The organism is Falsiphaeobacter marinintestinus (assembly GCF_007923355.1).
GTDB classification, from domain to species: domain Bacteria; phylum Pseudomonadota; class Alphaproteobacteria; order Rhodobacterales; family Rhodobacteraceae; genus Phaeobacter_A; species Phaeobacter_A marinintestinus.
Genome location: NZ_VOGO01000011.1, coordinates 1 through 115,343, shown reverse-complemented (window position 1 = coordinate 115,343; position 115,343 = coordinate 1). Strand labels below are relative to the sequence as shown.

Genomic DNA, 115,343 nt, shown 5'->3' with positions numbered 1-115,343 from the left:
CCATCGCACCCAGCCCATATCCCTTGCGCAGGACAACGCCAAAAACCGGCACCGTGAGTTTTGCGGCTGACAGGAACATCTGACACACGTCGCGAACCAGTCCGGTTTCTTCGGCCTCGGGGCCAACGATGAATCCCGGCGTATCGCAGAGCGACAGGATCGGAAGGCCGTATTTGTTGCACAGGTCCATGAACCGCGCGGCTTTCAGCGCGGCAGGTCCGTCGATGGCGCCGCCCAGATGCATCGCGTTGTTCGCCATCAGGCCGAATGCACGCCCTTCCACCCGGATAAATGCCGTTCGGATGCCGATGCCATAATCGGCCCGAAGCTCCAGAACTGAGCCTTCATCCGCAAGCCCATCGATCACCTGCCGGACGTCATGGACGCGTTTTCGGTTTTCCGGGATTGCGTGTCGCAGGTTGGCTTGATCTGGGATGGACCAACCATTCAGATCGCCCTGCGTGTAAGACAGCACCTTTTTGGCAATGTCACAGGCGGCTTCCTCATCTTTTGCGCGGATATCGACGACGCCGTTTTGGGTCTGAACATCAATCGGCCCGATGTCTTCGGGTTTGAACCGGCCCAGCCCGCCGCCCTCGATCATGGCCGGTCCGGCCATGCCGATGTTGGCGTCTTCGGTGGCGATGATCACGTCGCAGCACCCCAACAGCGCGGCGTTCCCGGCGAAACACCGGCCTGACGCCACGCCGATCAGCGGCACCTTGTCGGCTAGGGTTGCGAAGGTCGCGAAGGTCGGGACATCCAGCCCGCTGATCGCGCCCGTGTCGCTATCCCCCGGACGCCCTCCGCCGCCTTCTGCGAACAGGATCACGGGAAGCGATGCATCGCGGGCCACGGCGAACAGACGATCTTGTTTGGCATGGTTCTGCACGCCCTGGGTGCCTGCCAGAACCAGATAATCATAAATCGCCAGGGCGCAGCGGGTCTGCGCAGGGGCAAACAAGTCTGCGTTGACGTCGCCTATGCCGGTGATGATGCCATCGCCGGTGGTGTTGGCGATCAGATCGCTCAGGTCGCGGCGGCGGCGTTGAGCAGCCAGCGCCAGCGCGCCGTATTCATCAAAATTGTCGGGGTCACATAACCGCGCCAAGTTTTCGCGCGCAGTGCTTTTGCCCAAGGCTTTGCGTTTGGCGACACGGGTAAGGCGGGCCGCGTCCTGCCCCATGGACAGCCGTTGACGCAACTCGCCCAGTTCGGGCCGGATGGCGTCAGGGTCGGTCACCTTTTCGTCGGTCTGTTCGCTATGATCGGTGTCCTCGGGCAGGATCGTCGCAATCAGCCCGGATTGATCCAACGTGTCGCCCACTTTGGCGGCCAGCCTGAGCACCTGCCCTGTGTGCTGAGCGGTCACCAGATGCTCCATCTTCATGGCTTCCAGTATGGCGATGGTCTGGCCCGGCGCGATGTAATCATTGGCGGCAATCGTGATCTCGGACAGGGTTCCTTGAATCGGGGCGCGGATTGCGGCTTCGTCGTCGGCCAAAGGTGGTTCGGACGGTTGGTTCTGATCCTGTGCCGTTTCGGTGGGCGCAGGCCGGTAGTTGGTCTGGGATTGGGCCAGTGTCTGCATATGATCTTCGACCCAGCGTGTCGAAACGGCGTTTGTCTGCACCTGTGAATCATTCACCAAAGCACGCAGGAACGGCATATTCGTTGTGACGCCGTCTATGCGGAACCGGGCCAGACCGCGATCGGCCTTGCGCAGCGCGGCTGAATAATCAGCGGCTTTCGACCGGACGATCAGCTTGGCCAGCAACGGGTCGAACCCGGTGTGCACGCGGTAACCGCCATAGGCGAACCCATCGACGCGAAACCCGGGGCCGGTGGGAGGTTCATAGTGTGACACGGTTCCGGACGACGGGCGGACAATGCCTGTGTCGTCGATGTCTTCCAGCGTGATCCGACATTGCAGCGCGTAGCCCGTTGGTGCCGGTTTCGGTTGGTCGAGGTTTAGGTCTGACAAGGTGGCGCCGCCCGCAATTTTGAGCTGGGTCTGGACAAGATCGACGCCAAAGAGGTCTTCGGTCACGGTGTGTTCGACCTGAAGCCGCGGGTTCACTTCGATGAAAAAGAACTCATCGCTGTTTTGATCGACCAGGAATTCAAACGTGCCAAGCCCGCGATACCGGACGGCCTGTGCCATACGCAGGGCAGCGGCGCACAGATTATCGCGGGTGGTCTGGGAAAGAGATGGGCTGGGGGCGATTTCGATGATCTTCTGGTGGCGTCGTTGCAGGGAGCATTCCCGCTCGCCCAAATGCGCCACGGCCCCGGTTCCGTCACCAATCACCTGCACTTCGATGTGACGGGCGGTTTCGATCAAACGTTCGGCATAGAGCGCGTCGTCGCCAAAGGCTTGCAAGGCTTCCGCCCGGCAGGCGTTCAGCGCGGCATCAAGGTCAGCAGCGTCGCGGACAACCCGCATCCCACGACCACCGCCGCCAGCTGCAGCTTTGATCATCATAGCCGCCCCGTCGGGAAGGCTGGCAAGAAACGCATGTGCGTCTGCGGCTTTGGTAATCTGACCGATCCCCGGCACCACAGGCACTTCCTTGTCCTGGGCCAGTGTCCGTGCGGACAGCTTGTTGCCGCAGTGATTGATCGTTTCGGGTGTCGGTCCGACAAAGATCAGCCCGGCCGCTTCGACCCGTTGGGCAAACCCGGCAGTCTCGCTGAGAAAGCCATATCCGGGGTGGATCGCATCGCAGCCTTGTGCCAGCGCGGCGTCGATAATGGCCTGTTCATCCAGATATCCGCGCGGCCCGGTTTTCGGCAGGGCCACGGCCGCATCACAAAGCGAGACATGCAGATTGTCCGCGTCATCAGGGGTGTGAACCGCGACCGTGCGCATACCAAGATCTGCGGCCGCCTGGGCAATACGAATGGCAATTTCGCCCCGGTTGGCGATCAACAATGATTGGACTGTCATGAAAGGCGCCTCTTTTCGTTGGCGCGATGTTGGCATGGGCCGGGGCGGGTCGCAAACTGCGATCAGGCAGAGTGCCGTACCGTCAGTTTAGCTGATCTGCGTTTAGCGCAGGGATCCAAGGGCCATGTCGGCCAGTTGATCGATCAGGGTTTGTTGGAATTCTTCGTTGTCCGGACGACCGGGCACATACCACTGCGCAGGAGCGTTCAGCATCGTAACGACGCTGTGCAAGGTGATCGAGACATTGCGATCCTGAAACAGGCCTGCATCCATCCCGGCGCGCAGAACGTCGCGATACAGGTTCTCATACGCGCTGGTGGCCTGCCGGATCTCTTGCTGCAGGACCTGTTCCTGAGGCGTCAGCGACTTGGTGGTCACACCGGACAAGGTGTTGATGAACACTTTGCAGTACGCAAAGTGGCTCAGGACGGCCGCGATATGGGCGCGGGCCATGTTGCGGAAATTCTCGTCCGCAGGCAGCGTGTTGTCTTTGACCGGGCCAACGGCCTGATGGGTAAACTGCACCGCGCATAAACGCACCGCTGACACCAGAGCATCTTTGGATCGGAAGTGATGATAGATACGGCCCTTGGTCGATCCCAGTCTATGCGCCACATCATCAATGGATGCGACATTGACTCCAAGCTCCATGAAACACCGCGCTGCGGCATCCAGTATTTCGGTCTTTGATGCGGATGTGTCTGTGTTCATAATATCCATGGCTGCGTTCCGATCCGGTTCGGGCACATATCAGGGGGCCGATATGCACTCCAAGGGAAGTGACGTGGCAGGAAGCTGGAGATCTTTTCAGTCTGGCGCATCATCAATCATATGCGGAAATTTTGCACAAATTCCGCACTGCGAAAATATTTTCTGTTGCACTTTCGTCTTCAATCTGGCCCCTTGTGCGGGAACGTAACGTCACGAAACAGGATTTGGCAATACAGCGACATACTGCGTGGTATGTCGAACGTGCTTCGGGTGGGAATCAACCGGAGCGACGCATGGCAGACCCCGGGAGGGAGCGCGGCAATCGCCGCCGAAGGGGTCGATCTGCCGAAATGCGAGGGAGGAAAATTTGGAATTTTTGCAACTGCTGGTCAGCGGTCTTGCGAACGGCTGTGTATACGGTCTGATCGCGCTTGGATTCGTGCTGATCTATAAAGCGACCGAAGCTGTGAACTTCGCCCAGGGCGATTTCATGATGCTGGGCGCGTTCATCGCCCTGGGCCTGACCAACGCCGAATACATGGATCTTCCGTTCGCGCTGGCGGCGGTCTTGTCCATCGGCATCATGGCCGTTCTGGGGTATGCGCTGGATTATCTGGTGCTGCGCCACCTGTTCGGCCAAAGCCAGACCGCCATCGTTATCCTGACCATCGCTTTGGGCTTTGTTATCCGCTTTGTCGCCGGGGCAATCTGGGGCCACGAGCCTCAGTCGCTGGAAAGTCCACTTGCCTTGGGCGATGTCCATCTGGGTGGGCTGGTTCTGGGCATGGCCGATGTTGCGATTATCGTCGTGACCGTGTTGCTGACGTTTTTCCTGTTTCAGTTCTTTCAGCGCACCAAGCTGGGTCTGGCGATGCAGGCCGCGTCGCAGAACCAGATGGCCGCGTATTACATGGGTATTCCCGTGAAGCGCATACAGGGTCTGATCTGGGGTCTTGCGGGTGCCACGGCAGCGATTGCCGGTATCCTGTATGCCTCGAAAGGCGCGATCGATCCGAACGCGGGTCTGATGGGCATCAAGGCGTTTGCCGCAGCCGTCATCGGCGGGTTCGGGTCGCTACCCGGAGCCCTGATTGGTGGGCTGATCGTCGGGGTGATCGAACCCTTTGCCGCGCGCTATCTTGCGGCTGGGTATTCGCAGATCGCACCTTACGCCTTGCTGCTGTTCGTTCTGGTCTTCCGCCCGCACGGCCTGTTCAGCCAGGTCCGCACGAAGAAGGTCTGACGATATGCGCATTCATTTTAAAACATCCTATGACCACGACATCCGGCTGTTTCCGGACCTGTGGAGCTTTTGCGTCTATGCCGCGCTGATTGTCATTGCCGTGTTGCTGCCGTTTCTGATGGGTGAGTTCTATCTGGGCGAAGTCACAAACGTTCTGATCTGGGCCATCGCGGGTCTGGGATTGATGTTGCTGACCGGGCAGACCGGGCAAGCCAGTCTGGGACATGCAGCGTTTCTGGCCGTCGGCTGTTATTCCTGCATCATTCTGATGGAACAAGGCTGGCCGTTCCTGTTGGCCTTTCCAGCCTGCGGGATCATCACCGGTGTGTTCGGCATGTTGTTTGCAATCCCGGCGGTGCGTCTGCACGGGATCTATCTGGCAATTGCGACCATCGCTTTGTCGATCCTTGCCGATGACATCATCGTTCTTCTGGAACCCTGGACCGGTGGAGTTGCGGGGAAATACCCGTCGTCAATCGACATCTTTGGTTATGAAATCAACCGCTGGGTCAACATCAGAGATTTCTATTGGTTGGTGTTGGCTGTGACAATCCTGTGCACTTTGGCATATCGCAACCTGCTGCGGGCTCCGTTGGGCCGGGCCTTTGCCGCGGTCCGGGACAGTGAAGTTTCGGCCACTGCAATGGGGGTGCATATTGCTTTTACCAAGGCGCTCGCCTTTGGTCTGTCCTGCGCTATCACCGGTTTGGCCGGTGCGCTGATGGGGTTTTACGCAGGGGCGGTCACGAATGAGACCTTCTCGATCGTGATCTCGATCAACCTGCTTATGATGATCGTGATTGGTGGTCTTGGGTCGATTCACGGGGCCTTTTTTGGCGCTATCGTCGTTGCCTTCTTGCCCCAAGCTTTGTCGATCCTGAAAAACGCGGTCGGCGGCGGTGGTGTTGCCATCCCCGGGCTTGAATCGGGTGTGTTCGGGTTGATCCTGATCCTGTTCATCATGTTCGAACCAATGGGCATTTATGGCCGCTGGCTGAAAATCAGGACGTGGTTCGAACTGTTTCCGTTCGCCCGCAAGGACATGTTCCGCCGCCAGAAATCCTATCTGAAAACGGAGCGGCTGAGATGAGCCTGCTTGAGATCAACAATGCCACGCTGAAATTCGGCGGTGTGGTGGCTGTCAACGACCTGAGTTTCTCGGTCGATGAGGGTGAAGTGTATGCCATTGTCGGGCCAAACGGGGCTGGCAAGTCGACTGTGTTCAACCTGATTTCGCGGTTCTACGACCCGTTTGCGGGCTCGTTCAAGTTTGATGGCAAGGACCTGTTGTCCAACAGCGCCGACAAGGTTGCCGACATGGGCATTGCGCGGACGTTTCAGAACATCGAACTGTTCGATCACGCGACGGTTTTGCAGAACCTGCTTGTGGGTCGTCACCGGCATCGTAAGACGAATGTGTTGGAAGAGATGCTGTTCACCCCGCGCGTTCGGCGCGAAGAGAAGAAGCACCGCGCCGCTGTGGAAGAGGTGATCGATTTCCTCGACCTTCAGCCATATCGCAACAAGATGATCGCGGGCTTGCCGTATGGCGTGCGTAAGGTTGTGGAACTGGGCCGCGCACTGGCCTCGGGGCCCCGGCTTTTGTTGCTGGATGAACCGGCTTCGGGTCTGTCGGTGGAAGAAACGCAGGACATGCGCTGGTGGATTGATGACATCCGCAAGCAGATGGGGATCACCGTGCTGATGGTGGAACATGACATGGGGCTGGTGTCGGGCGTGTCCGACCGGGTTCTGGCGCTGGCGGACGGCGCGAAACTGGCCGAAGGCACACCTGCCGAGGTTCAGTCGGATCCGAAGGTGATCGAAGCCTATCTTGGAACGGGGGCTGCGTAATGGGAGAGACCGTTCTTGAGGTCAAGAACCTCGAAAGCTTCTATGGCCCGATCATGGCGATCCGGGGTGTTAGTCTGAAGGTCGAACAGGGCCAGGTGGTCACTGTGCTGGGCGCCAACGGGGCTGGCAAATCGACCCTGATGAAGACCATTTCCGGGATCATGGACCCGGAAAAGGGTCATATCGTTTTTGAAGGCGAAGAAATCCAGGGGATGGAACCGCATCAGATCGTCAACCGTGGCATCGTGCATGTCCCGGAAGGGCGCGAGGTGTTTCCGCTGTTGACGGTCGATGAAAACCTGTCGCTGGGGGCCTATACCCGCAGCGACAAGGCCGAGATCGAGCGCGACCGCGAGATGGTGTTCAGCTATTTCCCGATTTTGGCGGAACGTCGCAATCAAGAGGCCGGAACGCTTTCGGGGGGGCAGCAGCAGATGCTGGCCATCGGACGCGGGCTGATGCTGCGACCCAAGATCATGCTGCTGGACGAACCCAGCCTGGGCCTGTCGCCATTGCTGGTGCAAGAGATCTTTGCGATCCTGAACCGGCTCAACAAGGATGAAGGTGTCACCATGATGCTGGTCGAACAGAACGCCAGAGTGGCGCTGGAGCTGGCCGATATCGGGTACGTCATGGAGATTGGCCGGATCGTGATGGATGGCTCGGCGGATCGGTTGATGGAAAGCGACGATATCAAAGCGTTCTACCTGGGTCATCAGGAAGAAGGCCAGCGCGGCGAACGGCGCTGGAAGCGCAAGAAAACCTGGCGGTAACGGGGAGGGATGACAATGAACATGCACGCCCAACCAACAATCGAAATTGATGGGGTGACCTATAACGCAACACCCGGCCAGCGCCCGCTGACCGTGGATGGTTGCACCACGATTCCCAAACTTTTCGCGCATCGCTGCACAACTCTGGGCACCCAGACGGCGCATCGCGAAAAGGACATGGGGATCTGGAAAAGCTATTCCTGGCGCGACTACTGGGACCATGCCAAATGGATCGGACTGGGGCTTGTGGCGCTGGGTCTGAAGCGCGGCGAAGTCGTGTCGATCCTGAGCGAAGACAACAAGGAATGGCTGTACGCCGATATGGGCATTCAGGGCGTCGGTGGCATTGCCTCGGGCGTTTATACCACGGATGCGGCCAGCCAGTTGGCCTATCTGATCAATGACAGCGACAGCCGGTTCCTGTTTGTCGAAAACGATGAACAGCTGGATAAGTATCTTGAGATCGAAGATCAGGTGCCGGGCCTGTCGAAGGTCATCATCATGGATCGCGAAGGGCTGCACGATTTGCGGCACGACAAATGCGTGTTCCTTGATGAGCTGTACGACACAGGCCGGGCTTATGACGCCGAACATCACGGAGCGTTCGAAGCCGAGATTGAAAAATCCAATCCCGGAGATACGGCCCTGCTGATCTACACCTCGGGCACCACGGGCATGCCCAAGGGCGCGATGATCAGCAATGAAAACATCCTTGGTACGATCGAATCCGGGGCCCGGGGGCTGGCGGTTTACAGCGGCGATGAACAGCTGTGCTTCCTGCCGCTGTGCCACATTCTTGAGCGCAACGTCTCGGTCTATTTCCCGCTCGCAGCGCGCAGCACGGTGAATTTTGCCGAAAGCCCGGAAACGGTGTTCGACAACATGCAGGAAGTGTCGCCTTCGACCTTCTTTGCCGTCCCCCGCGTTTGGGAAAAGATGTTCTCGCGTGTTCTGGTTCTGGCGCAGGAGGCCACGCCAATTGGGCGATTGGCCTTCCGTCAGGCGGTCAGGGCCGGTGAGGCCCGCGCCGATTACGCCATGCAGGGCAAACCGGTACCGGGCGGCGTCGCCATGCGGTATGCAGTCTGGGATTTCCTTGTGCTGCGCAACCTGCGTCGGATGCTGGGTATGGACAAGATGCGCCGGGGCGGTACCGGTGCCGCGCCAATCTCACCCGAGTTGCTGAAGTGGTATTGGTCAATTGGGGTGCCATTGATCGAGGGCTATGGCATGACCGAGAACACCGGTCTGGCGACCATCAATACCATCGAGGAAAACCGCCCCGGCACGGTCGGCAAGGCGTTGAACGGCGTCAAGATCCGGATTGCCGAAGATGGTGAGATCCAGTCGTTGGGCGCGAACAATTTCCAGGGCTACTGGCGCAATAACGAAAAGACGGCCGAGACCTTTACGGATGACGGCTGGCTTAGAACCGGCGATGTCGGGCGGATGGATGACGATGGATATCTGACCATCACGGGCCGGATCAAGGACATCATCATCACGGCGGGCGGCAAGAACATCACCCCGGCAGAAATCGAAAGCCGGTTGAAGTTCAGCCACTATATCTCGGACGCGGTGATTATCGGTGACAAGCGCAAGTTCCTGACCTGCCTGATCATGATTGATCAGGAAAACGTGGAAAAATTTGCGCAGGATCACAAAGTCCCGTTTAGTGACTTTGCATCGCTCTGTGCTGCCTCTGAGGTGGTCGGGCTGATCCGCAAGGAAGTCGAAGAGGTCAACAAAGAATTCGCCCGCGTCGAACAGATCAAGGATTTCCGCTTGATCAATGTTCTGTTGACCGCCGAAGATGACGAACTGACGGCCACAATGAAACTCAAGCGCAGCTTCGTCGAGAAGAAGCACAAAGCACTGATCGACGAGATGTACTGAGAACCGAGCTTACGATAACGATCATATTTCTTAGGGAGGAAACCATGAAGAAACTTACAGCCGCTCTGGCGGTAACCGCACTGACCGCCGGTCTGGGCACCTCGGCCATCGCCGCCGAGCAGGGCGTCACAGACAGCGAAGTTCTGATCGGGTCGGTCAACGATCTGAGCGGCATCTTTGCTGCTGTTGGCGTGCCCGCCGTAAACGGTGCCAACCTGCGGATTGAAGAGCAGAACGCCGCTGGCGGTGTACATGGTCGCCAGATCCGGTTTGTTGTCGAAGACAATGGCTATCAGATCCCGCGCGCGATGCAGGGCTATAACAAGCTGCTGAACAAAGACAAAGTGTTCGCCATGCTGCTGTCGCTGGGCACGCCGATGAACATCGCGGGCTTCAAGTTGCTGGACCCCAAAGGCATCCCGAATATCGGCCCGCTGTCTGCAGCGCGCGAAATGCTGAGCGAGCCTATCGACAACAAGTTCACCGGGTTCTCAAGCTATTGGGATCAGATGCAGGTCGGCGTGACCTATCTGGTCGGCGAAAAGGACGCAAAAACCGTCTGTTCGATGTACATCCCGTCGGATTTCGGCAAAGAGATCGCCGAAAGCACCAAGGATGTTACCGCAACACTGGGCCTGACCTTTGGCGCGGAAACAACGCATAAACCGGACGAGCAGGATTTTGTCGGCTCGGTCACCAAGATGAAAGCCGCAGGCTGTGACATCGTGACGATGGCTTTGGGCATTCGTCAGGGGATCACCGTGGTTGGCACGGCCAAGAAACTTGGCTGGACCGACGTGGCCTTCCTGAACTCTTCGGCTGGTTTCCACGAAGTGATTGCAGCTGTTCCGGGCGGTGTTACCGACGGGCTGTATGCTGCGTCTGGCTGGGTCGATCTGATCGCACGCGCGGGAGAAGAAGCTCCGGCGAAGTTCATGGCGGATTATGAAGCCAAGTTCGGTCAGCCAGCGGGTGGCTTTTCCATGCTGGGGTATTCAGCTGCAGACACCATGATCCGTGCCATGGAAGTGGCGGGTCCGGACCTGACACATGAAAGCTTTATCAAGGCAATGGAGTCTCTGGACTACTTTGACGACTTGTCCGATGCACAGATCACCTATGGTCCTGGCGATCACAAAGGCGCTGATGATGTCGTGATTTCGGTCGTCGAAGGTGGCAACTGGAAAGAGCTGTCTCGCCAAAAGCCTTAAGAGACATGCCATAAAGGCTTACCTCGAAATCTGAACTTGAAAGGCCCGGGCAAATGTCCGGGCCTTTTTTGATCTGTGTCGATCAAACACCCGGACCACCTCGGCAGATTGTAATGGGCTATAACAATATTGAATACCAATGGCAGCAAACCGGTCTTGCGCTGAACGGCTTTGCTGGGCACCCCTTAGCGCAGAAGACAGTGTGTTGTTGCGCGGCGTCGCGTCGCGGCAGCACAATCTTAGAGGCAATATATTGCAACTGACGATCAGTTCGGCATTATATTGCCATGTGAAGACTTAAGGGAGGAATCAGATGACCAAACGCAGAAGTATTCTGGGCTTTGTCGGGGGCGCCGCAATTGCCGCTCTGGCAACCGGCTTTACCGCAACCACGGCCATGGCGCAGGAAGTGACATTGAAGTTGCACCAGTTCCTGCCAGCGCAGGCCAACGTGCCAAAGCTGATTCTGGACGTCTGGGCAGACAATGTCGAAAAAGATTCCGATGGCCGTATCAAGGTCGAGCGGTATCCGTCGATGCAGCTGGGTGGTAAGCCGCCAGAGCTGATGGACCAGGCCATTGATGGCGTCGCCGATATCGTCTGGACCGTTGTGGGCTATACCCCCGGACGTTTCCCGTCGACCGAAGTGTTCGAACTGCCGTTCATGATGACCAATGCGCGGGCTGTTAGCCACGCCTATTGGGATATGTTCGACAAGCACTGGAAAGACACCGAATTCAAGGATGTCCACATCCTTGGAACATGGGTGCACGGCCCCGGCATGATCCACACCAAGGATCCGGTCGAAACGCCGGCTGACCTGCAGGGCATGAAAATCCGCGGCGGTTCGCGGTCTGTGAACGCTTTGCTGACCGAACTGGGCGCGACCCCTGTCGGCATGCCGGTTCCGGCCGTATCCGAAGGTCTGTCCAAAGGCGTGATCGATGGCACCACCATCCCGTGGGAAGTCACCACCGCGCTGAAAGTGCCGGAACTGGTCGAGAACCACACCGAGTTCACGGGCAAGGCGCTGTACACGCTGACTTTTGTTCTGGCGATGAACAAGGCCAAGTATGAAAGCCTGCCCGATGACCTGAAGAAGGTGATCGACGACAATTCGGGACTGGAATTCTCGGTATTCGCTGGTGGCACGCAGGCTGACTCGGATGGTCCGTCGCGCGAAGTGGCCTATGATCTGGGCAACAACATCATCACGCTGGACGCGGATCAGACAGCTGTCTGGGCCGAAGCCGCCCAGCCGATCTATGATGCATGGATCGCGGACATGGACAGCAAGGGTAAAAACCCGCAAGCGCTGATCGACGAAGCCCGCATGCTGATCGACAAGTACACACCAATGTACCAGAAGTAATCGAGCGATTGCTTAACGAAGCCGCGGCGGGAGATCGCCGCGGCTTTTCTATTAAGGGGGAGGCATGCTGATGCATAGCAAGATGATGAGCCTTTCAAGGTTCATGGCCATTGCAGGCGGACTTGTTCTGAGCCTGTTGATCATTCTGACCTGCGTGTCGATCCTGGGACGGTCGTTAAACGGCATCATGCATGGCGATATCATGCAGGCGGTGGCACCGGGGTTTGCGAACTGGCTGATTGCGATCGGGGTTGGCCCGGTCAACGGCGACTTCGAACTGGTCGAAGCGGGTGTTGCCTTTGCCATCTTCGCCTTTCTACCGCTGTGCCAGATCACATCGGGCCATGCCTCGGTGGATATCTTTGCCAACTTTTTCCCGCGCCGGTTCAACGCGTTCCTTCGTATGGTCATCGAGATCCTGTTTGCGCTGGTTCTGATCCTGATCGCCTGGAGGCTGTTCGAGGGCACGTTGTCGAAGAAGTCTTATGGCGAAACGTCGTTCCTTTTGCAGTTCCCGTTGTGGTGGGCCTATGCGGCCAGCCTGTTCGGCGCCATCGTCGCCGCCATCGTCGGCATCTATATGGCCTGCGTCCGAACCGTTGAATTCTTTACCGACCGCATTCTGGTCTGGGACGGCGTGGAGGCCGAACAATGAGCACGCTTGAAATTGGCATCGCGTCTTTCCCGGCCCTGATGATCCTGATCTTTCTGCGGGTTCCGATTGGCCTTGCCATGTTCCTCGTTGGTCTAATCGGGTTGACCATCGTGACCGACGGAACCACCGTTGCCTTTGCGCGACTGAAAAGCGAAACCTATTCGACCTTCTCCAGCTATTCGCTGACCATCGTGCCGATGTTTCTGCTGATGGGGCATTTCGCAACGCTGGGCGGCATGTCGAACGCGCTGTTCAAGGCCGCCGAAGGCTGGCTGGGCCACCGCAAGGGCGGTGTCGCCATGGCGTCGATCGGGGCCTGTGCCGGATTTGGCGCGATTTGCGGATCTTCCTTGGCGACCGCGGCCACGATGGGCCGGGTCGCTTTGCCCGAACTGAAACGGTACGGGTATGCCGGGGGATTTTCGACTGCGACGCTGGCGGCTGGCGGAACGCTGGGCATCCTGATCCCACCGTCGGTGGTGTTGGTGATCTATGCGATCCTGACCGAGCAGAATATTGCCAAACTGTTCCTTGCCGCCTTCATTCCCGGTATTTTGGCAGCGCTTGGCTATGTGATCGCGATTTCGATCTATGTGCGGCTTTACCCTGAATCCGCCGGTACCCGCCCGCGTGTTCCATACGCCGAGCGGTTCGCGGCCCTGTTCCATGTTTGGCCAGTGCTTCTGGTCTTCGGCGCTGTGGTTGGCGGCATTTACCTTGGTTGGTTCACGCCGACCGAAGGTGCGGCTGTTGGTGCGGCAGGCACAGGCCTGATTGCGTGGCTGAACGGCGGTCTTGGCCGCGACAGCCTGATCGAAAGTTTCATGGTCACGGCCCGTTCAACCGCAATGATCTTTTTCATCGTGCTGGGGGCCGGGTTCTATAACGGCTTCCTTGCGTTGACGCAGGTCCCGCAGGAATTGTCGAACTTTGTGGTGAGTCAGGGGTTCAGCCCCTGGATGGTCCTGTCGTTGATCCTTATCTTCTATCTTCTGTTCGGCTGCCTGATGGATTCATTGTCGATGATCCTGCTGACGATTCCGATCTTCTATCCGGTCATCTCGTCGATGGATTTCGGCTTCCTGTCGCTGGTCGACATGCAGGCTGATGCCGCGATGGAGGTTCTGAAGAACGGCGTGCCGCAGGGCATGGCGGCCGATATGCTGGAGTCGATCAAGACGTCTATCGCCAGTGGCGTCGAACTGACCCGTGATCAGATGAAGGCGCTGGATATTCGCGTGACCAAAGGCATGGTCGACCGGATGGAGGTCGAACAGGTCGCGATCTGGTTCGGCATTCTGGTTCTGATCGTTGTCGAAACCGGTCTGATCACACCGCCGGTTGGGATGAACCTGTTCATCATCAACGCGATGGACCGCACCACGCCGATTGTCGAAACCTATAAAGCCGTGATGTTCTTCGTCGCATCTGACATCGTGCGGGTGATCATTCTGGTGGCCTTCCCCGCGATCACGCTGTTTCTGGTGACATGACGCCGGGGCCAGCCTGCGTCCTACGGGAGAGGTTTTTATGATACGCGGCGGATCGTCAGGTCCGCCGTATCCCGATCCGGCCTGGGCGTATGTTCCGGGCCGGACATCGCGTCACCCCGACGGCACCTTTGAAGTGCTGTGTGACACTGCCCGCCCGGACATGACGGCCCGTGAGCTTTCGCAGACAGACGCCTGGCTTGCGGGATTGCAGTATCTGGACCGGGGGTTTTTCTGGGAAGCGCACGAGGTAATCGAACCCGTCTGGATGGCGATTCCTGATGGTGCCCCCGAGCGTTTGGTGGTGCAGGCCGTGATCCAGATCGCAAACGCCAGCCTGAAGCAAAAGATGGAACGTCCCGGGGCTGTTTTGCGTCTTTGCGCGATAGCAGAGGCCTTGCTGGCCGATGGTCAGGCTGGTTGTTTGACGATGGGGGTTCGGATGCAGGATTTGCAGGATCTGATCGTCACGCAGCGGGAAACGGCGAATCGAAAGACTTCTGAAGCCTGAGAGCAGTGCACTAAAGTGCACTTTTTTCAGGAGATCCGAGCAAACTTCAGGGCGTCAACTCACAATATACTGTTATTGAATGAAAATTTAACTTGGCATTATTGTGCACAAAATGTGTTTACGCACACAGTAAGGTGCCCTAAAGTTCCTGCAACCAAATCTGACCGAGGACGTGTGCATGTCTCCTATCAATTTCGAAGTCTTCCCGGAGTCATACCGCCACTGGCGTGTCGAATACGAAGGCGACATCGCCCGGGTTATCATGGATGTGGACGAAGACGGCGGGTTGATGGAGGGCTATCAGCTTAAGCTGAATTCCTATGATCTGGGCGTTGATATCGAACTGGCCGACGTGGTCCAGCGGATGCGATTTGAACACCCCGAGGTCAAGGTTGTCATCATGCAGTCTGGCAAAGACCGGGTATTTTGTGCTGGCGCCAACATCCGGATGTTGGGGGGCGCAACCCATGCCCACAAGGTCAATTTCTGCAAGTTCACCAACGAAACCCGCAACACCTTTGAAGCCGCAGAAGAGGATTCGGGGCAGAAGTGGATTGCCGCGGTCAAAGGGTCGTGCGCGGGCGGCGGCTATGAACTGGCTTTGGCGTGCAACCACATCATCCTCACCAATGACAGCACGTCGTCAGTGGCATTGCCCGAGGTCCCATTGCTGGCGGTTTTGCCGGGCACGGGCGGTCTGACCCGGGTCACGGACAAGCGCAAGGTCCGCCGCGATCTGGCGGATGTGTTTTGCGCCATGGAAGAAGGCGTGCGCGGTCAGCGTGCTGTCGACTGGCAGTTGGTGGACGAAATTGTCCCAAATTCGAAGTTCGACGACGTCGTAACGGCGCGTGCGGCGGAATTTGCCGCTGCCTCGCTCAAAGCAAACGGGCTGACAGGCATCAAATTGACCCCGCTGCCGCGCAAGATCGCCGAAGATGGGTCGATCAGCTATGATCTGGTCGAGGTCGCAATCGAGCGCGACAAAGGCCTTGCCACAATCACGCTGAACGGACCGGATACCGCTCCACCGGCCTCGACTGACGCGCTTCAGGCCGAAGGGGCAGACAATTACCTTCTGAAACTCGCCCGCGAACTGGATGATGCGATCCTGCACCTGCGCACGAATGAGCGCGAGGTCGGCGTTCTGGTGTTCCGCAGTCAGGGCGATCCGGCTGCTGTGGTGGCGCATGAGGCGATGTTGCTGGATAATGCCGATTTCTGGTTGGCGAATGAGATCCTGCAATACTGGAAACGGGTTCTGAAACGGGTCGACATGACCGCGCGCAGTCTGGTGGCCGTTGTCGAACATGGCTCCTGCTTTGCGGGTCCACTGGCCGAGCTGCTTTGGTCCTGCGACCGGTCGTACATGATGCAGGACGAATTTGAAGGCGATAACCGCCCACTGGCCACCGTAACCCTGACGGCGGGCAATTTCGGACGCTACCTGATGGGCAACGGCCTGACCCGGCTGCAGACCCGGTTCCTGGGGGACCCTGAGGCCGTCGACAGGCTTGAGGCGCAAAAGGGCGAGGCATTGGATGCAGACGCTGCAGATGACGTCGGCCTTGTCACTTTCATTTATGATGACATCGACTGGGAGGACGAGCTGCGGATCTTCCTTGAAGAACGCGCTTCGTTCTCGCCGGATGCGATGACCGGAATGGAAGCCAATCTGCGCTTTGCCGGACCCGAAACAATGGAAACCCGGATTTTTGGCCGTCTGACGGCGTGGCAAAACTGGATTTTCCAACGCCCCAACGCAGTTGGTGAAGAAGGCGCGCTGCAGCGCTATGGCACCGGCATTCGCGGCAAGTACAACATGGAACGTGTCTGAACCGATCGGCAGGGTCACCCCCTGCCCTTGCGGACCAAACGGAGGAAGTAATGCTAGATCTTATCAATGTCAGTTATGACACCCAGATCCCCAACAATGTCGGGCTCAGCTCGGACAAGCGGGTTCTGAAGGCGCTGGAAAAATGGCACCCCGGATACATCAACTGGTGGAACGATCTGATCCCGCAGAATTTTCAGGAATCGATGGTCTATCTGCGCACTGCGGTCAGTGTTGATCCCAAGGGTTGGGCCAAGTTCGACTATGTGAAGATGCCGGAATACCGCTGGGGCGTGTTGCTGGCCCCGCAAGTCGAAGATCGCCGCATCCCGATGGGCGAGCATCTGGGCGAACCCGCGTGGCAGGAAGTTCCCGGTGAATACCGCAACCTGCTGAAACGCCTGATCGTGATTCAGGGTGATACCGAGCCGGGGTCGGTCGAACAACAGCGGTTCCTGGGCCTGACTGCACCGTCGCTTTACGACATGCGCAACCTGTTTCAGGTGAACGTGGAAGAAGGCCGCCACCTGTGGGCAATGGTCTATCTGCTGCAAAAGTACTTTGGCCGCGACGGTCGTGAAGAAGCGAATGATCTGCTGATCCGGTCCTCTGGGTCCGAAGAAGCGCCGCGTATGCTGGGTGCGTTTAATGAGGAGACGCCGGACTGGCTGTCCTTCTTCATGTTCACCTATTTCACCGACCGTGATGGCAAAATGCAGCTTGAGTCGCTGGCGCAATCGGGATTCGATCCGCTGTCGCGCACCTGCCGGTTCATGCTGACCGAAGAAGCGCACCACATGTTTGTCGGCGAAACCGGCGTTGGCCGGACCATTCAGGCAACCTGCGAGGCGATGAAGACCGCGGGCATCTCTGACCCTTATGACATCAACAAAGTGCGCGATCTGGGCGTCATCGACCTGCCGACGATCCAAAAAAAGCTGAACCTGCACTATACGCTGTCTCTGGATCTGTTTGGTCAGGAGATTTCGACCAACGCTGCCAATGCCTTTAACCAGGGCATCAAGGGGCGGTACATGGAAATGCGTCTGAAGGACGATCACAGGCTGATCAATGACACGTACAATGTGCTGGATCTGGACGGCGACAAGATCATCGAAAAAGAGGTGCCAGCCCTTACCGCGCTGAACATGCGTCTGCGCGACGACTATGTGAAAGACGCCGCTGGCGGTGTTGGCCGTTGGAACAAGATCATCGACAAACACGGGATCGAGTACGAGATGAAGCTGCCGCATCAGGCGTTCAACCGTAAAATCGGCGTGTTCTCGGGCAAAAACTTTGACCCGGATGGCAACCTTGTGTCGGGCGCGGCCTATGATCAGGGTTTGACCGAATGGTTGCCGACCCATGCCGATGGCGATTTCATCCAGTCGCTGATGAAGCCGATCCACGAACCGGGTGTTTATGCCAGCTGGATTGCGCCGCCCAAGGTAGGCATCGACAACAAGCCGGGCGATTTTGAATACGTCAAACTGCACATGGCGTAACCGTTTTTCTGACGCGGTTCGGTCCGTGGGCCGCGTCAGGATCACAAGATTTTGCGAAGCTTTCGCAAGTTATGCTAGGGTGCGAGTCGGTAAGGCATCGCACCGGGTGCCCAAAAGAACCTTTTAAATTCACCATTTAGCCGGTGAAGCGAGGCGATGAAGATGGATATCAGCAGAAGCAAGGCCGTAACGCCGCGACTAAGTGCATTGTCCGTCGACCTTGATCAGCTTCAGGGGCCATGTGTCGGATGTGCCGATTGCGTTGGTCTGTGCGAGGCGCTGCTTGAAGCGTTGTTTGTGCCTGACGTCGTCTTGTCGCGAAAACGTGGCAAGTTTCAGCGTTACGAGAACTCTAACATCTGAAGTCTAGGGCGTTTGGAGTTTCATGCGGCGGGGGCAGAACGGCTCTGCCCCCCCCCGCAAGCTTTCGATATCAATGAGCGAGACTTGGGGCGTAGGTCGCCGCCCATGATCTCTGACTGTCCGGCAATCCGGCAACACCTATCAGTCTGACACTCACAGAACTGCGTGCACCGGCGCAGTAAGTTTCGCCTGTTGAACGTCTTTTGCATTCAGGTCAGTGCACATGCGGGGCAGGTTAGAACAGGAAGTCACCCGGTGTCAGGTCGGCCAGCAGGGTGTTTTCGATCCGCAAGACCCCGGCCCCGTCGAAATTGATCACCACGTTGGCGCCGATCTGGACCGCGTCGGCGAACACATCTGCAAAGTTGGTGTACACGCTTTCGCTGAGATCGATCTTGTCGATGGTGTCTTCGAAGTCCCGGATGATGTCCAGGCCGCCGCCGCCATTTGCCGCCGACTTAAAGACGAACACGTCGCGCATTCCGTCCCCGGCTGCGCCATCGTCTCCTCCAAAGTAGATGTCGTTGCCTCGCCCCCCAAACAGGATGTCGCGGCCGTTACCTCCGACAAGCATGTCATTGCCAGCACCGCCATTGATTTCGTCTGCGCCTGCGTTTCCAAAGGCCTGATCTGCACCCGCTCCGCCCTGGATGATATCCTGTCCAAGGCCAGCCTGAATGGTGTCGTCGCCATCGCCGCCCAGCAAGGTATCGTTGCCGCCAGCCCCTGTCAGCGCGTCGTCGCCCTCTGCACCATTCAAACGGTCATCACCGGCAAGCCCATTCAGAACGTCGTTACCACTCAGGCCGATGATCACATTGTCGCTCGTGTCGCCATGGATGCGGTCGTTGAAATTGGACCCAGTGACGTTTTCAATGCTTACAAATGTATCCGTACCCTGCCCGCCGCCGATGTCTGAAGGCGGGCGATTCAGGAAGACAACGACGCGGCCTGCCGCGCTTTCATACGTCACCGTGTCACGCCCTTCGCCACCATCTATCAGATCATCGCCCGCGTCGCCGGAAAGGAGGTCGTTTCCAGCTTCGCCAAACAGATCATCGTCCCCCAGCCCCCCGATCAGGACGTCATTGTTTCCACGACCAAAGATCGTGTCATCACCGACGGTTCCGATCAGGGTGTTGGCCATGCCATCTCCGATCAGAGTGATGCCATCTGTGTCTGGTGCGTCTTGTACGGCCACTTCGATCAGGGCCTGCACAGGGGTCTCACCATCGCTGACCGAGACCTGAACCTGATAGTTGTTATCGCCATCGGCATCAGTCGGTGCCTCGAAGTCCGGAGCGGTCAGAAATGAAAGCGCCCCACTTGATGGGTCCAGCGAGAACAATGCCGCATCGGCACCGCCCACGATGGTATAGGTCAACGCATCCCCGTCGACATCGCTTGCGGCGATCATGCCAACATCCGTTTCGTTTTCGAGTACCGAATAGGACGCGCTGTCATCAATCACAGGGGCGTCGTCCACGCCTGACACGTTGATCTCGACAACATTGTATACTTCGGTTCCGTCCGCCTCGACCCGGAGGTAGAGAAAGCTGTCCTGCCCGGCAAAATCAGCGTCGGGCGTATAGGTAAAGTCCCCGTTGGGTGACAGATCCAGCGTGCCGTACGACGGCTCTGCCCCAAAGGGCAGGCTATAGGTCGCGGGGGCTTCAAGACTGTTGGGCAGGCTTGCGTTCAGAACACCGTCTTCCTGCGTGGAATAGCCAAAGGTCGTGGGCAATTCCGGGGTTTGATCGGGGCCATCTTCGGCTGCGGCCATCAACAAAGCGGTGTCCAGGTATCCGTCCCGGGTGTCTTTCAGCGTGATTTCCAGACGGTTTACCCCGTCAACAATAAAGCCTTCGACCGAAAACGGCAGCGAATACCCATCCGCGCGCGTAGCGGCAGGCGAATCCACGGCATCTTCGGCAAGGTTCAGCACCAGATCGTCGTGATAGGGGCCAACGGGTGACAAAGACAATCGTTCCAATGTGGCCGCAGCCCCATCGCTGAGATATCCGATTTCGACCCCGTTCAGTTTGATCGACAGGCTGTCCTGCAACTCGGTCGCGGAGAATTCGCGCAGCTCTTCCGACGCCAGAACGGCATCGAACAATTTGACGTATGCAGAATTCGCCAAATTGCCGATTGGCCCCGGGCCACCGCTGCCAAGATCGACCGAAAATTCGACCGAATACGTGATGGTATCATCCTCGGCCCCGGTCGCGCCGAAATCGGTGGACAGATCCCCTGCCGGGATCAGCCCCATGGGCGACGCTGTAAACGTGCCATCAAAGCTTTCTGAACCGCCAGCTTCCGCCACGATCAACCAGACAGGGTCATTCGTGCCAATCTCGCCGGTCAGGTTAAGGCCCAGCTGACCGCCATCCCCAAGGGACAGATAGCCGCTGTTGGATCCAGCATTATAGTCGAATTGTCCCAACGTGGCCCGCCCGTTGTCGACATATCCGGCGACGGCCCCATCGGTATCGCCCCATGCCTCGACCGCGCCGGGCAGATCGTTGGGGTTGAAACTGCGCATTGACCCTTGGGTGAAGAATGTCCCAAGCGCCGAGAAATCGAACAGATCCAGCGTGGGGAAGATGGACGGGTCGTTCAGGGCGCCAAGGTCGCCGCCCGTCAACGCCACGATATCCGTGAAGTCCGCCGTGGTCAGTGCGAGTCCGGCAATATCTGCGCCCGATCGCGGCCCTGCAGCACCACCGATGCCATCATCGTCGTCGCGCAACACAAGCGAGGCAATGGGGAACGGGACATCCGCCAAATTGGCCCGGTAGAACGTCATCGGGGATCCATCGACACCGATAACGCCGATCTGTTCAAAGTGCAGATCAACCGTCAGACCTCCGAACAGGTGAGAAATCACGCCGCCGTCATCTTCGTTCAGGCCGGCCAAATCAACGACATCGCCTGTCGACATGACCATGCCGCTTGTCAAACCGAGACCGTTCTCAAAATTGCCAAAGGCCCGGGCATCGCCGCTGCGTTCGACAGTAATACTGGCGTCGCTGATAAAGTACCCCTGTTGTGACAGGGACTGCATGATTATCAGCGCCATGTTGGTGTCAGGTTCGCCTTGCGTGACTTCGAATGCAGGCGAATTCGGGTCGATAGCATCGGGGGTATCTGTCAGGTCATCCGGGATGCTGCTGGCGGCCGTATCGGCCATCTCTGACCCATCCGCGCCATCGGCCACAAACGTGGTGACATCTCCAATATCCGACACGTAAGTGAAGTCATCGCTGTCCAGATCAAGGCCGGTTACGCCGTCAAGTCTGGCAATGATCTGCAGGTTGGCCCCATCAATGTGCTGGATGAACGTATCGCCGCCAAAGGCAATCAGATTGTAATCTTCTGCCGATCCGACAAGCTGAACCCGATCCTGGCCTGATACGAAATCCTCGACAACGGCCAGATCTGCGGTTGTGGCGCCTTCGACCGTCTCGCCATAATGCTGGCCGGTCCTGTCGCCCAGAATGAACAGGTCAGATCCGGACTCCCCCCGCAGGCGGTCAATGCCATCATCGCGGCCCGCCAGCCCGCCTTGCAGCCGATCATCATCAGCGCCACCGCCCAGATTGTCAGACCCGGCCCCGCCGAACAGTGAGTCATTCCCGTTGAAGGTCTGCATCAGGTCGTCGCCATCCAACCCGCGCAGAATGTCGCCTTGCGCGTCATAGAATGGGTCAAGGATACCAAACAGGACATCCGCATAATTGGTGCCCGTGATATGGGCATATTCGATGTTCACGGCCCCGATCAGATCCACGATCGGGTCTTCTGGTGACGGCCCTGCCGTCCGGCTTGCGCTGACGTTGCCTTCACCCGCAGGAAGCATCAAAACGCCCGTGCCCGTGTCCAGAACCGAATAATCCAGGATCAGCAGATCCGCGTCGGTCAGCAGGCTGGGATCGGTCGGCGTTTCGCCCCCGTCAATCGCATCAAAGCCTAACCCCGGTGCGATGATATCATCGCCTCCGCCAGTTCGGAATTCGTTGGCAATGCGTCCCGGTTGCCAAAGCTCATCCGCAAATGCGGTGCCGCCCACGCGCCCGATGAACTCAAAACCGGTGATGACACCGCCATGGGTGAACGTGGCGATCTGATCATCCTGCTGGTCGGTGCCGCCTTGCATGATCAGGCTGACGCCGTTGGGCGCGTCGCCCAGATCGACAGACAGCCCATCATACCCGTCACCACCGTTCAGATAGAAGAACGCGCCGCCGCCACCATCGCCCAGAACCTCTCCGATCTGGGAAAAGACAAGGTCATCGCCATCATCGGCAAAAATGACATCTCCGCCCAAACCACCCGCGACGATATCATCGCCCGCCCCGGCCCAGATGCGATCATCGCCATCGCCCAGAACCAGAATGTCGCCTTGGATCGTGCCATGGATTTCAAACCGTTCAATCCCGGTAAAGGACACTTGCGGGTTGAACCCGCCATCGCCCAGACTGAACAATCCGGACTGCGGATTGCCCTCTTCAATCCCGCCAATCAAACCAACGTTCGTGAACAGAGAGCTATAGTTCAGGCGCAGAACATCCTGCCCGTTCCCGCCATGCACGTCATCCTGGCCCGCACCTTCGCTCACGCCCAGTGGGTCAAAAACATTGTCGCCGTCATCCCCGGTCAGCGTGTCTGCAAACTGTGATCCGATGATGTTTTCGAATTCAGTAAATGTGTCTCCGTCGGCATCGCCACCCTGTCCGATTTCGTCGGGTTCCAAAGACACGATCACGCCAGCATCGGACGCCGAATAATCCAGCCAATCCTGCCCCAATCCGCCATACATGTCGTCAGCGTCATCGCCGCCCGCGACCACGTCATTCCCGGCAAAGGCGCGGATGATATCGACGCCGTCGCCGCCTTCGATCCGGTTGTTCCCGTAGTCTCCACCCAGATCATCAGCGTGATCCGATCCACGCAGATCTTCGAATGAGCTGATTTCCAGCGACCGGGTCAGGCTTTCGGGGTTGTATTGTCCACCTTGGATATTGTCGTCGTTTTCGACCCCGTCATCGTACAGAGTCGGCGCCAGCCGGGCGACCACGCCAATCGCGGCCAGTTCATAGCTTAGCAGATCGCGATCCCGTTCGACGGTAATGGCGCCCCCGCCATCCAGCGTATCGCCATCGCCAAGAGCCAAAATCGTGTCATCACCCCCACCGCCGCGAATGTCGTCTTGCCCGGCGCGTCCTTCCAGCACATCATCCCCGGCAAAACCGTCGATGAAGTTCGCTCCTTCGTCCCCGATCAGGGTGTCGCCATGCATCGATCCATGCAGGCTTTCGATCCGGTCAAGAATATCCCCGGTGGCGTCCGAGCCAAAGGCAAAGCCCGTGGTCAGATTAACCTGCACGCCGCCAAAGCTGTTGACATAGCTGGCGATATCGTCGCCACCGCGACCATTCATGATGTCGCCGCCTGCCCCGCCGATCAACAGATCGTTGTCTTCGCTGCCGACCAACTGGTCATTGCCGCCCTCACCGTCCAGCGTGCTGGAGGTCAGATCGTCGCCTGACAGGATGTCGTCATACTGCGTGCCGATCAGGTATTCGATATTGGTCAGCACATCGCCTTGGGCCAGCCCGCCAAAGCCAAAGACCGCATCCCCGTCACGCAGCAGCTGAACACCTACGTCAGATCGCGAATAGTCCACCTGATCAATGCCATCGCCGCTGCCCTGGCCGGTGTCGCCATCAATCCTGTCAGCCCCTTCGCTGGCCCGGATCACGTCGTCCCCGCCCCCCGCGCGCACGATATCGTCGCCATCGCCCGTGCTGATGATGTCATTGCCTGCGCCGCCTTCGACCACGTCATCGCCGTCGCCGGTGATCAACAGGTCTTCGCCCGCGCCGCCAAAGAACCGCACATTCACATCGATGCCCGCCGCGATGCTCAACGTGTCGTCTCCGGTACCTCCGTCGGCCCGCAACAGCGTCACACCCGACCCGTCAAAGATTTCCGAAATCCCGAACGCGTCGACCTGAAGAGCTGTCTGGTCATAGGGGTCGCCGTTAACGTCCAGGAAGGGCGGGCCAGAGTCTCCCTCGGCCGGGATTTGCGTCATCCGGCGCACATGAAAGACTTCGTGGATCGATGTGTCCCCATCGCCCGGAACGTCGCGCAAACTGGCCCGGCTGCCTGAGTTCAGCACAAGTTGGCTGGCCCCCACCAGCGATGCCAGACCACTGTCGTCGACAATCGGTTCGACATGATTGTCCAGTTCGCTGCACGAGATCGAAAAATCGACGATCTGGATTTCGGCAACCGACACGGTTCGCTTCCATTCAAGCGGGCGAATACCCACGGCGAATGTAAAGTTCAGACCAGCGCTTAACGCCCCGGTTAAGGGGTCGAAAAGGCAGGGGAACAGATTGTCGCTGACATGTGACATCCCATCACCGCTGACACCGTCATTATCGCTGAGAAACGCGTCGATCTCGCCCAGTATACCGCCGCCGACCGTGACCCGAACGCCGGGCACGCTGACACCGAAACCCGCCGCCAGAGAAGCGTTGAATTCGGCCAAAGCCTGAAGATTGTCATCCTCGTCACGGGTTGTTGTCAGGTACAGTGAATCCCCCAGTTCACCTCCCTGCAACAACCCGTTGGTTGAAATGCCCATGCCGATCCGAAAGGTTGCATCGAACCCACCTTCGATCACAGCAGCAAAAGGGCCGACCGGGATTGTGATCTCAAAACTGGCCTGTTCGCGGTCCAACCCGAACTCGGGCAGAATGAATTCGATCAACGGAGTCGGGACCTGTGCGAATTCCGAAAACAGGATCTGCCCCACAAGCTCGGGCGCGCGGTCGGACAATAGCGGGAAGACCAACCCGCCATCTTCCAGATCCCCAAAGCTGTCCGTCAGTTCGCCGAACAAGTCGTCGAACACGGTCGAGTCGAAATCGGAGAATTCGAAAATCTGACCTAGATCACTGCCGTTTTCACCACCCAACAAGGCCTGAATGGCATCGGCACTGAATGTGATTTCGCCCAGCAGCACGCCATCCTGATCTGCGATGTCGCCCAATGTGCCCAAAACCTCGGCGATTGTGACAACCGTCTCGACAAAGGCATAGTCCTGATCGCCGCTGCTGAAAGCGGTCAGCAAATCCACCAGTGTTACGTCGTCGTCGCCGTTCTGATCCAGAAACCCGGCCAGATCGTTGATTACCGGCAATGGCGCGCTGAGCAGGTTGATCACCGGACCCAACGGGAAGGCGCTGGCGATATCGTCCAGCGGTCCCAGAACACTATCCAACAGATCATCTATCGCATCGATGCCAAGCGTGATCTCTTGCAGGCTGATCCCACCAAGGGTTCCCAGCACCCCGTCGCTGTCGACGCTGCCATAGTCGATCACCAACGTGCCTTCGATGCTGGGCAGGAACGGGCTTTCGAAGCCGACATCCAGACCAATCGCCAGGCGGGCTGCGGCGTCGATATCGACCTCGGGGGTTTGATCGTCCAAGGTTCCGCCGTCGAGGTCCAGACCAACAGAAACGGTGGCCCCGTTCGTCCCTTCGCCCAAACTGGTGTCCGCTTGAATAAAGCCCAACGAGACCGTGTCGGGCAGGCTGCTTCCGTCCAATGTGGCCTCAAGCCCCAGTCGCACATCATCGATTGTGGCGTTGTCTTCGATGGTCAGTGACCCGGTCGCGCCGTCTGACGGGTCGAACAAAAGCACCAGATCCAGATTGGCGGTCGCCGTCAGGTCCAGTACACCATCCAGCGCCAGTCCCAGACCGGCAGTTTGCAGATTGGCCAGACTGGCCGTTCCATCCAGATCCTGTGACACCTCGGACGTCAGAACCAACCGAACGGATCCATCGACGACCGTAGCACTGATGCCGTCGATCCCGGCACCTGAAATCGCGTCGACAAGCGCCGCCGCAAGCGCCTCTTCATCCGCAACGTTCAGCCCATCAACCGCGTCCAGCAGGCTGTCGCGCACTGTGCGCAAGGGGCTGGCAAGATCGTCGAGATGCGGATCAAGAGCCCCGATCAGGGCCGCCTCGCGGTTTGCCAGTTCGGTCAGAGCCAGTGTTTCCAGATCTTGAAAGAAGGAAGTGATCGCATCGGAGAAATCATTAACGGTTGTCATAACGGGCCCCTTAAGAAGTCCTGAAATTGGCAGAGAATGGTCGTCAAAAGCCCGGAAAACTTTGGGCTAAAGTGCTGATTTAAATTCGTTTTGGTACCAGCCCTCACATGGGTGGACGTGGTTTGGGCAAAGTGGTTCTTGACCATCCTACGTTACGCAGGGTCAACAATCCTGAGGGAATTCAAAGCAATTCCTGACGACCGGATCAAACGCGGGCTTTGGACGCTCTGAATTGTCGGAACCGGCCCGGATTTTGCAGGCCCTTCGGGCCCGGAAGCCGCCGCAGATTTCTTCGGGCAAAACGCGCGTGCACACAGACCAGAAGCGGTCGCAAGCAAAGGGTATGTCTGAATGTCGATGAAGGCCCACGTGCTTTAGCTGGGCAATCTCTAGGCATGCGGCCGGAAAGCACGTCGGCAGCTCAAGAGTTATGATGCAACGTGTGTTCGCTTCTTCGCCGATCATCGAATTTTTAGAAAAAGTTTGACATATGCCTCTTAACAAGACAACCTTTTATGAAATACCGGTTCAAAATATGAACCCCCTAGGGAGAACAAAATGCCAGTACTCAAAAAATCACTTACAGCGATGGCTCTTGCGATGGTCGCTTTCACTGGGTCAGCTCATGCCGAATACCCCGAAAAACCTGTCGAGTTTATCGTGCCGTGGCCTCCGGGTGATCTGGAAGATGTTCTGACGCGGATGATTGCCGAAGATTTTCAGGCAGCCTATGGCGTGCCCGCGGCCGTTGTGAACAAGCCCGGCGGCGGCGGTGGCCCCTTTCCCGGTGCTATCGGCGTCGCGACGGCCCCGGCTGACGGATACACGGTTGGATCGTTCATCATCGCCATTCCGGTTGTTGGGCCACAGATCGGCATTCCGGAACTGAACCCCGACCCCTTTGAGCCTTTGGGCAACTTTCTGACGTATCCGTTTGTCATCGCCGCAGGCGGCAATGCGCCCTATGATGATATGGCAGGTTTGGCCGCACATGCGACAAGCAACGATGTGGTGCTTGGCCACTTTGGTGCACCTCTGGTCCCCACGCAGGTGACTTTTGGACTGGCCAAAGAGATGGGCTTTTCCTTTGCATCAGACGCCGCATTCGACGCCTTGGACTGCAACACGCTGGCATCAGGTGATGTCGATGTTATCAACACGACATTGCAGCTGATCCTGCCTTGTCTGGATGATGTGAAAGTCCTGGCCTCTGTTGGGTCTGAGCGCATTCCGCTTACGCCAGACACACCAACAGTCGCTGAACTGATCCCGTCGTTGGACATCGCACTGTGGAATGGTCTGTTTGTTCATAAGGACACCCCACAGGACGTCCGCGAAAAGATCATCGCGGTTGCGCAAAAAACGGTGATGTCAGAGCGCGCACAGAAGCTGGCCGCCGAAACCGGTGCTTCGGTCTATTGGCAATCTGCTGATGAAGTCACGGCTCAGATCGAAAAAGATATTGAGACACTGGGCAACATCGGCAATCTGCTGGCCAACTGATCCAAAAACCATCTGGTCGGGCGGTTTGGCTGCCCGACCTCGTCATTGGCAGGCGTCAAACAGGATTCTATTGAATGTCGCGCGTAAAAACACTTCAGGCTCTTTTTAAGCGGTACCGTCGCCCCGGAGACATCGTTTTCGCCTGGGTGCTTTTGGCTGTTTCACTGTTCTTGCTGTCGCAACTGTTTGATCAGACGGTTTACAAAAAGGGCGCGAAACTGTTTGCGCAGCCGCGATTTTGGCCTGCGGTCTCGCTGACATTAATGAGCGCGTTTGCAGCGTTTCATGTGATCGGCTCGCTTCTGTCCGAGCGGATAGATGGCCGCTGGCGCGAGGTCTTGCTTTGGTGCTCTTCACTTGAGTACGCGGCCTGGTTCATCGGCTATGCGATGTTGGTGCCCTACACCGGCTACCTGCCAACAACCGTTGTCTTCGCAGTGGCACTGGTTTTTCGCGCTGGCTATCGGTCGCGCACGGCGCTGCTGTCTGCGGTCGGATGCGCGCTGGTAATCGTCTTGCTATTCAAGACGTTTTTGCAGGTCAAACTGCCCTCTGGCGCCATCTATGAATACCTGCCTGACGGGCTGCGCATGATAATGCTAACCTATTTCTGATCGGACACTCCATGGAAAACCTACTTGCCGGGGCCGAGATGCTGGCCCGCTGGGATGTCATTGTAGCGCTTTTTATTGGGTCCATTGGCGGCGTGATAATTGGCGCAATCCCTGGCGTTGGGCCGGCAGTGGCGATCGCCATTTTGTTGCCCGCGACGTTTTCGCTGGACCCGATTGTTGGATTGACCATGCTTTTGGGGATCTATGGCTCTTCCATGTACGGGGGGGCGATCCCTGCGGTGTTGATCAATACACCGGGCACAGCGGTAAATGCCCTGACATCTTATGACGGGTATCCGATGACCCAGAGGGGCGAGGCCCATCGCGCGGTGTCCTTGGCTTACAGCGCGTCGTTCTGGGGCGGTATTTTCGGAATTCTCTGTCTGATATTGCTGTCGCCTGTCTTGGCGCTGATTGCCCCGATGTTCGGTAGCCGAGAGATTTTTCTGGCCGCCCTTCTGGGGATCATTTTGGTTATCCTGGCACATCGGGGGCAAATTTTTGCAGCAGGTCTGCTCGCGATGTTCGGGATATTTCTTCAGACCATTGGATTGGATGCGGTCACCTATACCCAACGGTACACATTTGGTTATTCGTTCCTGAGTTCTGGCGTAAACCTGATTGTTGTCGTGCTTGGCCTTTTTGCACTCAGCCAGGCATTTTATCTTTTGACGGCACCTGACGACAGCCCCGACGCCAAGCCTGTCAAAGGACGCATGACAGTGGGCTTCAAAGAGCTGTTGAAGCACAAACGGGTGGCCACTGTCGCGTCAGGGTTTGGTGTTATTCTCGGCATGATCCCGGGTACGGGCGAATTCACCGCGCAATTCATGAGCTATACCTACGCCCAGAAGACGTCCAAAAACCCCGAGGCATTTGGCAAAGGATCTCCCGAAGGGCTTATCGCGTCCGAGGCCGCTAACAATGCCGTGCCCGCCGCTGCGATGATCCCGCTTTTGGCACTGGGCATCCCGGGCGAAGCACTGACAGCAATGATGCTGTCGGTCTTTTACGTTCACAACGTGATTCCGGGGCCCCAGCTGTTTCAAAACAACCTTGATCTGGTCTACGGTCTCTATCTGGCACTTATCCTGCTGAACATCATCGTGATGGTGTTCCTTTTGTTTTCGACAAATCTGCTGACCAAGATCATTCGGGTGCCAACACGGTTCCTTGGGGTGATTGTCCTGATTTTGTCCTTCGTTGGCGTGTACTCACTGCGCAATTCTCTGACCGATTGCATGATCGCTGCCGGATTTGGGGTTCTGGGTCTGATCCTGAAGCGGCTGAATTTGCCGATTGTTCCCATCATCCTTGGGATGGTGCTTGGTGGGATTATGGAGATCAAACTGCGCTCTGCGATGCCCCGCCTTAAGACACCGTTTGACATGATCGACCGCCCAATTTCTTTCATTCTGTTTTTGATGATCCTCTTGGTACTGGCCCTGCATATACGCACGCTGATCAAGGAATATCGGGCGCATCAAACGGATGAAGATCACAATCTCCACGACAGCCAAATGAGGTAATCCCGATGGATCAGAGCTCAATCGACGCGCTACGGGCGCAGGTGGTTCCACAGCGTCTGCATGTGATCGACGGCCAGCAGGTACCTGCCTCTGATGGCGGATTGATGGATATCCTGTCGCCGATCGACGGGCAGGTTTTAACCCGGATGGCCAAAGGTACGGCTGCCGATATGAACGCCGCCATCGCCTCTGCACGCGCAGCGTTTGAGGACGGGCGTTGGGCAGGACAACCGCCTGCCGCACGCAAAAAAGTGCTGCACAAATGGGCGGATCTGATCGAAGCAAATGCGCTGGAACTGGCTGTCCTGGGCGTGCGAGACAATGGCACCGAGATCGGCATGGCGATCAAGGCCGAGCCGGGATCGGCCGCCGGCACGATCCGCTATTATGCCGAAGCGCTGGACAAACTTTACGGCGAGATCGCCGCAACGCCGTCGGACGTTTTGGGCTTGATCCAGAAAGAACCGGTCGGCGTTGTCGGAGCAATCATCCCGTGGAACTTCCCGTTGATGATTGGTGCCTGGAAGCTGGGGCCAGCACTGGCGATGGGTAATTCGGTTGTGTTGAAGCCCTCAGAAACGGCATCCCTTTCGCTCATGCGGATGGCAGAACTGGCGCTTGACGCCGGTTTACCGCCCGGTGTTTTGAATGCCGTGACAGGTGAAGGGGCCGTCGTTGGCGAAGCGATGGGCCTGTCGATGGACGTCGATGTGTTGGTGTTTACCGGATCAGGCGGCACGGGTCGGCGGCTTTTGGAATACTCAGCGCGCTCTAACCTGAAACGAGTTTATCTGGAACTGGGTGGAAAATCCCCCAACATCGTTTTTGCAGACGCGCCCAACCTTGACGAGGCCGCCAAGGTCGCAGCCGCAGGTATTTTCCGCAACGCCGGGCAAGTTTGCGTGGCCGGATCGCGTCTTTTGGTCGAAGCGCCGATCCACGACGATTTCGTGGCCAAGGTGGTCAAAGCCGCCGAGGCGATGCGCGTGGGCGATCCACTTAGTCTTGAGACTGCCATCGGAGCTGTAAATTCTGAAACTCAGCTTAAGCAGAACCTTGGCTTTGTGGAAACGGCCCGCGCCGAAGGCGGCCAGGTGGTGACGGGTGGCGACCGTATCCTGCAAGAAACCGGGGGTTACTTCATGGCACCGACGGTTGTGACAGAGGTCAAGCCTGACGCGACTCTGGCCCAGAAGGAAGTATTTGGACCGGTTCTGGGTGTGACTGCATTTGAAAGTGACGACGATGCAGTTCGCATCGCGAATTCCACAGTTTACGGATTGGCCGGCGCCGTTTGGACGTCAAACCTGTCGCGCGCGCACCGCATGGTCAAGAATGTGCGAACCGGCGTGATGCACGTGAACACCTATGGCGGGGCAGATGGCACAGTACCACTTGGCGGCGTTGGCCAGTCCGGCAACGGGCACGACAAATCACTGCACGCAATAGAGAAATACATCAATCTCAAAACAGCATGGATCAAGCTGTAGCATCAAACATCGAAAGAGGGCGTTCCATGTCTGACAAGAGCATTCTGGTGATCGGAACGTATGACACCAAAGACGATGAGTTGGGGTATCTCGCCGGTGTTGTCCGCAATCAAGGCGGGCAGGTCGTCACGATGGATGTGTCCGTTTTGGGTGACCCGTCCAAGCCGACCGACTATTCCAAGCACACTGTTGCTGAAGAGGGCGGAAGCTCGATCGCAGCTGCCATTGCGTCGGGCGACGAAAACCACGCCATGCAAATCATGGCCAACGGCGCCGCACTTTTGACTTCGCGGCTTTATGCAGAGGGCAAATTCGACGGGATGATCGTTCTCGGGGGGACGATGGGCACAGATCTGGCGTTGGATGTTTGTTCAGCCCTGCCGCTTGGCGTGCCGAAATACATCGTTTCTACTGTCGCGTTCTCTCCTCTGATACCACCTGAACGGTTGGCGGCCGATACCCAGATGATCCTTTGGGCAGGTGGGTTGTATGGGTTGAACTCTGTTTGCAAGGCGTCGTTGAGCCAGGCGGCCGGGGCGGTTCTTGGGGCGGCGAGGGCCGTTGAAAAACCTGAGCTGAACAAACCGTTGATCGGCATGACATCGCTTGGAAAGTCGGCCCTTAGATACATGGTGCCGCTGAAACCCGCACTGGAAGAACGCGGTTACGAGGTTGCCGTATTTCATGCCACGGGCATGGGCGGGCGCGCCTTTGAAAACCTTGCTGAACAAGGCGCTTTTGCCTGCGTCTTCGATTTCTGCACGCAAGAATTGGGGAACTTCGTCCACGGCTCAAACATCTCGGCGGGTGCGGACCGGCTGACCAACGCGGGCCTGCATGGAACACCGCAGGTCGTGGCACCGGGCTGTTATGACCTTGTTGATATTGTTGGGTGGCAACCGCTGCCGGACAAATGGGCGGAGCATCCGAAACACAGTCACAACCGTCTTCTGACCTCGATCGTGTTAAACGATGACGAGCGCAAGTTGGTGGCCCAGGCGCACTCCGCGCAATTGGCGAAGGCCAAAGGGCCAGTTGCGCTGCTACTGCCTGAACACGGGTTAGGCGAATGGGACCGGGAAGGTGCCGATTTGCACGACAAAATGGGTCTTGAGAAGTTCCTGCTAGAGATCCAGGCTACAAAGCCCGCAAATGTTGAGGTTCATCTGATTGACGCCCATATCAACGACGCCCTTTTTGCGGAATATGCTCTGAAAATTTTTGATGCCTGGCGCTCTGACGGGCTGATTGCCAACTAGCGGGCCGTGTCGGTCAGGTACAGCAAGGTGTGCAGCGCGGCATAGCCAAACCAAGCGAGTTTGGTGAGTTTGCTCGATACTGCCGCGAAATCGTCAAAGGACGCTCTTGGGCATTAGCGTCTTGGGCAACCACAGTGCGATTTCAGGGAACGTGATCAGCAGGATCAGGATAACCAGCATCGGTATCAGAATGATTGCAACATCGCGAACCACCTGAACCACGTTCAGCCCGCCGATAGAGGCGGAGATGAGAAGGCATAGGCCGTAAGGCGGTGTAACCAGTCCGAAGGCCAGGCTGACGATCCCGATGATCGCAAAGTTGACAGCGTGAATGTCGGCAGCCGTGGCGACCGGAAACAGGACGGTGCCCAGAATGATGATTGTCGGGATGGCGTCGATGAACAGGCCAAACAGCAGGAACAGGGCGGCAATGACAATCGCGGTGCCGAACGATCCCATCTCAAAGCTGGTCAGCAATCCGACAATCAGGCGGGGCACGTCGAAAAAGGCCAGCATCCAGCCAAAAGCCGACGCCGTACCGATGGCAAACAGCGAAATCGATGCAAAACGTCCGGTGTCATAAAGGATTGTCACAAGCTCGCGCGCCGTGATCGTGCGATAGACAAATGCGCCCAAGATAAACGAATAGAACGCCGCAATGATCGCGCTTTCTGTCGGCGTCACGATCCCGCCGACGATTCCGCCAATCACAAACACCGGGGTAAGCATCGCCAGTCCCGCGCCCTTGAAGGCGCTCCAGAACTCGGCCAGCGTCGGCTTGCCGGCAGTCGGATAACCATACACCTTGGCATAGCCATAGACGGTCGCCATCAAAGCACCAGCGATCATGATACCGGGAATTGCGCCTGCCAGAAACAGGGCGCCGACGGAAATCGACATGACCCCACCCCAGACGACCATCAGGATGCTGGGCGGAATGATCACCCCCATCACCGACGAACAGGCCGTAATCGCAACCGCAAATCGCGTATCATAGCCTTGGCGCACCATGGCGGGGATCAGGATTTTCCCGCAGCCCGCCGCATCGGCCGTAGACGACCCCGAGATGCCTGCGAACAGCATCGATACGGCAACGTTGACCTGCCCCAGCCCACCGGGAAGCCAGCCTGTCAGGACCCGGGCCAGTTCAATCAGCCTGTCGGTGATCTTGCCCGAATTCATCAGGTTCGCAGCCAGCAGAAAGAACGGAACGGCCAGAAGAATGAAAGAGTTATAAGACTGGAACACCCGGTCCATGATTAGAAACGGGGTCAGGCGCAAATCCATCGCCACAACCGGGATCGTGGCCAACCCAAGGGCGAACGAGACCGGCACACGAATGGCCACAAGCACGACAAAACAGCCCACCAGAATGATGCAGGCCAAGCCAGTTGAAACAATCACGATGGCACCTCGTTTCGGGTCCGATAGGTTTGAACCAGCTCATAAAACCGATAGAGCGCAAAGGCCGCCCAGCCAAATCCAGCGATGGGTACGGTGATATAGGTGACCAGCAAGTTGACCTGCATCATCACGGATTGCTGGATCGATCCGAATTTTGCGTATCCGATTCCGTACCAGCCAAACAGGATCGCAAAGACCGTTATCAGCAGCAGAACCACGCCGTTCTGGATCAGCTTGCCCAAAGGTGACCATGCATCCGGGATTACTCGCACGTCAAAATGCGTGCCTTCCCAAACGGCAATCATCGACCCCAGCATCACGATCCAGATGAAAATGAACGTGGCCAGCTCTTCGGTCCACAGATACACGGGAATGATGCCGGTATAGCGGGCCACCACCTGCATCGTCACCGGCACGATCAAAACGGCCATCAATGTGCCGACCGCGATGCGCAGGAGTTGGCAAAAGCCTTCCAGAATGCGTTTTATCATGAGTGCTGACCAGAGTTCTATGAAAATGAAACGACCCCAGGCCCGAGGAGTGGCGAGGGGTCGTTCAGAGGCCTGGGATTACTTGGCGCGAATGGCCGAAAGCAGATCCTCGGCACCCAACTCGGCTGCGTAAGCGTCCTGAACCGGGGCGACCAGCTCAAGCAAAGTGGCACGGTCGGCAAACTCGTGCGCCGTGATATTGCCAGCATCAACCATTTGCTGAAGCTTTTCTCCGTCTTCACGGGACTCAAGTTCGCGACCATAGGCACCGGCGTCTTTGCCGGCCTTCAGGATCGCCGCCTGCATATCGGCATCAAGGCCCGAGAATGTCTTGTTGCTCATGATGATCGGGCGAACGGTGATTGAATGGCCTGTCAGCGTGACGTGTGGCGCAACTTCGTAGAACTTGTACTGCAGCAGCGAGGCCGCTTCGTTCTCAAGCCCGTCGACAACACCGGTCTGAATGGCGTTATAGACTTCTGAATATGCGATGGCCGAAGGGGCAGCCGTCAGAGCCTGAAACACGCGCGCCTGAATAGGGGCACCCATCACACGCATTTTGTGACCGGCAAGCTCATCCATGTTCGAGATGGCTTTGTTTGAAATCAGGTTACGTGTACCGCCACCGGCATAGCCGACAACGACCAGATCTGCCTTTTCCAGCAAAATCTCTTCCAGCGGGGCCAGCACGTCGCTGGACAGAACCGCATTCCAGTGATCCAGATCGCGGAACACAAACGGCATGTCCATCAACGGCACGGACGGTGCGAAACGAGCCAGGTTCGACGGCGCGATAATCGCGTAATCGATCGCCGAACCCTGAACCAGGAAATTCACATAGTCAGGCTCAATGCCCAGCTCACTGTTGCCGCGCAGATCGAACTCGACCTCTTTGCCGGAGTATTCGTTCACCAACTCACCAAACCGGATGAGGGTCTTGCTGTAGGCGTGGTCGTTGTCGAACAGGCTTGCGCCGCGCAACGTCATGTCGGCTGCGGATACCGCAGTCGCCGAGGCGACCAGCGAAGCGGCTAGAACCGCTCCTTTGAAAAGCTGAAGTCCGCTTGAAAATTTAGTCATATCTATCCTCCCAACTGCATATTTGGCGCCCGTTCGGCGCCAATAACTGTGCAGGTTCCTTGCTGTCTTGCATCGAAAACGAAACATGTTTCGAAACGGGAGTCAACAAAATGTATACTAGTATACTAGAATGCAGTTTGTTGGTTTGCCTTCCGATGGACCTGATCGCCTGACACGGCCTACCGTGCCGGGTTCGGTCCTTGAAACTTGAAGCAATTCGTTCAATCGCGCGCCGCGACGGCTAAGGAAAACTGAGGTCGGGGAAAGCCAAGCGGCCCTTCGGGCCCCGCCAGACAGAATAGATACCACGCATTTCGCCATCGATATTCTGACGCCAGATCAAATAGATAAGACCGCCCGCTTTGCTCAACAGCAGATCGGCAAATTCGCCAATATGACCTGCGCCTCTGGGCTGGCCGATGCGCGAAAGTTGCTGCGGGATTGTCCTGGGGCAATTGTCACAATCGGCCTCAAACACAGACCGTGTGCAGACATTCACGTCCCGACATCTGCACTCAGTTTGATGCCGAACAGGTCCACAGGTGATCCTGGGTTTTCAGGTCTGCGATTGTTGTCACTCCAAGCTGCGCCATGGTCAGACTGACCTCCTGGCTCAGAAGATTCCACACAATGTTCAGCCCGCTGACCCCGCTGGCGGCCATGGCGAACAACAGAATCCGGCCAAGAAAGACAAAATCTGCCCCCATGACATAGGCTTTGACGATATCCTCGCCAGATCGAATTCCGGAATCAAAGAACAGAGGGAAATCAGGGCCAACAGCCGCACGAATGTCGCGCAAAGCCAGAATGGCAGGCGGGGCACTGTCCAGCTGACGGCAGCCGTGGCTTGAAACCTGGATTGCATCGGCTCCGGCCTCTCGCAAACGCAGCGCGTCTTCGGGGTTCAGGACGCCTTTGACGACCAGTTTTCCAGGCCAGATCGTACGCAATTTATCGAAATAGCTCCAATCCGCAGCCGCCCGGCTTTCGGTACGATCAAAGACATAGTCCTTGCCGTCGAAATTCGCCATTTTGGGGCTACCCCCGACCAAAGCAGCCAGCGACCAGCGCGGATGCAGGGCAAAATCCACAAACTGCCGTGGCCCGATACGGAAGGGCATTTTGAACCCGTGCCGCAGCTCGCGCGGACGGCGGCCGACCTCGGGAACATCCAGGGTGAGCACCAGCGTGTCATATCCAGCCGTCTTGGCGCGCTCGACAAGCTTCAGGGTGCCGCTGCCATCACCGGTGAAATAAAGCTGAAACCATGCGGTGCCGCCAGACGCCTTCAGCAAGGTTTCCAGGTTGGTCGAGGCCACCGTCGACACGCCATGCGGAACCCGGTGTTCCTGCGCGATTTTTGCCAGCATCAGATCGGCCCCGGGTGCGGACAAGTTGCACATCCCCATGGGGCTGATGCCGAAGGGGCGCAGGGCCGGTTTATCAAACAGGGATACAGAAAGGTCCCGGGCGGCGACATTGCGCAGAACCCTTGGTGTCAGTCGGATGTCCTGCATCGCCTGAGCGCTGAGGGCAGCACCATGTTCCTGTCCAGCCGCGCCATCAATATAGTCAAACACCATCCACGGCAGACGCTTTTGCGCCAATCGGCGCGCATCCGCCGTGGAATGAATGCCCGCGTCAAAGAGCATGGTCACGCATTATGCCTGAACCGCTTTCATGAACCGGTCGCGGATCACAACCGGGTCCATCGTGATCACAGGAACCTTGATGTTGCCGCTTTCGCACTTGGACACGATGATCGTCATCTTGTCGCCATCAATGGCCGCTTGCAGCGCGTCTTTGGTGTCGGCTGCGGGCACTTCGACCACGTTTTCGCAGCCGCAGGCCCGTGCAACAGCCGCCAGTGACGTTCTTTTACCGGCATAGGTAGGCTGATCGCCTGTCGAGCCATAACTGCCGTTGTCGATAATCAGCAGAATGAAGTTGTCCGCCACGTTGTTGGCAATTGTCGGCAAGGTACCAAAATTGGTCAGAACCGACCCGTCCCCATCGATCGAGATGACTTTCTTGTCTTGCGCCAGCGCCAGACCGAACCCGATCGAAGACGACAATCCCATTGTGCCAAGCATATAGAAATTGGTCGGCTGATCGTCGATCATATGCAATTCCTGGCTGGGCAGGCCGATGTTGCAGACCACAAGTTGATCCCGCAGGATGGGTGCGATGTCTTTCAAAATGTCAGAACGGATCATTGGTCGCCGTAGCCTCCCCAGAAATTGGCATCGGTCAGAATGGCGACCGGCTTGTTGCACATGAAAGTGTACTTCAGGATCATGTCGAGTTCCTGGGCGTCCGACTGTTTGTGAAAATGATAGGTCGGGATGTTCATCTGAGCGAGCAATGCCTTGGTGTGCAATGCCATCTCGACCTGACAGGCAACCGGTTCGCGCAACTCACCCCGATATGAGATCAGCATGGGCAACGGCATCCTGTAGTACTGGATCAACGTCGCCAGCGTGTTGATGGTTACCCCGATTGCCGTGTTCTGCATGATGATGGCGGGCCGTTTGCCCCCCATCCATGCTCCGGCGCACAGACCCATGCCCTCATCTTCTTTGTTTGAAGGGACATGAAGAACTCCGGGCCGGGTGTCGATCTCGTCAATGACACCGGCCAGCTGTTTGCACGGAACGGTGGTGACGAAACTGATGTCGTTGGCAACCAGATCATCAACGATTTTGGTGTTGATAGACAAAAGAGGTCTCCTTTGGGATGAATGCTTAGCGCAGCACGATGACAGCGCAGGGCGCGTGGCGAACAATCCGGGCAGCCGTTGTGCCCAGGAAATAATCGGCCAGGCCGGGTTTGTGAGACCCGACAATGATGGCGTCCGCGCCGATTTCTGTGGCGTATTGCGTGATCATGCGGCTGGAATGCCCTTTCAGGATCACAGGCTTCACATTCGCGACGTCGTCGAACCGTGTAGTGAGTGTTTGCTTGGCATTTTCATACGCTTTCTGAACCAGATCATCGTCCAGATAGGCGCTGACTGACGCGTTCGGCGGCTCGTAAACATGTACGGCAATGATTTCGGCGCTGTCGCCCCCCAAACGGCGAGCGGTTTCCAACGCCTGCGCGCCTATGCCGTGTTCAAGCGACAGGGCGAGGATAATCTTATCATACATCGGTCAGCTCCTTTCCGGTGCGGTTTCGGGTTGCAGCAGGATCTTCGGGGCAGCGACAGCCCCGCTGCGGATGTCAGAGAACGCTGCTGCCCCTTCGGACAAAGGCCGGACCTCGGCCCAGTCAAGCGGGCCAAGACGCCCATCAAAGATCGCTTGGGCGGTCTGGCGGAAATCTTCGGCGGTATAGGTATACGTGCCGATGAACGTGATCTCTTGCAGGGTCAGCCGGCGGATATCGAGGCCACCGGTATCCTCACCCAATCCAATATGTCCAATCACCCCGCCGGGCCGGGTCGCAGCCGAAGCAACCGCGCGGGTGGCCGCATAACCGACCCCATCAATGACCAGATCGTACAGAGTGCCGTCGGGCGTTTCGGCAATCGCGGGCTGGCCACACTGGTCGATCAGATGCGCGCGCCGGACCGGATTGGGTTCGACTATCGTGACATTGCTGACGCCCTGCGCTTTCAGGCTAAGTGCGGCCCCCAGACCGATAGCGCCACCGCCGAGCACCAGTGCCGTGTCGCGCGCGCCGATCAGCGTCTCAAGCGACAACCGCACAGTGTGCCAGCCGCAGGCGATGGGTTCGGCCAGCGCCGCCTTGGTCAGCGGCACATTATCCGGCACGGCAATCAGATTGCTTTCCGGCATAGTCACCAGCTCCGCAAACCCGCCTTCGCGGGGGGGCATCGAGATGATCTGCCGTGTCGGACAAAGATTGTCACGACCTTCGCGGCACGCCGGACAGGTGCCGCAGGTGACCAGCGGATTGATTGTCACCCGCGCACCGTCACGTGGGCCGCCTTCGATCAGGCCAGCAGCCTCGTGACCCAGAATAAGCGGGGCCGGACGGCGGGCGTCATGGCCAAGGTAGGCGTGCATGTCTGATCCACAGATTCCCACCTGGGCAATCCGGATCAAGTGATCTCCGGCACCAACTGTCGGATCGGGCACATCACGATAATCCAGACCCTTGGGGCCAGTGTACACCAATGCTTTCATTTCGCTGTGAAGCCTCCATCGACCATCAGCACCTGACCCGTCACAAAGGCCGAGGCGTCAGAGCATAAGAACAGCAACGGGCCGTCCAGATCTTCGGGTTCTCCGTTGCGGCCAATGCAGGTCTGCGCGGCGTTGGCCGCAGCGCGTTCAGGGTCGTTGAACACGGCGGCTGTCAGTTTGGTGCGGAAAAAACCCGGTCCGACAGCGTTTGCGGTGATGCCATGCGAGGACCACGCTTCGGCCATTGCACGGGTCAACTGGGCAATTCCGGCCTTTGAGGCCCCATAGGCAATGCCACCGGGAAACGCGCGGGTGGTCTGCAGCGACGCAAAGTTGACGATCCGGCCCCAGCCCTTGGCTTTCATCCCCGGCACCAAATGCTGGCTCAGGAAAAAGGGCGCAGACAGGTTCAGACCCAAGGTAATGTCCCAGCCTTCGGGTGTGACATCATCCGCTGTTTGTCGCGTGTTGATACCCGCTGCATGAATCACGATGTCGGGCGACCCAAAGGGTTTCGACACCTCTTGTGCCAGATCGCCCAGCGCGTCGCGATCTGAGACATCGAAAGCCACGGCGCTTGTGTCGCCACCGGCCTCGGCTTGCCAGTCGGTCAACGCTTCAGCGCCACGGGCAATTCCGATCACTTGCGCGCCAGCCTGCGCCAGAACCGTTGCCGCGCGCCGACCAAGGCCAGAACTGGCCCCGGTGACACAGGCAACCTTTCCACGCACAGAAAAGAGATCGCTTGGGTCAGCCATTGGCAGTCAGGTCAAAGGTTTCATCCGGGAAATATTTGGCCAGACGCACATCGGCGGCACGCGCATGCCCTTCCATACCTTCCAGCCGCGAAATCCGCGCCGTAGCTTCGGCAACGGGTTTTGCGCCTTCACGGGTTGCGCGCTGCCATGTGACGATCTTCATGTATTTGTGCACAGACAGACCGCCGGTGTAATTGGCCGCGCCCGATGTTGGCAGTACATGGTTGGTGCCTGCCGCCTTGTCGCCATACGACACGGTTGTCTCTTCGCCCAGAAACAACGATCCATAGCAGGTCAGACGGTCGAGCCACCAATCCAGATCCTCGGCCTGAACCGTCAGATGCTCTGGCGCATAGTCGTCGGAGGTTGCGGCCATTTCTTCGCGATCATCGCAGACGATCACTTCGGCATAATCGCGCCATGCCGCAAAGGCATTTTCCCGGTTTAGGTCCGGTAGATCGTCGATCAATCCGGGCACGCGGGCCATGACGTCTTCAGCCAGAGCACGGTCATCCGTAACCAGCCAGACCGGTGAATTGTACCCATGTTCTGCCTGACTGACGAGATCGGTCGCCACGATATGCGGGTCAGCGGTTGTGTCGGCCAATATCAGACTGTCGGTCGGACCGGCGATCATGTCGATGCCGACGCGGCCAAACAGGATGCGTTTGGCTTCGGCAACAAACTGATTGCCGGGACCAACAAGGATGTTCGCCTTGGGCAGTCCAAACAGCCCGAATGTCATGGCGGCAACGCCCTGCACGCCGCCCATCGCCATGATTTGGTCGGCCCCGCTGATATGTGCGGCATAGACAATCGCCGGAGCGACCCCGACACCGGGGCGCGGAGGTGAGCAGGCCGTGATGTGTCTGCAACCCGCCACCTTGGCAGTGGTCACGGTCATGATCGCGCTGGCGACATGGCTATACCGGCCCCCCGGCGCGTAACAGCCAGCAGCATCGACCGGAATCGCCTTTTGACCGGCGATCAACCCTGGCACGACTTCGAATTCAACCTCGGCCACCGTCGTTTTCTGCATCTCGGCAAAGCGTTTGACGTTGTCATGGGCAAACTGGATGTCCGCTTTCAGCTTGTCCGGAACCAAGGCGCAGGCGGCTTCGATTTCTTCTGCGGTCAGCAGAACGTTGCCGTCGTACTTGTCGAACTTCGCGGCATACTCCAACGCCACGGCATCCCCTCCGGCTTCGATGTCCGACAGGATCTTGACCACGGTATCATGAACGTCCGTTGCATCCGACCTTGACGTCAGGGTTGCCTTTTTCAGGTAGTCACGAGCCATATTTGTTTGGTCCTATTTGTATATTTCTGGGAGCAGGGTTGTCGAAACCGCAGGCACAAAGGCGATCAGCAGGACAACCAGAAGCATGAAGAAGACGAAAGGCACGGCACGCGCCGCAATCTTGAGGATCGATTCACCTGTGATGCCCGAGACCACAAACAAGTTCAATCCAAGCGGCGGCGTGATGAAACCGACGCCCAGCGCGGTGATCATCATGATACAGAACTGAATCTCGTTCATGCCAATATTATCCGCCAATGGCTTTAGAATCGGCGCGAGGATCACGATGTTGGGCGTGGTTTCCATCACACATCCCGCCGCAATCAAAATGCCGATCATCATCAGGATCAGCAAGTAAGGATCGTCGGTTAGCGAGGTCACCGACGCGACAAACCCCTGCGGCACGCCCATAATGGCCAAAGCTTCGGCAAGCGGGGCTGAAAACGCGATGATCGGCAGGATTATCCCGTTCACTTTGGCTGAACTGACCAGCATCGCCGGGAAGTCCGCCAGCTTCAGAGTGCCCAGGATAAAGCCCATGATGATGGTAACCACCACCGCCGTTGCGCCAGCTTCGGTCGGGGTGAGCCGACCGGAAAAGATGCCATAAAAGATAATGCCCGGCACGATGAAGGCATACCAGCCCGAGGCCAGCGCCCGACGCAGGTTGGCGAACCATTCGCCAAAGGTCATCAGCCCGCCGCCTTCGTAGTTATAGATCCGGTTCACCACGATATTCGTGATCAGGATCGATGTCAGAATGGCCAGACCCGGGATCAGGGCAGCCAGAAACAGGGTCGAGGCGGATATACCCAGCACAAGGCCGATGATGATATAGGCGATGGATGGCGGGATCAGGATGCCCGTACAGGCACCCGCAGCGACCAGCGCGCAGGCATAGGGGCGGGGATAACCACTTTCGACCAACCGGTCGATTGTCATCCGGCCCACCGCAGCAGCCCCAGCCGCGTCCGATCCCGAGATGGCAGCAAACATCCCGCACACCAGAACCGTCGCCGAGCCAAAGCCGCCTTTCGCCCAGCAGGTCAGCGCCTCGGCCACGTCAAGGAACTTGCGGCTCAAGCCGGTCCGCACAAGCACGTCTCCGGTCAGGATGAAAAGCGGGACAGCGGTCAGGGCAAAAGCATCAATGCCTGCGAACAGGCTTTCGCCCACCAGACTCAGCGGCAGGTCGCCGGACATGACCAGCATGAGGATGGCGGCAGATCCGATCGCGGCCCAGACCGGGACAGCCAGGGCGATGAGGCCGACAAAAAGGATAACCGGCAGGTAGAAATCCCAGCCCAGTTCGACCGAATGTTGAAGGGTGTTCCAAAGCATTGCGGGTTCCTTCAGTCAAACAGCTTATCGCCTTCGTAGACGGGGGTGCCGTCTCGAAGGGATCTGAAATCTCGTACGAAGGATTGTCCGAGCCGAAAGATCATCAGCGTAAAACCCAACGGGACAGCTGCAAGGAACCAAACCTTGGAAATACGCAGACCATCTGTGACCGACCCGAACTTGGCCGACACCAGCACAGTTTCGAACGACCAGTAAAGCGCGATAATCGCGACCGTAAACATCACGAGATCGCCAAAGATATAGATCATCGCCTTCGGCCTTGGGCCAAGGTAGTGCAGCAAGACATCAATGCGTATGTGGGCGCGTTCCTTGACCGCAGCCGCGGCCCCGATCCAGGCAAGATAGATAAAGGAATAGCGCACGATTTCTTCGCCCCAGAGCGAGGAATAGGCGAACACCTCACGGCGCAGCACTTCGACGGCCATGGTGCCAACAAGCATCACGTAGAACACCAGAAGAAGCCAGCGTTCGGCATTCTGATCCAATTGTTTTAGGAAAGTCATCACACGCCCCGTCGTCAAAGGATGGAAAGACCGACGGCACGTTGCGCGCCGATCTGGAAACGAAGGAAACTGAGGCCCTCCATATGAGGGGCCCCAGCAGTGTGATTATGCGTCGTGGACGTAGTATTTGCCCTGCGTACCGGCCGCTTCTTCAAGCTTGGCAAAGGCTTCCATCGATCCGGCAAGCTCGGTCTTGAACGCATCCCACTCGGGGCGCTGATACCCGCCTGCGGCTTGCCATTCTGCCAGCTGATCGTCGCTAAGCGAATGGAATTGCACACCGGATTTCGCCAGCTCAGACATCGCGTGGGCGCGGGCAGACGGAACTTTGGACAGGTTCTGGTGAGCGGTCATTTCCGACCCCCACATGACACCTTCCTGCACATCAGCCGGCAGGCTGTTGAACCATTCCAGGTTGCAGGAATACACTTGGCTGTCCGGCACGGCCTGGGTGAAGGTCACATGGCTGAGAATGTCCTTGAAGCCAAAGACGTAAAGCGCCCCGACCGACGGATCAAGCGCGTCGGCCACGCCTTGCTTGATCGCTGAAGGTGTTTCGCCCCATGCAACCGGCGTCGGATTTGCACCGACCATACGGTAATACTGCTGAAGCATCTTCGACCCGGGCACGCGAAACTTTACGCCAGACAGATCCGACGGGCTGATCACCGCCCCAGCGCCGCCCTTGCGGACAGCAACCACACGTGGGTCGATATTGACATAGAACAGCGCTTTGAACCCTGCGGCTTCGACCTTGGGATGAACCTCGGTTTTCCAGTGATCCGAGTTCACAAGGTTGGTGAACCGCTGATTGGAGCCACACAGATAAGGCATGTTGATCAGGTCAACGGTGGCTGCAAAAGGGGCAAAGTTCGACAGCGAATGCTGGGCAGCCTGAATGGTACCGCCCTGCACTTTCTGAACCAGCGCACCGCCTGCGCCAAGCTGTCCACCGGGGGCCAATTTGACATAGACCTTGCCGTTGGTGGCGTTCTGAATGTTTTCTTTAAGGTCGAGCTGCATGATCGGATAGCTGCGCGATGCCCCCAGCACATAGGCGGTGGCCAGTGTCATCACGTGCGCTGCGGCCTTCTCGCGATCTTTCTCTTCCTTGGCAGTTTGCGCGGCGGCCTCGGTGGACCAGAGAGTACCCGCAGCCCCCGCGACCATGGCCGCTGTAAAGCTGCCCGTTCCGGCAAGTTTCAGAAAGTTCCGGCGGCTGGCCGACTCCGGCTTTTTGTGATTCTGGTCCATGTATTCCTCCGTTTGGACAAGTCAGCGCTGTTGTTCTTTTGACTTTTTTTCAGCGGTCTCTTTTTGCAAAATGGCCACCACGAAGGCGATCGAAGCAGCAAGCATTATCAGCATTTCGGACACGTCCCCCAGAAATCCCCCCATGCCCAATGACCCCAAAACCACGTTGGCGCCGAAGACGGCAAACAGCAGTAAGGCAAGGATCAGAAACATTGGTTCCTCCGGAAAGTTCTGCGAATGGTCCGATTCGCCCGATCAATGTAAGCGCTTGCATAGCAGGTATGCAAGCGCTTACATTGACGGCTCGATGTTCATGACGCATTTTGGAAAGCAAGTGCAGCAATTTGAAAAACAGGATAAAGATTCCTGAAATGCAAACAGACGACCCTCGCTCAGATCGAACCCCGACCCTCGCCGACGTTGCGCGCCTTGCCAGTGTCTCGACCGCGACCGTGTCGCGCTGCCTGAATTCGCCCGACCGGGTCATCGAAGACACCCGGAACAAGGTAATGAAAGCCGTACGTGAACTGGGCTACGCGCCAAACTTCAATGCGCGCGCATTGGCGGCAAAACGGACCAACACCATCGGGGCGATCATCCCAACGATGGAAAACGCGATCTTCGCACGGGGTCTGCAAGCGTTTCAGGAAGAGCTTGGGCGCAACGGTATCACCATGTTGGTCGCATCGTCATCCTATCAGAGCGATCTTGAAGAAGAACAAATCCGCACGCTGGTCTCGCGCGGCGCAGATGGACTGCTGCTGATCGGGTATCGCCGCGACCCCAGGATTTACGAGTTTCTTAAGCGTCAGGGTGTACCCGTCGTGATCGCCTGGGGGTACGACCCCAAGGCCCAGGTCCCAACAGTTGGGTTCGATAATTTCGCCGCCATGAAATCGCTCGCGGGAAAGGTCATTGGCATGGGGCATCGCCGTATCGCCACGATCACCGCATCGACCCATGACAATGACAGGGCCAGCGAACGTCTAGCGGGTATTCTGGCGGCTATGGTTGAGGCCGGGATCCCTGAAACCGACTTGTCCATCGTCGAGACGACCTATGGAATAGACGAAGGCGGGGCCGCACTGGAGCACCTGATGACCCTGCCGGATCGTCCCTCGGTGGTGATGTGCGGCAACGACGTTCTGGCGGTCGGAGTGATCGCCAAGGCGCAAGAACTGGGATTAAACGTTCCCGCAGATCTGTCCGTGACCGGCTTTGATGATATCGAAATCGCCAAGATCTCGTCTCCGCCCCTGACGACCGTGCACGTCCCGCATCGGCGAATGGGCAAAGAAGCGGCAAGGTTGTTGATCAATCTGGTCGGCTCGGATCGTCCAAACGGAAAAGTGCTGATCGAAACCTCGCTTCAGATGCGTGAGTCTTTGACTGAATACGCAGACTGACAAAACAACGGTCAGGGTTGGCACCGCACTGTGCGTCCGGCTGGCGTCACTGCTCAGGCGTTCTAAAAATCATTCCTCACACCGTATTGATACCCATGTCGAACTTCGCGCCATGCACTTGGCCGGTGATCACACACCTACGCAGGGCGTTAACGGTTCTTTAACCAATCAGACCAGCTTGCCTTATTGTTTTCACAATCCGGAACCAATTCAGCCCTCATCAACAGTCAGTTTCCATATTGTGAACAACACAGATCGCAGGAGAACCAAGACGATGGCAATTGCAGAATACGCAGGCACAATGATCGACGCCCCAACACTGGACATCATCCAGAAAGAACGCACCAAGGCGCTGTCAGCGCGGGAATGGAAGTTCCGGTTGGCTGGCTATGGCTATGGCATCAAGGATGTCGGTGACGCAAAGATGCTGACCAAGCTGCCGCAGAACACAGAGCTGGGTCTTCTTCCGGGCTATCTGGTTTGATGCGCCCAGCCCACGGGGCTGTTTCCTGAAAAACGGCCCCGTGCGTGTCTGTTTGAGCGCCCCACTGAATGGCGTTCTGACTCCGGCATTGACTTTGCTGCGTTTGATTTCGCCCAGCGAGGTCCAAAGCCACTTTCCCAAGACGCCAGAGACTCCGCGTCTAGCGGCCCGGAATCACGTCCCTTGGTGGGGCAGGTTCCCAGTTTTCGATTACCTCAGCCGCTTGCTGAGCGCTATCAACAAAGCGAAACAGATCCAGATCCTCGGGAGAGATCGTTCCGGCATCGGCCAGAGCCTCCCAATTGATCACCTTTTCCCAAAACTCACGACCAAACAGCAGGAACGGCACCCGTTCCATGCGACCGGTCTGGATCAGGGTCAAAGCTTCAAACATCTCATCCATCGTCCCGAATCCGCCCGGAAACACACAGATCGCCCGTGCGCGCATCAGGAAATGCATCTTGCGGATCGCGAAATAGTGGAAGTTGAAGCTTAATTCGGGCGTCACGTACCCGTTTGGCGCTTGCTCGTGTGGCAAAACGATCGACAACCCGATCGAGATCCCGCCAGCCTCATGTGCACCTTTGTTGCCAGCCTCCATCACGCCCGGGCCACCGCCGGTCGCAATGACAAATTCACGCGACCCGGTTTCCAGCGACCTTTTGGTCATCAGCTGTGCAAACTCGCGGGCTTCGTCATAAAAGGAGGACAGATCTGCCAAGGTCTTTGTGCGCGCAGTGTCTTTATTGGCTGGCGACGGAATACGCGCCCCGCCAAACAACACAATGGTGCTTTCGATGTTGTGTTCGTCCAGCAACAACTGGGGTTTCAACAGTTCAAGCTGCAACCGGACCGGACGCAACTCATCACGGTACATGAAATCATCATCCGCAAAGGCCAGCCGATAGGTTGGGGACTGTGTCTGTGGCGTGGTTGGAACATGCTGCGCCGTATCGCGGTCAGTATGTGCATCGCGGAACGCGCTGTTGCGGTCGTCTCTCATCAAGGGTTTTCCTGGCCTGTTGCCGGTTCTCTGGTCCGCTTGTCGGGTCGGACCAATCGGGTCCCCTAAAAAATGCGATGCGGGCCTTGGAACCGGATGTATGAACGTGCTTTCTTTAACCTAATCATTTCCAGCACGAAAGTTATTAGAAAATGCCGCGTCCGAACACACCGAACCGAGACGACCTGATCCTGAAAAGACACACGAAGCAAATTGCGCAACTGCAAGAAAAATCGTTCAACCTGCAAGAGACGCTTTTGCGGTTCACCGGGCAAAGCATCGTAGCGCCCAACAGTGATCTGGCCGAAATCGCCCCGGTTGAATTGCACACCGAACCCGGCGCCACGACTACCATTCTGGCGTTTTCGGGCCTCGCTACGGCCTTTGGCATGCCCCCGCGCGAATTCTTCCGATCCCTCTCGCAACACAAGTGCAACATATTGTTCATAAAGGACTTTCGCCAATGCTGGTATTTGCGAGGGTTGTTGACCCTCAGCACCGACATTGAATCGACCGCCACCTTTTTGCGCCGTACAGTTCCCGAAGGCACGACATCGATCCGAACCATAGGGGCCAGCGCGGGGGCCTACGCGGCGATCCAGTTTGGATTGCGGCTGAACGCTGATCGCATACTGGCTTTCGCGCCCCAGACCCAACTTCAACCCCGGGTTTTCGCCCAGTTCGCTTCGCCTGACAGCAAGAAGCAGGATGTCGACTTTAACGGTGGGGACGCGGATTTGCTGAACATCTTCGACCAGTTCCCTGATTTTGGCGGCCAGATCGACATCCACTATGGCGACAGAAACGCGGTCGACCAAAAGCACGCAAAGCATCTTGCTTCGGAAAGCTGCGTTCAACTGATAGCACATGATGCTGATCAGCATGGAATCGCCAAATGGCTTCACGACGCCGGGCAACTGGATGCGATCCTGTCCGATTTTGCACGTTGAACTGCGGCTTGGCGACCGGCTGCAGGACCGGTTAGGGTCCGACCAGCGCGCAAACAGGAGACGCATGTATGACCTGGACATCTGACATCGAAACCGCCCGGGCACGCATCTCTGCGCATGTTCAGGTCACGCCCACACTCATCACGCAAGACTTTGGCCTGACCTATCCTGTCGAGATCAAGCTTGAGCAGTTACAGCACACCGGCAGCTTCAAGGCCCGCGGGGCGTTCAACACTCTGCTCAGCGCCGACGTACCCAAAGCCGGAGTGGTCGCCGCATCGGGGGGCAACCATGGGGCCGCAGTGGCTTATGCGGCGCAGGCGCTGGGGCACAAGGCCAAGGTGTTTGTGCCGGAACTGGCCGGTGCCTCGAAAATCGCACTGATCGAACGCACGGGTGCTGATCTGACCGTTGTGCCCGGCGAATACGCCAATGCCCTGCAAGCGGCGCAAGCTTATGAGGCAAAAACCGGCGCAATGCAGATCCACGCCTATGACGCCAAACCCACGGTGATCGGGCAAGGCACCTGTATGGCCGAGTGGGACGCACAGGGCCTCGCCGCCGATACCGTTCTGATCGCCGTCGGAGGCGGAGGCCTGATCGCGGGGTCACTGGCGTGGTTGCAAGGCGCACGCAAAGTCGTCGCGGTCGAACCCGAAACGTCCTGCGCGCTGCACGCCGCATTGCAGGCCGGAACACCGGTTGATGTCGATGTCTCGGGCATTGCCGCAAACGCGCTTGGCGCGCGCCGGATCGGGTCGATCTGTTTCGATCTCGCCCAGACCCATCTCGGCCAATCTGTCCTTGTCAACGACCATGCCATCGCGTCCGCCCAGCGCGCACTCTGGCAAGACCGTCGTGTGCTGGTCGAACCTGCGGGCGCCACGGCCCTTGCCGCGTTGATGTCAGGGGCCTATCAACCCGCCCCACAAGAACGGGTTGCAGTGCTCGTCTGCGGTGCCAATCCCGCGCCCGATCCGTTCGATACCTGACCCGCTGCTTCTTTCTTGTTCAAAACACCCCGGGGTGAATTGCTCCGCAGGAGCAAGAGGGGCAGCGCCCCTTGCCCCCTGCCCTCCAAGCGCCCCTTGCGCATTGTTTCCAACGGCTCACGCCTGTATAGGGCCACAAACTTACGTTCACGGGAGATCCTCATGTCCAACGCCCAGCTGGAAGCCGCCATCGAAGCCGCCTGGGAGGCGCGCGATACAATCACCCCATCCACCGGCGGTGAAACCCGCGAAGCCATCGAAGACACGCTGAACGCGCTGGATAGCGGCACGTTGCGCGTGGCCGAGAAAATGGACAGCGGCGACTGGCACGTGAACCAGTGGGCCAAAAAGGCCGTTCTTCTGGGCTTCCGTCTGAAGGACATGGAACAACAGGATGGCGGCCCGCAGGGTGGTCACTGGTGGGACAAGGTCGACAGCAAGTTCAAAGGCTGGGGCGACAACGAATGGAAAGCTGCGGGTTTCCGCGCTGTCCCCAACTGTATCGTGCGCAAATCTGCCTTCATCGCGCCCGGCGTGGTGCTGATGCCGTCTTTCGTGAATCTTGGCGCCTATGTCGACGAAGGCACCATGGTTGATACATGGGCCACTGTCGGTTCCTGCGCGCAGATCGGCAAGAACGTGCACCTGTCCGGCGGCGTCGGTATCGGCGGTGTGCTCGAACCAATGCAGGCTGGCCCGACCATCATCGAAGACAACTGCTTTATCGGGGCGCGCTCGGAGGTGGTCGAAGGCGTGATCGTTCGCGAAGGTTCGGTTCTCGGCATGGGCGTGTTCCTTGGTCAGTCAACCAAGATCGTCGATCGCGAAACCGGCGAAGTCATGTATGGCGAAGTCCCCCCCTATTCGGTGGTCGTCGCGGGCTCGATGCCATCCAAGAACGGCGTGAACCTGTATTGCGCCGTGATCGTCAAACGCGTTGACGAAAAGACCCGCTCAAAAACCGGTATCAACGATTTGCTGCGCGACTGATCTGCCGACACATTGCAATTTTTGACGCAGCCGCGACGGACCTCCGCCGCGGCTGCGTTTCATTTGGGACCCTCACATTTGGAGAGACCCGGTGAAATCATGGACCCTTGTCATTGCCGCGCTTTGTGCCTCAGCTGCTTTTGCTGACAATCAGGTCAGCATCACACTGTCGGGGGATCAGCGATGCGTGACCTCGAACGCCACACCCACCCACAGCATCGGTCGATTCCCGAATTCCGGGAATCCAAACCGCTTCCGTGCTCAGGATCAAACGGTTTGCTTTGATGCAACGCCCGAACAAACCGGAACGGTAACCGGCAAAACCCACTCTTCGGGCGTGTCGCTGACCGGTATTCTGTTCCGTCCCGGCACGGCGGATTTCTATGACCCCACCTCGCCGCGCGGGTTCTCGCGGGATCCGTCCAGCGGGTGGAGATTGGAAGGGATGGGGGCCGCAGATCAGCTTGGCATGGATCAAAACCATGCCCACGTTGATCACCGTGGTCTGTATCACTACCACGCTGTACCCGATACACTGACCGATGCGCTGGATGGCACGATGATCGGCTATGCAGCGGATGGATTCCCGATCCACTTTGCAGGTACTCAGGCAGTGTCATCGTGGCAGTTGAAACCGGGGCAGCGCTCTACCGCTCCCCACGGTAACCACGACGGGACCTTTGTCGAAGATTGGCAACATGTGCCGGGCAGCGGCAATCTGGACAACTGCAATGGTGCGATGATCGACGGGCAATATGTCTATTTCGCCACCGATTCCTATCCGTTCTTCCCACGGTGTTTCAAAGGCACGGTCAGCCGGGGCTTTTTGGGGCGGCCCTGACACGCGACTCAAGGATCGCCCGGTCATCGCTTGACCGGGGTCCGGCCCGGCCTGTAAGGGCTGCGCATGGAAAAGAAGAAGACATCACGCCAGCAGGTTTACACCTTGTTGGTTCAGATCGGCCGCAAAGACGGCGACGGCCTGCCCGAGGGCGCAACCGGGGCCGCGCTGATGTGCTTTGCCTCGGGCGTGGACGAAGCCGAAGCCGTGCGCGAAACCGTCGCGATCCTGAAACAGGCCGATACCGCTCCGCTTGATGTGACCGGCTATGGCACATTGGCAGAGCGTGAGGCCGAAGGTCACGAAATCGGTGATGACGAACGTGGGCTAATGCAGCGCGCGCTTGAGGAAAATGCGGTTATCGTGGCCCAGATGACCCCGTTCTATGACGGGGACGAAAGCTGACCAGCGTCAGTCGCGCCTGCCGAACCATTTGCGATAAATCGCGTCATAGGTCCCGTCCTCGCGCAGGGCGAGCAGGGCCTGATTGACATCTTCCAGCAGCGGGCTGCCGGTTGGAAACACGATGCCATAGTTTTCTTGCAGGAACGCCGGACCAGCTATGGTGCCAATGGTCTTGCCCTCATGCGATGTGTAATAGGACAAGATCGGGGCATCGAACACGACCGCGTCGAGTGACCCGGATTCAAACGCATCAATCAGCCCTTCAAGGCCAGCATAGTCGAAGAATTCGATATCGCGCCGTTCCAAAAATCCGGCGGCGGTTGAATTACTGACTGTACCGACCCGCTTGCCATAAAGGTCATTGACCGACTGAACGGAGGCGTTGATGGCCTCAACTGTCATCACAGCGGTGATCTTGGCGACAAACAGCGACACAATGAACAGCGACGACACGACAAGGATGACTCCGAATACGCGACCGAACGGCGTGCGGGGCATACGTTCTTCAAAGCCGCCATTGACCACCACGTTCAAGGCCCACCAGAACGACGGAAACCATGCTTCCCTCAGCGGACGTTCGAAATAGGGCTGTGCGCGTCGTTCAAACACCCACATCAGCATGCCGCCCCCAAACAGAATGATAAAGGCGGCGCCCAATGCGAGCAGCAGATCAGAGGACATCAAAGCCCCAAACAGCGATGGCGACCCGGATTGTCCCGCGGGAATCATCAATTGCAGCCCGGACTCAAAGATCGGATGGCTAAAATCCATTGTCGCTTCGCGCGATGCGGTGATCGAGATGTTGGCGATTGCCATATCAGCCGTTCCCGAGCTGACCGAGTCGAGCATTTCGCCGAACTGGTCTTTTCGGTCGATGGTATAGTCCAGGTCCAGCTTTTGCGCCAAGGCTTGCAGCAGTTCAATTGAAAAGCCGGTATCGGTGCCATCCTCGACCAACGAGAACGGAGGACGTGTCACGGTAGTGACGGTCAATGTCTGTGCAAACAGCGGTTGAGTCAGCGTCAGACAGAACAGAAGAAACGAAGCGAGGTATCTGGTCATGCGTTCAGTGCTTAAAGGTAAGCTGTCTTTAGCGCATGTATATACGTTTTGGCAAGGCGCCCCTTAGGTCATGCAGCGCGCTGTTCGGCCAAAACGACAGCATCAAACGCGTTCAGAACCGGATAGATCGACCGCCCATGCTCGGGCAGGCTTTGCCGGGCGACGTTCGCCAGCAAGCTGGAGCGCAGCAGGTCTTTCTTGCGGCGCATTCGGCCCAGATACAACGTCTCGGCTGCGGTGCCTGCCGCGATCACCGCTTCGTGGCCGGGCAGGATCAGTTGGTCATAGGTGACAGTCGGCCCGCACGACACAGGCTGAACCGATGGTTCTCCGACAAGATGGCGTAATTCGACCAAAACGGCTTCCTGACCGAACAGGTATTCGACCTCGGACCCGGTCAGGACCAGCCTTTGTGTCGGGGCCACAATGATGTCGTGTTGAAGCCCGAAGAACGGTGCCCGCAAGCGGATCGGGCGAAAGCAGCCGCGCGCCGGAACCGTGCGTGAGACCCGGTGCAAAACCGGTACAACCTGACCATCCTGCGTGATCACGGTATCTCCACGCTGCAATGATCCGATCAGACGGTACCCGTGCGGCGTTGCAATCGGCGTATCGGGGGTCATGGACGGCATCGGGCCAACCGGTTCGACGTCGCGGGACACGGCGACAAACAGAACTTCCGGAGACAAAAAATCCTGCGAACCACGGTTCAGCAAGGCCTGAATGTCAGCCAGCCGGAAGGGGTTGGGCGCCTTTACGGGTAAAATTGTCAAATGACCCCGGTCCAAGCGTTCGACGGTCAATTGACCGAACCGCGCGGGCGCGTCCCAACTGTAGGTCAACCGCAGGATATCCGTGCGCCCCACCTCGGCCGAGTTGGTGGTGCAATGGTGACAGCCCGCCCCCTGATTCAACAAAAATGTCAGCCCGCCGCCGGGGATTGCCTGAAACGACAGATGAAATGGCCAGCCGCCGCCCCGTTCGACATTCAGCAAGGGCTGAGGTTTCGGGCTTTGCGGCAACCGGGTTTCGATAACCAGAGATCCGCGCACCATAAGCGCGTCGAGATCCAGCTTTTGATCAGTCCCGTCGGTATCAGCATCGGTCAGCCCGGCAGGATTGAAACAAAATCCGTCGTGATCTGATATGCCGATCCAGGCGGTCATCAGGCAGCCACCCCGGTGGTCAGCAATTGCGCTTCGTATCGTTTCAGCGTCAGACGCGCGGCGGGGCTGTAACCTTCACCGGTCAGCGGGTCCAATTCAGGGAATATCTTGCAGATTTCCTCAACTACAGGCTGTTCCAGAACGCTGGTTGTCTGAGGCCCGGGCAGAAAGCTTTCGGTTTCCAATCCATCCGAAAAGATCAGCTGGTGTCGGTCGAACATCAAATGCACATACGTGACTTCGCCACCGGGACAGCGCCGCACGGAATGGTCGTTGACCAGATCCTTGGCCGCGACCAGCACTTCACCTTCGCCAAACAGCAATTCTGCCAGGCTGTCGCGCACCAATATGCGGTGCTGCGGAGACACCATCACCTGCCCGTGCCGACCAAACGTGTTTTCCCGGATCACGATAGGCGCCATGTCGTCAGCGGCCTCGACCGATCGGCTGCCAATCCAGCGGATCGGTTGCGGGCCGTCATCGCGTGTGTCTACAAGATCGCCCGGCATCAGGTCTTCGACCAGCCGCTCACCATGCGGCGTCCGGATCAGAGTGCCTGCCACAAAGCACGGCACCGAACTGACATTGACAAACCCGGTGTCCTCGTTGGTGCCATCGGTTATCGTATAGGTAAAGTTGAAGTCTTCGGTATCCCCATCCCCGTTGATGGTGATCGTGCCATCCGCGTTCAGAACCACAGTCTGTCCGGTGTTCAAGAGAACCGAGGAACCGACAGTAACAGCCTGCCCGTTGATATGGGTGATCGTCAGAGTGCTGGCCGACACATCGTTGGCCATCACGTCCAGTACTTTGGATCCGGACGGGTAGACTGTTGTTGAATCCTCCAGCGCCACGACTTTGGTCTGAACACTGTCGCCTGCGATCAACAGGTTCGAGTCATAGCTGCTGTCAGACACGTCCGCGATGCCGATGCGGATTGTGTTCTGGTCACCGGCGTTGACATTCATCGTCAGCGTCATGGTGACCGTCAGGCCATCCATCTCGGTGTTATAGGCGTCACTGGTATTGTCGAGATAAAGGTTCTGGTTATCGGATGAGTTAATGTTGCCCGGATCGGCATCGCCGTTGCCGATGGCAAGGTCTACGAAAGTGCCGTTCACCCAGACCCCGACAAAATCCTGATAAACCGAGTTCGTGTATTCCGGGTATTCATCCGACGAAAACACGAACTGCATGGTCATGACGTCCGAATCCGGGATGAACGTCACATCCAGATACGAGGCATCATAGGTCCGCGTGCCAGCCGCCGAGTTGAACTGAGAGTTGTTGTTGACACCGCTGGTGTTTGTCGAGGTGCTGTTACTCTGGTTCGACGAACCCGTAGAATTCGTAAAATCGTCGGCGTCTCCGGTCGACAGGATAACGCCAGTATCTCCGGGCGTCGCCCCCGGGGCCAGACTGTCGCCATTTGAATAAATCGCCGAGGAATCGTTGTCGCCATAGTACGTGGCACTGACAACTGTAACGCCATCACCAAAGATCTCTTGCGCCATCTGAGTGGCGTTCGCACCCGTATTGTATGTCAGCTCTGCCGCTGCAACCATGCTCTGCCTCAATTCTCATGCCTGAGACAGATGCAACCGCGTGAACAAGCGTTCACACGGAATATCACGACCACGGGTTTTCCCGCATGTCGGATATGGGTGGCCTGTTTTTTTACGGCCTTATGTCCTGCTCGCCCTGCCTCGGGTCGATTTTTTTATATTGCTAACATGCGCCTGCGTACCCTGTTAAGTTGAATCAAAGTCTAAAGGCTTGGCATTGCCCAGTTTTCGCCGCATGTGTGGCAAAAGAACCTTAGTCGCTGTTATCCCGCCGAAGGAGCCCACTATGTCGTCAACCGATCCTGTTCGTCTGACAGCCGACCTGATCCGCTGTCCATCGGTCACCCCGGAAGAAGGCGGAGCACTGGTCCTGTTGGAACAGGAACTGTCCGCGGCGGGCTTTTCATGCACACGGGCCGACCGGGGGGGCGTGTCCAACCTTTTTGCCCGCTGGGGCGACAAGGGGCATGCCAAAACCTTTGGGTTCAACGGCCATACAGACGTGGTTCCGGTCGGTGACGAAGCGGCCTGGACTGTATTGCCCTTTGGGGCCGAACAAAAAGACGGGTTCCTCTATGGACGCGGCGCGACCGACATGAAATCGGGCGTTGCAGCCTTTGCCGCTGCCGCAATCGATCTGGTCCGGGACACGCCGCCAGATGGGGCCATCATTCTGACCATCACAGGGGATGAGGAAGGCGACGCGCTGGACGGAACGACCGCGTTGTTGGATTACATGGATCAAGCGGGCGAGGCGATGTCAGTCTGTCTGGTTGGTGAACCGACCTGTCCCGACCACATGGGCGAGATGATCAAGATTGGGCGTCGCGGATCGATGACGGCGTGGTTCACAGTGACCGGCGTGCAGGGCCATTCGGCCTATCCGCACCGGGCGCGCAACCCGCTTCCGGCCATGGCGCGCCTGATGGATCGGCTTGCATCGTACGAATTGGACAGCGGAACAGACCACTTCGACCCCTCGACGCTGGCCGTTGTCACCATCGACACCGGCAATCCGGCCACAAATGTGATCCCGGCGCAGTGTTCAGGAGCCGCAAACATCCGGTTCAATGACACTCATTCCGGTGCGTCCCTGACGGGCTGGATGCGGCAAGAAGCTGATAAGGTGGCAGAAGACTTCGGTGTGACCATCGACATGAAGGTCAAAATTTCTGGCGAAAGCTTTCTGACACCGCCGGGCGATCTGTCTGCTTTGGTATCGAAATCCGTTGCTGCTGAAACCGGCATCACGCCGGAACTTTCGACAACTGGCGGAACGTCAGACGCGCGGTTCGTCAAGAACCATTGCCCGGTGGTCGAATTCGGATTGGTGGGCCGGACGATGCATCAGGTCGATGAGCGGGTCGAAATCACTCAGATCCACCAACTGAAAGCAATCTATACCCGTATCCTGAAAGACTATTTCGCGGCATGAGCCGCCCAACGCTGATCATCATGGTCAAGCTCCCGCGCCCCGGTCGCGTCAAAACCCGGCTTGGGCGGGACGTCGGGATGATCCCGGCAGCATGGTGGTATCGCCATCAGGTAAAGCGGCTGTTGCGTCGCCTGCGCGATCCGCGCTGGCAGATCGTTTTGGCCGTGTCGCCTGACATCGATGGGCTCACCATCCGCGTCTGGCCCGCTGATTTACCGCGGGTCCCACAAGGTCAGGGTGATCTGGGCCAACGTATGACAGGGTTGCTGAACGCAGCCCCCGGCCCGGCCTGCCTGATCGGGTCGGACATACCCGGAGTCACGCGGACCCATATCGCGCGGGCCTTTTCGGCGCTGGGCGCGCACCAGGCTGTGTTTGGCCCTGCGAGTGATGGCGGATACTGGCTGATCGGATCGAAGGCCGGTATGCACCTGCCGCCGTTGGCAAGCGTGCGCTGGTCTTCCGAACATGCCTTATCCGACAGCCTTGCCGCCCTGAAAGCGTGCCGTGTCGCGCTCACCGACACTCTGTCGGATGTCGATACTGCGGCTGACCTCGCGCCCTGACGCATCTTGCCTATTTTTGCCCATGACGGCACCTGCCGACCGTGCTACGCGAAGAGTATGACGCGTATTCCTTCCAAGCAGGAAATCCTTGACTGGATCTCCGCCAATCCCACCCTCAGTTCCAAACGGGACATCTCCAAAGCCTTTGGCATCAAGGGCGCGGACCGGATCGACCTGAAACGGGTTCTGAAAGAGCTCGAATCCGAAGGTCATCTGGAAAAGCGGAAGAAGACCTATCGCGACCCAGACCGCCTGCCGCCTGTGTCGATCCTTCAGGTCAAAGCGCCGAACGCCGATGGCGACCTGTTCGCGCGTCCGTTGGAATGGCATGGCGACGGCATCGAACCCGTCGTTCTGATGATTTTGCGCGCCAGCGACCCGGCGTTGGGCGAAGGTGACCGCATTCTGGCGCGGCTGAGTGTGGTGCAGGAAGAAGACCACAACTATGAAGCGCGTCTGATCCGCAAGATCGGCACCAACCCCAAACGCATTCTTGGCGTGTTCCGCAAAGGGGCCGAAGGTGGGCGTATCGTGCCCATCGACAAGGCGGGCAGTTCCGAATGGATGGTGTCGGCAGATGCCAGCCACGGCGCAAAAGACGGAGAGTTGGTCGAGGCTGAACAAGCCGGGCCAAAGTCCCGCATGGGCCTTGCCCGCGCGCGCATTGTCGAACGGCTGGGCGACCCCAGTGCGCCCAAAGCCGTTTCCCTGATTGCCATTCACCAGCACGGCATCCCCGACAGCTTTCCTGACGCCGTGATTGCCGAAGCCGACGGATGCAAGCCTGTTGGCCTGTCTGGCCGCGACGACCTGCGGGACATGCCGCTGATCACCATCGACCCAAGCGATGCGCGCGATCATGATGACGCCTGTTATGCCCATGCCGATGATGATCCCAAGAACCCGGGCGGCCATATCGTCTGGGTCGCCATCGCCGATGTCGCGACCTATGTCCGCCCTGGCACCGCGTTGGACCGCGAGGCGCGCAATCGTGGCAACTCATCCTATTTTCCCGACCGGGTTGTGCCAATGCTGCCGGACCGTCTGTCTGGCGATCTGTGTTCGCTGCACGAAGGCGTGCCGCGCGCCTGTATCGCCGTTCGGATGCAGCTGGACGCGGAAGGCCAGAAGCTAAACCACCGGTTCGTTCGCGGCCTGATGCGTTCGGCTGCGTCGCTGCATTATGACGAGGTTCAGGCCGCCATCGATGGTGAGCCGAACGACCGGACTGGCCCGCTGCTGGAAACGGTTCTCAAGCCACTTTATGCGGCCTATGAGGCGTTGGTGCGCGCGCGCGATGACCGCCAGCCCTTGGATCTTGATCTGCCCGAGCGCAAGATAATTCTGGACGATGATGGCACCGTGGCCTCGGTCAACTTCCGCGACCGGTTGGATGCCCACCGCCTGATCGAAGAATTCATGGTCCTCGCCAATGTTTCGGCGGCCGAAACGCTGATCAAGAAACGTTCGCCTTTGCTGTTTCGGGTGCACGAAGAGCCGTCGCCTGAAAAACTGGACGCCCTGCGCGAAACCGCCCAAACCGCAGGCTATTCGCTGGCCAAGGGACAGGTCTTGCAGACCCGGCACCTGAACGCGCTACTAAATCAGGCGGCTGGATCAGATGATGCCGAGCTGATCAACATGTCGACGCTGCGGTCGATGACACAGGCCTATTATTCCCCCGAAAATTTCGGCCATTTCGGGTTGGCTCTGGCGAACTACGCGCATTTCACCTCGCCCATCCGGCGCTATGCCGACCTGATCGTGCACCGCGCGCTGATCACCGCGCATGGCTGGGGAAAGGACGGCCTACAACCGGACGAGATCGAGCGGCTGGAACAGACCGGCATCCATATTTCCGAGACCGAGCGCCGGTCGATGATGGCCGAACGCGACACCACTGATCGCTATCTGGCTGCCTATCTGTCCGAACGTAAGGGCACTGAGTTCACCGGCCGGATCAGTGGCATCGCCAAGTTCGGCGCCTTTGTGAAACTGGACGAAACCGGGGCCGACGGGCTGATCCCTGTGCGCACATTGGGGCGCGAGTATTTCAATTTCGACCGCGAGGCCGGAACCCTCATGGGCTCGGAAACCGGGCTGACTATCGGAATCGGACAGCGCGTCACCGTGCGTCTGGTCGAAGCGGCGCCAATGACCGGCGGGCTGGAACTGGAACTGCTTACGATCAACGACGAGGCCCTGCCAAAAGGGCCGCGCCCGTCTGGACGCGGCTCCCCCCGGCGCAAGCCGGCGAAATCGAAACGCAAGGCCGACAAGATCAAGCGCAAGGTCACCCGGCGGCGGTAAGTATCACGCCGCTACCGAGGCTATTTGCACGTCGGTCGGATAGATCGCAGAGCGAACTCTGCCAACATAGGGTGCCAACGTCGGGCGCGCTTGGGCCAGTTTTCGCAAACCCGTCGCAGCGGGCAGCCGCAAGATCATGTCGATCACCGGGGCCACAGCCGCATCTGCCGCCGTTGGGTGCGCGCCAAACAGGAATGACTGGTCAGTCAAAACCGCTGTAACGGTGTCCAGATCCTTTTCCATGCGCATCAGGCGATCCGATTCGTCAAATTGTGCGATTCCGTGGGACATCAGCCCTTGGCGGACCTGTTCTTGTGCCACTTCAGCCACCTGTGCGCGGGCGGGCGCGGGAACAGCCGCAAAGAACGCATCGGACATGATCGGCCAGACCTGAGGGTTCAACCACCGATCATGCACCAGCCCCATGCGCAGGCTTTCTTCAACCACGCGTATAATGGCGTGCGACTGTGAGCGCTGCCAAGCTGTCAAAGCGCCATCAAAGTCAGCCCCCTGCGTTTCAAGGTACGCCTGAATGTTATGACTATCGGGGATAAGGTCATCCCCGACCCGCAACACAGGCACACGACCAAGCGGCATAGCCGACAGGTCCTGAATGATTTCGACGTCCCAGTCGCGTCCGCTCATTTCAAGCAGGCACATGGCCTTGAGGCAGAACGGGCTGTGACTGGCAAAACCGTCAGAACCGGGGAAAGAAAGAAGGGTCAGCATCGGGATTCTCCTTAGATGTGTGATGCTGACGTGATAGACGGCCTTCATGACAGTTTTTGTCATGAACCAAGCGCAGGTTCGTCCCATGACCCGTACCGAACGATTGTTCAAACTGATGCAGGCCCTGCGCCTTGGTGCTCCGCCTCATACCGCCGATGCGTTGGCGCAGGATATGGGTGTATCCGCACGCACCATCCATCGCGACATTGATGCGCTGCGCGGGTTGGGCGCGATCATTGACGGGGCAGCGGGATATGGATTTACGCTGATCGAAGACGCGACTTTGCCACCGCTTGGCTTCACCGACGCCGAGATCGAAGCGCTGGTTCTGGGTCTGCGCGAGGCGGAGCAGATCGGCGACCCAGAACTGTCAGCCGCCGCCACTCAGGCCCTGCGCAAGCTACAGGGCCGCCTTCCTCCCAGCCAGTCGCATCGTTTGAAACATGCCACACTGACGGCTCATCGATTTTATCGTGCCGATCCGCCCGGGATACCCGTTGATCAGCTCAGGCGGGCGACGTGGGACGAGATGGCCGTAACCTTCGCCTATCGTGATGCCAATGGGGCCAACACAACCCGCACTGTCGATCCGCTGGGTATCGTGTTCTTCGACCAGACCACCGTTCTGGTGTCCTGGTGTCATCTGCGGCAAGATTTCCGCCCATTCCGACTGGACCGTATGACAGATCTGGAGGTCACAGGCCCCAGCTTTCGCCCCAACCGCATCCCGCGCTTGCGCGATGCATTGACGGCTTTGAAGGCCCGATCGGCAACCGACCGCGACCATCGGGAATGATCGCTTTGTCGCGGATCACCTTCGCGCTAAACTGTTTCTGAGCAGTAAACAGTTAATCAGGACAAATGTTCATGCGTACCCTTATCCTTGCCACGGCATGCGCCGGGCTTTGGGTCTCGGCCTTGGTGGCGGGACCGGTCGAAACCACGACCAAACCGCCGATCCGGCCAGAAATCCGGCCGGAATTGGTCGTGAAGACCGCAGCCGCCGGCTCTGGCGTTGCCCGACCGATGGCGCGCCCGGCAGACCTGAACAATAGGGTGGAACCGATCTTGGCCAGCGACAATGCCCGTTTTGACCTGTGGGTGCGGGCGTTCTATGATCGCGCACAGGCGCAGGGCATCGACCGAAACACACTGACGCAGGCCTTCAAGGGGGTCAGCTATGACCCGGACGTGGTCCGCCGCGACCGTAATCAATCGGAATTCACCAAGACGATCTGGGATTATCTGGACACCGCCGTATCCGACGCCCGGATCAACAATGGTCAGGCTGCGCTTTCCAAACACCGCAGCACATTGGACAAGATCGAGAAGAAGTATGGCGTCGACAAAGAGGTCGTTGTGGCGATCTGGGGGCTGGAAAGTGCGTATGGCGGGTTTCGTGGATCCAACAGCACGATCCAATCACTTGCCACTTTGGCCTTTGATCCCCGACGGCCCGCGTTCTTCGAAGATCAGTTGATCGCCGCGCTGAAAATCCTGCAAAATGGTGACGTCACAGCCGCAAAAATGAACGGCAGCTGGGCCGGGGCGATGGGCCATACCCAGTTCATGCCGACCTCGTATCAGGAACACGCGGTTGATTTCACCGGCGATGGTAAGCGGGACATCTGGTCAGATGATCCGACAGACGCATTGGCCTCGGCCGCCGCGTATCTCAAGCATTTTGGCTGGACCCATGGGCAGCCATGGGGCGTCGAAGTCACCTTGCCCAAAAGCTTTGACTATCGCCTTGCGTCGCGCGAAATCACCAAACCCCCTTCCGACTGGGCTGCGCTGGGCGTCACTGGCGTGACCGGAAAACCTGTGCCAAACCACGGCAAAGGCGCGATTTTGTTACCGGCGGGCGGGCGCGGTGCGGCCTTTATGGTGTTCGACAATTTTGAGGTGATCGAACATTACAACACGGCTGATGCCTATGTCATCGGGGTCGGGCATTTGGCTGACCGGATCGCGGGTGGCACACCCATTCAGGCCGACTGGCCGCGTGAAGATCGTGCGCTGACCTTCGCCGAACGCAAAGAATTGCAACAGCGTCTGACGGCGAAGGGATTCGATACGCAGAAGATCGACGGCAAGATCGGTCCCCTGACGGTGAATGCGGTTCGAGCGTATCAGGTGGCCGAGGGACTATTACCGGACGGGTACGCATCGCTGCGACTGTTGCAACGGCTTCGGTAATTCGCTTGGGAAAAAGCGGGCCCCCGTGTCAGTCTGGTTGAAACGCCAACTGAAAAGGGGACCGCATGCCATTTGATGACCGGTACGGAAACACGCTGAGCACGTCGTCAGACGCTGCCCGCGACCGCTATGTTGAAGGCGTCGACCATGTGTTGGCGGCCACTTATGGCGGGGTTCAGTCGTTTGAGGCAACGGTTGCTGCCGATCCGGGATTTGCGCTGGGCCATGCAGGTCTGGCACGCGCCCGGATGTATGAAGGCGACATGGCCGGGGCCAAGTCGGCCATCGCGCGCGCGTCCGAGTTGTCAGCAGACACCACATCGCGCGAACGCCAGCACGTTGAAACCCTGTCGCTGTTGCTGTCGGGTCAGGCGGGCGCGGCGCGGGATCTGGTTCTTTCCCATGTTCAGGACTTTCCGCGCGATGCGTTCTGCGCTCAGATCTGCACCAATGTCTTTGGTCTGATCGGATTTTCCGGCCATGTTGCACGCGAGGCCGAGTTGCTGGCCTATACCACACGCTTGCTGCCGCATTACGGCGAAGACTGGTGGATGCTCAGCATGCATGCCCTGTCGCTGTGCGAGGTCGGAGAGGTTGCCGCATCGTTGGAGTTGATGGACCGGGCGTTGGCCCTGAACCCGGAGAATGCCAACGGTTCTCACTTCAAAGCCCATGCCCAGTACGAGGCGGGGGAAACCGACGCCGGTCTGGGGTTTCTGGAAACCTGGATGGAAGGGTACGATTCCCGGGGCGTTTTGCATGGTCACCTTAGCTGGCACATGGCGCTCTGGGCACTGGAGTTGGGTCAAATCGACCGGATGTGGGCGCTGATTGACGCCGGGATCGCCCCGGGCGGCTCGCAGGGTCTGCCGATCAACATCGTGACCGATACAGCCGCGATCTATCACCGGGCCGAGCTTGCAGGCGTCAGCGTGTCGTCTGAACGCTGGCAGGCAATCAGCGATTTCGCGGCCAAATTCTTCCCGGCGTCCGGTCAAAGCTTTGCCGATATGCACAGCGCATTGTGCCACGCCATGGCAGGAGAATCCGAACGGCTGGAGAAACTGATGGAAGGCACCAAGGGGTATGCTGCCGATCTGGTGGGGCCGGTGGCGCATGCGTGGAAGGCAATCGCGGCTCAGCAATGGGCCGAGGCGTTGCGCCGACTTACCCCGGTTATGGCAGATCATGTCCGTTTTGGTGGCAGCCGCGCGCAACGCGATCTGCTGGAACTGACTTATGTGAACCTGCTGCTGCGGTTGGGCCTGCGCGACGAAGCCCGCCGGGCGATGCAAGGGCGGCGTCCGATCTTTGCGGACCATGCACCTGTCGTTGGTTACGACTGATATGAACAAAGCGCCAGAGGGTCTCTCTGGCGCTTTGTCTTTTCAACATTTGGAAGTGTCACCCGGGCGACAAACCCCGCAGTCGTTCAGAGCGGCGGCGCAGAAGCTCGACAACCGTCAACAATCCAATTGAGATCACGACAAGGATCGTCGCAACCGCGAGGATTGTGGGCGATATCTGCTCACGCAGGCCAGTGAACATCTGCCAGGGCAGCGTCTTTTGACCGGCAGAGCCGACGAACAGCACCACGACCACTTCGTCGAACGAGGTGATAAAGGCGAACAGACCGCCGGAAATCACGCCCGGCAGGATCAGCGGCATCTGAACCCGGAAGAAGGTCGTCACCGGGTTCGCACCCATGTTGGCAGCCGCGCGGGTCAGCGATGTGTCAAAGCCAACCAGCGTCGCCGTGACAGTGATGATCACAAAGGGAATACCCAAAACGGCGTGGGCCAGGATCACCTTGATGTAGCCGACAAAGTTTTTGTCCAGTCCAAGCGTGCCTTCCATCCAGTTGCCGATGCTGGAATAAAAGAAGAACATGCCGGTCGCGGAAATGATCAGCGGAACGATCATCGGCGAAATCAGGATGGCCATGATGGTGCGACGGGCCGGAACGTGGCTTTGGCTCAGGCCGATGGCGGCCAGTGTGCCAAGGCTGACCGAAATGATCGTCGCGATCGGTGCGATGATCAGCGAGTTCTTGAACGACCGCTGCCATTCATTGTTGGTAAAGAAGTCGCGGTAATGCTTCAGCGAATACCCTTCCGGATCAAAACGCAGCATTTCCGGCGTAAAGGTAAAGAAATCCTGAGCGTTGAAGCTAAGCGGCAGGACCACAAGAATCGGCGTAATTAGAAACACAAAGACCGCGCCGCAGATCACACGGAACGTATAGTGCCACAGCACCTGACCCGGGGTCAGATAGGGTGCCAGCCATGCGCGGTACCGGCCTGATCCAAGCCAGAAGATAAACCACCCAAAGAACCAGCCGAACAACAGCCCGACAACGGCGCCCGGAATGGCTCCTACCAGATACCCGGCAACACCGAAGGCGGCCATGATGATCCGGCGGGCCGGTCGTTCGTGATTAAAATAGCTCAGCACAATCCACGCGAGCGCGCCCAATATTGCCGCTCCGGCCAGAATGCCGATGATCGATGACCCTTGCGCGGTTCCGACCAGAAGGCCAGCAACAGCGCCAGCGCCTGCCACGATGGGGGCGACGAAACTGGGGTCTTTTTTCTGGGCAAGTTCGATGCTCATGACGTTACCCCAGCTTCACGTTGTCGATGCCGACGATCCTGTCGTAGCACCAGTAAAGGAGCAGAACGACAGCCAGCAGAATGGTCCCAAGCGCGGCGGCCAGTCCCCAGTTCAGCGACGACGAGATGTGATAAGCGATCCGGTTCGAGATGAAGACACCCTTGGTGCCGCCAACGATTTCCGGCGTGATATAGTACCCGATGGACAGGATGAAGACCAGGATCGACCCCGCGCCGATGCCCGGCACCGATTGCGGGAAGTATACCCGCCAGAACGCTGTCCAGTTGGTGGCACCCAGTGATTTTGCAGCGCGCAGATACGTTGGCGGAATGGTCTGCATCACCGAATACATCGGCAGAATCATGAACGGCAGCAGGATGTGGGTCATCGCCACAATGGTACCGAACTGATTGTTGATCATGATCAGACGGGCACTGTCACTGACCAGCCCCAGCCAGACCAGAACGTCATTGATGACACCCTGTTGCTGCAGCATCACCTTCCATGCGCTGGTGCGCACCAGCAGCGACGTCCAGAACGGCAGCAGAACCAAGATCATCAGCATGTTGGCCGACCGCATCGGCAGGTTGGCCAAGATCCACGCGACGGGATAGCCCAGCACGATACAAGAGCAGGTGATGATCATCGACATGATCAGCGTTCGGGTGAACAGTTTGATCAGGATCCGTTTGTCTTCCGGCTGGGCCGCAGGGCCATCCGGTGTCTTCTGCATATCGATGGCGTTCAGGAAATAGCCGCCAGTCACCCTGCTTGAATGGGCTTGAATGGTGCGCCAGGTTTCGATGTCGCCCCAGCCATCATGCACTTCGATCAGCTTTTCCTTGAACGGAGCGTCTTCGACCGGATCCCATTTCTTGATCTTGCGCCCGGATTTGCGGAACAACGACGAAATGCCGGTTTTTTCATAGTTCAGGCGCGTGCCCAGTCGCGTATGCTGCTTGGCATTCACGGCGACGATCATGTCACGGGCGAAGGCGTCATAGACCTCTTCCGAGGGCAGCTCACCCGAGTTTCCGTCCCACGAGGCCAGCGCCACGACAGTCAGCGGCAAGGTATCTGCGACGATATCGTTTTCGACCGACCGCCACAGCATCTGCCCGATCGGCACAACAAATGTGATCAGGACAAACAGCAGCAACGGAGCAATCAGCGCCAGTGCGCGCATCTTTTGCATGCGCAGCGCGCGGGCAAGGCTACGCTTTAGCGGGGTGCCGTCAGCAGCAAGAACAGGGCCAGTATCGGTGGTGTCGGTCATTCCATGCCTTCCACGATGACAGCGTCGCTTTCGGAATTGTCCAAGCGGATTTTCAGGTTTTCCTGATATTCCGGGTCATTGTAAGCCGCCTTGGCGGTTTCATAGTCAGGAAATTCGATGATCACATGACGGGCTTTCATTGGCCCTTCCGGGGCAATTGCCTCACCTCCGCGCACCAGATACACGCCGCCGTAACGCGAAAAGATCCGGTTATTGGCGGCTGCGTACACTGCATATGCTTCGGGGTTTGTCACAGTGACATGCGCAATGATGTAACCTTTGGGCATCGTCGATCCTGACTTTCATTTTTGGGTGCGGGACCGGGTTTTCCCGGTCCGCGCAATGTCATGTCCGGGCGGGGTCAAACCCCGGCCCGAAATCGATTACTTGGCGAGCCAAGCCTGGAACTTCGCGTCGATGTCGTCGCGATAGTCAGCCCAGAACTCGTAGTTGTAGAGGAACGTGTTCTTGGCGTTTTCCGGGTCTGTCGGCATGTGCGGCGCCATTTCGATGCCCATGTCGGCGTGCTTGCCAACCAGCGGAGCGGACGATGCACGCGCAGGACCGTACGAGATGTACTTGGCCTGATCTGCCAGACGCTGAGTGTCAGTGGCGAACATGATATAGTCCAGCGCACGAGCCTGACGCTCGGGGCTCAGGCCAGCCGGGATGATCCAGCCGTCAAGGTCAAACACCTGTGCGTCCCACAGCATGGCGACGGGCTGTTTCTGCTCTTCGATCACGCTGAACAGACGACCGTTATAGGTCGACCCCATGATGACTTCGCCATCGGCCAAAAGCTGCGGCGTATCGGCACCCGCCGACCACCAGACAACGCTGTCCTTAATGGTGTCGAGCTTGGCCAGAGCCTTGTCCTGACCTTCCGGAGTGGCCAGAACGTCATAAACGTCGGCTTTGGCAACGCCGTCACACAGCAGAGCCCATTCCATGTTGTTGATCGGGCGCTTTTCCAGCGCGCGCTTGCCCGGATACGCTTCCAGGTCGAATACGGCGCAGATGTCGGTCGGTGCAGTGTCGCCAACCAGATCGGTGCGATAGCCGAATGTGGTCGAATACACGATCTGCGGGATGAAGCATTCGGACACCAGCAGGTCACCGAAGTCATCAGCAGCCGATGTGCCATCAGGTGCGGCAGCCAGCATGGTCGCCGGGTCGATTTCCATCGCCAGACCTTCGTCACACAGACGGATCGCGTCAGCAGCAACAACGTCAACGACGTCCCAGGTGATGTTACCCGCTTCGTTCATCGCGCGCAGCTTTGCGACGGCCTCAGCCGAGCTGTCATCGTTGATGATGTTGGTGCCGGTCTTTTCCGAATAGGGCTCGTGATAGGCACGCAGCTGCGACTTGGAATAGGCGCCGCCCCAGCTGACGATTGTCAGTTCGTCGGCCATGTCTGCCGCAAAAACCGACGGTGCGCACAGGGCCGTGGTGACGGCCAATGCGGACAGTGATTTGAAGTTCATGTTGGTACTCTCCTTGTGGTATTTACGTTGTTGTTTCTCCGATCTGTCGCCGGAGTTGCATACGCTTTGGATCAGGCGTCCAGAGCGCGGCAATCGTCGGGCAACCAGCCAATTTCGATCTGTTGGCCGGGTACCAGTCGTTCTACGTCAGGTGCGTTCCGGGTTTTGATGATGAACTCATCATTGCCCGCTACCCGCAGCCGCGTCCGGAAAATGTCACCCATATAGATGAACTCCAGCACTTCGGCTTTCAGAGTATGCGCGCCTTCCTGAAGGCGGCTTTTGTTATATTCGACACGCTCCGGACGGATTGAAACGCGGGTACGTTCGCCCGGCTTGCTGACATTGACCGGCTTGCAGTCAATCAGCTCACCATCGTCCAGCTCAACAAGAGCACGACCGCCGCTAATCTCTTTGATCACACCTTCCAGCGTGTTGTTTTCGCCAATGAACTGCGCAACGAAGCTGTTTTCAGGCGCTTCATACAGCTGATCCGGCGGTGCCAGCTGCTGAATGCGGCCATCGTCAAACACGGCGACGCGGTCCGACATGGTCAGCGCCTCGGTCTGGTCATGGGTCACATAGACCACGGTGATGCCCAGATTGTCGGCGATGCGCTTGATTTCAAACTGCATGTGTTCGCGCAGCTGTTTGTCGAGCGCGCCCAGTGGTTCGTCCATCAAAACGAGTTCGGCTTCGAACACCAGCGCACGGGCCAAAGCGATCCGCTGCTGCTGACCGCCAGACAGTTGCGCCGGACGGCGTCCGCCAAAGTCGCCCATCTGCACCATGTCCAACGCGCGCTTGACCTTGGCCTCGCGTTCGGACTTGCCCATCTTGCGGACTTCCAGCGGAAAGGACAGGTTTTCAGCCACCGTCATATGCGGGAACAGGGCATAGTTCTGGAACACCATACCAATGCCGCGTTTGTGCGGGGGGATGTTGTTGATCGAAATGCCACCAAGCCGGATGTCGCCATGGGTTGCCGTTTCAAACCCGGCCAGCATCATCAGTGTGGTGGTCTTTCCGGACCCTGACGGCCCAAGCATCGTGAGAAACTCACCTCTGGGCATGGATAGGTTCAGATCTTTGACGACCAGTATTTCGCCATCATAGCTTTTTTGAACACGCTCGAATTCAACGAACGCATCGGTGCTTGATGTATCAGCCAAAATTGGCTCCCCGTATTCTAGCGCGGTCTGGTGCCGCATTTTTCTAGAGTCCGACTAAACCGTGCATGACGTCAGGTTGCAACCGCTTTGCGACTTTTCCGGGCATAATGCGTTACTCGCATAATTTGAGGGCATATCTGGTGGCGACTGGCTGGAAAGGCACCGAACCCTGTCTGGAAACGATTCGGAAAATTTGGCTGAAACCTTAGTCCACAGGCCAAAAAAGACTTTGTAAGACAACGGTGCCTGTGCGCAGATGAGAACCGAACCATGACGGTGAGGGCCCGATGACCGCGATTGATCTTCCGTTTTCGCTTGATGAATACCAAGGCCGTCTGGCCCGCACTCGTGCCGAAATGGCGGTGCGTGGGCTGGATGCATTGTTTGTCACAGACCCATCGAATCAGGCCTGGCTGACCGGTTATGATGGCTGGTCGTTCTACGTCCATCAGGGGGTCATCGTGCTTCCGGACGCCGATCCGATCTGGTGGGGCCGCAATCAGGATACCAACGGTGCGGTGCGCACGGTGTGGATGGGCAACGACCGGGTCCGGGGTTATGCGGATAATTTCGTACAATCGACCGAACGCCACCCGATGCAGGATCTTGGCCGCCATCTGGCCGATCTGGGGCTGCAAACCGCTCGCATCGGGGTCGAAGCAGACAACTACTATTTCTCTGCAAAGGCGATGCAGTCGTTGCAAGAGACTTTGCCAAATGCCGTCTTTCCGGACGCCACCGCTTTGGTCAATTGGCAGCGTGGGATAAAATCCGATGCCGAGATCGCGTTTATGCGCAAGGCGGCAGCGATCTCGGAAAAGGTCGTCGATGGACTTCTGGAACGGGTCGAACCCGGTGTGCCAAAAAACGAGGTCGTGGCCGAAATCTATCGAGATGCAATCCGCGGGGTCGACGGGGCGTGGGGGGATTATCCGGCCATCGTGCCGCTGCTGCCGTCAGGCAGCGACGCCGCCGCACCGCACTTGACCTGGGATGGCCGCCCCTTTGCAACTGGCGAGGCCACGTTCTTCGAAATCTCGGGCTGCTATCGCCGCTATCACGCGCCGTTGTGCCGGACCTTGTTTTTGGGCGATCCGCCAGATTTCCTTAAACGCGCCGAAGCTGCGCTGGCCGAAGGTCTGGAAGCAGGCCTTGATGTTGCCCGCGCAGGCAATCGCGCCTGTGACATCGCCAATGCTTTGGCGGCCCCGCTTGAACGCGCCGGGATCGAACGCGGCGCGCGCTGCGGCTATCCGATCGGGCTCAGCTATCCGCCCGATTGGGGGGAACGCACAGTGTCTTTGCGCGCCGAGGATGAAACCGTGCTGGAACCCGGCATGACCTTTCACTTCATGCCCGGCCTCTGGATGCAGGACTGGGGGCTTGAGATCACCGAAAGCATCCTGATCCGCGATGAAGGTCCGGCTGAAACCTTCTGCAACCGACCCCGGAAAATGTTCGTAAAGTCATGACCGCGCATCTGGACGGTACTGTCGCCCTGCTGAGGCGGTTGGTCGCCTACCCGACGGTGTCGTCTGACAGCAATCTCGACATGATTGCCGATCTTGCCGGTGTTCTGGAAACCGCCGGGGCGCAGGTTGATGTGTTTCAGGATCGCACAGCGGCCAAGGCAAACCTTTTCGCCACGATTGGCCCCGACGCACCCGGTGGCATCCTGCTATCGGGTCATACCGATGTCGTGCCGGTTACCGATCAGGACTGGGCCAGCGACCCTTTCGCGCTTCATGAAAACGATGGCCAGCTTTTCGGGCGCGGCACCTGTGACATGAAGGGGTTTATCGCCGCCGCGACCGTGATGGCCGATGACTGGGCAAAACTGCCGCTGCGTCGACCGATCCACTTTGCATTTACCTATGATGAAGAGGTCGGATGCCTTGGTGCCCGCGCCCTTGTGCCCGAACTGGAAAAGCGCGGGATCAAGCCTGCCATGGCACTGATCGGCGAACCCACTGGAATGCGCCTGATCGAAGGGCACAAGGGCTGCTGCGAATATACGGTCCGCTTCAACGGGCTGGAAGGCCACGGATCCGCCCCCGAACGCGGAGTGAACGCAGCCGAATATGCCGTCCGCTATGTCTCGCGGCTGATCGAGCTGCGCGGCGATCTGATGTTGCGCGCATCCCGCGAAAGCCGTTTCGATCCCCCCTGGTCCACGATCAACATAGGCCGCATCGCCGGCGGCGTGGCGCATAACGTCATTGCGGGAAAGGCCGAGGTCGACTGGGAAATGCGTCCAGTGCAGGACAGTGATCACGCGCACGTCAAAGACCGGATCGATGCCTATGTACGCGACGATTTGCTGCCAATGATGCAGGCCATCTGCCCAGATGCTGCGATCGACACCGAGATTATTGGCGAAGTCGCCGGGCTGGAGCCGATGGACACCAACGCCGCACGCGATCTGATTGCCGGGCTGATCGGCGCAAACGGGGCTGATGTTGTTCCGTTCGGAACCGAGGCCGGGTTGTTTCAACAGATGGGCATGTCGGTCGTGGTCTGCGGGCCGGGGTTTATCGAGCAGGCCCATAAGCCCGACGAATTCGTCAGCGTCGATCAACTGCAGTCTTGTCTGGATATGTTGGAACGGCTGGGCCGAACGGTCGTCGCCTAAGCCCTTGTCACGTCAAGGGTGCGTCTGACACACGAAAAACGGCGCGAAGATCCCGCTTCGCGCCGTTTCTTTCAGGTGATATCGTGCGTTAGAGACGCACCAGTTTCTCATATCCCGCGGCAATATCGCGGGTTAGAGAGCCGACTTCGAAGTTATAGTCGCCGATCTGGCCCACCGGGGTCACTTCTGCGGCGGTTCCGGTCAGCCAGCACTGTTCAAAGCCTTCCAGCTCTTCCGGCATGATGTGGCGCTCGTGCACCTTGATCTGGCGATCCTTCAGCATACCGATCACGGTCTGACGCGTGATCCCGTTCAGGAAGCAATCGGGATCGGGCGTGTGCACCTCACCATCCTTGACGAAAAAGATATTCGCCCCGGTCGCTTCGGCCACATAGCCGCGATAGTCGAACATCATGGCGTCCGAACACCCTTTGGCCTCGGCCGCGTGCTTGGACATGGTGCAGATCATGTAAAGACCGGCGGCCTTGGCGTGGCTCGGGATGGTTTCCGGGCTGGGGCGTTTCCATTTGGAAATGTCCAGTTTCGCGCCCTTCATCTTGGCGTCGCCATAATAGGCGCCCCACTCCCAGGCGGCGATTGCCATCCGGACCGGATTGCGCGCCGACGCGACACCCATATCTTCACCGGCTCCGCGCCAGGCAACGGCCCGGACATAGGCGTCCGTCAAGCCACTGGCGGCCATGACTTCCGCCTTGGCGGCTTCGATCTCGTCAACGGTCCAGGGGATATCGAAGTCGATCATATTGGCCGATTTCTTAAGACGCTCTGAATGCTGGCGCGATTTGAAGATCTTGCCGTTATAGGCACGCTCGCCTTCAAACACCGAACTGGCATAGTGCATGGCATGGGTCAGAATGTGGACGTTCGCATCCCGCCAGTCGATCAGCTTACCATCCATCCAGATCTGACCATCACGGTCGTCATAACCCGACATTGCGCTCTCTCCTGTGTCACGCTTTTCAAATGTTGCGCTCCATATGTCCGAAACGGTCATAAAGTTGCGCTAAAACTGCGATTCGATACCGCTTTGGTCTTGGAATGTCAACAAGGCTGACTTAAACTGAAAAAAACGCAAAGGGATGAGGGCGTCATGGCAGACGGACGAACCGGGTCCGGGTTCAGCGGCGACAGCCTGCTGTTTCTGACCGATGAACAATTGCGGCAAGGCATCGAAGCGATGTTCTTTGCCTATCGTGGGTTCACCGCCGATCCCGATCGGATCCTGGCCGAGCTGGCTTATGGCCGGGCGCATCACCGCGCGATCCACTTCATAAACCGCGCGCCTGGCACAACGGTCAACAACCTTCTCGCGATCCTTGGCGTCACCAAGCAATCGCTGAACCGCGTTCTACGCACGTTGATCGCCGATGGTCTGGTCGAAAGCCGGGTCGGGAAGGCCGATAAACGGGAGCGGCATTTGTTCCTGACAGAAGCGGGGCGCGAGCTTGAATCGAAATTGTCCGATGCCCAGCGCGCACGGATGCGCGCGGCCTATAAAGAAGCAGGCCCCGAGGCGGTCACAGGGTTTCGTCAGGTGCTGGAAGCGATGATGGACGTCGACATGCGCCGTGCTCACTCAAAACTCCGGGATGGAACATCATGAGCGCGCTGGATGCACATCTGCTGATCGTGGATGACGACGAACGGATCCGGGACTTGCTGAAGAAGTTTCTTGTCCGTAACGGATTTCTGGTGACATCCGCCCGCGACGCCGCCCATGCCCGGCGCGTGCTGTCTGGCCTTGATTTCGATCTGATCGTCATGGACGTGATGATGCCCGGCGAAGATGGAGTCAGCCTGACCCGCGCCCTGCGTGAAACCATGCAGACACCAATCCTGTTGCTGACCGCGCGTGGCGAAACCGAACACCGTATCGCCGGACTCGAGGCCGGTGCCGACGATTATCTGGCCAAGCCGTTTGAACCCAAAGAGCTTCTGCTCAGGATCAACGCAATCCTGCGACGGATGCCCGAAACGCCGGTCGAAGAGACCGTGCCCAAGATCCTGCAACTTGGCCCAATCCGTTATGACATCGAACGGGGTGAACTGTGGCAGGGCGAAGACCTTGTTCGCCTGACCGCCACGGAAAGCCAGTTGATGAAAATCTTCTCGGCCTGCCCCGGCGAACCCGTCAGTCGCAACAAGCTGGTCGAAGACCTTGGCCGCGACCGGGGTCAGGCGCAGGAACGCGCTGTGGACGTTCAAATCACCCGGTTGCGTCGCAAGATCGAACCCGACCCCAAACAACCCCGCTATCTGCAAACGGTGCGTGGGGCGGGATACATGTTGGCGCCAGATTAACGTCGCTTAGCGCACGGCTATGAACTACCTTGATGCGACATTGAAGGGGTGCCGTCGTGCAGACCCCGGATGTCTGACCAATCAATGTATGAACAAGTTTTTCGAAATCTGGTTCTGGATAGGCGGTCGCGTGCATTTTCGGCGATGACCTTTTTGGTGCACATGTCTAGATTTAGTAAAATTCAATACAACTCAACCCTTGATTGCAAAACAAGACTGTGCTCTCTCGACGAACAAAAGCGTGGAGAACAAACATGGTTACAGTCGTTGTCACAGAAAAAAAGCTGGCTGGGTCTGGTCAAGCAGACAATTTAACCGGCATCGTCAACATTCTGCACAATGAAGAAGGTGGGCAAATCCATGTCTATGCACTGGGCGGCGATGATGTAATTAATTTGGACTTTTCAAACAGCGGCAGCACAGAGGTTCAAAACCCGATCAGCAAATTCACTCATGGTCACCATGTGAGAGCTGAGGCATCCAAAGGAACCAATCTGGGCAATGATGAAATCCACTTTAACAACATCAATAATGTTGTTTCAGGTGGCGTTGTTGTCGGTCGGCTGGAAGATTTCGATTCCACGAGAGACGACATCAACATTGAAGGGGATTTTCTTGATTTTGAAGACCTGCCAAGCAATGTGAGGATTGTCAAATATGTAGGTGAGCACAACGATTCCAATCCACAAACTCAGCAATGGCTGTTAATCGAAACCTCAACTGGTGGGTATATCTTTTACGCCCTTGAAGGCGCCCGTGTTGACATGACTGGGAACGGTGGATCCAACAGCGATAATCAGGAGTACCATTTCCTGCAGAGCGCCCCGAACTTCGCTAGTCTGCAGGATGTGGCGTGGGTGGACCCGCAAAACACAGTTCCGGATGGGGTCGACAATGCGATCTTTGATTTTGTCGTGGATGATGACGACAACGCTGGCGAAGTCTTTCATCTGATTGAAGGCGATGGGGGCAGAGACGCAATCGCTGCCGGACTGAACGACGACACCGTGGATGCGCATGGTGGAGATGATATGATCTGGGGCGGAACCGGGCATGACACACTGTATGGCGGCAGTGGACATGATGAGATCTGGGGCGGTCGCGGAGCTGACGAACTCTATGGCGAAGCCGGTGCAGACATTCTGCATGGTGGGCAGGGGGATGATATTATTGAGGGCGCTGGCGGTTTTGACAATCTCTGGGGCGAGGACGGAAATGACCAACTTGACGGGGGCGGCGGAAACGATTTTCTGAGCGGCGGGGCCGGCCAGGACATCCTGTTGGGTGGAGGGGCCAATGACACGCTGAACGGCGGAAGTAACCACGATACACTGGAAGGCGGAACCGGTGATGACATCCTGAACGGCGGTTCGGGCGATGACAGGCTTGAGGGCGAGGCTGGCGACGACGAACTGAATGGCGGGGCTGGTGAGGATACTCTTCTCGGCGGTAAAGACGATGATGTGTTAAAAGGCAATCAAGAAGACGACAAACTTTATGGCGGCAGTGGCAATGATACCCTGTATGGTGGCGGTGGAAGCGACCAGTTGATCGGCGGTGGCGGCAATGACGATCTGTTCGGCGGAAACGCATCAGACACTTTTGTCTTCGCGGGCAGCAATGGCGTCGATACCGTCAAGGATTTTCAGGATGACACCGATATTTTGCTATTTTCCGAAGACCTTGTTGGAAGCAGTGACCCCAAAACCGCCGAGCACTATTTAACGTATGCGTCTGTCGTAGGGGGCGATATTGTGTTCGACTTCGGAAATGGAGACCTGATCGTCATCGAGGGATACACGGATAAATCGTTGCTCGCAGATGATATAGCGTTCTTCTAATCGGCGGTCTTTGGGATGCAGTGACACGAATAGTTGAGTATTGAGGCCAGATTGACCAAAATTGCTTGGCGATTCACCTTACGTTGTTTGCAGTTTTGTCAAATCCGAGATGATACGTTCGGAAATAAAGTCGATTAATAGCCTTGTTTTCGGATCCTGTCGGCGACGGTGCATATAAAGGCAGGCCATCTGAATTGGCACCGGTGGCTCAGACTCGGCCACCGGCACCAATGCGCCCGAGGTCAGGTGATCGGCAACGTCAAAAACCGGCTTCAGAATAATTCCCAGTCCGTCCAGCGCCCAATTGGTTAACACATCGCCATCATCGGATTCAAACGGCCCACGGACCGAGAATTTCTGGACCCCATCGGCAGTCTGCAACGGCCACTGAAATTCGGGCGCGCCGGGATATCGCAGGTTCAGGCAATCATGCTTGTCGCGCACCAGTGCTTCGCCGCTGTCGGGATGGCCACGCCGCGCGATATAGTCGGGCGCAGCACATAAGACACGCGGGCAATCCGCGATCTTGCGAATGCGCAGAGTGGAATCCTCGGGCACGCCAAGAAAGAACGACGCATCCAGCCCTTCGGCCGCCAAGTCCAACTTTCGGTCTGACAGGCGCAGGCGAATATCGATCAGCGGATACTGGTCTTTGAACTTCGGAATCGCCGGTGCGATCAACCTCCGTCCAATCCCCAGCGGGGCCGCGATGTACAAAGACCCGCGCGGGGTTTGCGTGACGTCCGATATTTCGGCCTCGGCCTCGTCCACCGCTTCAAGGATCTTGCACGCACCGCGATAAAAGATGTTGCCCTGTTCGGTCGCCTTCAGTGTCCGCGTCGTTCGCTGAAACAAACGCACCGTCAGGTGTTCTTCCAACTGCGAGATCCGGGCCGAGGCCACGGCTGCCGAAATCCTCTGATCACGCGCAGCAGCAGACATGCTGCCCAATTCATAGACACGAACAAAGGTCCGGATGTTGTCGAGATACGCCATGCACGCTCATTCTTCGTTTTTGTTTGAAGCTTCTTGGCTTTTTTCTCTAATACAAGACAATGCCTCTCTCCGCTAGGAGTCTGGAAACCCGCGGGAAAAGGAAGCTGACATGCTTGATGTGGTCATCATCTGGGACTGGCTGGCCTTTGCCGTGCGCTGGCTGCATGTGATCACGGCGATCGCGTGGATCGGATCATCCTTCTATTTCATTGCTCTTGATCTGGGCCTGCGCAAGGTGCCCCATCTGCCCGTCGGTGCGCATGGCGAAGAATGGCAGGTGCACGGCGGCGGCTTTTATCACATCCAGAAATATCTGGTGGCCCCCGAAAACATGCCCGAGCACCTGACGTGGTTCAAATGGGAAAGCTATTCGACCTGGTTGTCAGGTGCGGCGCTGCTGATGATCGTCTATTGGGCGGGTGGTGAGTTGTACTTGATCGACCAGCACAAGGCCGACCTGACCTTGTGGCAGGGTATCGCCATTTCCGCAGCCTCTCTGACCATCGGTTGGCTGGTCTATGACCGGCTGTGCAAATCCGGGCTGGCAGAACGTCCGACGCTGTTGATGGTGCTGCTGTTCGTGCTGCTGGTGATCATGGGCTGGGGGTACAACCAAATCTTTACCGGGCGCGCCATGATGCTGCATCTGGGTGCCTTTACGGCGACGATCATGACTGCGAATGTGTTCTTCATCATCATCCCGAACCAGAAGATCGTCGTGGCCGATCTGCAGGCCGGGCGCACGCCGGATGCGAAATACGGCAAGATCGCCAAGCTGCGCTCCCTTCATAACAACTATCTGACCCTGCCGGTCATCTTCCTGATGCTGTCCAACCACTATCCGCTAGCCTTCGCGACCCAGTACAATTGGATCATTGCGGCGCTGGTGTTCCTGATGGGCGTCACGATCCGGCATTATTTCAACACGATGCACGCGCGTGGCGGAAATCCGATCTGGACCTGGCCCGCCACCGTTTTGCTGTTTCTGGCGATCATCTGGCTGTCGATCATCGGTGGGCCCGAGCAGGCCGATTATGACGCCGAAGAGGCCCGCGCCCCCACAGCGTTCGAAGCGCAGTTTGCGCAGGCCGACGGGTTTGAGGACGTGACCGATATCGTTCTGGGCCGCTGTTCCATGTGCCATGCCCGCGAACCGGGATGGGATGGCATCGCCCACGCGCCCAAGAACATCCTGCTGGAAACCCCGAATGAAATCGCCCGCGCAGCGCAGCAGATCTATCTGCAATCCGGGGTCAGCAAGGCGATGCCGCCCGCCAACCTGTCGTGGATGGAGCCAGAAGAACGCGCCTTGATCCGCGATTGGTACAAACGGGCCACCGATACAGCCAGCTAAGTCTCGGGCCCGCGGCGCAAAACAGCTAGATCAGCCATTTGACAAGAAACGGTACTGTCAGGCTTGTCAGCAGGGCATTCAGGGCCATCGCAATACCGGCATAGGCCCCGGCGACCGGATTAACCTGAAATGCGCGTGCCGTTCCGATCCCATGCGCCGCCACACCGACGGCAAACCCCCGGGCCCGCCAGTCCTGGATGTTCAGCACATTCATCAGGGGCGTTACGATGATTGCTCCGATGATCCCGGTCAGAATGACCAGAACAGCCGTCAGAGTCGGCAGGCCGCCAATGGCCTCGGATACCCCAAGCGCCACGGGTGCTGTCGTCGATTTCGGGGCAAGCGACAGGATAACCTCGGTCGGCAGGTCAAACGCGCGGGCCATCAGAATGGCCGAGCCCGCCGCCACGACCGACCCTACCAGCAATGCCAAAAGGATCGGGGCAACCGAGTTGCGAATGGTCTCACGATTGTCCCACAGGGGCAAAGCCAACGCGACCGTTGCGGGACCCAGCAGGAAATGGATGAACTGTGCACCCTCGAAATAAGTGGCATAGGTCGTCTGCGTGAACCAAAGAACCGGCGCAATCAAAAGAACCGACATCAGCACTGTGTTTGCCCAGGGCGGGTTGCTCAACCGCCGTGCCAGCGCATCTGCTGCAAGATACGCCAGCAGGGTTGCCGTCAGCCATAAGAGAGGCGTGGTGGACAGATAGCTCCACAGATTTTCGACGCCGGTCATGTTATACGGTTCCTGGTCAGGCGCCCCACACCGATGAAGGTGAAAACAGCGGCCAGCATGGCCAATAGCGTCGAAACGACAAGGATGAACAACAGTACGAGCCAATCCTCGGACAGTACATCCAGATTTCCAATCACACCCACACCCGCCGGAACAAACATAAGCGACAGATTTGCAAGGATGACCCCGACAGTCGGTCGAAGCTTGTCGGCAAGGGCAGGCCAAACCCACAGCAAAAGAATGAGCAGCGAAAAGGCCAGAACCGGCCCGGGTACCGGCAAGCCCAGCGCACGCACTGCGACTTCTCCGATCAGTTGGCAGGACAGAAGAAGACCGAGTGTTGGAAGCATCGCCGGTATACCTTTCAGGTCATGACGTCCTGCATTCTGACGCCTAAATCCGTCCAAGGCCAAGACTGTTCAAGGTGCGGTACCGCATTTACGGGATCCTTGCGATGTGATCGCCACGCGCCGGCTGCCCCTGCGCCACCATGCCCCGCCTGCGTGTGGTTGAGTTTTCGGGTTGATCCTTCTAAACGGACGCCAACGGTTCCGCCGAGTGGCTGGGCCTGCTCCCACCCGCGTACCGCGGATTAGGTATCAACGCTTCCAGGAACTTTGAAAGGTCGAAGAACATGGCAGATACATCCAAGCCAGACATATTGTATACCATCGTAGACGAAGCGCCCGAATTGGCCAGCGCGTCGTTTCTTCCGATCATCCGCAGCTTCGCGGATGCGGCTGGCGTGACCGTCGGCACCAAGGACATTTCGCTGGCGGGCCGGATCATTTCGACCTTCCCCGATTTCCTGACGGAAGAGCAGCGCCAGTCCGACGATCTGGCCGAACTGGGCGAACTGGTGAAGACCCCCGACGCCAACGTGATCAAGCTGCCGAACATCTCGGCTTCGGTGCCGCAGCTGGTCGCTGCTGTCGAAGAACTGCAGGGTCAGGGTTACGCCCTGCCGGATTACCCCGAAGAGCCGTCGACCGACGAAGAAAAGGCGATCCGCGCCCGTTATGACGCCATAAAGGGTTCAGCTGTGAACCCGGTTCTGCGCGAAGGCAACTCGGACCGTCGTTCAGCCAGGGCCGTCAAGAACTATGCCCAGAAGAACCCGCATTCGATGGGCAAATGGGCCGCTGACAGCAAGACCAAGGTCAGCTCGATGCCAGGCAATGATTTCTACGCGAACGAGAAATCGGCCACAATCACCGCTGCACAGGCGGGTGACGCCAAGATCGAATTCGTCGGCAAAGACGGTTCGGTCACCGTTCTGAAAGACGGCTGGCCGCTGGAAGAAGGCACTGTTGCCGACGCGACATTCATGTCGGTCAAAGCTCTGTCCGCGTTCCTTGCCGATGCCATCGCGGATACCAAAGCAGACGGCACCATGTTCTCGTTGCACATGAAAGCCACGATGATGAAGGTCTCGGACCCGATCATCTTCGGCTATGCTGTCAAAGCCTGGTTGGCCCCGGTTTTTGACAAGTTCGGCGATGAATTGGCCGCGCTGGGTGTGAACCCGAATTCTGGCATGGGCGACCTGCTGGACCGCGTCAAAGATAATGCCGACATCATGGCTGCAATCGAAGCCGTCGCAGGTGACCGTCCGTCCATGTACATGGTCGACAGCGACAAGGGCATCACCAACCTGCACGTGCCGTCGGACGTTATCATCGACGCTTCGATGCCTGCCGTGATCCGCGCAGGTGGCAAGGGCTGGGACGAAAATGGCGACAAGGGCGACACCAACTGCGTGATCCCCGACCGCTGCTATGCCACGATCTATGACGAATCGATCAACTTCTTCAAAGCCAATGGCGCACTGGATGTGACCACGGCTGGGTCGGTCGCCAACGTCGGTCTGATGGCTCAGAAGGCGGAAGAATACGGATCGCACCCGACCACGTTCCAAGCCCCTGCAGACGGTACCATCCGCGTCGTTCTGGCCAATGGCGAAACGCTGCACAGCCACGACGTCGAAGCCGGTGACATCTGGCGGGCCTGTACCGCCAAAAAAGCCCCGATCCTGAACTGGATCGAGCTTGCTCTTGACCGTCAGCGCCTGACCGGGTCCGAAGCAATCTTCTGGCTGGACGCAAACCGCGCCCATGACGCCGAGTTGATCAAATACGTCACACCCGCGCTTGAGGCGGCTGGCGTTGCAGACAAGTTCCAGATCATGGCCCCGCGCGAAGCCACGGCGCAGTCGCTGAAAACCATCACAGCAGGCAATGACAGCATCGCCATCACGGGCAACGTGCTGCGTGACTATCTGACCGACCTGTTCCCAATCCTGGAACTGGGCACTTCGGCCAAGATGCTGTCTATCGTGAAGCTGATGAACGGTGGCGGTCTGTTTGAAACCGGTGCCGGTGGGTCCGCCCCCAAGCACGTTCAGCAGTTGGTCGAACAAAACCACCTGCGCTGGGATTCAATGGGCGAATTCTGCGCATTGGGCGAGTCGCTGAACTTCCTGGCCGATGCCAAGGGCAACGCCAAGGCCGGTGTTCTGGGCCGCGCCGCCGAGGAAGCAACCCAAGGCATCCTTGACCACAACCGGTCACCGTCGCGAAAAGTGGGAGAGCCTGACAATCGCGACAGCCACTATTGGTTTGCACGCTACTGGGCCGAAGCCTTGGCAGCGCAGTCTGACGATGCCGATCTGGCGGCCCACTTCGCGCCCATCGCGAAAGAACTGGCAGACAAAGAAGCTCAGATCGTGTCAGAACTGGCCGCTGTGCAAGGTCCGGCTACCGATATTGGCGGGTACTATCACCCCAATGCCGACCTCAAGGCCAAAGCGATGCGCCCCAGCGCAACCCTGAACGCCATCTTCGGCTGACATCGACCTACCTAAAACGAAAAAAGCGCCCGGATCACTCCGGGCGCTTTTCTTTTGTCACTAAGCTGGCAGCTTATTCTTCGCTTTGCGCCCGGCGCCCGGTGCCTTTTTGGCGCGGCTCGCCGATGAATTCGATCTTCACCCGGCCACGTTTTTCCAGCAGGCGGACCATACGACGCGCGACGCGCATCTTGTCGGCCTTGACGGCTTCCCATTCTTCCTTGCGCTGTCCGCGCAATTCCTGAACTTCGAACTCTTCGTCGGGACGGTTGTTCTCGGCCTGGAAAATCGCGCGCGCCAGTGTCTGGTACAACGCTGCCTTCTTTGGATCACGCTCAACCTTGTCACCCGTCGGGCGTTCGCCTTCTGCCCGGGCACGAGGGGCACGCTTGCGTTCTTGGGCGGGGGTTTCGTTTTCGTTGTCGGTCATATCATCCACGTTCATATATTTGAGGATTTTGGTTCAATGGCCGGGATTTTGCCGTTTTCTGAGCGAAACACAACCGATCCTTGGGCCGATGGCCAGAAACGGCTACCCAACTGCCCGACAAGATCAAAGTCTGCGCAACGTGAATCGCTGGAAGATTCTGATCTCCGACCGTGCGGGACCCTGTGTTTGCTATGTGTTACGCATACTTGGGCGCAATTTTCGGGTCCGCTTTCCGGCAAAGTACCAAAAACCCCGACCTCATCCGTCTGAATGCGACAAAACCACTCAAACCGGGACCTAGCGAATCGCCCACAGCTTTTTGAACCCGAAGTATGGGTCCTGGTGCTGTCGAAACGGCACCCGATCAGGCCACCACAGTGGTCGTGCCATCCCCGCGCAACGCCGCCTCAAGCAATTCAAGATCGTCCGAACACTTCGTCAGCTGTGTCACCATCCCGGGCGGTACCACAAACGCGTCACCGGCCTGAAGATCGCGCGCAGGCTGGCCTTCGGCCGTCAACGTGACCGACCCTTCCATCACAAACGTAAAGAAGATGTCGGCGTCATGCCGCGTTTTGGGAGGAGTTCCACCGTCAAATCGCGCCACCTGAATGCCAGCCACGCCTTTGGTGCCAACAGCAATGCCCGTGTCCCCGCTGACAAAACCCGGGATCCGGTGCGGCTGCCAGACCGCTTTGGATTTCACGTGATGCACGAACTTCTGCCCGTCCCATTCGCGATCCGGCTCTCCGGTCCCGTTCGGCAAGGTCATGTCGTGGTCGATGGTCGTGACATGTTCTGCCGGAACGCCGATCTCGATCACTTCGATGTCGGGTGAGGCATAGCAAACCCGGTGCCGGATCTGTGGCGGCTGGATCACGCAATCGCCCGCCTCAAGCCGGATCATATCGCCCTGGTCCTCGTACAGCACATCGACCCAGCCCTTGTAACAATAGATCAGCTGAAATCCGACGATGTGATAATGCACCATGTCCGGCACTGGCCCGCCATCGGGAATGCGGATGTGGCTGGCGATAATTGTTCCGCCGAGACGCGAGGGGATCAGGTCGCGGTAATGCATCCCAGCACGCCCGATCACCCAAGGCGCCTCGTCGCGCAGACGGCGCACAACAAATTCATGTTGCGTTGTCGGCATTTCGGCGGTCGGTGTCAGCGGAACAATATTGATGCGAGTGCCATTTGGGGCCGTCAGTTCTGTGGCACCCTCGGCAAAGCCTGCCACATCGTCGGTCAGGATACGCAGCACGCCCGGCGGCACCAACGCGCCCTTTTCGATGCGGATATTCAGACCATGTCCGGAAAAACTGGCCGTCGTCGGATCATCCGCCGGAAAGATCGACTCCATGCGCATCCCTAACGTCTTGGTATAGAACGGCAGATCGTCGCGCAGTTCCTTGGTGGGCAGCAGAACTTCGGCACGAATGTCCTTAGTCTCCATCGGGCAAATCCTTTTGTTCGCTATGTTGGTCAGAGGTGCAGATCACCAGAAACTCCACGCCTTCTGCATCGGCGCTGACATAGGCATGTGGCATGGTCGCATCGAAATAGATCGAGTCACCTGTATCAAGCAGCAAAGGTGCATAAGCAGACGTGTGCAGCACCAAACGGCCACGCTGCACCAGCAGGTATTCTTCACCATCATGGCCAGCCAGCCCGCCGACGTCTTGAACAGTTCTGCCCCGGACGTGGTTCAGGAATGGATGCATTTTTTTGGACCGCAGATCGGTACACAGCAAGGTCGAGCGCAGCCGGTCGGTCTCAAACACGCGCCCCTGCCCCTTTCGCTCGACGCTTCGAATGCCCGAAACATGTTCGGGACCGGCATCGTGAAAGAAGCCGCCAACATCAACGCCAAATAGAACTGACAGGCGAAACAGATGGGGCGCAGAAATGTCGCTGCGACCGGTTTCGATACGCGACATCGTTGCCTCGGACACGCCTGTTTTTGCCGCAACATCGGCAAGCGACATTCCTTTGGATCGCCGCATCTGGCGAAGCTTAGGCCCCATAGCTTGCCCGTCAGGCAAAATCGTTTCGGATGGCGCGGTCATTGGGTCAGGCTAAGTTGTATCTTGCAGATTTGCAAGAACTTGCAGAGATATCCATATTGGGCTTCGATGCACCACTTTCAGGCGCACCGCTGATGTTTCGGGCCAAATGCACAGGTCGCTTGGCAATCGGTCTATGCAAAGCGTATTCAGGAGGTGATGAAACCTGATGAACCCCTTGATCTCGACTCTCTGATCGCTTGCCCGGTCTGTGACCTGTTGCACACGGATGCCGTCATTCCGGTCGGCAGTCAGGCCCGGTGTCATCGCTGTCATACAGTTCTGATGACCCCCCGGTCTCAGGCAATGACGCATATCGTGATGCTGGCCACAACGTCCTTGATCCTGATGGTCGCCGCCGTTTTCTTTCCCTTTCTCGACGTGACGGCAGCCGGGCTGGAACGGCACAGTTCAGTGATGGACACGATCCTGGCGTTTTCGACTGGCCTTTTGATGCCGCTGTCCTTCGCGGTGGCCGCCCTGATCGTGGTTCTGCCAACTCTGCGGTTGGTAGCGATACTGTACACTGTCACCCCGATGGCGATTGCGTACAAACCCTGGCCCCATGCCAAGGCGGCGTTCAGGTTAGCCGAAAGCCTGCAGCCCTGGTCCATGGCCGAAATCTTTATCGTCGGCGTAGCCGTGGCACTGGTGAAAATCGGCGGTTTGGCGACCCTGAAACTTGGCCCGGCCTTCTGGGCCTTCGCGGCGCTGGTCATCGTGACCGCGCTTAAAGACACCTTCATGTGCAAGTTGACTGTATGGAAAACGCTGGAACATCGCAGCCCCCGCTGACCGCGCGTGCGGCTGGTCTGGTTGCCTGCACCCAGTGCGGGCGGGTGCATGACGCCGAAACGGCTGAATGCCGGCGGTGCGGTTCGGTTTTGAAAAGCCGGGATACGACCAGCCTGCAACGGGTGATGGCCTGGTGGGTCGCCGGGCTGATCATGTACATTCCGGCCAATCTGTACCCCATGCTGCGCACCACGACGCTGGGCAAGGATACCAGCAACACAATCGTCGGCGGCGTGATCGAACTGGTCAAACACGGAGACTATGGTGTTGGCGGGATCGTGTTTCTGGCCTCGGTCATTGTCCCGGTCGGCAAATTCTTTGCGATCGCTTATCTGGCCTTTAGCGTGCATCGGCCCGACACGATGCACAACAAGGCCCGCCAGCATCTGTACGAAGTGGTCGAATTCATCGGGCGCTGGTCAATGATGGATGTTTTTGTGGTGGCCATCCTGACAGCACTTGTTCAGTTCAATATCGTCCTGGCGATCCATCCGGGTATTGCCGCGATATGCTTTGCCTTGTCGGTTGCGTTCACGATGCTTTCGGCGCAAAGCTTTGATCCAAGACTGATTTGGGACGCAGACGAGGCCAGCCAGCCATGACGGATCCGGCCGAACCGGCAAAGCTGGACGTGCGTCCGCCCACCACATCCTGGTGGCGTAATCTGTCAGTTGTCTGGCTGGTGCCTATTCTTGCCCTGATCGTCTCGCTTGGGATCGCATGGCGTAGCTATTCGGATCGCGGGGTTCTGATCCACATTTCATTTGCCAACGCTGCTGGTGTGAAAGAGGGTGAAACCACCCTCCACTATCGCGATGTCACCATCGGCCATGTTGAAAAGCTGGCGTTTTCGGACGATCTGGAAAACGTGGTCGTATCCGTCCGTGTAAACACCGAAATCGCGCCCTACCTCGACAGTAGCGCGCAGTTTTGGGTCGTACATCCGGAAGTGACGACCTCGGGTATTTCCGGTCTCTCGACTGTTCTGTCCGGAGTCTACATCGAAGGATCGTGGGACAAAACGCCCGGCGTCGCGCAGACCCATTTCAAAGGTCTCGAAAGTCGCCCGCTTGTCGATCAAAACGACAAGAAAGGCACCTGGATCACCCTGCGCACAACGGATGGCAGCATCATGGCCGCAGGCGCGCCTGTCTTTTATCGCGGCGTAAAAGTCGGCCAGACGCAGGCGCCCACACTTGACCCAACTGGGGCAAGCGTTGAAATCCGCGCCTATATCGCGGCACCGCATGACAAACTGCTGACCACCGCTTCCCGGTTCTGGGACACGTCCGGGTTCAACGTGTCTTTTGGCCCCGAGGGGTTGAAGCTGGACGTCAAAAGCCTGGCTGCACTGATCAATGGCGGGGTCGCCTTCAACACGTTCTTCGCCGGTGGCAAACCCGTCGGTGCCGATCAACAGTTCGATCTGTACAAGGACGAAACGCAGGCGCGGGAAAACGCCATCTCCCGCGCGGCTGACAACATCGTCAAGGTATCAACAATCTTTGAGGGCGGGGCCGCCGGGCTTACCGCAGGCTCTGCCGTCAAGTTCAAGGGGCTCAAGATTGGTGAAGTGGCGGCCATTTCTGCATTCGTAAGCCGAAATAACAAGAAGGTGCAGGTCAATCAGACCGCCATATTGGAAATCGATCCCGACAAACTCGGGTTGAAGCCTGACGCCGGTCTGGATGATGTTCTGAACCTGCTCGACACGGCTGTGGCAAACGGTGTCCGCGCTCAGCTGGACCGGGGCAATTTTCTGGGTACATCGCTTATCGTGGATTTCGTGACAGCCGAAGATCCCAAGCCAGCCAAGATCGACCGGAACGCCGAACCTTATCCCTTGATCCCAAGCGAACCGTCAGACCTGCCGGACATGAACGCATCTGTCGAAGGCGTTTTGGAGCGCGTAAATGCATTGAACATCGAAGGTGTGATCGAACAGGCGATCAGCACGATGCAAAGCATCGAATCCGTCGCAACCGACAGCGACCTGCGCGAAGCGCCCAAAGCCTTTACCGAACTGCTGCGAAATGCCGATGGGTTGATTTCAAGTGATGAGGCAAAAGCCATACCTGGTGATTTGCAGGCCGTGTTGAAGGAAATGCGCGACACGATTCAGGCCATCAAGACTCAAGGAGTCGTTGAAAAACTGGCCACGACACTGGAACAAGCCGACAAGGCGCTTGTCGGGGTCACCGGGGCCTCGGACAAGGTTCCGGCGCTTGTCACTGATCTGCGGGCTTTGGTCGAAAAGGTCGACAAGCTTGAGATCGAAACCCTGATCGGATCGGCCAATACGTTCCTGACCAGCGCCGAAGATGTGATCGGGTCCGAAGACACGCGTGCCCTTCCCGCCGAACTTAAGGCCACACTGGCCGACCTGCGCACCGCGATTGATGACTTCAACACGCAAGGCGCCGTGGCCAAGCTGGTGACGACACTTGAAAGCGCGGACACGGCGCTCGCAAACATTTCTACCGCGTCCAAGGACGTGCCCGGACTTGTCGAAGATCTGCGCGCGGTCGCTGAAAAAGCCCGCAATCTGGATGTCGAAGACCTGATCACCTCGGCCACCGGCCTGGTCAGCAAGGCCGACACGATCCTGGCCGCGCCCGAAGCCAAGGAACTGCCCGCCTCGCTGAACAACACGTTGACCGAAGTGCGGGACATTCTGGCCGAACTGCGCGAAGGCGGAGCCGCAGCAAATGTAAACGCCGCGCTGGCCTCGGCGCGGGACGCTGCCGACAAACTGGTGACCACGCTGGACAGCGCCGACACGACACTGGCCAACGTGTCGACCGCATCCGAGAAAGTTCCGGCCCTGATCGATGACTTCAAGGCCGTGGCCGAAAAAGCCCGTGACCTGAACGTCGAAGAGCTAATCACATCCACAACCGCGCTGGTGGACAGCGCCGACAAGATCCTTGCAACCCAAGACGCCCAGGAACTGCCCGCCGCCCTGAACGACGCCTTGCTTGAACTGCGCTCGATCCTGTCCGAACTGCGCAAAGGCGGCGCCGCCGAAAACGTCAATACGGCGTTGGCCTCGGCCCGCGATGCAGCACAATCGCTGGACAAGGCGATGGCCGGCCTGCCGGAACTGACCAGCCGGTTGGATCAGTTGATCGCCCGCGCCGAAACACTGGTGGCGGCTTATGGTGCGCGATCCGAGTTCAACACGGAAACGCTCCAGATGCTGCGCGAGGTCCGCGCCGCTGCACGCACCGTTTCGTCACTGGCCCGCACGCTTGAACGTAGCCCAAATTCAATTCTGTTCGGAAGGTAACCAGATCATGCTGCCGCGATCCTGGCTTTTTGCCGCCCTCCTCGTTGCTGCGGGATGCGGCGACAATTCCCCCCGTTACCTGCTGGATATGCCGGAACCTTCCGAGCGTGTCAGCGTTCGGGTCTCGTCGATCGAGGTGCGCGAAGTCACCCTTCCAGCCTATGCAGCTGCATCCGAAATCGTGCTACTGCAAGATGATGGTGCGGTGCGACCGGTTCCCAAAGCCGTCTGGGCTGATGATCCGGTACGGTCAGTCACCCAGTCACTGGCCCGAAACCTGGACTCCGCGACAACTGCCACGGCCGCTGCCGAGCCCTGGCCTCTGGACGCACCGGCCCAGGTTCGCATCGACGTGCGAATAGACCGGATGGTCGCCCGCCCCGACGGGAAATTCCAGATGGCAGGACAGTATTCGGTCGCGGCGCCCTATGGGGCAGTGCGGGAAACGATCAATCGTTTTGATATCCAGCAGCCTATGGCCGACCAAACCCCGGGCGCGATTGCACAGGCCAACAGCGATGCCTTGCTGACGCTGGCCGAACAGATCGCGAAAACACTTTCGCGCTGAGTTGCTGCCAGCGAAACGAAAATCGGCGGGCAAAAAAACCCGCCGTGTCCTGTTACGCAAGTATCGCCTGAGCACTTATCGCGTAGTCGCCGTTCAGTTCGGGCAGTTCGGTGTCGATGTCTCGATTTCGCTTGATGTCGCGATAGATCGGTGAGGCATCACGACCCCGTCGATCCGCAACCTCAGCAACAGGCATTTTAGCTTCAAGCCACTCCGCAATCTTGCGACGTTGTTCCAAACGAAGGTGAGAGGAGCGGTTTCCCATTTAGCATCCTCGATTCAAGCTTCTGTTTTGATACAGGATTTGCACTTCGTTTGTGAATCCACCATGTGATCAAAAAGCAAAACTTGGACATGCTCCTCAATCAATGCAACAGTCCCGTCTGGCAGACGCGACCGAGCATTTTGCAGAGATTGACGCGACCCTTGCCCGGCTGAACGCAAAAGCAGGGTCGTTTCTGGCCAGGTGAAGGCGTAGGTGGCTATTCTTCGCCAATCAAATCATCTGGCGACGGCGCGTCATTTGTTTGATCCGTTGTCAGGTTGATCAGCCCGGCAATGCGGGTCTGATACCGGACGGCAACGGTGTATTCTGACCCCAACACGTTCTGAATCACATCGCTCAGCGGTTTTTGGCGCAACTCGGAAGGTAAAAGATCTGCGACCGACCCCAGTGTGTATTGCGATTCAACCGGCAGATCCACGATCAGCCAGATATCCGCAAGCTTGCGACGGGGTTTGACGTTAAGCCGAATGATCTCGATCGACACAGGATCGGCCCATTCCAGAATATGATCGGCCAGAACCGCTTCGTTCCGCTTTTCGCGGTATCTTTCAATCGTTGCAGAGCTAAGCTGCATCAGGATGACCACCATGACAGCAGAAGTCAGCAAAAAGCTCAGGGAAAAGCTGGCGACCCGGCGGGCCTTTTTGACGACACTGCGGAACCCACCGGAAAACATGTACACAAGGCTGGCAGCCAAGATGATTGCCCCAAGGTTGGTGGTAAACAGCAACGCAGCCTCATACGCATCTGCCCATTGACCAAAATACATCAGGATGCCTGCAGCAGACAACGGCGGCACCAGCGAAACGCCAATTGCCGCCCCGGGAAGCAGGCTTATTTCGGCGCGCTGGATCTGGACATAGGCACCCGCCACACCGGCGGCCAGCGCCACGATCAGTTCTTCTATTCCGGGGTCGGTCCGGGCCAACACCTGCCCGGGAATGATCACCCCGCGTGGAATGTCAGCCATGAAAACCAGGAGCCATGCCAGCAAAACGCTGGCGACCGAAGCCAGACACACGATCAGCAAAAGCCTGAATGCTCGCTTCGTGCGTCCAATCACCATGGCCGAGGCGATCCCAAGAATCGGTGCCATCAAAGGCGCGATCAGCATTGCCGCGATCACGACGGCGCCGGAATCGCGCAACAGCCCCATGGTCGACACGATCACGGCCAGCGACAGCAGCATCGTGAAGCGCTTCCAGTAAGCGGTTTTGTCCAGCCCTTCGAAGCGGAGGATATCCTTGGCGATGCTGTATTTTCTGACCGGCATTCACGTCTCCAACCCGCAGGACATCCTGTTATGAAATTCAGACTATTGCGACGTTTGCCAACCGGCAACTGCACAGATCTTCTGCGCGCGAGATTGGCCGGACTCAGGCAAGCCTGTTTGAAAGTGGGCTGGTATCCATCTGGTCGGCAAGGTGGTCGATAAGGCGCAAAGACAGGTGTGCCTTTTGGCTGGCAAAGGCCGGGTCGTCCCACAGGTTTCGGGTTTCGTACGGATCGGCCCGAAGATCGTACAATTCGCCCCAATCCTGACCCTTGTAGCAGGTCAGCCGGTGATCCTTGGTGATCAGCGTTCGAACCCGCGCAGCAGTCGAAAACCCAACCCGTGGCAGCGCGTCGTTGTGTTCTACATACAATTCATCCCGGTGGCTGTCCGCGCCACCGATGCAGGACAGAAAGCTTTGGCCCTGAATGCCGTTGTAGGGCACCAATCCGGCGCGTTCGAGAACCGTGGCCGAAATGTCGAGCGTACTGGCCAGCACTTCGCAAGTCTGGCTTTCCCGCGACGACGGGTCGGACCAGATCATGGGAACGCGTGTGATCGACCGGAACGGAAGCGGGCCTTTCAGCAACATCCCGAAATCGCCAAGATAATCACCATGATCCGAGGTGAAGATAATCACCGTGTTGTCGAACAGGCCGGTCTCTTTCAGCGTCGTGATGATCCGGCCAATCTGATCATCAATCATGGTAATCATGCCCGCCGTCAACGCCATCGCCTCTTTCAGATGCTGCGGGTCGGCACAGAATGATGATTGCTTGGTCTCGGCCCCCAACCCCTGTTCGTGACGCCCATTCAGATACGCCATGCCCTGCGTCGGGTTTTTATGCGCCGAATACGGCAGAGGCAGATCAAAGTCGTCGGGCGAATACATATCCCAGTATTTACCCGGCGGGTTGAACGGATGGTGCGGGTCGGGAAAGGACACAAACGCAAAGAACGGGTCCGTCTGATCGTCTTGAGTGTTCAGATAGTCGATTGCACGATCCGCAATCCAGGTTGTGGGATAAAGTTCCTCGGGGATCGGCGTGCGATAAGCCTGCGGGCAACCATAGGTGTGCGCAACCTCGTTTGCCGGGTCTCGCAAGGCCCGCCAATCCGGGCAAGCCGCACGAAACCACTGTTCATAATGCCCGCCGCATTGGTCACCATGGCCAGTTACCAATTCCACATGTTCGAACCCATAGTACGGTTTCGGAATGTCATATCGGTCGGTGCCGGCATATCTTTCGGGCTGTTCCTTGCCATAATCAGCCCCGTCCGGCTTCCATGCTTCTTCAATCAGGCGGCCTTTGGGTGCCGGCCCGTGAAACGGAGCCACGTCGCTGAACGGTTGATGGTGACTTTTGCCGATCAGGGCCGTGGAATACCCATCTGCCAGCAACACATCTGCGAAGGTATTGGCACGATCCGGTAGCACACAGCCATTATACCGCAGCCCGTTCACGCCCGGCATCCGTCCGGTCATCAGCGCGGCCCGATTTGGCATGCAAACCGGGGACGCCACATGAAAATCGGTGAACTTGGTACCCTGCGCCGCTATGGCGTCAATGTTCGGGGTCTTGACCACCGGGTGCCCCATGCACCCCAACCAATCGGCCCGGTGCTGATCTGTGATGATGAACAGGAAATTCGGTTTCCCGTTCATCCCAGGGCCACTCCTCTGGTCTGCATCCGGCTGAGCAGGATCAACCCGATCCCTGCCGCAGCTGCTGGCAGGAAGATCAGCGGGTTCGAGAACAGGATCAGCACACACAGCGCCAGCCGCAGCGGCCAGTTCCAGGACGCAAGTGCCTGCGCATCATACCGCGCCAGCGCGCTGGCCAGCAGGTAAAGCGCAAGCATCAACCGAAGCAGCAATACGCCAAGGCCGAGCATATCGATCGATCCGTCATACCCCGGCAGATAGGTGATTTGCCCCCCGATCGAATTCGGGTCGATCTGCGCCTGCTCGATCAGCAACAGTTCGGGATACATGGCGAACACGAACGGGATCACGAACATCACGATGCCAGATCGCACCGCAGACAAACCCGTGCGCATCGGATCCTGCTTGGTTATCGATGCCGCCGCAAACGCGGCCAAGGCCACAGGTGGCGTGATGGCACTGGCCACCGCAAAGTAGAAGATGAACATGTTCGCGGTGAAGATCGAAATCCCCAGTCCCGCCAAAACCGGCCCCATCAGCAAGGTCACATTGATATAGGCCGGTACCGCAGGCATCCCCATGCCCAACAGAATGGCCAGCCCCATCGTTGCAGCAAGAGCAAGGAACTGGAACAGGATGGATCCGCCCGAACCCAGGTCGAACCCGCGCAACCACTCCAATACATCCAGCGAGATGAAGCTGGGCAAACCGGTGAACTGAAGGCAGAAATCGATGATCGTGACAGCCAGGAACATCAGATACAGCGTCGAAATCATGACGCCCGCATTCGACAGCGCGTCAATCAGCTTGCGGGGTTTGGCCCGCATTTCGGGATCAAGGAACAACAATCCCATCAGCAGCATAACCGCCCACCAGCCCGCGCTGCCCGCATCGCCCGCACTGTTTTGAACCAGTTGCAGGAACCAGGACAGGCTGTTGATACTACAATTTCCGTCCGTAAACGTACGATCCGCACCGAAAATACCGCCCAGCAGGCCGCACCCGACATCCTGCTTCTTGGTCAGCAAGAGCACCAAGATCAGAAAGATCGGCGCAAAAATCATCGTCAGGTTCAGCCTGTCCTGACGGTCCAGCATCATGTCTTCGGTCAATTCGCCAATCGCCTCGATCCCCTGCTTGCGCGATTGGAACACGACCGACAGGAACAGACAGCCGAAATAGGCAATGGCCGGGATGACGGCCGCGATGATCACCAGACTGTACGGGACACCGGTCAGTGCGGCGAGAATAAAGGCGGCAACCCCCATCACGGGCGGCATGATCGACCCTCCGGACGACGCCGCAGCCTCCATCCCGCCTGCGAATACCTTGGAAAACCCGCGCTTTATCATCATCGGGATGGTCAGAACACCGGTCGACAAAACGTTAACAACAGGCCCGCCCGAGATTGTGCCAAACATGGCCGAGCTGACAATCGCGGCATGGGCCGGGCCACCCCGCAAGTTGCGGGTCCAACGGAAGGCCAGTTTTATCAGTGACTGACCCCCTGCCGAGACGCCAAACAGCGACCCCAGAATCAGGTACGGAAAGATCGTGTTCAGAATAATACTCATGAACCGCCCCAGGTACCCGCTGGAGGTGTTGGTCAAAATGTCATGCACGCGGGGGCGCCCGTCGATCAGCATTCTGGGTTCGCCACCCAGTTTGGTGACCAGGTACTTGTTCAGTTCCTCGGCCCCAAAGAAGTACCACATGCCGACGGTGAAAAACGTATAAGACACGACCAAAATCGCGACCAGAACCAGCGGCAGTCCCCAGACCTTGATGTTATAGGCCAGGAAAATGACGGTCGAAACGCCGACAATTGCGACCAGCCAACCGCCCGTATTGGCGACACAGTTCGGATCATCGACCGTCGTCGGTTCGGGCAGGCCAAACAGTTCGGCCGTCTCGCGCTCGGCCTCCATCGCCTCGGCGATCAGCCGGGCGCGTTCGCCGGTAAACTGGTCAATCAGGCAGATCGATTGCAATTCTACCGTATAGGTCAGCGCAATCGCCATGGCTGCAACGACCAGTGCGATGTCCAGAAACAACCCAAGTTTGCTGCGCAGCGGGCTCCGCCCCGCCCATGTGCGCCAGATCGAATGCTTGAGAGCCACGATCAGCATCATGGTGACGAAAGCCAGCGGATAGAAGTATTCGGGTGTAAACCGCCGGATCTTGAAACTGTCATTGCCGATCAGATCGCGGACAGCCGGTTCAAAACCGGGGATCGACGGCATGGCATTAACCAACCCGACAACGACCAGCACGAAGGCCAAACCATAGAGCAGGCGCGCAGCAAAGCCGCCTTTTAGGGGGATATCGGACATCGGTCGCTTTCGTGAAAGGGGTTTGGCCGGCGCCCCAAGGGCACCGGCCTGTTTTGGTCAGGCCCGATCAGGGTCTGGCGCAATCCGGAACGGTAACACCAGCTTCTTCCCACGCGGCAATGGCACCGGGGTGGTACTTTAGCGGGTTCGGACCACAGGTACTGGACAAGGCCGGATCAAGAACGCCCAGGCCTGCATAGGCCATGAAGGGCGCTTTCTTGGTGATCGCGTCAAAAGCAGCGATCTGACCGGCAGTCAGGGCCTTGGCGGTTTCGAAATCCATGTCCTTGTGGACCAGATCCCCGCCAACTGTCGCGATCGACCGAATGTTGCCGTCGGCATCACCGATGATTTTCAGCCCTTCTTGCGGGGTAATCGCGGACACTTCGAGCGTCATCGGGGCTGAGCCCGGTGCGCGCGAATACTTGGTAAAGCCTTCACCCTCAAACTTGTCCTGCGGGACCCCCCAAAGCGTTACGTTGCCCGCCGACAAGGCGCGGGTAACGCGTGTATCCGGGAAATAGGTTGGAAGAACCATGGCGTCAGCTGCGTTTTCAGTGATGGCCTGGGGCATTTGATCCCAGTTCATCTGAACACCTTCATAGCCCTTGCCATCGTCCAGCCCGGTCGCCAGTTTGATGATCTGACGCGCGTTGCTTAACGCTCCACCACGGGGCGGCCCGTTCAGAACACGCTTGCCTTCGATATCATCCCAGCCTTTCACGGGCGAACTGTCATAGGCATACAACGAGAAAATTCCGAAACGATACGTATACAGGATCCGCACATTATCGATCAGCTTGGCGCCTTCCTCTTTGCCAAGTTTGGCATAGGGACCGGCGCCTTTCGACATCAGGAACGGCAGAATGAACGGAGCGGCAGCAATATCGGTTTTGCCTTCGGCCAGGTTTTGCAGGCTGTTGGTCAGGGTTTGACCTGTTGCCACCTGCAAGTTGGCTGTGCCGCTGGCCGACGCCGTTTCGGCCATGGTCAGGACCATTGTTCCCGGGGCTCCCCCTGCTCCGGCGGTTTCAGCGGTCAGTGTTGCCTGCGCAAAAGACGCTGACGCGTACATCGAGGCCGCAGCAATGCCGAGACCCAACTTGACGATTGGTTTCATGACTCCTCCCTGAATCTGTAATGCAAGCTTGTCGGCAACCAGTTGTGATGTAAAATTGAATAAATCGCCTTAAACATAGAAAAATTCTATCTCTCATGGATCCAAAGCACCTCGCGCAATTCGCAACCATCGTTGAATTGGGCTCTGTCACAAAGGCCGCGCGCAGATTGAACGTCACTCAGCCGACTTTGTCGCGGATCGTGAAAGTGATCGAAGACAGGGTCGGTGGCCCCGTGTTGCGTCGCGGTCGGTATGGGGTCGAACCGACCGCAATCGGGTCTCGCCTTGCGCTTGAGGGGCAGGAAATCCGAAACCGCACAAACCGTGCGAAAAGGGCCGTCAAAGAGTGGAAAGAGGGCTTGAGAGGAGAGTTGCGGATTGGTGTAGGACCGATGCTGGCGTCCACGTTCTTTGGGGACTTTCTGATCGGGCTGCATCGAAAGGATCTTGGATATGCAACAAAGATTCACTCTGAACCGGCGAACCGGCTGATCGATAGCCTGATCAAAGACGACCTTGATCTGGCGCTGCTGCCCTCGCAGATCAACATGCATTCTGACAAACTGATGCAGGAAACCTTTTTTACCGACCGCCTTGCGGTGTACTGCAGCGTCAATGACCCGCTCACCAAACGGTCTTTGGTGACCCCGGAAGACCTTCGCGACAAAACATGGATCTCGACCGCAGCATCATCAGGGCTGATGGGCACCACCGAAGATGTGTTGGATCAGTTGGGCCTGTCTGACGTTCTGCCAGCCTTTGAAATGACCGGCGAGGTGACGTCGGCTGGCCGGTTTCTGGCAGCCACTCAAAGTCTTTGCATCTTTCCGGTCAAACTGTGCGGCTATCTGGGAGACATTTACGGCATCGTGCCGCTGAACATGTCCGTCAAACTTCCAACCCGCGACGTTGCAATCTGGACGCAGCCCGACAAACGCGGAACATTTGAGGTCGACGAATTCATCAACCTCTTGAAAGAGTTCGCCAAGGATGCCGGGCTTACCTGATCAGAGGTCCGGGCCGTCGCGTTTCTTTCGGTTAGCCCAGAATTCCGGGCAATCTCAGCCCATGTTCCTTTGCACAGTCAATCGCCGCTTCATACCCCGCGTCGGCATGACGCCAGACACCGGATGCGGGGTCGTTCCACAAGACCCGCTCCAACCGTTTTGCCGCCTCGGGCGTGCCATCCGCTACGATGACAACGCCGGAATGCTGCGAAAACCCCATTCCGACGCCACCACCATGATGCAGCGACACCCAGGTCGCGCCACTGGCCGTGTTGATCAACGCGTTTAGCAGCGGCCAGTCGCTAACGGCGTCCGACCCGTCTTTCATTGCTTCAGTTTCACGGTTGGGCGACGCGACCGACCCCGCATCCAGATGATCGCGGCCGATAACGATTGGGGCCTTCAGCTCGCCACTGGCAACCATTTCGTTGAACATCAGACCCGCCCTGTGACGATCACCCAGACCGATCCAGCAGATACGGGCGGGCAGACCCTGAAAGCTGATCCTCTCGCGCGCCATATCGAGCCAGTTGTGCAGATGCGTGTTCTCCGGAAACAGCTTTTTCATCGCCGCGTCCGTCTTATAGATATCTTCCGGATCGCCCGACAACGCACACCAGCGGAACGGGCCAATCCCTCGACAAAACAGCGGTCGGATATAGGCCGGTACAAAACCCGGGAAGGCAAAGGCGTTTTCCAGCCCTTCTTCCAGCGCTACCTGCCTGATGTTGTTGCCATAATCCAACACCGGCACGCCTGCGTTCCAGAAATCAACCATCGCCGCGACATGGATCTTCATCGACGCACGTGCGGCCTTTTCCACCGCTTTAGGATCGGTTTCCCGTTGATCGCGCCATTGCGCCATGGACCAGCCCTGCGGCAGATATCCGTTTGTCGGATCGTGCGCGCTGGTTTGATCGGTGACGATATCGGGGCGCACGCCACGGGCATAGATTTCAGGGAAGATGTCTGCCGCATTGCCCAGAAGCCCGACAGATTTCGCCTCGCCCGCTTTGGTCCAGCGGTCGATCATCGCCAAAGCGTCATCAAGGGTTTCGGCCTTTTCGTCCAGATATCCGGTGCGAAGACGGAAATCGATGGACTCAGGATTGCATTCGACCGCCAGACAGCACGCCCCGGCAAAGGCCGCCGCAAGCGGTTGGGCGCCGCCCATACCACCCAGCCCGCCCGTCAGGATCCACCGGCCCTTGAGGTCGCCGTCATAGTGCTGACGACCGGCTTCGGCGAAGGTTTCATAGGTACCCTGAACGATCCCCTGCGTACCGATATAGATCCATGATCCGGCCGTCATCTGGCCGTACATTGCCAGCCCTTTGCGGTCGAGTTCGTTGAAATGATCCCAGGTCGCCCAGTGCGGCACCAGATTGGAATTGGCGATCAGCACGCGCGGTGCGTCGGTATGGGTCTTGATGATGGCGATGGGTTTGCCGGATTGAACGATCAGCGTTTCGTCGTCTTCAAGGTCCTTCAACCCGGCCACGATCCGGTCGAAGTCATCCCATGTCCGCGCCGCGCGCCCGATCCCGCCATAGACCACCAGTTCGTGCGGGTTTTCGGCCACGTCCGGATGCAGGTTGTTCATCAGCATCCGCAGGGGCGCTTCGGTCAGCCAGCTTTTGGCGTTCAGCTTGGTTCCGGTGGGTGGAAAAACATCGCGGGTGTTCTTGCGGGGATCGCTCATGCGGGTCTCCAGTCGGACAGAGTTTCGAGGATAGTTTTGAGGTGTGTGCGCAAGGCGTAGGCCTTGTCTGGGTCCATAGTCCAAGGCGCTGTTTCGGCGCTGAGGTACGTCGATTGTGCCAACTCCATCTGGATCGCATGGACCCCTTGATCTGGCCGCCCATAGTGACGCGTTGTCCAGCCGCCGCGAAAACGGCCGTTCAAGACCGTGGTATATCCGCTGGCTTTGCTGCACGTTTCAAAAACAGCATCTTCGATGGACGGCGGGCATGTGGTGCCGCCATTGGTCCCGATGTTCAAATCGGGCAGTTTGCCGTCAAAAAGGTACGAAATCCGCGACCTGATCGAGTGGCAATCGTACAGAATGGCAAACCCGTGCCGTGTCTTCACCCGTTCCAGTTCAGCGGCAAGGGTGTCGTGATAAGGTGCGTGGTAGGTCAGCCGCCGACGCTCGACGTCTTCAGGATCGGGTTCAAAGCCGGGCCGGTAAATCGGCTGTCCTTCAAAGTCGGTCAGCGGACACAGCCCGGTCGTGTTCTGCCCGGGGTACAGGCTGGCACCGGATGGGTCCCTGTTCACGTCGATCACATAGCGATGAATAGGCGTACGCACCGTGGTCATGCCCGGTACAAGGTCAGCATACAGGTCGTGGATGTGCCAGTCGGTATCGGCCAACGCCTGCCCGGTGTCGTTCAACCCTGCCAAGCAGTCGGCGGGTACGTCGGTTCCGGTATGGGGAAGGCCCAGAACAACCGGGCTGTCGCCCCGGACAACCTGCAAAGCGGTCATAGCGACAACTCCAACCCGGCCGCCGACGCAAGCGCATCATCGCGCATCAGTTTAGCTGCGGTTTCGATGTCACCAGCCAGATAGCGATCTTCGGCCAGCGAGGGAACCTGGGCGCGCAGCGCTTTGACAGCCGCCTGAAGCCGGTCTGACGTTACCAGAGGCGCGCGCGCTTCGATGCCTTGTGCGGCACAGATCGCTTCGACGCCAAGGATCACGGCCAGATTGGCATTCATCCGTCCCAGCCTGCGGGCGGCGTGGGCGGCCATGCTGACGTGATCTTCCTGATTGGCCGAGGTCGGGGTGGAATCGGTGGAACAGGGATTGGCCAGATGCTTGTTTTCGCTCATCAAAGCAGCTGTAGTCACTTCGGCGATCATCAGGCCCGAATTCAGGCCCGGTTCGGGCGTCAGGAACGGCGGCAGGTCGAAGCTGAGCGTCGGGTCGACCATCAAGGCGACACGGCGTTGGGCAATGGCACCGATTTCTGCAAGGGCCAGCGCGATCTGGTCGGCGGCAAAAGCAACCGGTTCGGCGTGAAAATTGCCGCCAGACAGGATGTGCCCGCCTTGCGCGATAACCAAAGGGTTGTCCGTGACAGCATTTGCCTCGACCTCCAACGTGCCAGCCACAAAGCGTAACAGATCCATCGCCGCGCCAACGACCTGAGGCTGACAGCGAATGCAATACGGATCCTGGACGCGTGTATCGTCATCACGATGGCTTTCCCGGATTTCGCTGCCCTGCATCAGGGTCGACATCGCGCCCGCAACATCGATCTGCCCGCGATGGCCGCGTAAGGCGTGGATCTCGGGACGCAGCGGTGCGGTTGATCCCATGATCGCATCCGTCGAAAGCGCCGCAGTCACCACACACCCACGCGCCAGTTGCCAGGCGTCGTACAGGCCGGTCAGGGCGCAGGCGGTTGAAAACTGGGTGCCGTTGATTAGCGCCAGCCCTTCTTTTGGGCCAAGCACAACAGGCTCTAACCCGGCTTGCAACAGCGCCTCGGCTCCGGCAAGGGTCTTGCCATTGAACGTCGCGCTGCCCGACCCGATCATCACCGCTGCCATATGGGCCAGCGGCGCCAGATCGCCGGATGCACCAACAGATCCTTGCGACGGGATCACCGGGGTCACGCCCCGTTCCAGCATGTCTTCGATCTGGGTGCAGATCTCCCACCTTACACCAGAAGCGCCCCGACCCAGAGACAACAGTTTGAGGACCATCATCAACCGCACGGTCGGGTCATCCAAAGGATCGCCCACGCCGCAGCAATGGCTGAGGATCAGGTTGCGTTGCAACGTTTCCGTGTCGTGCGCCGGGATGCGGACCGAAGCAAGTTTGCCGAAGCCGGTGTTCACCCCATAGACCGGCACGTCGCCATTTGCTGCCGCCTTCACGACATCGGCGGCGGCCTGAACGGAGGGCATGACGGATCGGTCCAGCATCGCCGCTTCGCCCGTGCGCCAGATGCGTTCAAGGGTGGCAACATCGGTGCTGCCAGGGATCAGAGTGACGGTCATGCCTGACCTCCAAAGATGCGTTTGTGCAGCGGATTGACGCCAATCCGATAAGACAGTTCCGCCGGGTCCGAGACATCCCAGACCGCAAGATCAGCCCGTTTGCCCGGGGCAATCACACCACAATCGGTCAGACCCAAAGCGCGGGCGGCGTTTCGCGTTGTGCCTGCCAGCGCCTCGGCGGGGGTGAGACCAAACAAGGTGCAAGCCATGTTCATCGCCAGCAGCAGCGAGCCCATCGGCGACGATCCCGGGTTCCAGTCGGTGGCGACCGCCATCGGCACGTTATGCGTTCGAAAGGCGTTAACCGGAGGCGCCTGCGTTTCGCGCAGTGTGTAAAACGCCCCGGGCAGCAAAACGGCGACAGACCCGGCATCAGCCAAGGCGCGGGCATCCTGTTCAGTTGCGTATTCGACATGGTCCACCGATTGCGCGCAATACCGGGCGGCAAGCGCCGTGCCGCCAATGTTTGACAATTGCTCGGCATGAAGCTTGATCGGAAGGCCCAGCGCCTTTGCCGTGTCAAACACGCGGGCGATCTGATCGGTCGAGAACGCAATCCCTTCGCAGAACCCGTCTACAGCGTCCACCAGCCCCCCGGCATGCGCGGCCTTGAGTGCGGGGATGCAAACGGTGTCGATATAGTCGTCAGCATCCATTCCTGCCGGAACGGCATGGGCGCCAAGGAAGCTTGTCACCACCCGCACCTGTCGTTGTTGTCCAACCTGACGCGCGACACGCAGCATCCTGAGTTCGGTATCGATGTCGAGCCCGTAACCCGATTTGATTTCGATGGTCGAAACGCCTTCGGCAATCAGGGTATCCGCACGGCGCAGCGCATGGTGCAGCAGATCGGCGTCGCTGGCAGCGCGCGTTGCCGACACCGTCGAAACGATACCGCCGCCGGCCTTTGCGATTTCCTGATAACTTGCGCCTTCGAGCCGCATCTCGAATTCGCGGGCGCGGTGGCCGCCGTGAACGATATGTGTGTGGCAATCGATCAAAGCTGGCGTAATCAAACGTCCCGCACAGGGTATTTGATGCGCGTCAGCATAGTCGGGCGGACAGTCGGCCACTGCGCCAACCCAAAGAATACGGTCTTGGCTGATGACGATCCCGGCATCATGGATCACGCCATAGCCACCAGACTTGGAATCCATCGTAGCAACCGTTGCGTCGGTAAGAAGCGTCAGATCCGACATTGCGTTTCCTTGATTAAGCTGCAGTTTAAAACTATTATGTACATACTTATTTTGTCAATCGGGAAGACGGCCATGCAAATCCTTCACGCGCAACAGGCGCTTACCGCGGCCGGATGGCAGGATGACATCACGATTTCGATTGGTTCGGACGGACGAATCGCGGCCATCGGACCGATTGACCAACCCCCGGATACCCGTGTTGATCTGGTGCTTCCGGCCCCGGTGAACTTGCACAGCCACAGCTTTCAGCGTGCCATGGCCGGACTGACCGAACGGCGCGGAGACGATCCGACAGATTCGTTCTGGACATGGCGTAAACTGATGTACCGGTTTCTGGACCAGTTGACGCCTGACCACGTTGAAGCAATCGCAGCCATGGTTTTTGTAGAGATGTTGGAAGCCGGATACGGTGCTGTCGGCGAATTTCATTACCTTCACCATGGCCCCGGTGGCGTGGCTTACGACAATCCGGCCGAACTGGCGGCCCGTGTTGCCACTGCGGCTGGGCAGGCCGGAATTGGTCTGACATTACTTCCGGTTCTGTATCATCAGGGCGGGTGCGACGGGCGTGCACTGGGCGGCGGACAACAGAGGTTTGGCAATGGTCCAGAGGCCTATGCGCGTTTGCATGACGCCTCGGCCCGGATCATATCGGACGGTCCGTCGGATTGGACCATTGGCGTGGCACCACATTCGCTGCGCGCGGTATCACCGGCGGCGCTGTCCGATGTGGTTGAAATGGGTGCAAACGGCCCGATTCACATGCATCTGGCCGAACAGATCGCCGAGGTCGAAGACGTGCAGGCCCATCTGGGTGCGCGCCCGGCAGGCTGGCTTTTGAGCAACCATGACGTTGACGACCGCTGGTGCCTGATCCATGCAACCCAAATGACACCGCAAGAAACAGCGGATCTGGCGAAGAGTGGCGCGGTGGTTGGCCTGTGCCCAATCACAGAATCAAATCTGGGCGACGGGATCTTTAATGGCACTGCGTATCTGTCTAAAGGCGGGTCATTTGGCGTCGGGTCAGATTCAAATGTGCATATCGGGCTGTTCGAAGAACTGGCCACGCTGGAGTATTCTCAACGCCTGCGGGATCGCAGCCGTGCGGCGATGGCACTGCCCGGCAAGTCGGTTGGCCGCACCCTGTTCGATCGCTTAGCCCATGGTGGGTCGCAAGCTGCCGGGCGCGACTCGGGCACGCTTGCCGTCGGGCAACTGGCGGATATCGTTGGGCTGTCGACCAACAACCCGTGGGTCTGCGGACGGAGGGGCGACACCGCGCTCGACAGCCTGATCTTTGCAGGCCACGGGCGAGACTGCATCACTGACGTTTGGAGCGCCGGACGTCATGTTGTGCAGGATGGCCGACACCTGAAACGCGACGCCGTGGAACGCGCATTCATGGCAACGATGGCCGACCTTTCAGGGGATCTGTGACATGGCAAATCGTTTGACGTGGAAAATTGTCCGCGACGCCATCCATCAGCAGATCCTTGACGGTACTTTGATGGCCGGAGACAAGCTGCCCCGCGACGAAGACATCGCCCGCGATATGGGGTGCGCACGCAGTACCGTGCAGCGCGCCATGCAAGATCTGTCTGACAGCGGAATCCTGGAACGCCGCCGCAAGGGCGGAACCCGGGTGCGCGCCGAACCGGTCACACGCGCCACGTTGGATATCCCCGTGATCCGCAACGAGGTCGAAAACAGCGGCCGGAAATACGGCTATCACCTGATCCGGCGGGAAGTGGCAACGCCACCACCATCGGTGCTTGCCGGTCTGGGGCTGGGGTCGTCTGCCAGACTGCTCAGGGTCGAAGCGCTGCATCTTGCTGACAATCGGCCCTTCGTGTTCGAAGATCGCTGGGTCAGCATCGATACTGTGCCTGAGATCATGGATATCGACCTGTCCCGCGAAAACGCCAATGAATGGCTGGTTCATAATCGTCCGTGGAGCCGCTGCGACCTGCGGGTCTATGCCGAAAAAGCAGATGCGCGCATTGCCGAGGTGATGGAGATTCCCGTGGGCGAAGCATTGCTGGTGATTGACCGGACCACCTGGGCGGGGCTGAAACCGATCACCACCGTCGGGGCCACGACGGCGCCGGGATATCAGCTTTTGACGCAGATCTGAGTGTCGCTGCCCGATTTGGTGTCTTGCCACGCGTGCTGATGGCGCGAAGGATTATCGCCTTTCAGACATGCAATCGTCGGAATTGAGCGGTTTTGGCCTTCATTTGCCCCTAATATCGCCGCAGAAATTAATCACAGTCAGCTATCACTCCTTCGGATCACGGGGCGGCCAGATTGCGAACACTGGCCGCCTCGTTTCCATTTGCGGGGTACGGACGCAGAGTTGAGTTTGCCGGGCAAAGCGCCTATCTCGACTGCACGTCCCGAAATACCGCAACCGGCAAAGGAAACTCCGTTGGCGAACCACCTTTATGAGAATGATTTGCCCGATGGGCTGGACCTTGGCCCTGTGGTGGCTATCGATTGCGAAACCATGGGGTTGAACCCGCATCGTGACCGGTTGTGCGTGATCCAGATGTCGGGCGGGGATGGCAACGCGCATATCGTGCAGGTGGCCAAGGGCAGCACCGAGGCGCCGAACCTGTGTGCGATGCTGGAAAACCCGGATGTCCTGAAATTGTTCCATTTTGGACGCTTCGATATTGCCGCTTTGTACAATACGTACGGTGCGCTGACCGCGCCGGTTTATTGTACAAAAATCGCCAGCCGACTGGTGCGCACCTATACGGATCGGCACGGATTGAAGAACCTGACCTCGGAACTGATCGGTGTGGATATTTCGAAGCAACAGCAGATGAGCGACTGGGGTGCGGAAAAGCTGACCAACGCGCAGCTGGAGTATGCAGCGTCGGATGTTTTGTATCTGCACCAGTTGCGCGAAAAGCTGAACGAACGGCTGGCGCGTGAAGGGCGGACCGAGATGGCGCAGGCCTGTTTCGACTTCCTGCCGATGCGGGCCAAACTTGATCTGGCCGGTTGGCCCGAAACCGACATCTTTGCGCATTCATGAGCGGATCATTTCAGGATATCGCCCGCCGCGTGATCGCGGTCGAAGTGGACGGGTTGCGGCAATTGTCGGACGGGCTGGATGACAGCTTTGACCGCGCGGTTGACACCCTGCTGAACGCAACGGGTCGTGTGATCATCAGCGGAATGGGCAAATCGGGCCATATCGCGCGCAAGATGGCAGCGACCTTTGCCAGCACCGGAACACCGGCGCATTTCGTGCACCCCGCCGAGGCCAGCCATGGCGATCTGGGAATGATGGCACAGGGCGACGTGGCACTGGTTTTGTCGAATTCCGGCGAAACACCTGAACTGGCCGATTTGGTCGCCTATACCCGCCGCTTTGGCATTCCGCTGATCGGCGTCGCAAGCCGCAAGTCTTCGACCCTGATCCGCCAATCCGATGTCGGACTTATCCTGCCGCAAGCCGAAGAGGCCTGTGGGTCAGGCATTGTCCCGACCACGTCGACGACGATGACGCTGGCGCTGGGTGACGCCCTGGCCGTGGCCCTGATGGAACATCGGGCCTTTACCCCCGAGAACTTTCGCCAGTTCCATCCCGGCGGCAAGCTGGGCGCCCGCCTGAGCAAGGTGCGCGATCTGATGCACACTGGCGACGCGCTGCCGTTGCTGACATCTGACACTCAAATGACGGATGCCTTGATCGAAATCTCGAAAAAGGGGTTTGGTGTTGCGGGCGTCACGAATGCTGATGGACATCTGGCCGGGATCATCACCGATGGTGACCTGCGTCGCCATATGGCCGATTTGCTAAGCCACAAAGCTGCTGACGTGATGACAGCCGATCCGACAACCATTGGCCCCGAGGCGCTGGCCGAAGAGGCGGTGGCGATCATGAACCAGCGCAAGATCACCTGTTTGTTTGTGGTCGATCCCGCCGGGCCGGCAGTTGCGCAGGGTCTGTTGCATATCCACGATTGCCTGCGCGTCGGGCTGGGCTGAGGGGGACACGCCAAAGTGGACCGCTATTCGCGCACCGTGGCCATTCTGAAGGTCTTTCTTCCGTTGGCGGCGCTTGCGATCCTGTCCACCTTGTTCCTGTTGTCGCGCAGCAAAACACCCACCGCGACCATTCCCTTTGCCGAGAACGAAGTCGAATCCCGCATGGCGGGGCAGCAGATCACTGGCCCACATTTTTCCGGGGTTACGGCATCGGGCGACGAAATCTTGATTTCGGCCCAGACGGCGTCACCCGGCGTACCAGGCGAACCGGCGCATGCCGAATGGCTGAATGCCCGCATCACGACCAAGGACGGCATTCAGATTGTCCTGACCTCGGACACCGGCACGGTTGCGATGGACAAGGATGTTGTCACCTTCGAAGGCAATGTCGTGATCGTGTCGACAAATGGCTATGAAATCACCACGGATACCCTGAACGCATCGCTGAGTGTGGTCGCCGGATCGACGCCGGGCAGGATCGATGGAACCAGCCCCATGGGTCACTTTACGGCCGGAAACATGGAGCTTCGGTCAGAAAATGAAGACGGTCCGCTCCATTTACTTTTCAAGAACGGTGTCAAGCTGGTATACGAGCCGCAAAGACCGGAATGATATCATGTTAATTTTTCGCACTCTCATAATCTGCGTGCCACTTTTGCTGGCCGGAATTGTGGCCAGCGCACAGGGTGCGAACGTCGCGTTTGGGTCGATCAAGGCCGATCCATCGCTGCCTGTGGAAGTCACAGCCGACAATCTGGATGTTAATCAGGCGAGCGGATCCGCCGAATTTGTCGGAAATGTTCTGGTCGGTCAGGGCGAGATGCGCCTGTCAGCCAACCGCGTGCTTGTCATCTATAATCAGGACGTTGGCGGTATCGACCGTCTGGAAGCCACCGGGGACGTCGTGCTGGTCAGTGGACCGGACGCGGCCGAGGCGCAGCGCGCCGATTACACGATTGATACCGGCGTTGTGGTCATGACGGGCGATGTTCTGTTGACACAGGGCCCCAATGCGCTGACGTCTGAACGCATGGTCGTGAACCTGACCGATGGCACGGCGCAAATGACCGGGCGGGTCAAGACCATCATCAATCCGGACAGCCAGAACTGATGGCCAAACCTGACCTGAAGATCGCCGAAGGCTCGGCCGGGCTGAAAATCGAACGCCTGCGGAAATCGTATCGCAAGCGCGTTGTGATCCGCGACGTTACCATGGAGCTTGCCAGGGGCGAGGTTGTTGCACTGCTTGGACCGAACGGATCCGGCAAGACCACCAGTTTTTATGCCATCGCGGGTCTTATTTTCCCCGAGGCCGGCACCGTTACGCTGGATGGGCAGAACGTAACCACCCTGCCCATGTATCGACGTGCCCGGATGGGAATCGGATATCTGCCGCAGGAAATGTCGATCTTTCGGGGTCTGAGCGTCGAAGACAACATTCTTGCCGTTCTCGATATCTCGCAAAGCGATCCGCACAAGCGCCGCGAACGGCTGGAAGAGTTGCTGTCTGATTTCTCGATTGAACATCTGCGCCGTGCGCCGGCGCTGGCGTTGTCGGGCGGTGAGCGGCGCCGGGTCGAAATTGCGCGCTGTCTGGCTGCTGAACCGAATTACCTGTTGCTGGACGAACCTTTTGCGGGGGTCGATCCGATTTCGGTCGGCGATATCCGCCATCTGGTGGCCGATCTGAAAAAACGCGGCATCGGCGTTCTGATCACCGACCATAACGTGCGCGAGACGCTCGAAATTGTCGATCGGGCCTATATTTTGCACGACGGTCAGGTGCTGATGTCGGGCACACCCAGCGAGGTGGTCGAGAACGAAAATGTCCGCCGTGTGTATCTGGGCGATAATTTCCGCATTTCGTAAACTGCGTCAATTTTTTGGAAACCTGTTGTGCGGCATCATGCCTGAACAGACGCTTTCGGTTGACACCGACGGCCCGCTTCGCCTCAAATGGTTCTATGGCTCGCACGCGTTTCGATGCAGTTCCTGGTCCGGCCTTCAATGAAGGGCGAAGAACTATTGAACACATGCCAAGGCCAGTTTCCAAAACCCGATGCAGTTAACGCAGGCCAGTCACCACTGGCGGGATTTCGGGTGAATAATGTGAAGGAGAACATATGCGTTATCAGATAACCGGAAAGCAGATCGACATCGGCAACGCCCTGCAGGTGCATGTTGAGACCGAGCTGAGCGAGGTCGTGAAGAAATACGCCGAACGACCAACCGACGCCAATGTCATCTTTTCGCGCTCGGCACACGAATATGTGTGCGAAGCAACGGTTCACCTGTCGACCGGGCTGACCGCGACTGCGAAGGCCCATGCAAACGAAATCTATGCTGCTTTCGATGCGTGCAGCGCCAAAATGGAAAAACAGCTGCGCCGGTACAAGCGTCGGTTGAAGGACCATCACCGCGAACGTGCAGAACCGGTTGAACTTTACGGAGCGCCCTCGTATATCCTCGCCGCGGAGGCGCAATCCGAGGACGCAGAGCCCGAATCGCTGCAGCCCATTATCGTGGCCGAGATGGAAACCAAGATCCAGTCGCTGTCGGTCGGTGAAGCCGTGATGCAAATGGAATTAGCAGGAGCCCCGGTGCTGGTGTTCCGGAACGAAGGCAAGGACGGATTGAACGTCGTGTATCGCCGCGAAGACGGCAACATTGGCTGGATCGATCCGTAACTGATATCAATCTTTCGGTGCCCCTGCTAAAGGGGCACCAAAGCGGAGCAAGCAACAATGGATCTGTCTAGTATCCTCAAACCTGAGGCGGTTAAGGTTTTGTCTGCCGCATCAAGTAAAAAGCGCCTGTTCCAGGAAATTGGAGAGGTCGCGGCCAGTGCCTATGGCATGGATGCCCAGGCCACAGTCGAGGCTTTGCTTGACCGCGAAAGCCTTGGCCCGACCGGCGTTGGGCACGGCGTGGCATTGCCGCACGCGCGGATGCCGGGCCTGACTGGCGTAGTCGGATCGTTCCTGATCATGGAAAAGCCCATTGATTTTGATTCGGTTGATCGTCAGCCGGTCGACATCGCGTTTGCGCTGTTTGCGCCAGAAGATGCAGGCGTAGAACACCTGAAGGCGCTGGCGCTGGTATCGCGCACCCTGCGCGATGCAACCATGTGCGCCAAGCTAAGGGCCAATCCGGACCCAACCACGCTGTATGCCATTCTGACCGAAGCGCAGTCCGTGGCCGCCTAGGCCGACTGCCAGGGCCCGAACCCGAACATCATATAGTCACGTTGATAGATGTCAGCGGCCAGCTTTTCGAGCTGGTCGTCATAAATCTCGTGCAGTTCATAAGGCGTATCCGGCGCGGCTGTTTCGGGTACGGAAATGCCATCGCGACCGATCGCATTTGCGATGATGGGCAGCATGGTTTCAAGCTCGGACTCGCGTATCACAAAATCGGGCGGCGCGAAGTCGCCAAATCCGCTCATCGCTTGTGACTGGGTGCCCCAACTGGGTTCGACCCGAATGCCGGTCTGGCCAGCCAGATTGACCCTGACAAATTCCAGAAACCCCTCAAACGCGGCCCGATGGTCTGTCAGCGTGTACCTGTCATCTGGCTCGTCCTTCGGAATCGGAACTTTGAACTGCTTGCGCAGTTTTTCCCGGATCTGCTTGTAGCTGCCCGCTTTCATGCCCAGAATTTTGGAGCAAAACACCGCATGCGCCCGCGCCAAGGGATGACGCAGGACGGTAAAGCTGCGGTGGCCCGGGTTTTCGCGCTTCCATTTGCGCAGCTGTTTCTGGTTCAAACCGCTTTCCAGAGCGTCGGGGTCGACCCCATCAAGCGCTGCCATCCATTGCACGACTTCGGTTTCCGGCCCGCCACGTATCGGCAGGTACAACAGCGGAGCCTGTGCCGCCACAACATAGCTGGGCACGACAGGCCCGCGGCGCGGTTCGAAATTCGGGGTGCGCGACAGGTTGAAACGATCCAGCCCGCTCAGCGAACTGAGCATTTCGTCAGGATTGCGAACCTTGGCCGTGATCGGGCGCGGGTTCTGTGGTTTCAGGCTTTTGTCGAGCGAATCCAGTTGGGTCTCAAGCTCAAGCCAGTCGGCCAACCCGTTCATGACGGCCAGATCCTGAAGGTCTTCGTACGCCAGGTAAAAGGCGGTCTGGCCCAGTTTCTGCAGTTGGTTCAGCAACAGAACCTGAAAGTCCTGCAACGCTTCGACATGGCGTGTGAATTCTTCCGGCTCGAACTTGACCTGCGCGTCGCGGCGGCGTTTCACATCAGTCAGCTTCCACTGCCCGGTTTCCTGCGCGATCTTCCACGACACATAGCTTTCCAGCGGATTGCGCGTCAGGATGATCTTGGCGCAGCGCCGGTCTTTCAGGGCGATGTCCAGAACGCGCGGATCATGATCGTGGAAATACCGGAACCCGGCCATTTCACCCGGATTGTCCCGGATGGCACCGATCAGCCTGAGCGGATCGGCGTCGCGCATGGCTTGGGTTATGCCAAGGATTTCGGTTTTGTTCGGGTACCCGATAAAGTGCGGGTTGAACGCTTCGCCATAGCAATGGACGCCGCTCATGGCATTCAGGTTCGTCTCCAGGAAGTTGGAGCCGGTCCGCATTTCAGCGAAAATGATGTAATAGTCGAAAGATGCTGTCATTCGGCCTTATCGCACAAGATAGGGTTTACGGGCAGGCCGAAGAACATCCGACGCCCCCGGTTCCACCGGAAAATCGCCCATCAAGTACGGGTGCATTCCCTGATTTTTGAGGTTTTGCAGAAACTGGCCGAACCCGACCAGATCCACCATGGTGGGCGCTTCGGCAAGGTGTCGCGGATGCACCGGGCCGATCTCATCGATGATGGTCTGGATAGGTTCCATGGGTGACTCGACGAATTCGGCCATCGTCCATATCCGAACGCGGGCCTTGGTATGGGTCGAACGCAGGACGTCGAGGAATTCGCTTTCGATCTTTTGCAGGTCTGCCGCTTCGGCCCTGAGATCGGCGAAGTTTCGGTTTGACCGGAACAGCGGAACGGCCCAGGCGCCCGTGATCACCGAAATCTGTGCGTTGGGATCGCACGACAGGAACCAGTTGATGTCCTGGTTATCGGCTGGGCCATGCTGGAAACACTGGCGTTCACCACGTGTGTTCCAGATCAGGTTGCTCAGAAAGGCGCGCGGAACATAGTCGCGCGAAATTGCGCTGTCGCTTAGCGCGCCATTGATCAGCGTCTGCCCGCCTTCGAGTTCGACCCTGTCAGGCGCGAACAAGTGGCCGTGCACCCGTGTGCCGGTGGTCTTTTTCAACCAGGTTTCAAAGTCTTCGAACAGTTCCGTAAATCCCTGGAACATCGAATAAGGATTCGACGTCACGCCGTTTTCCCAACCGGGGTTGGGCCACCGGCTTTGCATGAACAACCCCGCCCGACCGCGGGTTCGACGTTCGACCGCCTTGGCAAAGATCCGGTCGATCTTGCCCGGGTTCGGTTCGGTCCTTTTCATCGCGCCCGAGCCGTCGGTCAGGAACACGTCATACAGCCGGTTGGCGCGCGGCCAGATCTTGCGGGCAACGAAACAATCGGACCGGCGCAAAAGTTGCATGTGGTCGTCATAGAAAATATGTGGCTTGCCCTGAAAATCGAACTTCGAGAGCGTCAGAGACCGGCTTTCGATCTTGCGCGAATACAGCCGTGCCAGAGTCTGATAAAAGCTTTCGTCCGGTATCCAGACCCGGCTGAAGTACCGATCATACGTCTTTCGTTGCGGATCTTGCAGAATGGCTGACAGGGTCTGACGGGTCAGGCACCACCATTGCGACCCCATATGAGGCACCAACCCGTTCGGGATCGTTCGCTTTAACCCCAGACGCCGTTGCAGGGCGACATACTGGTCGAACATAAAGCGGTTCTTCTTCCACGAAAACGGGAACCGCATGGTGAACCGTTCACTGTCCAGACCGCCAACCGTCCAGGGCACATCCGCCGTGGTCGCGCTTTCGATGAAATCGGTTTGCGGACGGGCGGCGAGGTAATCGATCAACTCTTGCACCGGACGCAGGGGCAGGCACGACCCTGAGGCGAGATACACATGGCGCACGTCCGGAAAGCTTTCCAACATCATCTCGGACGCCGATTGCGATGCCTTGACGATTCCCCATGTGCCCCATTCGCAGCGATGGCGCCGGCTGAACAGGATTTGTGGGTCGTCTGCAACGGTCGCTTGAAACGCCTTGAAAACCTTGCGTGGTACATTTCGGTCAACGTGAATAACCACCGGGCAACCTGACGCCCGCCAGTGGCGTGCCACCTGTTCGGCGCGGTTCAGAGCGGTATGGACCAGCATGACAATTCCAACTGTCATGCCCAGTTGCCTTTGGACATCAGCCCCAGAATCTCAAGCTGTCGCCAGTTGATGTATTTTTCCGACCATTTGCACCACAGTTCGGGATCGTCCCGCAGGCTGTCGGCATAGGCCTTGTATTCGACGGAGGCAGCATAATGCTGCCCGCGTTCCAGTTCTTCGGCAGCCTTGGCCGTAAATGTATCAAGGAACTTTGCGTGCAGCAGGATGCCGCTGGCTTTTTCACCGCCCCATTCGTCATAAACCTGGTTCAACCCGCGTGGCAAAAGCATGTGGGTGGAACTGACATAGGCGTATTTTCGGTGCCATTTCACCAATGGGATCTTGTTCAGCGCAGGCGCCTTCTCCGGCGTATCCGGGAAGAACACGCGGCCACGCGGCCCGCCCTGTATCCACAGGTTTCCGAATTTCTTGTTCTTCTGGATCGTATAATTTCCACTGTCGAACCAGCTTGCGATTTCGATCGGGTCCTGCCCCTCGCGATATGGCTGCTGATCCAGTCGCCCTTTGGGGTACATATCCAGAAGCATCGCACTGAAGGATTTGATCGAGGACGCATCCAGCCAGTCTGTCAGCGCCCGCAAGGGGCGCGTGTCGCAGAATGGATAGATCAGGAATTCGTCGGGATCGACCACAAGGCACCAATGACCGTGGCCGTATTTGCGTTGCAGCCAGTTCAGCCAGTCAACCCCGAACCGTGACCGCTTGTAGCTGGCGGTGGTGTGCCAGACCGACACGTCTTTCTGGTTCGCCAGATAGTCCAGCGATCCGTCCGAACTGTCATTGTCGACAATTATAAAATGGGTGACCCCCATCCGACGATAGTGATCCAGAAAATACGGCAGGCGGATCTTTTCGTTGCGCAGGGTCGAAAACAGCAGGATGTCGTCGGGTTTGATCTGGTCTGTTCGGTCGGCAATAGAAGTCAGTTCGCGGCGTTTACGAAACGCGCGAATAAGCCAGCGTTTCCGCTGAAGCCTTAGGCGGTATGATTGCCATACGCCCAATATCTACCCCTTTACTCATCATTGGACCGATCCCCCAAACACACATATCAGCAAGACCTCATAACGATCTTGAAGTGGTCCTGCCAGTTTGGCGGAATGAAAACTGCCCTGTTACCCTTGCTGGTTTTTGCCTCCCGGCCTGTTCCCAGGCTCTCGATGCTGTGTAACCATTGATAACAATCTGTTTCTTTTACGTAAACGGGAATATCGCCCAATATTTCCCGCACTGCTGGCAAATCAGTTGAGATCACCGGAACACCCAGCGCTGCGGCTTCGACAGGCGGCAACCCGTATCCCTCGGCTCGGCTGGGAAACAACAAGGCTTGCGCGCCCGCCAAAAGGCCTGCGAGAGTCTTGTCGTCCAGCCCATTTCGTTCCTGGATGGGGCCGTTCTTTGGCAGAGCATCCAACCGGTCAAACACCGTCTGATTGTTCCAGCCCCGGTTGCCACAAATTAGCAGGCCCGGCGCATCCGGACCCATCTTGTCCCAGACGTTCAGCAAAAGATCATGCCCCTTGCGTGGCTCGATGGTTCCGATGGTGATAAAATAGGGGGTGTCGGGTTTCACATTTGTAGGGACAGGCCCCGGCGTGATCAGATCAACTCCGAGGTGGGCAACGATGCCATGGGGAGTGGCGCCCCATTCGGACATGGCGCGCTCGGCCCTCTGTCGTGTGTCTTCGGTGTTATAGATGATCAGGTCTGACAAGGCGCGCACGCGTTTCAAAATCTGGCGGAACCGCTCAGGCGTGCCGGGGCGCTGATACTGTGGGTATTCCAATGGGATGACATCGTGGATCAAAACCGAGACACTGCCCTGAACGCCGACGCGCACCGCCTGCAACATGCGATCGGTCAGATTGCTGTGCCCGACATTCAGATAGGACACGCCTTGCGGCAAATGCCGCTTGAGCATCCGGCTGAGCCTGTTGGGGCGGCATCGATCCAAAGCAACCCGGCGCAGATCCGATTCCGCCTGTCGCACAGCCGCATCCTTGCGGCGGGCAAGCCGCGAAAGCCGGTCGGCAGGCCCCCAAGGCACGGTGCCCTCAAGACGGTTCCGGATCGCTGCGACTCCGTCAGGGGAAAGTAAGACGTACCCCAATGTCGTCCGCAGGACCGCGAACAAAGGTACTTTGGAATCAGACAGATGGGCCAGATAGGCCCGTTCAACCCGGTCTACCCCCGTCGGAACGCGCCCTGCCCGGCTGATCAACCGGGTCAGATCCAGCAGCCGTGCCGGAGGCGGTATCTTCGCGGTGGTCAGCGTCCCGCCTTCATGTTTTGCCTTACTGCGCGGCCTTGTCGATGTGGACGATGTCTTCGAGGTAGCGGGCAAGGTCGTCGCGC

Annotated in this window: 99 protein-coding genes (1 of these 99 running past the window's edge); 52 read left to right on the top strand and 47 right to left on the bottom strand. The window is 58.1% G+C overall.

Features of this window, described 5'->3' with window-relative positions:
• Together FOY56_RS19605 and FOY56_RS19600 are read right to left on the bottom strand one after the other, a co-directional pair.
• On the bottom strand, positions 1 to 2,950 hold the 5' portion of the coding sequence (locus FOY56_RS19605; protein ID WP_146347848.1) for an acetyl-CoA carboxylase family protein. It extends 293 nt beyond the left edge of the window; 2,950 of the gene's 3,243 nt are visible here — the first part of the coding sequence; the start codon lies at positions 2,948 to 2,950; the stop codon falls past the left edge of the window.
• Positions 2,951 to 3,052: 102 nt separating this feature from the next.
• Positions 3,053 to 3,670, bottom strand: a complete 618-nt coding sequence (locus tag FOY56_RS19600) for a TetR/AcrR family transcriptional regulator (RefSeq protein ID WP_146347847.1) — start codon at positions 3,668 to 3,670, stop codon at positions 3,053 to 3,055.
• 358 nt (positions 3,671 to 4,028) lie between these two features.
• On the opposite strand from FOY56_RS19600, the gene FOY56_RS19595 reads away from it, so the two are divergent.
• The 13 genes from FOY56_RS19595 (at position 4,029) to FOY56_RS19535 (ending at position 18,368) form a co-directional block, all read left to right on the top strand.
• Entirely contained in the window at positions 4,029 to 4,904 is an 876-nt protein-coding gene (locus tag FOY56_RS19595) for a branched-chain amino acid ABC transporter permease (protein WP_146347846.1), read from the top strand.
• A 4-nt stretch (positions 4,905 to 4,908) separates the two neighbouring features.
• Positions 4,909 to 5,994, top strand: coding sequence for a branched-chain amino acid ABC transporter permease (locus tag FOY56_RS19590; RefSeq protein ID WP_146347845.1), 1,086 nt, complete (start codon positions 4,909 to 4,911; stop codon positions 5,992 to 5,994).
• Positions 5,991 to 6,758, top strand: a complete 768-nt coding sequence (locus FOY56_RS19585) for an ABC transporter ATP-binding protein (protein ID WP_146347844.1) — start codon at positions 5,991 to 5,993, stop codon at positions 6,756 to 6,758. The genes FOY56_RS19590 and FOY56_RS19585 overlap by 4 nt, the downstream gene beginning before the upstream one ends.
• Positions 6,758 to 7,531, top strand: a complete 774-nt coding sequence (locus FOY56_RS19580; RefSeq protein ID WP_146347843.1) for an ABC transporter ATP-binding protein — start codon at positions 6,758 to 6,760, stop codon at positions 7,529 to 7,531. Before FOY56_RS19585 ends, FOY56_RS19580 begins: the two co-directional genes overlap by 1 nt.
• 15 nt (positions 7,532 to 7,546) lie before the next feature.
• Positions 7,547 to 9,427: an AMP-dependent synthetase/ligase gene (locus FOY56_RS19575; RefSeq protein ID WP_186766401.1), complete on the top strand. Its 1,881-nt coding sequence runs from the start codon at positions 7,547 to 7,549 to the stop codon at positions 9,425 to 9,427.
• 44 nt (positions 9,428 to 9,471) lie between these two features.
• Positions 9,472 to 10,638: an ABC transporter substrate-binding protein gene (locus tag FOY56_RS19570; protein WP_146347841.1), complete on the top strand. Its 1,167-nt coding sequence runs from the start codon at positions 9,472 to 9,474 to the stop codon at positions 10,636 to 10,638.
• 313 nt (positions 10,639 to 10,951) lie between these two features.
• Positions 10,952 to 12,010 (top strand): TRAP transporter substrate-binding protein, encoded by a 1,059-nt coding sequence (locus tag FOY56_RS19565; RefSeq protein ID WP_146347840.1) that lies wholly within the window; start codon positions 10,952 to 10,954, stop codon positions 12,008 to 12,010.
• 70 nt (positions 12,011 to 12,080) lie between these two features.
• Positions 12,081 to 12,665: a TRAP transporter small permease gene (locus FOY56_RS19560; RefSeq protein ID WP_146347839.1), complete on the top strand. Its 585-nt coding sequence runs from the start codon at positions 12,081 to 12,083 to the stop codon at positions 12,663 to 12,665.
• Positions 12,662 to 14,158: a TRAP transporter large permease gene (locus tag FOY56_RS19555; RefSeq protein WP_146347838.1), complete on the top strand. Its 1,497-nt coding sequence runs from the start codon at positions 12,662 to 12,664 to the stop codon at positions 14,156 to 14,158. Before FOY56_RS19560 ends, FOY56_RS19555 begins: the two co-directional genes overlap by 4 nt.
• Before the next feature lie 37 nt (positions 14,159 to 14,195).
• Positions 14,196 to 14,666, top strand: coding sequence for a DUF309 domain-containing protein (locus FOY56_RS19550; protein ID WP_146347837.1), 471 nt, complete (start codon positions 14,196 to 14,198; stop codon positions 14,664 to 14,666).
• 178 nt (positions 14,667 to 14,844) lie between these two features.
• Positions 14,845 to 16,503 (top strand): 2,3-epoxybenzoyl-CoA dihydrolase, encoded by a 1,659-nt coding sequence (boxC, locus tag FOY56_RS19545; RefSeq protein WP_146347836.1) that lies wholly within the window; start codon positions 14,845 to 14,847, stop codon positions 16,501 to 16,503.
• A gap of 50 nt (positions 16,504 to 16,553) precedes the next feature.
• Positions 16,554 to 18,005, top strand: coding sequence for a benzoyl-CoA 2,3-epoxidase subunit BoxB (gene boxB, locus FOY56_RS19540; RefSeq protein WP_146347835.1), 1,452 nt, complete (start codon positions 16,554 to 16,556; stop codon positions 18,003 to 18,005).
• Between the two features lie 162 nt (positions 18,006 to 18,167).
• Positions 18,168 to 18,368: a hypothetical protein gene (locus FOY56_RS19535; protein WP_146347834.1), complete on the top strand. Its 201-nt coding sequence runs from the start codon at positions 18,168 to 18,170 to the stop codon at positions 18,366 to 18,368.
• 235 nt (positions 18,369 to 18,603) lie between these two features.
• Here FOY56_RS19535 and FOY56_RS19530 read toward each other — a convergent pair whose 3' ends face one another.
• Positions 18,604 to 26,508 carry an Ig-like domain-containing protein gene (locus FOY56_RS19530; protein ID WP_146347833.1) on the bottom strand — a complete coding sequence of 2,635 codons (7,905 nt, stop codon included), beginning with the start codon at positions 26,506 to 26,508 and terminating at the stop codon, positions 18,604 to 18,606.
• A 558-nt stretch (positions 26,509 to 27,066) separates the two neighbouring features.
• Here FOY56_RS19530 and FOY56_RS19525 point away from each other — a divergent pair.
• The 5 genes from FOY56_RS19525 (at position 27,067) to FOY56_RS19505 (ending at position 32,903) form a co-directional block, all read left to right on the top strand.
• Complete coding sequence (locus FOY56_RS19525; RefSeq protein WP_146347832.1) at positions 27,067 to 28,011, top strand: tripartite tricarboxylate transporter substrate binding protein; 945 nt, start codon at positions 27,067 to 27,069, stop codon at positions 28,009 to 28,011.
• A gap of 74 nt (positions 28,012 to 28,085) precedes the next feature.
• Positions 28,086 to 28,625, top strand: a complete 540-nt coding sequence (locus FOY56_RS19520; RefSeq protein WP_146347831.1) for a tripartite tricarboxylate transporter TctB family protein — start codon at positions 28,086 to 28,088, stop codon at positions 28,623 to 28,625.
• Positions 28,626 to 28,636: 11 nt separating this feature from the next.
• Positions 28,637 to 30,154: a tripartite tricarboxylate transporter permease gene (locus FOY56_RS19515; protein ID WP_146347830.1), complete on the top strand. Its 1,518-nt coding sequence runs from the start codon at positions 28,637 to 28,639 to the stop codon at positions 30,152 to 30,154.
• Positions 30,155 to 30,159: 5 nt separating this feature from the next.
• Positions 30,160 to 31,644: an aldehyde dehydrogenase gene (locus FOY56_RS19510; protein ID WP_146347829.1), complete on the top strand. Its 1,485-nt coding sequence runs from the start codon at positions 30,160 to 30,162 to the stop codon at positions 31,642 to 31,644.
• Between the two features lie 26 nt (positions 31,645 to 31,670).
• Positions 31,671 to 32,903 carry a Tm-1-like ATP-binding domain-containing protein gene (locus tag FOY56_RS19505; RefSeq protein WP_146347828.1) on the top strand — a complete coding sequence of 411 codons (1,233 nt, stop codon included), beginning with the start codon at positions 31,671 to 31,673 and terminating at the stop codon, positions 32,901 to 32,903.
• Positions 32,904 to 32,996: 93 nt separating this feature from the next.
• On the opposite strand, the gene FOY56_RS19500 is transcribed toward FOY56_RS19505, so the two are convergent.
• From FOY56_RS19500 to FOY56_RS19435, 14 genes are all read right to left on the bottom strand, one after another.
• A complete protein-coding gene (locus tag FOY56_RS19500) occupies positions 32,997 to 34,307 on the bottom strand; it encodes a TRAP transporter large permease (protein WP_146347827.1) in 1,311 nt (436 codons plus the stop codon).
• Positions 34,304 to 34,798 carry a TRAP transporter small permease gene (locus tag FOY56_RS19495; RefSeq protein WP_146347826.1) on the bottom strand — a complete coding sequence of 165 codons (495 nt, stop codon included), beginning with the start codon at positions 34,796 to 34,798 and terminating at the stop codon, positions 34,304 to 34,306. The genes FOY56_RS19500 and FOY56_RS19495 overlap by 4 nt, the downstream gene beginning before the upstream one ends.
• A gap of 78 nt (positions 34,799 to 34,876) precedes the next feature.
• Positions 34,877 to 35,878, bottom strand: a complete 1,002-nt coding sequence (locus FOY56_RS19490) for a TRAP transporter substrate-binding protein (RefSeq protein WP_146347825.1) — start codon at positions 35,876 to 35,878, stop codon at positions 34,877 to 34,879.
• Between the two features lie 515 nt (positions 35,879 to 36,393).
• Positions 36,394 to 37,530: an alpha-hydroxy acid oxidase gene (locus FOY56_RS19485; protein ID WP_146347862.1), complete on the bottom strand. Its 1,137-nt coding sequence runs from the start codon at positions 37,528 to 37,530 to the stop codon at positions 36,394 to 36,396.
• 9 nt (positions 37,531 to 37,539) lie between these two features.
• Positions 37,540 to 38,094 carry a sulfopyruvate decarboxylase subunit beta gene (gene comE / locus FOY56_RS19480; protein ID WP_146347824.1) on the bottom strand — a complete coding sequence of 185 codons (555 nt, stop codon included), beginning with the start codon at positions 38,092 to 38,094 and terminating at the stop codon, positions 37,540 to 37,542.
• Positions 38,091 to 38,597 (bottom strand): sulfopyruvate decarboxylase subunit alpha, encoded by a 507-nt coding sequence (locus tag FOY56_RS19475; protein ID WP_146347823.1) that lies wholly within the window; start codon positions 38,595 to 38,597, stop codon positions 38,091 to 38,093. Before FOY56_RS19475 ends, comE begins: the two co-directional genes overlap by 4 nt.
• A gap of 25 nt (positions 38,598 to 38,622) precedes the next feature.
• A complete protein-coding gene (locus FOY56_RS19470) occupies positions 38,623 to 39,027 on the bottom strand; it encodes a universal stress protein (RefSeq protein WP_146347822.1) in 405 nt (134 codons plus the stop codon).
• Positions 39,028 to 39,030: 3 nt separating this feature from the next.
• Positions 39,031 to 40,029, bottom strand: a complete 999-nt coding sequence (locus FOY56_RS19465; RefSeq protein ID WP_146347821.1) for an alcohol dehydrogenase catalytic domain-containing protein — start codon at positions 40,027 to 40,029, stop codon at positions 39,031 to 39,033.
• Positions 40,026 to 40,787: an SDR family NAD(P)-dependent oxidoreductase gene (locus FOY56_RS19460; RefSeq protein WP_146347820.1), complete on the bottom strand. Its 762-nt coding sequence runs from the start codon at positions 40,785 to 40,787 to the stop codon at positions 40,026 to 40,028. The genes FOY56_RS19465 and FOY56_RS19460 overlap by 4 nt, the downstream gene beginning before the upstream one ends.
• A complete protein-coding gene (hisD, locus tag FOY56_RS19455; protein ID WP_146347819.1) occupies positions 40,780 to 42,087 on the bottom strand; it encodes a histidinol dehydrogenase in 1,308 nt (435 codons plus the stop codon). The genes FOY56_RS19460 and hisD overlap by 8 nt, the downstream gene beginning before the upstream one ends.
• Before the next feature lie 12 nt (positions 42,088 to 42,099).
• The gene (locus FOY56_RS19450) at positions 42,100 to 43,428 is read right to left on the bottom strand and encodes a TRAP transporter large permease (protein WP_146347818.1); all 1,329 of its coding nucleotides are present in this window, start codon (positions 43,426 to 43,428) and stop codon (positions 42,100 to 42,102) included.
• Positions 43,429 to 43,439: 11 nt separating this feature from the next.
• A complete protein-coding gene (locus tag FOY56_RS19445) occupies positions 43,440 to 43,952 on the bottom strand; it encodes a TRAP transporter small permease (RefSeq protein WP_146347817.1) in 513 nt (170 codons plus the stop codon).
• A gap of 105 nt (positions 43,953 to 44,057) precedes the next feature.
• Positions 44,058 to 45,206 carry a TRAP transporter substrate-binding protein gene (locus FOY56_RS19440; protein ID WP_146347816.1) on the bottom strand — a complete coding sequence of 383 codons (1,149 nt, stop codon included), beginning with the start codon at positions 45,204 to 45,206 and terminating at the stop codon, positions 44,058 to 44,060.
• Between the two features lie 21 nt (positions 45,207 to 45,227).
• Positions 45,228 to 45,419 carry a hypothetical protein gene (locus tag FOY56_RS19435; protein WP_146347815.1) on the bottom strand — a complete coding sequence of 64 codons (192 nt, stop codon included), beginning with the start codon at positions 45,417 to 45,419 and terminating at the stop codon, positions 45,228 to 45,230.
• Between the two features lie 158 nt (positions 45,420 to 45,577).
• Between FOY56_RS19435 and FOY56_RS19430 the strand changes: the two genes are divergently transcribed.
• On the top strand, positions 45,578 to 46,612 hold the full coding sequence (locus tag FOY56_RS19430; RefSeq protein WP_146347814.1) for a LacI family DNA-binding transcriptional regulator: 1,035 nt from the start codon (positions 45,578 to 45,580) through the stop codon (positions 46,610 to 46,612).
• 274 nt (positions 46,613 to 46,886) lie between these two features.
• Positions 46,887 to 47,096 (top strand): hypothetical protein, encoded by a 210-nt coding sequence (locus tag FOY56_RS19425; RefSeq protein WP_146347813.1) that lies wholly within the window; start codon positions 46,887 to 46,889, stop codon positions 47,094 to 47,096.
• Between the two features lie 160 nt (positions 47,097 to 47,256).
• Here the strand turns inward: FOY56_RS19425 and FOY56_RS19420 are convergent, their stop codons facing one another.
• Complete coding sequence (locus FOY56_RS19420; protein WP_146347812.1) at positions 47,257 to 48,099, bottom strand: LOG family protein; 843 nt, start codon at positions 48,097 to 48,099, stop codon at positions 47,257 to 47,259.
• A gap of 152 nt (positions 48,100 to 48,251) precedes the next feature.
• Between FOY56_RS19420 and FOY56_RS19415 the strand changes: the two genes are divergently transcribed.
• From FOY56_RS19415 to FOY56_RS19395, 5 genes are all read left to right on the top strand, one after another.
• The gene (locus FOY56_RS19415) at positions 48,252 to 49,049 is read left to right on the top strand and encodes a hypothetical protein (RefSeq protein ID WP_146347811.1); all 798 of its coding nucleotides are present in this window, start codon (positions 48,252 to 48,254) and stop codon (positions 49,047 to 49,049) included.
• Positions 49,050 to 49,117: 68 nt separating this feature from the next.
• Positions 49,118 to 50,041: a threonine/serine dehydratase gene (locus tag FOY56_RS19410; protein ID WP_146347810.1), complete on the top strand. Its 924-nt coding sequence runs from the start codon at positions 49,118 to 49,120 to the stop codon at positions 50,039 to 50,041.
• Between the two features lie 162 nt (positions 50,042 to 50,203).
• A complete protein-coding gene (dapD, locus tag FOY56_RS19405; RefSeq protein WP_146347809.1) occupies positions 50,204 to 51,031 on the top strand; it encodes a 2,3,4,5-tetrahydropyridine-2,6-dicarboxylate N-succinyltransferase in 828 nt (275 codons plus the stop codon).
• 91 nt (positions 51,032 to 51,122) lie between these two features.
• Positions 51,123 to 51,872, top strand: a complete 750-nt coding sequence (locus tag FOY56_RS19400; protein ID WP_186766400.1) for a YHYH protein — start codon at positions 51,123 to 51,125, stop codon at positions 51,870 to 51,872.
• Positions 51,873 to 51,938: 66 nt separating this feature from the next.
• Complete coding sequence (locus FOY56_RS19395; protein ID WP_146347807.1) at positions 51,939 to 52,277, top strand: DUF8846 family protein; 339 nt, start codon at positions 51,939 to 51,941, stop codon at positions 52,275 to 52,277.
• A 6-nt stretch (positions 52,278 to 52,283) separates the two neighbouring features.
• On the opposite strand, the gene FOY56_RS19390 is transcribed toward FOY56_RS19395, so the two are convergent.
• The 3 genes from FOY56_RS19390 to FOY56_RS19380 all read right to left on the bottom strand — a co-directional run bounded on the left by FOY56_RS19390 (position 52,284) and on the right by FOY56_RS19380 (position 56,070).
• Entirely contained in the window at positions 52,284 to 53,339 is a 1,056-nt protein-coding gene (locus FOY56_RS19390; RefSeq protein WP_146347806.1) for a transporter substrate-binding domain-containing protein, read from the bottom strand.
• A gap of 68 nt (positions 53,340 to 53,407) precedes the next feature.
• The gene (locus tag FOY56_RS19385) at positions 53,408 to 54,505 is read right to left on the bottom strand and encodes a Hint domain-containing protein (protein ID WP_246139539.1); all 1,098 of its coding nucleotides are present in this window, start codon (positions 54,503 to 54,505) and stop codon (positions 53,408 to 53,410) included.
• A complete protein-coding gene (locus tag FOY56_RS19380; RefSeq protein WP_146347805.1) occupies positions 54,505 to 56,070 on the bottom strand; it encodes a Hint domain-containing protein in 1,566 nt (521 codons plus the stop codon). Before FOY56_RS19380 ends, FOY56_RS19385 begins: the two co-directional genes overlap by 1 nt.
• Before the next feature lie 286 nt (positions 56,071 to 56,356).
• Here FOY56_RS19380 and dapE point away from each other — a divergent pair, with 286 nt between their 5' ends.
• The 3 genes from dapE to rnr are packed head-to-tail and all read left to right on the top strand — an operon-like array spanning position 56,357 to position 60,381.
• Entirely contained in the window at positions 56,357 to 57,505 is a 1,149-nt protein-coding gene (gene dapE, locus FOY56_RS19375) for a succinyl-diaminopimelate desuccinylase (RefSeq protein ID WP_146347804.1), read from the top strand.
• A complete protein-coding gene (locus tag FOY56_RS19370; RefSeq protein WP_146347803.1) occupies positions 57,502 to 58,071 on the top strand; it encodes a TIGR04282 family arsenosugar biosynthesis glycosyltransferase in 570 nt (189 codons plus the stop codon). The genes dapE and FOY56_RS19370 overlap by 4 nt, the downstream gene beginning before the upstream one ends.
• 57 nt (positions 58,072 to 58,128) lie before the next feature.
• Positions 58,129 to 60,381, top strand: a complete 2,253-nt coding sequence (rnr, locus tag FOY56_RS19365) for a ribonuclease R (RefSeq protein ID WP_146347802.1) — start codon at positions 58,129 to 58,131, stop codon at positions 60,379 to 60,381.
• Positions 60,382 to 60,384: 3 nt separating this feature from the next.
• Here rnr and FOY56_RS19360 read toward each other — a convergent pair whose 3' ends face one another.
• Positions 60,385 to 61,110 carry a glutathione S-transferase family protein gene (locus FOY56_RS19360; protein ID WP_186766399.1) on the bottom strand — a complete coding sequence of 242 codons (726 nt, stop codon included), beginning with the start codon at positions 61,108 to 61,110 and terminating at the stop codon, positions 60,385 to 60,387.
• A gap of 85 nt (positions 61,111 to 61,195) precedes the next feature.
• Between FOY56_RS19360 and FOY56_RS19355 the strand changes: the two genes are divergently transcribed.
• The 3 genes from FOY56_RS19355 (at position 61,196) to FOY56_RS19345 (ending at position 64,655) form a co-directional block, all read left to right on the top strand.
• Positions 61,196 to 61,906, top strand: a complete 711-nt coding sequence (locus FOY56_RS19355) for a helix-turn-helix transcriptional regulator (RefSeq protein WP_146347800.1) — start codon at positions 61,196 to 61,198, stop codon at positions 61,904 to 61,906.
• A 71-nt stretch (positions 61,907 to 61,977) separates the two neighbouring features.
• Positions 61,978 to 63,309: a lytic murein transglycosylase gene (locus FOY56_RS19350; RefSeq protein ID WP_186766398.1), complete on the top strand. Its 1,332-nt coding sequence runs from the start codon at positions 61,978 to 61,980 to the stop codon at positions 63,307 to 63,309.
• A gap of 65 nt (positions 63,310 to 63,374) precedes the next feature.
• Entirely contained in the window at positions 63,375 to 64,655 is a 1,281-nt protein-coding gene (locus FOY56_RS19345) for a tetratricopeptide repeat protein (RefSeq protein ID WP_146347798.1), read from the top strand.
• Positions 64,656 to 64,713: 58 nt separating this feature from the next.
• Here FOY56_RS19345 and FOY56_RS19340 read toward each other — a convergent pair whose 3' ends face one another.
• The 5 genes from FOY56_RS19340 to FOY56_RS19320 form a co-directional block, all read right to left on the bottom strand.
• A complete protein-coding gene (locus tag FOY56_RS19340) occupies positions 64,714 to 65,922 on the bottom strand; it encodes an ABC transporter permease (protein WP_146347797.1) in 1,209 nt (402 codons plus the stop codon).
• Positions 65,923 to 65,926: 4 nt separating this feature from the next.
• Positions 65,927 to 67,198 carry an ABC transporter permease gene (locus FOY56_RS19335; RefSeq protein ID WP_146347796.1) on the bottom strand — a complete coding sequence of 424 codons (1,272 nt, stop codon included), beginning with the start codon at positions 67,196 to 67,198 and terminating at the stop codon, positions 65,927 to 65,929.
• A complete protein-coding gene (locus FOY56_RS19330; RefSeq protein WP_146347795.1) occupies positions 67,195 to 67,485 on the bottom strand; it encodes a DUF1330 domain-containing protein in 291 nt (96 codons plus the stop codon). Before FOY56_RS19330 ends, FOY56_RS19335 begins: the two co-directional genes overlap by 4 nt.
• 96 nt (positions 67,486 to 67,581) lie before the next feature.
• Positions 67,582 to 68,685: an extracellular solute-binding protein gene (locus FOY56_RS19325; RefSeq protein ID WP_146347794.1), complete on the bottom strand. Its 1,104-nt coding sequence runs from the start codon at positions 68,683 to 68,685 to the stop codon at positions 67,582 to 67,584.
• A 71-nt stretch (positions 68,686 to 68,756) separates the two neighbouring features.
• Positions 68,757 to 69,857 (bottom strand): ABC transporter ATP-binding protein, encoded by a 1,101-nt coding sequence (locus tag FOY56_RS19320; RefSeq protein WP_146347793.1) that lies wholly within the window; start codon positions 69,855 to 69,857, stop codon positions 68,757 to 68,759.
• Between the two features lie 287 nt (positions 69,858 to 70,144).
• Here FOY56_RS19320 and FOY56_RS19315 point away from each other — a divergent pair, with 287 nt between their 5' ends.
• Both FOY56_RS19315 and argE read left to right on the top strand, forming a co-directional pair.
• The gene (locus tag FOY56_RS19315; protein ID WP_146347792.1) at positions 70,145 to 71,329 is read left to right on the top strand and encodes a M24 family metallopeptidase; all 1,185 of its coding nucleotides are present in this window, start codon (positions 70,145 to 70,147) and stop codon (positions 71,327 to 71,329) included.
• Positions 71,326 to 72,489, top strand: coding sequence for an acetylornithine deacetylase (gene argE, locus FOY56_RS19310; RefSeq protein ID WP_146347791.1), 1,164 nt, complete (start codon positions 71,326 to 71,328; stop codon positions 72,487 to 72,489). The genes FOY56_RS19315 and argE overlap by 4 nt, the downstream gene beginning before the upstream one ends.
• 88 nt (positions 72,490 to 72,577) lie before the next feature.
• Here argE and FOY56_RS19305 read toward each other — a convergent pair whose 3' ends face one another.
• A complete protein-coding gene (locus FOY56_RS19305; RefSeq protein WP_146347790.1) occupies positions 72,578 to 73,444 on the bottom strand; it encodes a branched-chain amino acid aminotransferase in 867 nt (288 codons plus the stop codon).
• Between the two features lie 156 nt (positions 73,445 to 73,600).
• Between FOY56_RS19305 and FOY56_RS19300 the strand changes: the two genes are divergently transcribed.
• The 3 genes from FOY56_RS19300 (at position 73,601) to FOY56_RS23675 (ending at position 76,652) form a co-directional block, all read left to right on the top strand.
• Positions 73,601 to 74,113: a MarR family winged helix-turn-helix transcriptional regulator gene (locus FOY56_RS19300; RefSeq protein WP_146347789.1), complete on the top strand. Its 513-nt coding sequence runs from the start codon at positions 73,601 to 73,603 to the stop codon at positions 74,111 to 74,113.
• Positions 74,110 to 74,811 (top strand): response regulator, encoded by a 702-nt coding sequence (locus FOY56_RS19295; RefSeq protein WP_146347788.1) that lies wholly within the window; start codon positions 74,110 to 74,112, stop codon positions 74,809 to 74,811. Before FOY56_RS19300 ends, FOY56_RS19295 begins: the two co-directional genes overlap by 4 nt.
• Before the next feature lie 203 nt (positions 74,812 to 75,014).
• On the top strand, positions 75,015 to 76,652 hold the full coding sequence (locus FOY56_RS23675) for a calcium-binding protein (protein WP_186766397.1): 1,638 nt from the start codon (positions 75,015 to 75,017) through the stop codon (positions 76,650 to 76,652).
• A gap of 78 nt (positions 76,653 to 76,730) precedes the next feature.
• Here FOY56_RS23675 and FOY56_RS19285 read toward each other — a convergent pair whose 3' ends face one another.
• Positions 76,731 to 77,648, bottom strand: coding sequence for a LysR family transcriptional regulator (locus FOY56_RS19285; protein ID WP_146347787.1), 918 nt, complete (start codon positions 77,646 to 77,648; stop codon positions 76,731 to 76,733).
• A 109-nt stretch (positions 77,649 to 77,757) separates the two neighbouring features.
• Here FOY56_RS19285 and FOY56_RS19280 point away from each other — a divergent pair, with 109 nt between their 5' ends.
• Complete coding sequence (locus FOY56_RS19280) at positions 77,758 to 79,002, top strand: urate hydroxylase PuuD (RefSeq protein ID WP_146347786.1); 1,245 nt, start codon at positions 77,758 to 77,760, stop codon at positions 79,000 to 79,002.
• Positions 79,003 to 79,027: 25 nt separating this feature from the next.
• Here the strand turns inward: FOY56_RS19280 and FOY56_RS19275 are convergent, their stop codons facing one another.
• Both FOY56_RS19275 and FOY56_RS19270 read right to left on the bottom strand, forming a co-directional pair.
• Entirely contained in the window at positions 79,028 to 79,744 is a 717-nt protein-coding gene (locus tag FOY56_RS19275; RefSeq protein WP_146347785.1) for an LrgB family protein, read from the bottom strand.
• On the bottom strand, positions 79,741 to 80,094 hold the full coding sequence (locus FOY56_RS19270) for a CidA/LrgA family protein (RefSeq protein WP_146347784.1): 354 nt from the start codon (positions 80,092 to 80,094) through the stop codon (positions 79,741 to 79,743). The genes FOY56_RS19275 and FOY56_RS19270 overlap by 4 nt, the downstream gene beginning before the upstream one ends.
• A 284-nt stretch (positions 80,095 to 80,378) precedes the next feature.
• Between FOY56_RS19270 and FOY56_RS19265 the strand changes: the two genes are divergently transcribed.
• A complete protein-coding gene (locus FOY56_RS19265) occupies positions 80,379 to 82,592 on the top strand; it encodes an NADP-dependent isocitrate dehydrogenase (RefSeq protein WP_146347783.1) in 2,214 nt (737 codons plus the stop codon).
• Positions 82,593 to 82,665: 73 nt separating this feature from the next.
• Here the strand turns inward: FOY56_RS19265 and FOY56_RS19260 are convergent, their stop codons facing one another.
• The 3 genes from FOY56_RS19260 to FOY56_RS19250 form a co-directional block, all read right to left on the bottom strand.
• A complete protein-coding gene (locus FOY56_RS19260; protein ID WP_146347782.1) occupies positions 82,666 to 83,022 on the bottom strand; it encodes a hypothetical protein in 357 nt (118 codons plus the stop codon).
• Positions 83,023 to 83,386: 364 nt separating this feature from the next.
• Entirely contained in the window at positions 83,387 to 84,481 is a 1,095-nt protein-coding gene (locus FOY56_RS19255) for a cupin domain-containing protein (RefSeq protein ID WP_146347781.1), read from the bottom strand.
• Positions 84,471 to 85,052, bottom strand: coding sequence for a helix-turn-helix domain-containing protein (locus FOY56_RS19250; protein ID WP_222435010.1), 582 nt, complete (start codon positions 85,050 to 85,052; stop codon positions 84,471 to 84,473). The genes FOY56_RS19255 and FOY56_RS19250 overlap by 11 nt, the downstream gene beginning before the upstream one ends.
• A gap of 198 nt (positions 85,053 to 85,250) precedes the next feature.
• On the opposite strand from FOY56_RS19250, the gene FOY56_RS19245 reads away from it, so the two are divergent.
• Genes FOY56_RS19245 through FOY56_RS19230 form a run of 4 tightly spaced genes read left to right on the top strand, consistent with a single transcriptional unit; the run spans position 85,251 to position 89,743 of the window.
• Positions 85,251 to 85,886, top strand: a complete 636-nt coding sequence (locus FOY56_RS19245) for a paraquat-inducible protein A (RefSeq protein WP_146347779.1) — start codon at positions 85,251 to 85,253, stop codon at positions 85,884 to 85,886.
• Complete coding sequence (locus FOY56_RS19240; protein ID WP_146347778.1) at positions 85,853 to 86,488, top strand: paraquat-inducible protein A; 636 nt, start codon at positions 85,853 to 85,855, stop codon at positions 86,486 to 86,488. The genes FOY56_RS19245 and FOY56_RS19240 overlap by 34 nt, the downstream gene beginning before the upstream one ends.
• On the top strand, positions 86,485 to 89,175 hold the full coding sequence (locus FOY56_RS19235) for an MlaD family protein (protein ID WP_146347777.1): 2,691 nt from the start codon (positions 86,485 to 86,487) through the stop codon (positions 89,173 to 89,175). Before FOY56_RS19240 ends, FOY56_RS19235 begins: the two co-directional genes overlap by 4 nt.
• A 7-nt stretch (positions 89,176 to 89,182) precedes the next feature.
• Positions 89,183 to 89,743: a PqiC family protein gene (locus FOY56_RS19230; protein WP_186766396.1), complete on the top strand. Its 561-nt coding sequence runs from the start codon at positions 89,183 to 89,185 to the stop codon at positions 89,741 to 89,743.
• A 52-nt stretch (positions 89,744 to 89,795) separates the two neighbouring features.
• On the opposite strand, the gene FOY56_RS19225 is transcribed toward FOY56_RS19230, so the two are convergent.
• From FOY56_RS19225 to FOY56_RS19205, 5 genes are all read right to left on the bottom strand, one after another.
• On the bottom strand, positions 89,796 to 90,008 hold the full coding sequence (locus FOY56_RS19225; protein ID WP_146347775.1) for a helix-turn-helix domain-containing protein: 213 nt from the start codon (positions 90,006 to 90,008) through the stop codon (positions 89,796 to 89,798).
• Between the two features lie 217 nt (positions 90,009 to 90,225).
• Positions 90,226 to 91,302 carry a DUF389 domain-containing protein gene (locus FOY56_RS19220; RefSeq protein WP_146347774.1) on the bottom strand — a complete coding sequence of 359 codons (1,077 nt, stop codon included), beginning with the start codon at positions 91,300 to 91,302 and terminating at the stop codon, positions 90,226 to 90,228.
• Positions 91,303 to 91,405: 103 nt separating this feature from the next.
• The gene (locus FOY56_RS19215; protein WP_146347773.1) at positions 91,406 to 92,968 is read right to left on the bottom strand and encodes a sulfatase family protein; all 1,563 of its coding nucleotides are present in this window, start codon (positions 92,966 to 92,968) and stop codon (positions 91,406 to 91,408) included.
• A complete protein-coding gene (locus tag FOY56_RS19210; RefSeq protein WP_246139537.1) occupies positions 92,965 to 95,301 on the bottom strand; it encodes a TRAP transporter large permease subunit in 2,337 nt (778 codons plus the stop codon). Before FOY56_RS19210 ends, FOY56_RS19215 begins: the two co-directional genes overlap by 4 nt.
• Positions 95,302 to 95,368: 67 nt before the next feature.
• Positions 95,369 to 96,421, bottom strand: coding sequence for a TAXI family TRAP transporter solute-binding subunit (locus FOY56_RS19205; protein ID WP_146347772.1), 1,053 nt, complete (start codon positions 96,419 to 96,421; stop codon positions 95,369 to 95,371).
• Positions 96,422 to 96,516: 95 nt separating this feature from the next.
• Between FOY56_RS19205 and FOY56_RS19200 the strand changes: the two genes are divergently transcribed.
• Positions 96,517 to 97,428, top strand: a complete 912-nt coding sequence (locus FOY56_RS19200) for a LysR family transcriptional regulator (RefSeq protein ID WP_146347771.1) — start codon at positions 96,517 to 96,519, stop codon at positions 97,426 to 97,428.
• Between the two features lie 31 nt (positions 97,429 to 97,459).
• On the opposite strand, the gene hutU is transcribed toward FOY56_RS19200, so the two are convergent.
• From hutU to hutI, 4 genes are read right to left on the bottom strand one after another with little or no spacing between them, the layout of a single operon-like run.
• Positions 97,460 to 99,130 (bottom strand): urocanate hydratase, encoded by a 1,671-nt coding sequence (gene hutU / locus FOY56_RS19195; protein WP_146347770.1) that lies wholly within the window; start codon positions 99,128 to 99,130, stop codon positions 97,460 to 97,462.
• Positions 99,127 to 99,918 (bottom strand): N-formylglutamate deformylase, encoded by a 792-nt coding sequence (hutG, locus tag FOY56_RS19190; protein WP_146347769.1) that lies wholly within the window; start codon positions 99,916 to 99,918, stop codon positions 99,127 to 99,129. The genes hutU and hutG overlap by 4 nt, the downstream gene beginning before the upstream one ends.
• Positions 99,915 to 101,441 (bottom strand): histidine ammonia-lyase, encoded by a 1,527-nt coding sequence (gene hutH / locus FOY56_RS19185; RefSeq protein WP_146347768.1) that lies wholly within the window; start codon positions 101,439 to 101,441, stop codon positions 99,915 to 99,917. Before hutH ends, hutG begins: the two co-directional genes overlap by 4 nt.
• Positions 101,438 to 102,640, bottom strand: a complete 1,203-nt coding sequence (gene hutI, locus FOY56_RS19180; protein ID WP_146347767.1) for an imidazolonepropionase — start codon at positions 102,638 to 102,640, stop codon at positions 101,438 to 101,440. Before hutI ends, hutH begins: the two co-directional genes overlap by 4 nt.
• A 72-nt stretch (positions 102,641 to 102,712) precedes the next feature.
• Here hutI and FOY56_RS19175 point away from each other — a divergent pair, with 72 nt between their 5' ends.
• From FOY56_RS19175 to FOY56_RS19135, 9 genes are all read left to right on the top strand, one after another.
• On the top strand, positions 102,713 to 104,080 hold the full coding sequence (locus FOY56_RS19175) for a formimidoylglutamate deiminase (RefSeq protein WP_146347765.1): 1,368 nt from the start codon (positions 102,713 to 102,715) through the stop codon (positions 104,078 to 104,080).
• Between the two features lies 1 nt (position 104,081).
• Entirely contained in the window at positions 104,082 to 104,777 is a 696-nt protein-coding gene (gene hutC / locus FOY56_RS19170) for a histidine utilization transcriptional repressor HutC (protein WP_146347763.1), read from the top strand.
• A 294-nt stretch (positions 104,778 to 105,071) separates the two neighbouring features.
• Positions 105,072 to 105,686 carry a ribonuclease D gene (locus tag FOY56_RS19165; RefSeq protein ID WP_146347762.1) on the top strand — a complete coding sequence of 205 codons (615 nt, stop codon included), beginning with the start codon at positions 105,072 to 105,074 and terminating at the stop codon, positions 105,684 to 105,686.
• A complete protein-coding gene (locus tag FOY56_RS19160) occupies positions 105,683 to 106,645 on the top strand; it encodes a KpsF/GutQ family sugar-phosphate isomerase (RefSeq protein ID WP_146347760.1) in 963 nt (320 codons plus the stop codon). Before FOY56_RS19165 ends, FOY56_RS19160 begins: the two co-directional genes overlap by 4 nt.
• 15 nt (positions 106,646 to 106,660) lie before the next feature.
• Positions 106,661 to 107,257 carry an LPS export ABC transporter periplasmic protein LptC gene (gene lptC, locus FOY56_RS19155; protein ID WP_146347758.1) on the top strand — a complete coding sequence of 199 codons (597 nt, stop codon included), beginning with the start codon at positions 106,661 to 106,663 and terminating at the stop codon, positions 107,255 to 107,257.
• A gap of 4 nt (positions 107,258 to 107,261) precedes the next feature.
• Positions 107,262 to 107,756, top strand: a complete 495-nt coding sequence (locus tag FOY56_RS19150; protein WP_146347756.1) for an LptA/OstA family protein — start codon at positions 107,262 to 107,264, stop codon at positions 107,754 to 107,756.
• Positions 107,756 to 108,514: an LPS export ABC transporter ATP-binding protein gene (lptB, locus tag FOY56_RS19145; protein ID WP_146347754.1), complete on the top strand. Its 759-nt coding sequence runs from the start codon at positions 107,756 to 107,758 to the stop codon at positions 108,512 to 108,514. Before FOY56_RS19150 ends, lptB begins: the two co-directional genes overlap by 1 nt.
• Positions 108,515 to 108,768: 254 nt before the next feature.
• Positions 108,769 to 109,332, top strand: coding sequence for a ribosome hibernation-promoting factor, HPF/YfiA family (hpf, locus tag FOY56_RS19140; protein ID WP_146347752.1), 564 nt, complete (start codon positions 108,769 to 108,771; stop codon positions 109,330 to 109,332).
• A 57-nt stretch (positions 109,333 to 109,389) separates the two neighbouring features.
• Positions 109,390 to 109,851, top strand: coding sequence for a PTS sugar transporter subunit IIA (locus FOY56_RS19135; protein WP_146347750.1), 462 nt, complete (start codon positions 109,390 to 109,392; stop codon positions 109,849 to 109,851).
• Here the strand turns inward: FOY56_RS19135 and FOY56_RS19130 are convergent.
• The 4 genes from FOY56_RS19130 to FOY56_RS19115 all read right to left on the bottom strand — a co-directional run.
• Positions 109,848 to 111,281, bottom strand: coding sequence for a sulfotransferase family 2 domain-containing protein (locus FOY56_RS19130; protein WP_146347748.1), 1,434 nt, complete (start codon positions 111,279 to 111,281; stop codon positions 109,848 to 109,850). The two genes, FOY56_RS19135 and FOY56_RS19130, sit on opposite strands and share 4 nt — an antisense overlap.
• Before the next feature lie 6 nt (positions 111,282 to 111,287).
• Positions 111,288 to 112,985 (bottom strand): DUF5927 domain-containing protein, encoded by a 1,698-nt coding sequence (locus FOY56_RS19125; protein ID WP_146347746.1) that lies wholly within the window; start codon positions 112,983 to 112,985, stop codon positions 111,288 to 111,290.
• Positions 112,982 to 113,992, bottom strand: a complete 1,011-nt coding sequence (locus FOY56_RS19120) for a glycosyltransferase family 2 protein (RefSeq protein WP_146347744.1) — start codon at positions 113,990 to 113,992, stop codon at positions 112,982 to 112,984. The genes FOY56_RS19125 and FOY56_RS19120 overlap by 4 nt, the downstream gene beginning before the upstream one ends.
• Before the next feature lie 47 nt (positions 113,993 to 114,039).
• On the bottom strand, positions 114,040 to 115,343 hold a 1,304-nt coding region (locus tag FOY56_RS19115), incomplete at its 5' end, for a glycosyltransferase family 4 protein (protein WP_342779814.1).

Excerpts from the sequence above, each read along its gene's own strand:
- FOY56_RS19260 (WP_146347782.1), bottom strand. The coding sequence starts at position 83,022 with ATGACCGACAACGAAAACGAAACCCCCGCCCAAGAACGCAAGCGTGCC.
- boxB (WP_146347835.1), top strand. The coding sequence starts at position 16,554 with ATGCTAGATCTTATCAATGTCAGTTATGACACCCAGATCCCCAACAAT.
- FOY56_RS19325 (WP_146347794.1), bottom strand. The coding sequence starts at position 68,685 with ATGAACTTCAAATCACTGTCCGCATTGGCCGTCACCACGGCCCTGTGC.
- FOY56_RS19385 (WP_246139539.1), bottom strand. The coding sequence starts at position 54,505 with ATGACCGCCTGGATCGGCATATCAGATCACGACGGATTTTGTTTCAAT.
- FOY56_RS19575 (WP_186766401.1), top strand. The coding sequence starts at position 7,547 with ATGAACATGCACGCCCAACCAACAATCGAAATTGATGGGGTGACCTAT.
- FOY56_RS19360 (WP_186766399.1), bottom strand. The coding sequence starts at position 61,110 with ATGCTGACCCTTCTTTCTTTCCCCGGTTCTGACGGTTTTGCCAGTCAC.
- FOY56_RS19380 (WP_146347805.1), bottom strand. The coding sequence starts at position 56,070 with ATGGTTGCAGCGGCAGAGCTGACATACAATACGGGTGCGAACGCCACT.
- FOY56_RS19390 (WP_146347806.1), bottom strand. The coding sequence starts at position 53,339 with ATGACCAGATACCTCGCTTCGTTTCTTCTGTTCTGTCTGACGCTGACT.
- hutG (WP_146347769.1), bottom strand. The coding sequence starts at position 99,918 with ATGACCGCTTTGCAGGTTGTCCGGGGCGACAGCCCGGTTGTTCTGGGC.
- FOY56_RS19395 (WP_146347807.1), top strand. The coding sequence starts at position 51,939 with ATGGAAAAGAAGAAGACATCACGCCAGCAGGTTTACACCTTGTTGGTT.
- FOY56_RS19300 (WP_146347789.1), top strand. The coding sequence starts at position 73,601 with ATGGCAGACGGACGAACCGGGTCCGGGTTCAGCGGCGACAGCCTGCTG.
- FOY56_RS19370 (WP_146347803.1), top strand. The coding sequence starts at position 57,502 with ATGAGCCGCCCAACGCTGATCATCATGGTCAAGCTCCCGCGCCCCGGT.
- FOY56_RS19345 (WP_146347798.1), top strand. The coding sequence starts at position 63,375 with ATGCCATTTGATGACCGGTACGGAAACACGCTGAGCACGTCGTCAGAC.
- FOY56_RS19435 (WP_146347815.1), bottom strand. The coding sequence starts at position 45,419 with ATGTTTCTGATCCTTGCCTTACTGCTGTTTGCCGTCTTCGGCGCCAAC.
- hutC (WP_146347763.1), top strand. The coding sequence starts at position 104,082 with ATGGCAAATCGTTTGACGTGGAAAATTGTCCGCGACGCCATCCATCAG.
- FOY56_RS19570 (WP_146347841.1), top strand. The coding sequence starts at position 9,472 with ATGAAGAAACTTACAGCCGCTCTGGCGGTAACCGCACTGACCGCCGGT.
- FOY56_RS19125 (WP_146347746.1), bottom strand. The coding sequence starts at position 112,985 with ATGACAGTTGGAATTGTCATGCTGGTCCATACCGCTCTGAACCGCGCC.
- FOY56_RS19410 (WP_146347810.1), top strand. The coding sequence starts at position 49,118 with ATGACCTGGACATCTGACATCGAAACCGCCCGGGCACGCATCTCTGCG.
- FOY56_RS19430 (WP_146347814.1), top strand. The coding sequence starts at position 45,578 with ATGCAAACAGACGACCCTCGCTCAGATCGAACCCCGACCCTCGCCGAC.
- lptB (WP_146347754.1), top strand. The coding sequence starts at position 107,756 with ATGGCCAAACCTGACCTGAAGATCGCCGAAGGCTCGGCCGGGCTGAAA.
- FOY56_RS19425 (WP_146347813.1), top strand. The coding sequence starts at position 46,887 with ATGGCAATTGCAGAATACGCAGGCACAATGATCGACGCCCCAACACTG.
- FOY56_RS19240 (WP_146347778.1), top strand. The coding sequence starts at position 85,853 with ATGGAAAACGCTGGAACATCGCAGCCCCCGCTGACCGCGCGTGCGGCT.
- FOY56_RS19585 (WP_146347844.1), top strand. The coding sequence starts at position 5,991 with ATGAGCCTGCTTGAGATCAACAATGCCACGCTGAAATTCGGCGGTGTG.
- FOY56_RS19490 (WP_146347825.1), bottom strand. The coding sequence starts at position 35,878 with ATGACTAAATTTTCAAGCGGACTTCAGCTTTTCAAAGGAGCGGTTCTA.
- FOY56_RS19515 (WP_146347830.1), top strand. The coding sequence starts at position 28,637 with ATGGAAAACCTACTTGCCGGGGCCGAGATGCTGGCCCGCTGGGATGTC.
- hutU (WP_146347770.1), bottom strand. The coding sequence starts at position 99,130 with ATGAGCGATCCCCGCAAGAACACCCGCGATGTTTTTCCACCCACCGGA.
- FOY56_RS19205 (WP_146347772.1), bottom strand. The coding sequence starts at position 96,421 with ATGAAACCAATCGTCAAGTTGGGTCTCGGCATTGCTGCGGCCTCGATG.
- FOY56_RS19135 (WP_146347750.1), top strand. The coding sequence starts at position 109,390 with ATGGATCTGTCTAGTATCCTCAAACCTGAGGCGGTTAAGGTTTTGTCT.
- FOY56_RS19255 (WP_146347781.1), bottom strand. The coding sequence starts at position 84,481 with ATGGAGACTAAGGACATTCGTGCCGAAGTTCTGCTGCCCACCAAGGAA.
- FOY56_RS19270 (WP_146347784.1), bottom strand. The coding sequence starts at position 80,094 with ATGCTTCCAACACTCGGTCTTCTTCTGTCCTGCCAACTGATCGGAGAA.
- hutI (WP_146347767.1), bottom strand. The coding sequence starts at position 102,640 with ATGTCGGATCTGACGCTTCTTACCGACGCAACGGTTGCTACGATGGAT.
- dapD (WP_146347809.1), top strand. The coding sequence starts at position 50,204 with ATGTCCAACGCCCAGCTGGAAGCCGCCATCGAAGCCGCCTGGGAGGCG.
- FOY56_RS19505 (WP_146347828.1), top strand. The coding sequence starts at position 31,671 with ATGTCTGACAAGAGCATTCTGGTGATCGGAACGTATGACACCAAAGAC.
- FOY56_RS19520 (WP_146347831.1), top strand. The coding sequence starts at position 28,086 with ATGTCGCGCGTAAAAACACTTCAGGCTCTTTTTAAGCGGTACCGTCGC.
- FOY56_RS19340 (WP_146347797.1), bottom strand. The coding sequence starts at position 65,922 with ATGAGCATCGAACTTGCCCAGAAAAAAGACCCCAGTTTCGTCGCCCCC.
- FOY56_RS19235 (WP_146347777.1), top strand. The coding sequence starts at position 86,485 with ATGACGGATCCGGCCGAACCGGCAAAGCTGGACGTGCGTCCGCCCACC.
- FOY56_RS19245 (WP_146347779.1), top strand. The coding sequence starts at position 85,251 with ATGAAACCTGATGAACCCCTTGATCTCGACTCTCTGATCGCTTGCCCG.
- FOY56_RS19600 (WP_146347847.1), bottom strand. The coding sequence starts at position 3,670 with ATGGATATTATGAACACAGACACATCCGCATCAAAGACCGAAATACTG.
- FOY56_RS19150 (WP_146347756.1), top strand. The coding sequence starts at position 107,262 with ATGTTAATTTTTCGCACTCTCATAATCTGCGTGCCACTTTTGCTGGCC.
- FOY56_RS19210 (WP_246139537.1), bottom strand. The coding sequence starts at position 95,301 with ATGTCCGATATCCCCCTAAAAGGCGGCTTTGCTGCGCGCCTGCTCTAT.
- FOY56_RS19280 (WP_146347786.1), top strand. The coding sequence starts at position 77,758 with ATGCTTGATGTGGTCATCATCTGGGACTGGCTGGCCTTTGCCGTGCGC.
- FOY56_RS19265 (WP_146347783.1), top strand. The coding sequence starts at position 80,379 with ATGGCAGATACATCCAAGCCAGACATATTGTATACCATCGTAGACGAA.
- FOY56_RS19460 (WP_146347820.1), bottom strand. The coding sequence starts at position 40,787 with ATGGCTGACCCAAGCGATCTCTTTTCTGTGCGTGGAAAGGTTGCCTGT.
- FOY56_RS19420 (WP_146347812.1), bottom strand. The coding sequence starts at position 48,099 with ATGAGAGACGACCGCAACAGCGCGTTCCGCGATGCACATACTGACCGC.
- FOY56_RS19335 (WP_146347796.1), bottom strand. The coding sequence starts at position 67,198 with ATGACCGACACCACCGATACTGGCCCTGTTCTTGCTGCTGACGGCACC.
- FOY56_RS19130 (WP_146347748.1), bottom strand. The coding sequence starts at position 111,281 with ATGACAGCATCTTTCGACTATTACATCATTTTCGCTGAAATGCGGACC.
- hisD (WP_146347819.1), bottom strand. The coding sequence starts at position 42,087 with ATGGCTCGTGACTACCTGAAAAAGGCAACCCTGACGTCAAGGTCGGAT.
- FOY56_RS19275 (WP_146347785.1), bottom strand. The coding sequence starts at position 79,744 with ATGACCGGCGTCGAAAATCTGTGGAGCTATCTGTCCACCACGCCTCTC.
- FOY56_RS19175 (WP_146347765.1), top strand. The coding sequence starts at position 102,713 with ATGCAAATCCTTCACGCGCAACAGGCGCTTACCGCGGCCGGATGGCAG.
- FOY56_RS19550 (WP_146347837.1), top strand. The coding sequence starts at position 14,196 with ATGATACGCGGCGGATCGTCAGGTCCGCCGTATCCCGATCCGGCCTGG.
- FOY56_RS19485 (WP_146347862.1), bottom strand. The coding sequence starts at position 37,530 with ATGCTCTTTGACGCGGGCATTCATTCCACGGCGGATGCGCGCCGATTG.
- FOY56_RS19440 (WP_146347816.1), bottom strand. The coding sequence starts at position 45,206 with ATGGACCAGAATCACAAAAAGCCGGAGTCGGCCAGCCGCCGGAACTTT.
- FOY56_RS19510 (WP_146347829.1), top strand. The coding sequence starts at position 30,160 with ATGGATCAGAGCTCAATCGACGCGCTACGGGCGCAGGTGGTTCCACAG.
- FOY56_RS19495 (WP_146347826.1), bottom strand. The coding sequence starts at position 34,798 with ATGATAAAACGCATTCTGGAAGGCTTTTGCCAACTCCTGCGCATCGCG.
- FOY56_RS19580 (WP_146347843.1), top strand. The coding sequence starts at position 6,758 with ATGGGAGAGACCGTTCTTGAGGTCAAGAACCTCGAAAGCTTCTATGGC.
- FOY56_RS19470 (WP_146347822.1), bottom strand. The coding sequence starts at position 39,027 with ATGTATGATAAGATTATCCTCGCCCTGTCGCTTGAACACGGCATAGGC.
- rnr (WP_146347802.1), top strand. The coding sequence starts at position 58,129 with ATGACGCGTATTCCTTCCAAGCAGGAAATCCTTGACTGGATCTCCGCC.
- dapE (WP_146347804.1), top strand. The coding sequence starts at position 56,357 with ATGTCGTCAACCGATCCTGTTCGTCTGACAGCCGACCTGATCCGCTGT.
- FOY56_RS19415 (WP_146347811.1), top strand. The coding sequence starts at position 48,252 with ATGCCGCGTCCGAACACACCGAACCGAGACGACCTGATCCTGAAAAGA.
- FOY56_RS19225 (WP_146347775.1), bottom strand. The coding sequence starts at position 90,008 with ATGGGAAACCGCTCCTCTCACCTTCGTTTGGAACAACGTCGCAAGATT.
- FOY56_RS19250 (WP_222435010.1), bottom strand. The coding sequence starts at position 85,052 with ATGGGGCCTAAGCTTCGCCAGATGCGGCGATCCAAAGGAATGTCGCTT.
- FOY56_RS19295 (WP_146347788.1), top strand. The coding sequence starts at position 74,110 with ATGAGCGCGCTGGATGCACATCTGCTGATCGTGGATGACGACGAACGG.
- FOY56_RS19445 (WP_146347817.1), bottom strand. The coding sequence starts at position 43,952 with ATGACTTTCCTAAAACAATTGGATCAGAATGCCGAACGCTGGCTTCTT.
- FOY56_RS19565 (WP_146347840.1), top strand. The coding sequence starts at position 10,952 with ATGACCAAACGCAGAAGTATTCTGGGCTTTGTCGGGGGCGCCGCAATT.
- FOY56_RS19350 (WP_186766398.1), top strand. The coding sequence starts at position 61,978 with ATGCGTACCCTTATCCTTGCCACGGCATGCGCCGGGCTTTGGGTCTCG.
- FOY56_RS19590 (WP_146347845.1), top strand. The coding sequence starts at position 4,909 with ATGCGCATTCATTTTAAAACATCCTATGACCACGACATCCGGCTGTTT.
- FOY56_RS19230 (WP_186766396.1), top strand. The coding sequence starts at position 89,183 with ATGCTGCCGCGATCCTGGCTTTTTGCCGCCCTCCTCGTTGCTGCGGGA.
- FOY56_RS19215 (WP_146347773.1), bottom strand. The coding sequence starts at position 92,968 with ATGAACGGGAAACCGAATTTCCTGTTCATCATCACAGATCAGCACCGG.
- FOY56_RS19560 (WP_146347839.1), top strand. The coding sequence starts at position 12,081 with ATGCATAGCAAGATGATGAGCCTTTCAAGGTTCATGGCCATTGCAGGC.
- FOY56_RS19555 (WP_146347838.1), top strand. The coding sequence starts at position 12,662 with ATGAGCACGCTTGAAATTGGCATCGCGTCTTTCCCGGCCCTGATGATC.
- argE (WP_146347791.1), top strand. The coding sequence starts at position 71,326 with ATGACCGCGCATCTGGACGGTACTGTCGCCCTGCTGAGGCGGTTGGTC.
- FOY56_RS19305 (WP_146347790.1), bottom strand. The coding sequence starts at position 73,444 with ATGTCGGGTTATGACGACCGTGATGGTCAGATCTGGATGGATGGTAAG.
- FOY56_RS19530 (WP_146347833.1), bottom strand. The coding sequence starts at position 26,508 with ATGACAACCGTTAATGATTTCTCCGATGCGATCACTTCCTTCTTTCAA.
- FOY56_RS19450 (WP_146347818.1), bottom strand. The coding sequence starts at position 43,428 with ATGCTTTGGAACACCCTTCAACATTCGGTCGAACTGGGCTGGGATTTC.
- boxC (WP_146347836.1), top strand. The coding sequence starts at position 14,845 with ATGTCTCCTATCAATTTCGAAGTCTTCCCGGAGTCATACCGCCACTGG.
- FOY56_RS19200 (WP_146347771.1), top strand. The coding sequence starts at position 96,517 with ATGGATCCAAAGCACCTCGCGCAATTCGCAACCATCGTTGAATTGGGC.
- FOY56_RS19535 (WP_146347834.1), top strand. The coding sequence starts at position 18,168 with ATGGATATCAGCAGAAGCAAGGCCGTAACGCCGCGACTAAGTGCATTG.
- comE (WP_146347824.1), bottom strand. The coding sequence starts at position 38,094 with ATGATCCGTTCTGACATTTTGAAAGACATCGCACCCATCCTGCGGGAT.
- FOY56_RS19220 (WP_146347774.1), bottom strand. The coding sequence starts at position 91,302 with ATGCCGGTCAGAAAATACAGCATCGCCAAGGATATCCTCCGCTTCGAA.
- FOY56_RS19315 (WP_146347792.1), top strand. The coding sequence starts at position 70,145 with ATGACCGCGATTGATCTTCCGTTTTCGCTTGATGAATACCAAGGCCGT.
- FOY56_RS19355 (WP_146347800.1), top strand. The coding sequence starts at position 61,196 with ATGACCCGTACCGAACGATTGTTCAAACTGATGCAGGCCCTGCGCCTT.
- FOY56_RS19285 (WP_146347787.1), bottom strand. The coding sequence starts at position 77,648 with ATGGCGTATCTCGACAACATCCGGACCTTTGTTCGTGTCTATGAATTG.
- FOY56_RS19465 (WP_146347821.1), bottom strand. The coding sequence starts at position 40,029 with ATGAAAGCATTGGTGTACACTGGCCCCAAGGGTCTGGATTATCGTGAT.
- FOY56_RS19160 (WP_146347760.1), top strand. The coding sequence starts at position 105,683 with ATGAGCGGATCATTTCAGGATATCGCCCGCCGCGTGATCGCGGTCGAA.
- hpf (WP_146347752.1), top strand. The coding sequence starts at position 108,769 with ATGCGTTATCAGATAACCGGAAAGCAGATCGACATCGGCAACGCCCTG.
- FOY56_RS19330 (WP_146347795.1), bottom strand. The coding sequence starts at position 67,485 with ATGCCCAAAGGTTACATCATTGCGCATGTCACTGTGACAAACCCCGAA.
- hutH (WP_146347768.1), bottom strand. The coding sequence starts at position 101,441 with ATGACCGTCACTCTGATCCCTGGCAGCACCGATGTTGCCACCCTTGAA.
- FOY56_RS19525 (WP_146347832.1), top strand. The coding sequence starts at position 27,067 with ATGCCAGTACTCAAAAAATCACTTACAGCGATGGCTCTTGCGATGGTC.